Source organism: Pantoea sp. S18 (assembly GCF_045689705.1).
Taxonomy (GTDB): Bacteria; Pseudomonadota; Gammaproteobacteria; order Enterobacterales; family Enterobacteriaceae; genus Pantoea; species Pantoea symbiotica.
The window spans coordinates 57,462-172,804 of record NZ_CP142689.1 but is presented as its reverse complement, the minus strand read 5'-3'; the positions used below and the strand labels follow the sequence as shown (position 1 = coordinate 172,804).

At 53.1% G+C, this 115,343-nt stretch carries 81 protein-coding genes, 2 pseudogenes and 1 riboswitch (1 of these 84 only partly in view); of the genes and pseudogenes, 31 read left to right on the top strand and 52 right to left on the bottom strand.

The window, feature by feature from the left end; translation table 11 throughout:
- Positions 1 to 581, bottom strand: the 5' portion of a protein-coding gene (ftrA, locus tag VIJ98_RS20705) for a transcriptional regulator FtrA (RefSeq protein WP_323271319.1). It extends 424 nt beyond the left edge of the window; the window shows 581 of its 1,005 coding nt (coding positions 1-581); its start codon is at positions 579 to 581; the stop codon falls past the left edge of the window.
- 116 nt (positions 582 to 697) lie between these two features.
- Here ftrA and VIJ98_RS20700 point away from each other — a divergent pair, with 116 nt between their 5' ends.
- Positions 698 to 2,164 carry an MFS transporter gene (locus tag VIJ98_RS20700; RefSeq protein WP_323271318.1) on the top strand — a complete coding sequence of 489 codons (1,467 nt, stop codon included), beginning with the start codon at positions 698 to 700 and terminating at the stop codon, positions 2,162 to 2,164.
- On the opposite strand, the gene VIJ98_RS20695 is transcribed toward VIJ98_RS20700, so the two are convergent.
- From VIJ98_RS20695 to VIJ98_RS20670, 6 genes are all read right to left on the bottom strand, one after another.
- Positions 2,165 to 2,713, bottom strand: a complete 549-nt coding sequence (locus VIJ98_RS20695) for a pyridoxamine 5'-phosphate oxidase family protein (protein WP_323271317.1) — start codon at positions 2,711 to 2,713, stop codon at positions 2,165 to 2,167. It abuts the gene before it with no gap.
- 17 nt (positions 2,714 to 2,730) lie between these two features.
- Positions 2,731 to 3,306, bottom strand: coding sequence for a TetR/AcrR family transcriptional regulator (locus VIJ98_RS20690; protein WP_323271316.1), 576 nt, complete (start codon positions 3,304 to 3,306; stop codon positions 2,731 to 2,733).
- On the bottom strand, positions 3,303 to 3,896 hold the full coding sequence (locus VIJ98_RS20685; protein WP_323271315.1) for an NAD(P)H-dependent oxidoreductase: 594 nt from the start codon (positions 3,894 to 3,896) through the stop codon (positions 3,303 to 3,305). The genes VIJ98_RS20690 and VIJ98_RS20685 overlap by 4 nt, the downstream gene beginning before the upstream one ends.
- A 134-nt stretch (positions 3,897 to 4,030) precedes the next feature.
- A complete protein-coding gene (locus VIJ98_RS20680) occupies positions 4,031 to 8,596 on the bottom strand; it encodes an autotransporter outer membrane beta-barrel domain-containing protein (protein ID WP_323271314.1) in 4,566 nt (1,521 codons plus the stop codon).
- Between the two features lie 302 nt (positions 8,597 to 8,898).
- On the bottom strand, positions 8,899 to 10,299 hold the full coding sequence (locus VIJ98_RS20675) for a Na+/H+ antiporter NhaC family protein (RefSeq protein ID WP_323271313.1): 1,401 nt from the start codon (positions 10,297 to 10,299) through the stop codon (positions 8,899 to 8,901).
- On the bottom strand, positions 10,286 to 11,428 hold the full coding sequence (locus VIJ98_RS20670) for a M20 family metallopeptidase (protein ID WP_258145621.1): 1,143 nt from the start codon (positions 11,426 to 11,428) through the stop codon (positions 10,286 to 10,288). Before VIJ98_RS20670 ends, VIJ98_RS20675 begins: the two co-directional genes overlap by 14 nt.
- A gap of 111 nt (positions 11,429 to 11,539) precedes the next feature.
- Here VIJ98_RS20670 and VIJ98_RS20665 point away from each other — a divergent pair, with 111 nt between their 5' ends.
- On the top strand, positions 11,540 to 12,460 hold the full coding sequence (locus VIJ98_RS20665; protein ID WP_323271312.1) for a LysR family transcriptional regulator: 921 nt from the start codon (positions 11,540 to 11,542) through the stop codon (positions 12,458 to 12,460).
- Positions 12,461 to 12,475: 15 nt separating this feature from the next.
- On the opposite strand, the gene VIJ98_RS20660 is transcribed toward VIJ98_RS20665, so the two are convergent.
- The 5 genes and pseudogenes from VIJ98_RS20660 to VIJ98_RS20640 form a co-directional block, all read right to left on the bottom strand.
- Positions 12,476 to 12,670 (bottom strand): hypothetical protein, encoded by a 195-nt coding sequence (locus tag VIJ98_RS20660; protein WP_323271311.1) that lies wholly within the window; start codon positions 12,668 to 12,670, stop codon positions 12,476 to 12,478.
- Positions 12,671 to 12,738: 68 nt separating this feature from the next.
- Positions 12,739 to 12,894, bottom strand: a pseudogene (locus VIJ98_RS20655) (transposase); the annotation flags it as partial.
- Between the two features lie 112 nt (positions 12,895 to 13,006).
- On the bottom strand, positions 13,007 to 13,483 hold the full coding sequence (locus VIJ98_RS20650; protein WP_008105702.1) for a hypothetical protein: 477 nt from the start codon (positions 13,481 to 13,483) through the stop codon (positions 13,007 to 13,009).
- The gene (locus tag VIJ98_RS20645; RefSeq protein ID WP_323271310.1) at positions 13,480 to 25,254 is read right to left on the bottom strand and encodes a hemagglutinin repeat-containing protein; all 11,775 of its coding nucleotides are present in this window, start codon (positions 25,252 to 25,254) and stop codon (positions 13,480 to 13,482) included. The genes VIJ98_RS20650 and VIJ98_RS20645 overlap by 4 nt, the downstream gene beginning before the upstream one ends.
- 12 nt (positions 25,255 to 25,266) lie before the next feature.
- Positions 25,267 to 26,931, bottom strand: coding sequence for a ShlB/FhaC/HecB family hemolysin secretion/activation protein (locus tag VIJ98_RS20640; protein WP_323271309.1), 1,665 nt, complete (start codon positions 26,929 to 26,931; stop codon positions 25,267 to 25,269).
- Between the two features lie 453 nt (positions 26,932 to 27,384).
- On the opposite strand from VIJ98_RS20640, the gene eptB reads away from it, so the two are divergent.
- The gene (gene eptB, locus VIJ98_RS20635) at positions 27,385 to 29,037 is read left to right on the top strand and encodes a kdo(2)-lipid A phosphoethanolamine 7''-transferase (RefSeq protein WP_323271308.1); all 1,653 of its coding nucleotides are present in this window, start codon (positions 27,385 to 27,387) and stop codon (positions 29,035 to 29,037) included.
- Between the two features lie 60 nt (positions 29,038 to 29,097).
- Here the strand turns inward: eptB and VIJ98_RS20630 are convergent, their stop codons facing one another.
- Complete coding sequence (locus tag VIJ98_RS20630) at positions 29,098 to 29,670, bottom strand: XRE family transcriptional regulator (RefSeq protein ID WP_323271307.1); 573 nt, start codon at positions 29,668 to 29,670, stop codon at positions 29,098 to 29,100.
- Between the two features lie 63 nt (positions 29,671 to 29,733).
- On the opposite strand from VIJ98_RS20630, the gene VIJ98_RS20625 reads away from it, so the two are divergent.
- Positions 29,734 to 30,243: a GNAT family N-acetyltransferase gene (locus tag VIJ98_RS20625; RefSeq protein WP_323271793.1), complete on the top strand. Its 510-nt coding sequence runs from the start codon at positions 29,734 to 29,736 to the stop codon at positions 30,241 to 30,243.
- A 44-nt stretch (positions 30,244 to 30,287) separates the two neighbouring features.
- Positions 30,288 to 30,821, top strand: coding sequence for a GNAT family N-acetyltransferase (locus tag VIJ98_RS20620; protein ID WP_154156721.1), 534 nt, complete (start codon positions 30,288 to 30,290; stop codon positions 30,819 to 30,821).
- Positions 30,822 to 31,336: 515 nt separating this feature from the next.
- On the opposite strand, the gene malT is transcribed toward VIJ98_RS20620, so the two are convergent.
- Positions 31,337 to 34,039, bottom strand: coding sequence for an HTH-type transcriptional regulator MalT (gene malT, locus VIJ98_RS20615; RefSeq protein ID WP_323271306.1), 2,703 nt, complete (start codon positions 34,037 to 34,039; stop codon positions 31,337 to 31,339).
- Positions 34,040 to 34,313: 274 nt separating this feature from the next.
- Here malT and malP point away from each other — a divergent pair, with 274 nt between their 5' ends.
- Together malP and malQ are read left to right on the top strand one after the other, a co-directional pair.
- Positions 34,314 to 36,707 (top strand): maltodextrin phosphorylase, encoded by a 2,394-nt coding sequence (malP, locus tag VIJ98_RS20610; protein ID WP_323271305.1) that lies wholly within the window; start codon positions 34,314 to 34,316, stop codon positions 36,705 to 36,707.
- A complete protein-coding gene (gene malQ, locus VIJ98_RS20605; RefSeq protein ID WP_323271304.1) occupies positions 36,704 to 38,746 on the top strand; it encodes a 4-alpha-glucanotransferase in 2,043 nt (680 codons plus the stop codon). Before malP ends, malQ begins: the two co-directional genes overlap by 4 nt.
- A gap of 134 nt (positions 38,747 to 38,880) precedes the next feature.
- Here the strand turns inward: malQ and malM are convergent, their stop codons facing one another.
- The 3 genes from malM to malK form a co-directional block, all read right to left on the bottom strand.
- On the bottom strand, positions 38,881 to 39,804 hold the full coding sequence (gene malM, locus VIJ98_RS20600; protein ID WP_323271303.1) for a maltose operon protein MalM: 924 nt from the start codon (positions 39,802 to 39,804) through the stop codon (positions 38,881 to 38,883).
- 97 nt (positions 39,805 to 39,901) lie between these two features.
- On the bottom strand, positions 39,902 to 41,203 hold the full coding sequence (locus tag VIJ98_RS20595) for a maltoporin (RefSeq protein ID WP_179452535.1): 1,302 nt from the start codon (positions 41,201 to 41,203) through the stop codon (positions 39,902 to 39,904).
- Between the two features lie 41 nt (positions 41,204 to 41,244).
- Complete coding sequence (gene malK / locus VIJ98_RS20590; protein WP_061719670.1) at positions 41,245 to 42,354, bottom strand: maltose/maltodextrin ABC transporter ATP-binding protein MalK; 1,110 nt, start codon at positions 42,352 to 42,354, stop codon at positions 41,245 to 41,247.
- Positions 42,355 to 42,717: 363 nt separating this feature from the next.
- On the opposite strand from malK, the gene malE reads away from it, so the two are divergent.
- The 3 genes from malE to malG are packed head-to-tail and all read left to right on the top strand — an operon-like array spanning position 42,718 to position 46,389.
- Positions 42,718 to 43,908 (top strand): maltose/maltodextrin ABC transporter substrate-binding protein MalE, encoded by a 1,191-nt coding sequence (malE, locus tag VIJ98_RS20585; RefSeq protein WP_323271302.1) that lies wholly within the window; start codon positions 42,718 to 42,720, stop codon positions 43,906 to 43,908.
- 60 nt (positions 43,909 to 43,968) lie between these two features.
- Positions 43,969 to 45,489 (top strand): maltose ABC transporter permease MalF, encoded by a 1,521-nt coding sequence (gene malF, locus VIJ98_RS20580; RefSeq protein WP_323271301.1) that lies wholly within the window; start codon positions 43,969 to 43,971, stop codon positions 45,487 to 45,489.
- 9 nt (positions 45,490 to 45,498) lie between these two features.
- The gene (gene malG / locus VIJ98_RS20575; RefSeq protein WP_312666529.1) at positions 45,499 to 46,389 is read left to right on the top strand and encodes a maltose ABC transporter permease MalG; all 891 of its coding nucleotides are present in this window, start codon (positions 45,499 to 45,501) and stop codon (positions 46,387 to 46,389) included.
- 89 nt (positions 46,390 to 46,478) lie between these two features.
- Here malG and VIJ98_RS20570 read toward each other — a convergent pair whose 3' ends face one another.
- The 7 genes from VIJ98_RS20570 to VIJ98_RS20540 form a co-directional block, all read right to left on the bottom strand.
- On the bottom strand, positions 46,479 to 46,901 hold the full coding sequence (locus VIJ98_RS20570; RefSeq protein WP_323271300.1) for a type VI secretion system tube protein Hcp: 423 nt from the start codon (positions 46,899 to 46,901) through the stop codon (positions 46,479 to 46,481).
- A gap of 539 nt (positions 46,902 to 47,440) precedes the next feature.
- The gene (locus VIJ98_RS20565; protein ID WP_323271299.1) at positions 47,441 to 47,653 is read right to left on the bottom strand and encodes a hypothetical protein; all 213 of its coding nucleotides are present in this window, start codon (positions 47,651 to 47,653) and stop codon (positions 47,441 to 47,443) included.
- Between the two features lie 289 nt (positions 47,654 to 47,942).
- Positions 47,943 to 48,422 carry a type VI secretion system tube protein TssD gene (locus VIJ98_RS20560; RefSeq protein WP_323271298.1) on the bottom strand — a complete coding sequence of 160 codons (480 nt, stop codon included), beginning with the start codon at positions 48,420 to 48,422 and terminating at the stop codon, positions 47,943 to 47,945.
- A gap of 198 nt (positions 48,423 to 48,620) precedes the next feature.
- Entirely contained in the window at positions 48,621 to 49,319 is a 699-nt protein-coding gene (locus VIJ98_RS20555) for a hypothetical protein (protein ID WP_323271297.1), read from the bottom strand.
- A gap of 276 nt (positions 49,320 to 49,595) precedes the next feature.
- The gene (locus VIJ98_RS20550; RefSeq protein ID WP_323271296.1) at positions 49,596 to 50,363 is read right to left on the bottom strand and encodes a 3-oxoacyl-ACP reductase; all 768 of its coding nucleotides are present in this window, start codon (positions 50,361 to 50,363) and stop codon (positions 49,596 to 49,598) included.
- Positions 50,364 to 50,463: 100 nt separating this feature from the next.
- Entirely contained in the window at positions 50,464 to 51,912 is a 1,449-nt protein-coding gene (locus tag VIJ98_RS20545) for an acyl-CoA reductase (protein WP_323271295.1), read from the bottom strand.
- Positions 51,909 to 52,991, bottom strand: a complete 1,083-nt coding sequence (locus VIJ98_RS20540) for a long-chain fatty acid--CoA ligase (RefSeq protein ID WP_323271294.1) — start codon at positions 52,989 to 52,991, stop codon at positions 51,909 to 51,911. The genes VIJ98_RS20545 and VIJ98_RS20540 overlap by 4 nt, the downstream gene beginning before the upstream one ends.
- A gap of 101 nt (positions 52,992 to 53,092) precedes the next feature.
- A riboswitch (TPP riboswitch) is annotated at positions 53,093 to 53,220 on the bottom strand.
- A gap of 112 nt (positions 53,221 to 53,332) precedes the next feature.
- Here VIJ98_RS20540 and VIJ98_RS20535 point away from each other — a divergent pair.
- A complete protein-coding gene (locus VIJ98_RS20535; RefSeq protein WP_008110643.1) occupies positions 53,333 to 53,599 on the top strand; it encodes a DksA/TraR family C4-type zinc finger protein in 267 nt (88 codons plus the stop codon).
- 336 nt (positions 53,600 to 53,935) lie between these two features.
- Complete coding sequence (locus VIJ98_RS20530) at positions 53,936 to 54,625, top strand: NYN domain-containing protein (RefSeq protein WP_323271293.1); 690 nt, start codon at positions 53,936 to 53,938, stop codon at positions 54,623 to 54,625.
- Positions 54,626 to 54,643: 18 nt separating this feature from the next.
- On the opposite strand, the gene ddpX is transcribed toward VIJ98_RS20530, so the two are convergent.
- The 10 genes from ddpX to VIJ98_RS20480 all read right to left on the bottom strand — a co-directional run bounded on the left by ddpX (position 54,644) and on the right by VIJ98_RS20480 (position 68,194).
- Positions 54,644 to 55,204, bottom strand: coding sequence for a D-alanyl-D-alanine dipeptidase (ddpX, locus tag VIJ98_RS20525; RefSeq protein WP_323271292.1), 561 nt, complete (start codon positions 55,202 to 55,204; stop codon positions 54,644 to 54,646).
- Between the two features lie 496 nt (positions 55,205 to 55,700).
- A complete protein-coding gene (locus tag VIJ98_RS20520; RefSeq protein ID WP_323271291.1) occupies positions 55,701 to 58,157 on the bottom strand; it encodes a DEAD/DEAH box helicase in 2,457 nt (818 codons plus the stop codon).
- Positions 58,157 to 58,960, bottom strand: a complete 804-nt coding sequence (locus VIJ98_RS20515; protein WP_323271290.1) for a hypothetical protein — start codon at positions 58,958 to 58,960, stop codon at positions 58,157 to 58,159. The genes VIJ98_RS20520 and VIJ98_RS20515 overlap by 1 nt, the downstream gene beginning before the upstream one ends.
- A gap of 570 nt (positions 58,961 to 59,530) precedes the next feature.
- Positions 59,531 to 60,643, bottom strand: a complete 1,113-nt coding sequence (locus tag VIJ98_RS20510) for a Xaa-Pro peptidase family protein (RefSeq protein ID WP_323271289.1) — start codon at positions 60,641 to 60,643, stop codon at positions 59,531 to 59,533.
- Positions 60,643 to 61,869 carry a M20/M25/M40 family metallo-hydrolase gene (locus tag VIJ98_RS20505; RefSeq protein WP_323271288.1) on the bottom strand — a complete coding sequence of 409 codons (1,227 nt, stop codon included), beginning with the start codon at positions 61,867 to 61,869 and terminating at the stop codon, positions 60,643 to 60,645. Before VIJ98_RS20505 ends, VIJ98_RS20510 begins: the two co-directional genes overlap by 1 nt.
- Before the next feature lie 10 nt (positions 61,870 to 61,879).
- A complete protein-coding gene (locus VIJ98_RS20500; protein WP_323271287.1) occupies positions 61,880 to 63,517 on the bottom strand; it encodes an ABC transporter ATP-binding protein in 1,638 nt (545 codons plus the stop codon).
- The gene (locus tag VIJ98_RS20495) at positions 63,517 to 64,344 is read right to left on the bottom strand and encodes an ABC transporter permease (RefSeq protein WP_323271286.1); all 828 of its coding nucleotides are present in this window, start codon (positions 64,342 to 64,344) and stop codon (positions 63,517 to 63,519) included. The genes VIJ98_RS20500 and VIJ98_RS20495 overlap by 1 nt, the downstream gene beginning before the upstream one ends.
- The gene (locus tag VIJ98_RS20490) at positions 64,337 to 65,284 is read right to left on the bottom strand and encodes an ABC transporter permease (RefSeq protein ID WP_323271285.1); all 948 of its coding nucleotides are present in this window, start codon (positions 65,282 to 65,284) and stop codon (positions 64,337 to 64,339) included. The genes VIJ98_RS20495 and VIJ98_RS20490 overlap by 8 nt, the downstream gene beginning before the upstream one ends.
- Positions 65,285 to 65,293: 9 nt before the next feature.
- Entirely contained in the window at positions 65,294 to 66,892 is a 1,599-nt protein-coding gene (locus tag VIJ98_RS20485; protein WP_323271284.1) for an ABC transporter substrate-binding protein, read from the bottom strand.
- 21 nt (positions 66,893 to 66,913) lie between these two features.
- Entirely contained in the window at positions 66,914 to 68,194 is a 1,281-nt protein-coding gene (locus tag VIJ98_RS20480; protein ID WP_323271283.1) for a M20 family metallopeptidase, read from the bottom strand.
- A gap of 79 nt (positions 68,195 to 68,273) precedes the next feature.
- On the opposite strand from VIJ98_RS20480, the gene VIJ98_RS20475 reads away from it, so the two are divergent.
- The 3 genes from VIJ98_RS20475 (at position 68,274) to VIJ98_RS20465 (ending at position 69,665) form a co-directional block, all read left to right on the top strand.
- Positions 68,274 to 69,044 carry a GntR family transcriptional regulator gene (locus tag VIJ98_RS20475; protein WP_323271282.1) on the top strand — a complete coding sequence of 257 codons (771 nt, stop codon included), beginning with the start codon at positions 68,274 to 68,276 and terminating at the stop codon, positions 69,042 to 69,044.
- A gap of 129 nt (positions 69,045 to 69,173) precedes the next feature.
- Positions 69,174 to 69,407, top strand: a complete 234-nt coding sequence (locus VIJ98_RS20470; protein ID WP_091004292.1) for a YgdI/YgdR family lipoprotein — start codon at positions 69,174 to 69,176, stop codon at positions 69,405 to 69,407.
- A 27-nt stretch (positions 69,408 to 69,434) separates the two neighbouring features.
- Positions 69,435 to 69,665, top strand: coding sequence for a YgdI/YgdR family lipoprotein (locus tag VIJ98_RS20465; RefSeq protein ID WP_008110622.1), 231 nt, complete (start codon positions 69,435 to 69,437; stop codon positions 69,663 to 69,665).
- A 137-nt stretch (positions 69,666 to 69,802) separates the two neighbouring features.
- Here the strand turns inward: VIJ98_RS20465 and VIJ98_RS20460 are convergent, their stop codons facing one another.
- Positions 69,803 to 72,505 carry a cation-transporting P-type ATPase gene (locus VIJ98_RS20460; RefSeq protein ID WP_258145599.1) on the bottom strand — a complete coding sequence of 901 codons (2,703 nt, stop codon included), beginning with the start codon at positions 72,503 to 72,505 and terminating at the stop codon, positions 69,803 to 69,805.
- A 507-nt stretch (positions 72,506 to 73,012) separates the two neighbouring features.
- On the opposite strand from VIJ98_RS20460, the gene VIJ98_RS20455 reads away from it, so the two are divergent.
- Positions 73,013 to 74,101, top strand: coding sequence for an efflux RND transporter periplasmic adaptor subunit (locus VIJ98_RS20455; protein ID WP_323271281.1), 1,089 nt, complete (start codon positions 73,013 to 73,015; stop codon positions 74,099 to 74,101).
- Positions 74,101 to 77,145 carry an efflux RND transporter permease subunit gene (locus tag VIJ98_RS20450; protein ID WP_323271279.1) on the top strand — a complete coding sequence of 1,015 codons (3,045 nt, stop codon included), beginning with the start codon at positions 74,101 to 74,103 and terminating at the stop codon, positions 77,143 to 77,145. The genes VIJ98_RS20455 and VIJ98_RS20450 overlap by 1 nt, the downstream gene beginning before the upstream one ends.
- Positions 77,146 to 77,231: 86 nt before the next feature.
- On the opposite strand, the gene VIJ98_RS20445 is transcribed toward VIJ98_RS20450, so the two are convergent.
- Together VIJ98_RS20445 and VIJ98_RS20440 are read right to left on the bottom strand one after the other, a co-directional pair.
- Complete coding sequence (locus VIJ98_RS20445; protein ID WP_154156833.1) at positions 77,232 to 78,272, bottom strand: AI-2E family transporter; 1,041 nt, start codon at positions 78,270 to 78,272, stop codon at positions 77,232 to 77,234.
- Between the two features lie 125 nt (positions 78,273 to 78,397).
- Complete coding sequence (locus VIJ98_RS20440) at positions 78,398 to 81,085, bottom strand: cation-transporting P-type ATPase (protein WP_323271278.1); 2,688 nt, start codon at positions 81,083 to 81,085, stop codon at positions 78,398 to 78,400.
- Between the two features lie 760 nt (positions 81,086 to 81,845).
- On the opposite strand from VIJ98_RS20440, the gene VIJ98_RS20435 reads away from it, so the two are divergent.
- The 3 genes from VIJ98_RS20435 to VIJ98_RS20425 are packed head-to-tail and all read left to right on the top strand — an operon-like array spanning position 81,846 to position 86,955.
- Positions 81,846 to 82,931, top strand: coding sequence for an efflux RND transporter periplasmic adaptor subunit (locus tag VIJ98_RS20435; protein WP_323271277.1), 1,086 nt, complete (start codon positions 81,846 to 81,848; stop codon positions 82,929 to 82,931).
- Positions 82,931 to 85,993 (top strand): efflux RND transporter permease subunit, encoded by a 3,063-nt coding sequence (locus tag VIJ98_RS20430; protein WP_323271276.1) that lies wholly within the window; start codon positions 82,931 to 82,933, stop codon positions 85,991 to 85,993. Before VIJ98_RS20435 ends, VIJ98_RS20430 begins: the two co-directional genes overlap by 1 nt.
- A complete protein-coding gene (locus VIJ98_RS20425; RefSeq protein WP_323271275.1) occupies positions 85,990 to 86,955 on the top strand; it encodes an acyltransferase family protein in 966 nt (321 codons plus the stop codon). The genes VIJ98_RS20430 and VIJ98_RS20425 overlap by 4 nt, the downstream gene beginning before the upstream one ends.
- On the opposite strand, the gene VIJ98_RS20420 is transcribed toward VIJ98_RS20425, so the two are convergent.
- Entirely contained in the window at positions 86,942 to 88,459 is a 1,518-nt protein-coding gene (locus VIJ98_RS20420; protein WP_323271274.1) for an alpha/beta hydrolase, read from the bottom strand. The two genes, VIJ98_RS20425 and VIJ98_RS20420, sit on opposite strands and share 14 nt — an antisense overlap.
- Positions 88,449 to 89,006: a lipid IV(A) palmitoyltransferase PagP gene (pagP, locus tag VIJ98_RS20415; RefSeq protein ID WP_407330505.1), complete on the bottom strand. Its 558-nt coding sequence runs from the start codon at positions 89,004 to 89,006 to the stop codon at positions 88,449 to 88,451. Before pagP ends, VIJ98_RS20420 begins: the two co-directional genes overlap by 11 nt.
- A gap of 353 nt (positions 89,007 to 89,359) precedes the next feature.
- Here pagP and fic point away from each other — a divergent pair, with 353 nt between their 5' ends.
- From fic to VIJ98_RS20395, 4 genes are all read left to right on the top strand, one after another.
- Positions 89,360 to 90,436 carry a protein adenylyltransferase Fic gene (gene fic / locus VIJ98_RS20410; RefSeq protein WP_154156693.1) on the top strand — a complete coding sequence of 359 codons (1,077 nt, stop codon included), beginning with the start codon at positions 89,360 to 89,362 and terminating at the stop codon, positions 90,434 to 90,436.
- Between the two features lie 483 nt (positions 90,437 to 90,919).
- Positions 90,920 to 92,821 (top strand): acyltransferase family protein, encoded by a 1,902-nt coding sequence (locus tag VIJ98_RS20405; protein ID WP_323271272.1) that lies wholly within the window; start codon positions 90,920 to 90,922, stop codon positions 92,819 to 92,821.
- A gap of 261 nt (positions 92,822 to 93,082) precedes the next feature.
- A complete protein-coding gene (cspA, locus tag VIJ98_RS20400; RefSeq protein WP_007885867.1) occupies positions 93,083 to 93,295 on the top strand; it encodes an RNA chaperone/antiterminator CspA in 213 nt (70 codons plus the stop codon).
- Between the two features lie 191 nt (positions 93,296 to 93,486).
- Entirely contained in the window at positions 93,487 to 94,134 is a 648-nt protein-coding gene (locus VIJ98_RS20395; RefSeq protein ID WP_154156691.1) for a dTMP kinase, read from the top strand.
- A 27-nt stretch (positions 94,135 to 94,161) separates the two neighbouring features.
- On the opposite strand, the gene VIJ98_RS20390 is transcribed toward VIJ98_RS20395, so the two are convergent.
- Entirely contained in the window at positions 94,162 to 95,064 is a 903-nt protein-coding gene (locus tag VIJ98_RS20390; protein ID WP_154156690.1) for a LysR family transcriptional regulator, read from the bottom strand.
- Between the two features lie 94 nt (positions 95,065 to 95,158).
- Here VIJ98_RS20390 and VIJ98_RS20385 point away from each other — a divergent pair, with 94 nt between their 5' ends.
- Positions 95,159 to 96,166: an NAD(P)-dependent alcohol dehydrogenase gene (locus VIJ98_RS20385; RefSeq protein ID WP_323271271.1), complete on the top strand. Its 1,008-nt coding sequence runs from the start codon at positions 95,159 to 95,161 to the stop codon at positions 96,164 to 96,166.
- A 297-nt stretch (positions 96,167 to 96,463) separates the two neighbouring features.
- Positions 96,464 to 96,660 (top strand): annotated as a pseudogene (locus VIJ98_RS20380) (transposase); the annotation flags it as partial.
- 159 nt (positions 96,661 to 96,819) lie between these two features.
- Here the strand turns inward: VIJ98_RS20380 and VIJ98_RS20375 are convergent.
- The 3 genes from VIJ98_RS20375 to VIJ98_RS20365 are packed head-to-tail and all read right to left on the bottom strand — an operon-like array spanning position 96,820 to position 100,187.
- Positions 96,820 to 97,743: an alpha/beta hydrolase gene (locus VIJ98_RS20375; protein ID WP_323271269.1), complete on the bottom strand. Its 924-nt coding sequence runs from the start codon at positions 97,741 to 97,743 to the stop codon at positions 96,820 to 96,822.
- An 18-nt stretch (positions 97,744 to 97,761) separates the two neighbouring features.
- Positions 97,762 to 99,273, bottom strand: a complete 1,512-nt coding sequence (locus VIJ98_RS20370; protein ID WP_323271267.1) for an alkaline phosphatase D family protein — start codon at positions 99,271 to 99,273, stop codon at positions 97,762 to 97,764.
- 17 nt (positions 99,274 to 99,290) lie between these two features.
- Entirely contained in the window at positions 99,291 to 100,187 is an 897-nt protein-coding gene (locus VIJ98_RS20365; RefSeq protein ID WP_323271266.1) for an SLATT domain-containing protein, read from the bottom strand.
- A gap of 499 nt (positions 100,188 to 100,686) precedes the next feature.
- On the opposite strand from VIJ98_RS20365, the gene VIJ98_RS20360 reads away from it, so the two are divergent.
- Complete coding sequence (locus tag VIJ98_RS20360; RefSeq protein WP_323271265.1) at positions 100,687 to 101,346, top strand: phospholipase D family protein; 660 nt, start codon at positions 100,687 to 100,689, stop codon at positions 101,344 to 101,346.
- Positions 101,347 to 101,387: 41 nt separating this feature from the next.
- On the opposite strand, the gene VIJ98_RS20355 is transcribed toward VIJ98_RS20360, so the two are convergent.
- From VIJ98_RS20355 to VIJ98_RS20320, 8 genes are all read right to left on the bottom strand, one after another.
- A complete protein-coding gene (locus VIJ98_RS20355) occupies positions 101,388 to 101,576 on the bottom strand; it encodes a YjfB family protein (RefSeq protein ID WP_008110591.1) in 189 nt (62 codons plus the stop codon).
- Positions 101,577 to 101,667: 91 nt separating this feature from the next.
- Entirely contained in the window at positions 101,668 to 102,894 is a 1,227-nt protein-coding gene (fucP, locus tag VIJ98_RS20350) for an L-fucose:H+ symporter permease (RefSeq protein ID WP_154156688.1), read from the bottom strand.
- A 36-nt stretch (positions 102,895 to 102,930) separates the two neighbouring features.
- On the bottom strand, positions 102,931 to 103,281 hold the full coding sequence (locus tag VIJ98_RS20345) for an L-rhamnose mutarotase (protein ID WP_293792427.1): 351 nt from the start codon (positions 103,279 to 103,281) through the stop codon (positions 102,931 to 102,933).
- Complete coding sequence (locus VIJ98_RS20340; RefSeq protein ID WP_323271264.1) at positions 103,278 to 104,054, bottom strand: SDR family oxidoreductase; 777 nt, start codon at positions 104,052 to 104,054, stop codon at positions 103,278 to 103,280. The genes VIJ98_RS20345 and VIJ98_RS20340 overlap by 4 nt, the downstream gene beginning before the upstream one ends.
- Positions 104,032 to 104,886, bottom strand: a complete 855-nt coding sequence (locus VIJ98_RS20335) for an amidohydrolase family protein (RefSeq protein ID WP_323271263.1) — start codon at positions 104,884 to 104,886, stop codon at positions 104,032 to 104,034. Before VIJ98_RS20335 ends, VIJ98_RS20340 begins: the two co-directional genes overlap by 23 nt.
- A gap of 1 nt (position 104,887) precedes the next feature.
- Positions 104,888 to 106,174 (bottom strand): L-fuconate dehydratase, encoded by a 1,287-nt coding sequence (locus tag VIJ98_RS20330; RefSeq protein WP_258145582.1) that lies wholly within the window; start codon positions 106,172 to 106,174, stop codon positions 104,888 to 104,890.
- Positions 106,174 to 107,019, bottom strand: a complete 846-nt coding sequence (locus tag VIJ98_RS20325; RefSeq protein ID WP_277966511.1) for a fumarylacetoacetate hydrolase family protein — start codon at positions 107,017 to 107,019, stop codon at positions 106,174 to 106,176. Before VIJ98_RS20325 ends, VIJ98_RS20330 begins: the two co-directional genes overlap by 1 nt.
- A 13-nt stretch (positions 107,020 to 107,032) precedes the next feature.
- Positions 107,033 to 107,773: an SDR family oxidoreductase gene (locus VIJ98_RS20320; RefSeq protein ID WP_061718962.1), complete on the bottom strand. Its 741-nt coding sequence runs from the start codon at positions 107,771 to 107,773 to the stop codon at positions 107,033 to 107,035.
- Positions 107,774 to 107,968: 195 nt separating this feature from the next.
- Here VIJ98_RS20320 and VIJ98_RS20315 point away from each other — a divergent pair, with 195 nt between their 5' ends.
- On the top strand, positions 107,969 to 108,721 hold the full coding sequence (locus VIJ98_RS20315) for a FadR/GntR family transcriptional regulator (protein WP_323271261.1): 753 nt from the start codon (positions 107,969 to 107,971) through the stop codon (positions 108,719 to 108,721).
- Positions 108,722 to 108,807: 86 nt separating this feature from the next.
- Here the strand turns inward: VIJ98_RS20315 and VIJ98_RS20310 are convergent, their stop codons facing one another.
- Positions 108,808 to 109,701 carry an ABC transporter six-transmembrane domain-containing protein gene (locus tag VIJ98_RS20310; protein ID WP_323271260.1) on the bottom strand — a complete coding sequence of 298 codons (894 nt, stop codon included), beginning with the start codon at positions 109,699 to 109,701 and terminating at the stop codon, positions 108,808 to 108,810.
- A gap of 94 nt (positions 109,702 to 109,795) precedes the next feature.
- Here VIJ98_RS20310 and VIJ98_RS20305 point away from each other — a divergent pair, with 94 nt between their 5' ends.
- From VIJ98_RS20305 to VIJ98_RS20295, 3 genes are all read left to right on the top strand, one after another.
- Entirely contained in the window at positions 109,796 to 110,368 is a 573-nt protein-coding gene (locus VIJ98_RS20305; RefSeq protein ID WP_323271259.1) for a TetR/AcrR family transcriptional regulator, read from the top strand.
- Between the two features lie 497 nt (positions 110,369 to 110,865).
- Positions 110,866 to 112,014 carry an autotransporter strand-loop-strand O-heptosyltransferase gene (locus VIJ98_RS20300; RefSeq protein WP_323271792.1) on the top strand — a complete coding sequence of 383 codons (1,149 nt, stop codon included), beginning with the start codon at positions 110,866 to 110,868 and terminating at the stop codon, positions 112,012 to 112,014.
- A 63-nt stretch (positions 112,015 to 112,077) separates the two neighbouring features.
- Positions 112,078 to 115,329, top strand: a complete 3,252-nt coding sequence (locus VIJ98_RS20295; RefSeq protein WP_323271258.1) for an AIDA repeat-containing protein — start codon at positions 112,078 to 112,080, stop codon at positions 115,327 to 115,329.
- The last annotated feature ends 14 nt before the right edge of the window (positions 115,330 to 115,343 follow it).

Sequence of the window (115,343 nt, the reverse complement as noted above, 5' to 3'; positions counted from 1 at the left end):
GCCACTTCAATGCCATAATCGCGACGAATCAGATGCAGACACAAATCCACGCCCGCTGCGCCACCCGCTGATGTAATGATGCTGCCCTCATCGACATAAATCATGCCGTGTTCAACCTGCACCTGTGGGAAGCGCTGCGCCAGAATTTCGGTGCTGTTCCAGTGCGCGGTAGCGCGTTTACCATCCAGCAATCCGGCTGCGCCCAACACGAAACTGCCTGCGCAGATCGAAACGATACGTGTGCCGTTACGGTGTGCTTTTTGTAATGCGGCGATAAGCGCATCCGAAGCCGGTTCGTGCACGCTGCGCCAGCCGGGAATCACGATGGTGCCCGCCTCTTCCAACAGCTCAAGTCCGCCGTCGACCACCAATCGCACGCCGCCTTGCGCGCCGAAAACGCCCTCTTCTACCGACGCCACGCTCAAATCATATAAAGGCTGGCCGAACGCGTCGTCGACGCGCCCAAAGGCCTCAACCGCCGTGCCGAATTCAAAGGTACACAGGCATTCATACGCCAGCAAAACCATGCGTCGGTTAAACGGTGCAGGCGAACGGGCATGTAACGGAGCAATCATTTGCATTAAAGGTCACCGGAGAAATTGGCACGATCTTGACGATATATGGCATGCGGGCGGATTTCCACTGTCACGCCAATCTTTCATGCTGGCACGCTCTTAACGTATCGCAGGGATTGAGTATGAAGAACATGTTGGCGCTGATGGCGGTTTGTCTGGCCGCATTGATGTCGGGATTGGAGATTTCGAGCGTACCGGTGATTTTGCCGGTGCTGGAAAAGGAGATGCACGCCAGTTTTCGCGAACTGCAGTGGATCATGAACGCCTATACGCTGGCTTGCACCGCCGTGTTAATGGCAACCGGCACGCTGGCAGACACTTATGGACGCAAACGTATCTTCATCATCAGCATTATCGCCTTCGGCGTGACGTCGGTGATGTGCGGGCTGGCGGGCAATGCGTGGTGGCTGATCGTTGGACGCTTGCTGCAAGGATTAAGCGGTGGCGCGATGTTAACCTGCCTGATCGCCATTTTGTCATTCCAGTTTCCACAGGGAAAAGCGCGCAGTCGTGCGTTCGCCGCGTGGGGCATTACCTTTGGCTTTGGGCTGGGATTCGGGCCGATCATCGGCGGCATGCTGGTCGCCTGGTTTAGCTGGCAATGGGTGTTTTTGGTGCACGGCTTTATCGCGTTGCTGACGCTGATCCTCGCACTGAAAAATGTGGTGGAATCGCGTGATTCTGAAGCCAAAAAGCTCGATCTCGGCGGCCTGATCACCTTATCAATCAGCGTGGTCGGCGCAACCTACCTCATCACGCAGGGTAGCAGCCTCGGCTGGAGCAGCCTGGCGGCACAGCTTATTTTGCTGGTTACGCTGCTCAGCGCGCTGCTGTTTGTATGGGTTGAGAAACGTCATCCACATCCGATGTTTGATTTCACGGTGTTCCGCATTCGCGCCTTTTCCGGTGCGCTGATGGGTTCGATTGGCATGAACTTCAGTTTCTGGCCGCTGATGATTTATCTGCCGGTCTATTATCAGAGCGGGCTTGGCTATAGCAGCATGGCAACCGGTTTGGCGCTGCTGGCTTACACTTTGCCGACCTTGCTGATGCCGCCGCTTGGCGAGAAATTGGTGGTGCGCTTTGGCGCGGCGCGCATGATCCCGCTGGGATTATTCACCATTGGCGCGGGCTTTATGCTGATGAAGTTTGCCGCCGCGCAGCAGATGAGTTTACTGCCGGGCGCGCTGCTCTCGGGTATCGCACTCGGGCTGACTAACACGCCGGTCACCAACACCACAACCGGATCGGTGCCGGGAAATCGCGTTGGCATGGCGTCTGGCATCGATATCAGCGCGCGCCTGATTACGCTTGCCATCAATATCGCGCTAATGGGCAGCTTGCTGGTGGCGGGCATTGCGGCGAGTCTGCAACGTCTTATGCCGGGTGAAAATGATGTGCAGGCGCTGGCCGAGCGCATCGCTGGCGGCGGCGAGGCTTCACTGACCCACGATATTGCCGCGCAGGTGCTGACCGACGGTTTTTCCGGCGTGTTGTTGTATGGCGCGACAGGCGTGTGGGGATTGGCGCTGGCGAGTTATCTGCTGTTTAACGTCCGTCGCAAGGCGCAGGAACAATGTACGCCTTAGTTACGGATTAACCCATTTGCTGTTGGTGAGCGCTCCGTCTGAGCGGTAACTCAGTAACGCTCTTTGATTGTTTTCGCGCGCCAGCAGGCACCAATCCAGTTGGGTAATTTGGATGATCAAGACGCCGAAATTATCCCCGGCGTTACTGACATCGTTGGATTGGTTGTCAATGTCACTTCCCGGCGCAGCGCCAGCATAGGTTTGCTGCGTCCGGCGCGATAATCGTTGCCACGCCGCTTCAGCTATTGCGCTGTGTGCGGCGTGCCGCTCGACCGTTCCCTGCAATCGCAGCTGGGTTTTCACGCAATAACCCAAAACCGTAACCTCTGGATTAACCGCCAGCGCCTGCCATTTCGGGCTACGCATATCAGTGTGAAACTCTAGCGTGCGTTTTTCACGATCAACCGCGCGCAGCACCAATGTCCTTGCCTGCGGCTTGCCCTGTAGATCAACGGATGCGAGCGTTAAGAAGTGAAACCCGGAATCGGGCTCGCGTGCGCCGGTTTCCAGTTCTTTCCAGCAAGCGGTATCAATCTCGCACAATGACATCTGTTGCTCCTGTTCGGTTACTGGTGACGCTCCACCAGCGCCAGAATCAGCGCCTGAAGTTCCGCTAATCCTTGCTGCTGGCTGATATCGCCACATACCACTGCATTAGAAATCGCATCGGCAGCGCCTAACATTCCCCACATGCTGGCTTGCGGCAACATTGCTTCGGCAAACCAGCCCCGGAATTTTTCTATAAAATCGAGCTGGTACTTGCGCTTCACTTCCGCCAGCTCCGGCGAGCTATCAAGTGCTGACAGCACATCCGGGATTTCACGTCCCTGCGTCAACACGCAATCAACGTAACTCGACGCCACCACGTTAGCCCGCTCGGTAAGGCTGGCACCGGCGGCATTCATTGCCGCCTCAATAATCGCGTTCTGACGCAGGTCGAAATCTTCATACAGCGCCGCGAGCAATCCGTGACGCGTACCAAAATGATCGTAGACCACCGGTTTACTGACGCCCGCTTCTTCTGCCACGCGTCCTAACGTCAGCGCATCGCTGCCCTGCTCGCGCACTAGATTCCACGCCACGCTAATCAGCTGCTGACGGCGTGCCTGATGCGACATGCGCTGGCGAGTGGGTTGATTCATACCGATTCCTTCACGTTAAAAAGTCGCTGTCCAAGTTGGAGGGCCAGCGTGTAATGCGCGTCGGGATAATTTTCATCGGTTGGCAACAGCAATTCGCTGGTCAGCACCGGCGCGCCGCAGTAGCCAAATATCCCTTCGTCAATTTGTGTACGCATGCTGCTGAAATAGCCACGACGCACATAGGTGCGCTGACTTGCCGCGCCCAGCGCCAGCAGATGCACCTGTAAATGGCCAAGCTTTTTCACCACGGTTTGGCCGTCATCATCGTAGGCCCAACCTTGGGTGAAAACGCGATCGATCCAGCCTTTCAGCTGCGCCGGGAACGACCACCAATAGATTGGATAAACCAGCACCAGCGCATCCGCGCGATCCAACCGCTGCTGTTCAGCCACAACGTCGGCAGGCGACGGCGCAACATTTTTGAACTGATCAACATCGGCCTGATTGAAGCGCGGATCAAATTGCTCCGCCGCCAGATCGGCAATTTCATAGCTGTGGCCGCCAGCAGCAATACCATGCGCTACCTGCGAAACAAGGTGATGAGTATAGGAGTTGGGATCTGGATGAGCAGTAACAATCAGAGCATGCATAGCGACAACCTCCGTCATGAATAAGCTACTAGTAGTAACTTACCATTGGTAGGTTGTCAATTTTACCGCGCTCTCAACATGTAAAAAAGCCCGCCGTCAACTAAACCGGCGGGCTTGTGAGGGTGACCGTTTTATTAAAACACCCAGCGTACGCCCGCGTTGTAATTCCAGCCTTGCACGCCGTTGCCGTCGATCTCTTTGCGATAATTGGCTTCGGCATACAGTGAGAGATTATTGGTGAAAGCCGCATTGCCGCCGATGCCGGCATCCCACATCTGGCCGAACTTACCGCTGTTGAAGCTCTCGCTGACGTCGCTGTTGCTGGCACCGACATTCACTTTCGCCGTGCCGCCCCAACCGCGATAGTAGTTGGTGCGCAGGTACGGCGTATATTGCCCGCTGCCGCTGTCCTGCCAGGTACGCGCCAGACGTGCGCCGACGCGGCCTATGGTTTGGTCATAATCGTCGTAAGAGACTTTGGTTTGATCGTCGTCGGTGAAGTCATCCATCTTCAAATGCAGATGCAGCAGTTGCGCTTGCGGCTCAAGACGAATGCCATTCGCCAGCTGGAACGGATAACCACTCTCCAGCGATGCGGTCCAGCCTTTGCCTTTCAACTTCGCCACCTCTTTCTGTCGCGCGATATCGGTGTCGCCACGATGCCAATCGAGAGAAAGCGCGCCATCCAAATAGAAGCCACTTTCGCGCTGCCAGGTGCCGTAAATCGCCAGGCTGTCGCTGTCGAAATCGGTTGAGCTGTAACCATCAGCTGCATTCGGTCGGATGCGTGCATTGCCGCGCGTGTAAGCCAGGCCGCCGCGCAGGCTGTCTTGCTCGCCGTCCAACCGCAGTAGGTTGCCGCCGAACTGTACCGCGCTGTAATCGAGGTCAAAGTCGTAACCGTAATGCGCCGTATCAAGGTTAGTTTTGTACTTCTGATTGGAGCCGGAATAACGGATGAACATTTCCGCTGATCCGTCTGGATTCTGCCGCAATTCGCCCAGGCGTTGATGTAAATCACCAATGGTTGCCAGGGTGTAATACGCCAATCCGACCGGCGCCGAAATGTAGGAAGGAAGCTGTGGAATGACCGCCGGGCGCACCGCGCCGCTGCCTGCGGTCTGCGGCTGGCAAACGGAACCCTCTTCACAAATAAAATTATTGGCCAGACGATAATCCCAGTTTGTATTGCCATTCGCGGGAGCAAAACTGTAAAGCCCGTATTGCCACGGCCCTGCAGCGACATAACCCCGTTGCAGCGCAAAGCTATTCGCGCTGGCGCTACCAGCAACCTGCACCAGAGAAACGCCTTCATTGGCGGAGATCACGCCATCTCGATTGCTATCCGCCAGCGTGGCAGCACTCAGCGCATCATTGATAAAGGTAGTGCCGGTAACGTTGCCGTTAACGCGTAAAGTGTCACTTTGCGTGCCCTGCGTCCGCAACGCCAACTTGCCGCCCGCCGACGCCAAATCACCATTGATGGTCAACGTGTTGCCCGCCGCGCCGCCGCCGTTGGTGAGATCCAACGTACCGGCGTTATTCACCACCAGCGAATCATCGGTTTCGCCCGACAACACCGGATTGACCTGATCGCCGACAAACAGCGTTGATCCGCTATCTACATTGATGGTGCTGTGCGCCAGCTTCAGATTATCGGTAAGGGTAAATTGCGTGTTGTAGAAATTGATGGTGCTCCAGCCCGCGCCGAGGTTGACGCCACGCGTCAGATCATCGTTGTTGAACGAACCCCCGCGCGCGTTGATCTCGCTAAAGTTCAGCGTGCTGCCACTGCCGCCTGCGGTGGTGATGTGGCGCGTGTTTGCCAGACTGACGTTAGCAATCGTCGCCACATTGTTGCTGCCGGTTCCCATCGTCACGCTGCCGTCAATGGTTCCGCCGGTGAGTTCAACCACGTCGGTGCCGTTGCCGGTGTTCACATCACCCACCACGTTGCCATCGACCAGTGCAATCTGATCATTGGTAGCGCCACCCGCAACCACAACGGTTTCCGGGTAAGGCGCGGTGACGTTGCCTTCATTGATAAATACCGAGTTGCCGCCACGCAGATCGATAATTGGCGAAACCAGGCTGAGCGAAACGATGGTGCCGCGGTTGATCACCTCGCTGGCGGTGCTGGTGACGATCGCCGAGCCGCCATCGGAACTGTTAACGATGATGTTACCGTTGGCGATCACCCGCCCGGTGGTATTGGCGCGCACGCCAGTTGCCGGGCCATACACAAAGAAGCTGTAACCCTGCGGAATAACTAAATCGTTGCTGGTGGTGGATCCATCTTCTTTGCTAAACACATAACCCGTCGCGCCTGCACCGCTCACCGTACCGAGCATATAACCGTTGGGATCGAATGAGGTCGAGGAGCGAATCAAGGTGCCGCCATCGGTGTTCATCCCGACATCCTGCAACGAAATATTGCTGGTTTCCGCGCGGTTGTTCAGCACAGTGCCGCCGCCAGAATTGTAGAGTCCGATGTTGCTGGCGGTTAACGACGCTGCGCCTTTATCCAGCAAAATGGTGTCTGCACCTGTATTGGCGTTGATGGTGCTGTAGTAAAAATTCGGCCCGGCGGTATCGCCATTTATCGTCAGCCCGCCGTTATTGCCTACGCGCACTGCGGCGATGCCGCCAGCACTCAATCCGCTGTGATCGGTCCAATAAACGGTATTACCTTCAGCGGTATCCAGCGCGACGCCCGAGGCTATGTTGGTGCTTGATCCATCGAAGATATTTCCGCCACCGCGAATACGCACGCCGATGCTATTTGGCCCGGTGAGATTGATGGTGCCGCGCGGCGTTGATTCATAGATCACACCATCGCTGATATCAAAGGCAGTGGCGTTGGCTCCGTTGCCGGTAATCGGCGCCACGTTGGCGAAGAATCCGCCTTGTCCGGTACCCGCAATGGTATTCTTGCCGTTCAGCTCAATCGGGTTTGTGATGGTCACGTCTGCACCCTCCGAGCTCTGAACCGCAATCGCGCCTTCGCCATTAACGTGATAGCTGTCGGTACCGTACAAGGTGGTGCCGTAAAGTCGTGAACCGGCACCTGAAGCTACTATGCCGCGTGTGTTGGCACCGCTCAACGTCACATCGGCAGCCACCACCGGATTGAAGATCACGCCGTCACTCAGGCGATACAACGCCGAACCTGGCGTGGAGACATCATAACTGCCGCCGTTGCTATCGATGTGCGCATAGTTGGTGGCTTGATAACCGGTTTGATTCGGCGCGTAGAAATGCAGTGAACTGGCATCGCTGATGGTTAATCTGGCGTCATCCCGCACATCAACGCCAACCGCGTTTTCGCCATACAGATTGATTCTGCCGTTCTGTGCAAAATTGGCCTGGCTGCCAGAAACGGTAACGCCCGTCGCACCCTTGCCTTTCACATTGATGGTGCCGTTGTTCTCACCGCTGGCATCCTCGAGTCGGATGCCGGTGCTGTTAATCGCGGTATTGATCACGCCATTGTTGGTGAATCGGCTGCCACCGTTGGCATACACGCCGGTGCCGCCCGCGCCAACCGTCGAGGCATCGACGCCGCTGCCATCGGCATTATTGAAAAAGCCGCTGTTGATGACGCCGTTGTTAATGCCGGTGCTACCGTTCAACAGTTCCAGTGCGTTGCTGCCAACGCTAGCCAGTTTGCCGTCAATCACCGCCGTCGCGCCATTGCTGGCACGCATCGCCGCACTGCTGGCGTTTACCACTTCCAGAATGCCGCTGCTGCCAATGGTTGCCCTGGCGTTGGGGCCATCGGCGCTTAACACAATGCGCTCGCCAATCGGCTGCGTCACTTCGTCGTAGTATTCGTCGGCATCGATCACATAGGCGATGACATCGCTGCGTAAGGAGAGCGCTTTATTGAACTCGCTGCTGTAGCTGTCGGCGGCCAGATTGCCGTTTTGCAATTGCTCAATCAGCCAATTGTTGTAGCTCTGCAAGCTGCTGACGTTGGACACGTTGAATGAAGTGGTGGCGTTGTCCAGCGTAGTAACGCTAAACGCGCCGCGCCAGGAGACCACATTGTCGAACCATTGCCCCAGTTGATAGGTGTAAGGCGTGTAGGAACCAAAAAAGGAGATGCGGTTGGCGGAGTTCCAGTTCATGGTGCCGCTGCCGCTGGCAGTAAACAATTCGCTCTGTTTTGCCGCCATCGACCAGCCGTTGGTGCTGGCGGTGGTTGCTGCGCCCTTCTGCCCGATATCAACATTGATGGTGCCATTGCTGACCTGCGCCACGCGCGCGTTGATATATTGCCCATTATTAACGTTATAAAAATTGGGCAAAGTATTGGTTTCAATGGCGCTAATCGCGGCGGAATTATATACCTGCACGCTATTATTGCCGCTGCCATTGGCGTCCGGCACATTAATCACATAATTCTGCGCACCCAGATCGACGCGACCTGAATCTTGCCAGGAATACGAAATAATTCTGCCGCTGCTGAGCAACTGTCCGATGGATATGGTGCCACCGCCGTCCTGACCGGGCGCAAACCGCTGATTACCACTTAATGTTTGAGTCGAGCCATTACAAATACAAAACACCCCGGCGCGATTGTCATTTAATTCCGGCGTAAAAGGCTGAAGCGTCGCCGCCCAAACTGGCGAAGCCGGATTAAACACACCGTAAGCGGCAATAAGGCTAATAAACAGCGGATGCAATCGAAACATCATCGTTCACTCCAGAGAAGCATGCAACGCTGCCGCGATGCGTACAGACATCGCCAGCAATGGGTTTGGCTACTATTAATTTGTGTAATTGAACGTAAGGGAATTCTGCGACGTGGCAATAACATCACTTTACGCGAGACAGTTCCAGCGCGACTTAAGCCAAATAGAGATGATTAGATAACTTTAAGAAAAGGCCGGGGATTGAATACAATTATTCGTGGGACTGAAATAGCGGAAAGGATGTTGATCGTGTTAACAACACTATAAAAATAAGAAGCCACCATTAAGTGGCTTCTTACGATTTATTAGAATGGTCCCCAGTTGATCGCCACACCAATTAATAAGGTGACAACACAAATGGCAAACCAAATCGCCACTACCGGTGCAACGAATTTAATCCATTTGCCGAAAGAGATATTGGCGGTGGCCAAGGCTGCCATTAACACGCCAGAAGTTGGGCTGATGGAGTTGACGATACCTTCACCCAGCAACACCGTCTGCACCGTCACCTGACGGGTTAAACCGAGGTTATCGCCGAGCGGCGAGAAGATCGGGATCAGCAAAGCGGATTCACCGGAACCGGATGAAATACCGAAATGCATCAACGCCGCGCTAATGAACATGCCCACCGCCGCAATGGCGGGATGAACTGGTGCCAGTAAATCAGACAGGAAGCCAACAATCGGATCAAGAATATTGCCCTGTTGCAACACCACGGAAATCGCGCCAGCCATACCCACAATGAAGCCGCCTTTGACCAATTGCGAGCAACCCGTAAGGAAGGTGTTGGCAATGGCAGAACCCGACATGCGACCAATCATGCCGACCATAATCGACAGAATAATAAACATCGCCGACATTTCATTGGTGGCCCAATGCAATTGCACCGTACCAATCATAAATACAATCAGCGTTGCAGCGCAGGTGATCAGAATCAGTTTATGCCGACCGGTTATCGCCAGTGAATCGTCATTCTGCGCAGTTTGTTCTATTCGCACTTCACCATTATTCCGCGCGCGTTTCACCGAGATAATCAAATAGGTCATCACCGTTAACACGAACAATAAACAGGTGATGCCGCGCAACAACATGCCGGAGAACAGCGGTAACTGCGCCAGATGTTGGGTTAATCCGGTGGTGGCTGGACCTAATACCGCAACGTTAAAACCGGCGGCACAGGTTAAATACACCAGCGCCATACCAATCATTGGCGATAAACCCAACGAGCGCGCCACTAATAAACCGATCGGCACAAACGCCACTACCGAGTTTTGCACCACGCCAGTGGTGCCGAGAATGGCGAATATCACACCAAAAATAATGATAATACGCGTATCGCTAATTTTGGTACTGCGCGACAGAGAATTAAGCGCTGTAGCAATAGCACCCGTCGATTCGATCACCGCTAATAACCCGCCGGTAAACAGAATCAGGAAAATGATCGGCGCGGCTTTGATTACCCCTTGCACAATCGCCATAAAAATTTCGCCGGGATATACGCCCGAACGCGCGACTTCATGCAAACTTCCCTTGATGGCGAAAGTAATGCCATTGCGGGTTTCATGATCAAACTTGCCCGCCGGAATAATCCAGGTCGCCACCGCCGCCAGCACCAAAATAATAAACAGCAGCAGATAAGGACTTTGCTCGGTTTTTGCTGCTGGCGGTTGGCGCAGCGTATTTTTCTCCACATTAACCTGAGACATGCGCATCACCTCCGAGGATCAAGCCCGCCACCAACGCCGCGCGCGGAACAATATCGGCAATGATGATATGTTCATGACGTGCATGAATACCCGCGCCGGTTGCGCCCAAACCATCGAGAGTTGGAATGCCTAACGCAGCAGTGAAATTGCCGTCGCTGCCACCACCAACCGCCTTGCCTTCCACAGAGAAACCGAGCTGCTCGGCAACCTGCTGCGCATGCTCCATCAACGCCAACGATTCCGGTGTTTGACGCATCGGCGGACGCGATTGTGCGCCGCTAATATCCAGCGTGATGCCAGCTAAATGTGGCGTGATTTTGCTGATTTCGGCGTGAATGCGCTCGGCTTCTGCTTCGCTGGTAACGCGCGTATCAATGCCTAACACCGCTTTATCCGCCACCACATTGATGCGGTTGCCGCCACGCGCGATTCCCACATTGACGGTGGTGCCGCGCTCCGGCGCGTTTAAACTGTGCAAGAACATGATCTGATGCGCCATTTCTTGTACCGCGCTGATGCCCTCTTCGGGATTGTTCCCGGCGTGCGCAGCTAATCCGTTGATGGTGATTTCATATTGTCCGGTACCTTTGCGCGCTGTCTTCAGTGCGCCCGATCCCGCCACCGCAGGCTCAACCACCAGCACTTGTGCCGATCCCAGCGCGTGCTGCGATAACCAGGCGCTGGAGCTTGGGCTACCGACTTCCTCATCGCTGCCGCACAGAAACACGATGCGTTTGCCCGCCAGTAAATCATGCTGTTGCAACGCGCGTACCGCCCAGATGGCCTGCACCAGGCCGGCTTTCATATCCAGCACGCCAGGACCGTAAAGCTTGCCCTCTTCTTCACGCATCACCAACTCGCCTTCATCCCAGACGGTATCGAAATGCCCGAGTAACACGGTTTGCTCGTCACCGCTTCCCAGCGTGAACTTCAGGTGATTGCCGTAATGCGGCTGCTCATCAATCTCTGCTGCCACGCCCAAACGTTTGGCAAACAGCGCTTGTAAGACCTCGCCACAACGATCCACGGCGGCTTTGTTCATTGATGGTGATTCCGCTGCGACCAATTCCTTGATATCCAGAAGAATTTCATCGGCATGTTGTTGCAGGTAATTTTTTATAGTTTTCATTTGTACTGCCCTCGCATAGTGAATCTTCGAGTATGGAGATAAAAATGCGCTTAAAAAATGGAGATAAAAGGCTATTATTGTTGACCTCAGATCAACAGATAGGAAAAACCTATGGCGATGCTGCTCTATCCCGAAAAATCCATAAGGTATCTGTATGAAGTGGGCAATTACGGCGGTATTCGTCGGGCGGCGGAAGCCTTGGATGTTGATCCCGCCGCCATCAGCCGTCAGTTATCGCAACTGGCGCGGGAGATGCAGTTGCCGCTGTTAGAGCGACGTGGCCGCAATGTGGTACTGACCGAAGCTGGCAAGTTATTGGCTGAAGATTACGCGCACACCCATCAGCGCCGCAGCCAGTTGGATCGCCAGTTAAAAGATCTGCGCCATAAGCGCGGCGGCTCGATTAAATTGCGCGTCGGTCAAGGCATGGTGGATGAAGTTGTCAGGCATGTATTGCAGCCGTTTTCGCGAACTTATCCCGATGTGTTTATCGATATCCTGTCGGGCGATATGCAAACCACCATGTCGCTGATTGCCAAAGGCGACGTTGATATGGCGGTGGGTTTTGGCCCGATTGGCCCTCCCGGCCTGAAGTGTTTGAGTTTTCACCGCGGACCAATCTGTGCGGTGGTGCACAGCCAACACCCAATCGCGGATTTCCCGCAAATTGAAGTGGCCCAACTGGTTAATTATTCGTTAATTGGTATGGACAAAAATTTTGGCATTCAAAGTTATATGAATGCCATGTTCAGTCAGGAAGGATTTATATTCAGCCCGGCTTATAGCTGTAATCTGTTTTCCAGCGCCATCGCTTTGAGCCAGGCCGGCATGGGCATCGCGTTTATGACCGCCAAAGTGGTTGAAGACGACCTCATCGCCAAGAACTTAGTCGCCGTGCCGATTCACCATCGCATCGCCCGCGAAAGCCAATGCCACTTATTACGCAGCGCCGATCACCGCTTCACGCCCGCCGCGCAGCATTTGTGGCAATTGCTGGTGACGTTTTTTGAAGGTACGGCGGGAGCGGTTTAATTGATGCTTATTTGATTACAAATTTAATAATGGCTTGCGGCTCTCTTTTGCGGGTTCGGGTTTGAGTTTCTCAACTGGAATTCGGCACATCATCCCAGCAGTTATGCCTATATGAGAGTTATCCGGGAATGACTCCCACTGTCCTATTTCGACACTCGCATGAACAAGTTCGCCTTCGGCAAAAGGTTTGGAAAAGAAAGATCTTCCCATCACGGCACGCTGATTTTTATCACAGTTAATGACATTTATTGCCCGTGAACTGGCAATGTAAATGGGTGGATCTCAGACTGGGCATCTGACTGAATTTTATTGGCTGAGGAGTCAGAGCCGTACTTTTTTACCCAGGCATAGAGGCTGCGCGTGGTGATATCAAGACGTGTGGCGACACTTGCAATGGAATGGCCACGATCAACAACCTGTTTAACCGCGCTCATAGGTACCTCTCTTTAAGCCATCTTAAATGACTCTGAGGTGTCTGTTAAACCCGTGGCGATTCAGTTTGAGTCTCTTCAATGTGTCCTCTATCCCCTAACTTTTCCAAACGTGTTAGCTCAAAAGATCAATAAATGAAATATTATATTCAGACGACTCGAAAGGGTTCAGGTTCGTAAAAAGCAACTCATCACCTGCATTAATTACGAAAATGTCAGGGTTGCTATTGAATGATAATCTTACTCCAACTATAGCATTGTCATCCTGTGAAAGAATAGAGTGAAAATTATTAGGGCTTAACCCAATATAACGTGAATAAGGCTCTGCATCCGAAATATCCATAACTATTTCCTTTCCATACTCGCCTAAGTCTCGATTAATTAACCAACCACGCTCTAATGCAAGAGTGGATCCATCCCTACCGCATGAAAATTGATATTCCTCATTGCAGCCTGAGAATTTTATTTGCAATCTTTGAGGAGCATCTAAATCAGGACCATCAAGGAAATAGATAAGACCATAAATAGCCTCTATCTCTTTATCAAAGGATTTTTTGGCCCATATTTTCATGTTTTCCAATGAGCTGTTCACCTTGCATCTCCTTTTAAAGCATTTATCACTGAGGTGTTTTCATTAACACCGTCCTTAAGAATTGTGACAAAGCTTCCATCAGGTTTTGTCACTACTACGTCATTTCCTTTTATTCTGAAAAATACATCTCCACGGCTTGCCCCTGGTCCTGTACCTTGGCCAGCGAACTTTCCAGGAATGACTTTATCTGGATTTTTCCCTATATCATTGATTATATCAATGACTCGTTGTCGGTCATGAGCGTTTGATGCATCTCCACCAAAATCTTCTACATGCTTACCTAGCTTTTTACCTAATTGGGCTTTACTTACTGAAAACTCAGCACTTGCTCCCACGCCTGATGCGGGACGAGAAATAGTACCAGTGGCTGGTAAATAACCTGATATTTCATCGCTGGCCTTATTTAATAGGCTTGATGCTTCAGCAACATCACCTTTCTTAAGTGCTATTTCAGCCGCTTTTAATGCTTTGCCAGCAACATCACCGGCACCGGGAATAATACCTATTGCTGCGGCTAGGTAATCCAATGCCGATTTCGCTTCCACAATACTCTTAATGTCACCTATGACAGGCACAAAATCAGCCCCCGTCAAAAGTATTTCCTTAAACTCTTCACGGCGCTGGGTGTACATTTTCACTGAGCACGCTTCTGCGCTCATACCTGCACAGTTCTCTTGCTTATACTTTTCGTTTAGTTCGTCAACCCTTTCCTTTGCTACTTGTTGAGGGGTTTTTCCTGAAGCAGTAGCACTGGTTAAATCGCTCAAAGAGTTATTTTCCGTTTCAGTACGCCCGGTCACCGCCCCACTACCCGCCCCCATGCTACCGTCAACCGCTCCACCGGATACTGCACCAGCGAGGGTACCAATATTGGCCAGCAATTCTTTCTGGTCTTCTGAGAGCTCATTAACATTCTTACCAAAGATGAACTCACTGAGTGCATCATTGTGTCCCAGCATCGCCGCCGTAAAGCCGCCGGCTGCACCGCCAGCCACGCTTCCGCCCTGCGCCTTGGCAATAAGGCCAGAAACCAGCGTGTGAAGTAGCACACGCATCGGTTCACCTCCGGCAGAATTATCAGAGGCATACTTAACCAATTGCGCAACTAGAGGAGAAGCTCCTGCTGCCACCGAACCTGAAACGTTGCCCCCGGCCAGCGCTGATAAGAGGCCCACAACAGCCTGTGCGGCCGACTGGTTTAGCGATCCTACTCCGTACTGCGCTTCAACCTTCTTATCGGAATCTGCTATCGCCTTTTTCTTCTCAGGGTCGGTTTTTCCCTTAAACGACGGATCGTTTTCCAGCGCGGTACGTGCTTCCTGCTTGCGCTGTTCCTTTAATTTTTCATACGAGGTTTCTATCACCTGTTGGCCGAGCACAGTCATCTCACGCTGCACATCCAGATTGCTCTGCAGCTTTTCTGCATCAAACTTGTCTTTCAAAGCATTTTCGGCGGACGCCGTGTCACGGCTTAACTGTGAAACATCTTGCTTCTGCGCATCAGGATTGCGGATCTCAATGGTGCCTGGTGAGACTGCGCTGTAAGTGGTAGAACTGGCGCTGTCCTTACTTTGTTGCAGCGTGGCAACCGGAAGTGAGTTACGGTTAGATGTCGGCTCTTTGTCATCATCCTTAACGTTGCCTTTAGAGGTATCCGTTTGTTGTTGCTTATCTTTATCACTGCTGTCGGTATTTCCGGCGCTTGCGCTTACAGAGAATCCATAGCCGTTGCCACCGGAATTGGCATGGTTATCAATGTCGGTCCAGCCCAGCGTACCGGTGCTGAGGTGATTCTTATTTGCGCTAGCAGCAGAGCCAATAACGGCCCCATCCAGTTGCGTGTGGTTGCCAACGTAAATGTCGTAGCCACCTTCGCCTGCAACGATGCCGCTCTGTTGCTGAACGGAGGCAAAGTCATTATAGAGGTTGCTCCCGCTCATATTTGCGCTGCCTTCCACTACAGACCCCGCACAGATAGGCGGCACGCATATACTGAAGCTTGCGCCCGATGAGCTTTGCTGGCTTTTGAAGCTGGCGTTGTCCTGCTCGCTGCGGATTATCAGGTTTCTCCCGGCATCCACACCAACATGCTTACCGCTGAGGTTGGCACCCTGCAGCACCACATCCTGACCTGAGCTTACACTCAGGTTATTACCCGCTGTTACCTCACTGTTGTGATGTGTGACTGAACTGCCGTTGGCATTCGCGCTGTTCTGGCTGGCCGAGAGCGAAATAGAGAAGCCGTTCTGAGAACCACCCATCCCAAAGCCAACCCCCACGCCATACTGGCTGCCACCGCCTGACGATTTCATGGATGACGCGTCGGTTGCGCTCTTAAGCTTCACGTCGCCACCGGCGGCGAGCGAAACATTGTTGCCGGTTATCTTCACGCCCTGCGCCGTAATATCTTTCTCTGCGTTAAGATCGACATTGTTGAGCGCGCCCAGCACCGTACCGTTTTCCTGAGTGCTGCTCTGGGTCTGTGACTGGTGGCTGCTGCCTGCCGTGGCGGACACGCTGACCTTGATGGCTGCGTTACTTTGTGCGGAGGATGAGAGCGCCGTCATGGCCGCCTGGGCCGCATAGATGGCCTGCAGGCGGGGATCGTCATGGTTACGGTTAGCCTCCCGCGCCTTATCCACTGCCTGCGCAATGCTGACCGCATAACCCGAGACAGAACCGGTGATCCCGTATTTTGTGGATTCACTGCTGCTGCTGGCGTTATGCGTATCTTTGGCAGGATCGAGGTAGATGTTTTCCCCGTTGACGCTCAGTGAATCACCGGCGAACACGTCCGCCCCCTGCAGGTTAACGTCTTTAGCCGCATTAACCGTCACGTCACCCAGCGTACTGACGATACCGCTGCGCAGGGTACTCTGCTGCGTGCCTGTGCTGGCGTTTTTCCAGCTGTTGTGGCCCACGCCCACCGTGCCGCTGTAGCCGTCGCCGCCCAGATCGCCAATGGCGTGATCCGAGCCGCTGGCCGATGTCTGCTGGCGATCTTCGCCCGCGACGACGCTGACGTTACCCTGCTCCGCGTTCAGTGCGACGCCGGTGGTGCCGGTCAGCGTTGAGCCCGTTATCCCGATATCACCTGTGTGGCTGGTCACGTCAACGCTGCCAGCGGTAATCGATGAGGTGTGCTGCGTCAGGATGCTGCTGTCGCCGCTCATCTGGCTGTTTTTCGAGCCGTAGTTGGTGCCCGCCGAGCCGTTGTTCGGCGACCCGCCGCCGCTGCGTGCCAGCGCACCAATTGAGGCGGAGGTCGTCGCCGACCAGCTCTTACTGCTGTTACTGCTGGCCGCTTTCTGACTGTCGGCGGCGCTGGTGATGTCGATATTACGCGAGGCGTCCAGCGCCGCTTTACCACCGGCGTTTAGGCTGCTGCCTTCGACCAGAATGTTGCCGGTGGACGTATCCGCATCGCCGAGCGCCTTCAGGGTCAGGTTGCCCGACGCGTTAAGTGCACTTCCACTCTGATAGACGCTCTCGATGTTCTGGCTACCCTGGCTTGCTGAGCGGCCATAGGTCAGGCCCGGCGCAGGGGAATCCAGCGCGCTGGCGCCGAACTCGTTGCCCACCTGCTTGACCTGGTCGTACACCGAACTGGTGTTGTTCATGATGTCGCGCAGGTTGCGCACAGTGTCCAGCGGCCCCAGGTTGAGGCTCAGGCCAAACCCGCTGCTCTTCGACTCCTGCTTCGCGGTTTCGCGCACCTGATCCTGGCCCGAGACGATGGCGATGTTTTTCGCCTTAACGCTGATGTCGCCATTCTGACCGCCGGCGACCACGTCGCTGCCTTTGATAAGCACATTGTTACCGGCGGTCATGGTCACCGCGCCGTTACCCGCACCGACCAGGCTGCGCGCATCGCTTTCCGTTACCTTCGCGCCATCATACTCGCTCTTTGCCGACTGCTTGCCGTAGCTGATGCCCAATCCGCCGCTGCCCATCAGACCGCTTTTCTTCACCTCTTTCAGGCTGTAGGTTGATGCAGTATTGGTGGCGGTGACCAGGTTCAGGTCGTTGCCCGCGTTAAGCGCCACGCCTTTATCACCCGCGATGGATGAGCCTTGAATCGTGAGGTTATTGCCTGCCGTGACCGACACATTATTGCCGCTCAGATGTGAGGCTTTTTCATTGGTTGAACTGTCTTCCTGAATGGTGTGGGTGGTGGTTTTCTTCAGGAACCCTTTCTTGGTTTTGGTTTCTTCTCTGTAGGCATAATCGCTTTCGGTCGCCGTAGAGATGTTCACATCACGGCCAGCCTTTAGAGCCAGATCATGATCGGCAGTTAAATCGCTCGCTTTGCTGGTGATATCGCGGCCTGCGGCCAGAGAGATATTGCCACCACTGGTAATTTCAGTGCCCTGCTGACGCACTGTTTCGTTGATAACCGTTTTTTTACTGCCGCGTTCACTGTCTCCGGAGCGGCTTTCAACTGCATTCAGATTGATATCACGCCCCGCCTGCAGACCAATATCACCTTCCGCCGCCAGCGCTGCCGCCTGGCTGGTGATATCCTGCCCGGCTTTTAACGTCAGATTGCCGCCGCTGGAAACGGTCGTGCGTTCAGCACCTGAGCTATGCGTTTCCTTGTTACCTGTTTTACGGCTTTCGCTGGTCTCGATGCTGTTGAGACTGAGGTCGTGCCAGGCGTTGAGTAGCAGATCGCCGCCCGCATTGAGTGAGGAGCCGGTGAGGTTGATATCGTTGCCGGACTTCAGGCTGAGCGCATCCAGTGACGTTATCGCCGCTGTTTGGCCAAGCAGCGTCTTGCTTGCCTGCACTGGCCCGTTGCCGCCGATCGTCCACTGTGAACTTGCGGTGGTGTTGTTGATGTCACCGTTGACGCTTTCCAGCGCCACCTTTTTACCGCTGATTGTCGAGCTGACGTTGTTAATGCTATTCAGCGCGCTGAGATTCAGGTCGCCTCCGGCTTTAATCAGCCCGGCTTTAAGGTTGTCGATATTGTTCTGGCTGTCTGCGCTGACAGCGTTCTGCGCCACAATGCTGCTGGCGCTGTTGGTCATGTTACCGCCGGAAAGTATGACGTTGTTCCCGGCAATCACGCTGCCGTTGTTCATCGCCGCATCTTTTTCGGACAGGTACACTTTCGGCACCATCACCGTCTGGCCATTCACCGAGGTAGCTTCCCACCAGATGATGCTCTTATCCAGCGAAGCAACCTGATCCGCAGTAAGCGACACGCCAAACTGCAGGCCTAAAGACTGCTGTGACGCGGCGGCGTTATCCATCAGGTAACGCATCTGGTCCAGATCGGAACCCACGCCATTCAGAAAGCGGCTGCCGGTCTGGTTAAGTACGGTGTTGCTGACGTAACGGGTATCAAATGCCGCATCGCCAAGGAAGCGGTAATCGTTGTCAGGCTTGAGGTTCAGCCTGTCCAGCAGATAGGACGAGCCGAGGAAAGTATTCACGTCGGTATACTGCTGACGGCTTTCCTGTGGTGCGCTGCCAGGCTGTTTACCCAGCAACTGATTGAGGTCACCAAACAGGCTGGCGTCCAGCTGCCCCAAACCGTTTAATTTCGGGTTGATGGTGATGAGATACGGGCTGTTGTTATCACTGGCGACGAAGTAGCCAGTGCCGCTGGTTGGTAGCGGGTATGCGCTGGTATCGACATTTGAGGATGCATAGTTTTTGAGTGTTGCAGGGACCACTGTAGCGCCCGTTGCAAGGCTGCCAGCGTTGCCCAGGTTAGCCTGACCTTTTTGCGTTCCGGGCTGATTAGCGAGTGATGCGCTTACTGGCGCTGAGGAGTCAAGTGCGGTACCGCCGTTCACCTGCTGCAGTGCATTTTGCAACTGATCGCGCCACTCTGGAGAGTTTATGGCTACGCTGCTTGTGGCAGCGAGTTGCTGACGCTGCTGTGCATTCACCTGACTGACAGCAGCTAAGTTATTTAATGCTGGCGCATGGATTGTTGTTCCAACCCAGCCGGCATTGGGTGTTGAGCTGGTATTGCTGATATCACCGCTGAAGCTGGCATTAACGTTACCGCCAGCCTGAATTACGGAACGTAATGCATCTCCGCTAAAAATCGTTTCAGTTTCAGGTGTTGTAGTTAAGAGATAGGTCACTAAAGCAGCCGATGTATTTCCTCTGAAGGAAGCCAATTGAGCATCAGGAGAAAAATAATCCAGATCGCGACCGCTTTTAAGTTTGTTGTACCCAGTGCGGCCATCATAGGTGTACGTCAAATAAGTGTTGCTCACACCGTTAAACCAGGACTGGTTATTAAGGGTATTTCCCTGAAGCGATATGGAATTACCCGCCAGTAGCGTACTGGCGAGATTATTGAGTTGGCTGGCAGAGACATCAAGATTTCGCCCCGCAGCTATGCGACCAGCATTGCCATCAGCTTGGGCGTTAAGTGTTGTAGTTTCTGTGAGATAGCGTTGAATAGCACCTTGCGCATTAGGAGCCAGGTATGAGTAATCGTCAATTGAACCATTCCCCTTACCAAAGCTGCCGCCCGTCCTGACGGAAATAATGTAATAGCCTAAATCAGAAATTTTCAGCTGGTCGAGCCGGTAAGTTAAAGATGAACTACCAATACCTGTTGGTAAGCCAGATACAGGTTGGGTCTTTTCTTCAACTCTCAGACCATCGCGCTGATTTAGCAGGTTTCCAGTCCTAATCGTGATATCGCCATTCTGCGACTCAATGGTGCCGGAAGTATTGATCACCTCGCCATTGGCATTCCCCGCCGCGTCGCGCTGCATCCACAGACTGTTGCCTGCCAGCATATCGCCACGCTGATTTTGAATGCTGTTGGCGTAAAGATAGAGATTCTGTCCGGCGTAAAGTAACGCCGTGTTCACAATGCTGCCTGGCGAGGAAATGGTGAGGCTGCCACGCGTGCCGGTGAAACCATTGAGTGCTACGTCACTGCGGCTGGCCAGCGTAATGTTGCCGCCACCCTGCAGTGTGCCAGCGCTGTTCATATTGATGCGGTTACCGCTCAGGCTGCTTTCGCCGGTTCCGGTTGTGATCTGGCCGTTGTTCGTTAGGTCGCCGCCAGCACTCAACGTCAGTGCCTGCCCCTGTAACGTGCCCAGGTTCTCAATCGCACCGTTACTGCTGATAGTCAGGCGATTGGCTGCGGCCAGCGTATTGCGTGCGGTAAAACTGTTGATGAGTTTCAGCGTGGCATCGCCCAGCGCTACCACCTGTCCCAACTGATCAAAACCGGTGCTCTCCAGCAGCAGATTGCCGCCGCTGAACAGTTTACCCGCAGCCTGTTGCGTGACCTGGCTGGCCTTAACGTTCAGCTGATTGACACCCAGCAGCGTGCCGCTGTTGTTGAGCTGGTCATAATTGACCGCCAGCGTGCCACCCTGCGCAGTTCCCTGATTCAGCAGTTGCGAGCCGGTTAAGGTTCCCTGCTGATCGGCCAGCAAGGTGCCGATGTTGCTGGCGTTGGCAGCATTCAGCGTCAGCTGCGCTGCCTGCAACCAGCCGCTGTTGACGAGTTGAGGCGTGGTGAGCGTGAGCTCACCCGCAGACAGCATTTTTCCGCTGTTGGTCGCGCTGCTGCTGGCGGTGATGCGATTAGTTGTCCCCTGAATCAGGCCGTAGTTATACAGCTCTGGCGTGGTCAGCGTCAGACCGCTCTGGCTTATCAGCGTCCCGCTATTATTGTTGGTGATACGGCCACGGATGGTCAGCAACAGGCTGTTATCTCCCTGCAACCGCCCGTTGTTAGTCAGTGTTCCAGTGGTGATCGTCAGATCACCGCCCTGAATGCGGCCATCATTGCTAGCCGTCGCCGCCTGAACATCCAGTTTGCCACCTGATAACAGCGCGCCATTTTGCTGCTGCGTCAGCGTGCCGCCGAGCACTGCCGTCAGTCCGTTAACGCCGGAGATTTCTCCGCCGTTGCTTAGCGTAGTGCCTTTTAATGTCAGGTTCCCGGCAATCCATTGTCCCTGATTGGTGAGGCTGAGGGCGTTGAGCGCGGCGTTGCCGTTGGCGGTGATTTTGCTGCCAGTGGCAGATGTCAGCGCATCGCTGAGGTTGAGCGTCAGATCGCCAGCGCTCTGCATCGCGCCGTTGTTGGCCAGGCGGGTGGCGTTCAGCAGGATTTGCTGTCCCTGCCAGCTGCCGTTGTTGGTGATGACATCACCGGCAATGTTCAGCGCGCCCTGCGTCAGCAGCTGACCGCCAGCATTGTTGATTAATTCACGTGCGGGCTGCGACTGTACCGCCAGCATGCGGAAACCACGGGTCTGCGCCGGACCGATAGTCAGTGATTGTAAGCCAATCAGACTGCCCTGATTGGTCACGCTGGCCGGGGTAATAGCCAGCGTTTGGCCCTGCACGCTACCACTGTTATTCAGCGCGCCGCCACTCAGCGTCATCGCTTTATCCGCCAGCAGCGAGCCGCTGTTATTCAGGTTCTGCGCGCTGACCTGTGCCGTGCCCTGCGACAATATTTCACCACTGTTGCGCAGCTCACCCGCAACGTCCGCAGACACATATGTGGTGCCCAGCAGCGAGCCCTTATTCTGCCAGCGTCCTGCACTGATTTGCGCGTTGTCACCCTGGATTGTGCCCGCCGTGTTGAGCTCAGTTGCGTTCAGTAGCAGCTCGCCGCCGGTCAGCGTTTTGCCGCCAGCCGCCTGTGTCAAAGCGCCGCGCGATTGCGCATCCAGCGAGGATGTTCCCTGCCATAAGCCACTGTTGCTGAGGCTATTTCCCCGTAACACCAGACTATCGGCCAGCATCTTACCGCTGTTTTGCAGGTTACCCGCCGTCAGGTTAGCGTTACCGCCCGCAGTCAGGCTGCCACGATTATCCAGCAGCCCGTCAGATTGGCCTTTGAGTGCGTCAATACCGTAAACGGTACCATTGTTGGTCAGCGAGCCAAACTGATAGTCAATGCTGTTGCCCTGCCACACACCGGCGTTATCAGCGGTTGTGCCCTTCAGTGAAAGAAGACCGTTGCTCAGTAACTGCCCCGCGCCCAGGTTGCTGAACTGCCTGAAATCCGCGTTAAGTCCGTTGTCACCCTGGAGCAGGCTTTGATTCTTCAGCACATCACCTGAAACGTTCAACTGCTGTGCCGCAATCGAACCGCTGTTGTTCAGCGTACCGCTCAGATCTGCATTCAGATTGGTTGCGGTGATACGTCCGCTGTTGGTCAGGTCACGGCCGTTGATGTTGAAGTCATCCGCCACCTGTAACAGGCCCGCATTGGTCAGCTGTATCGGGGAAAGCGTCAGCGAACCGCCGCTGATAAGCTGACCGCTGGCGGCGTTGGTGATATCCGTGCTGTTCAGTGATAGCGAGCTGTTACCCTGCAGCAGACCGGCGTTGGTCAGCTGAGGTGCTGTGATGCTGAGTCGGTTGGCCGCCAGCTTACCGCTGTTAGTGATGTCGTTGCTGATGAGAGCAAAATCGTTCTGGCTCAGCAGTGTGCCGCTGTTATTCAGCGCGCCGCTCAGGGTGCCAAGGAACTGTGTGGTCGCCTGGGCGCTGCCGGCGTTCTGCCAGCTTTGCAGCCGCATATCAAGCGTGTCGGCCTGAATGCTGCCCTGATTATCAAGGCTTCCAGCCTGAGCAGTCAGCGTGCCGGCACTCAGTAACTGGCCGCCGGTTTTATTACTGAGTTTATCGCCCGTCACCGTAAGTGCATCACTGCCCTGAATCAGCCCGCTGTTAACTAAATCTCCCTTAAGCCTGAGCGCCTGCGCCAGCAACCAGCCGCTGTTATCAACCGAATCTGCTTTGAGCTGTAGGTTCTGCTGACCAAGAATTTTGCCGCTGTTATCAAGCGTTGCGGCGTTGAGTACGCCATCACCCGCACTTAACGCATTGCCGCTGTTATGCCAGCTGCCCGCCGCTACCGCCAGCTGCTGTCCCTGCAAAAGGCCTCGGTTTGTGAGCGTGTCTGCTGCGATCGTCAGTTTGCCGTCACTCAGCAACGTGCCGCTGCTGGTTATCGCCTTGCCGCTGGCCTGCAGGGATTGTTTGCCCTGCAACGTGCCGCTGTTGTTCAGCGTACTGGCATCAACAGTGGTTGTCGCTGCAGCGATTTGACCGTCATTGGTCAGCGCAGCGTTATCAAGACTGAGGTTGTTATCCGCGAGCAGCAGGCCGCCCTGCTGATTATTCAGTTGCGCATTGGAGGCAAACAGGCTGGCAGCGTTGATTTCGCCGCTGTTGGTGAGTGCGTCGCCACTCAGCGTCAGCCCTGCCTTGCTGGTGATGAGCCCGCTGTTAAACAGTTGCGGCAGATTGAGTGCAAAGCTGTTGTCCGAACTCAGGGTGCCGCCCGCCAGATTATTCAGGCGGTTGCCGATGTAGGTCAGCGCTTTGCTGCCCTGAATCAGCCCGCTGTTGTCAGTTTGCACGCTGCTGAGTGAGAGCACCGGCGCTGACAATACGCCCTGATTCAGCAGGCTGTCGCTGCTGAGGCTTAGACTCTCTGCGCCGGAGATGGCCGCGCCCTTACCATTCTGCAGGCTACTTGTGGTGATGCCGGTGGTGTTACCGGCCAGCATGCCGTGATTATCGAGTTGTTTGGCCGTGATGTTGAGGCTTTTTCCGGCCGTCAGCTGGCCGCTGTTGCTGAGCCGATCCTGCGCCTGCAATCGGATATCGTTACCGGCTTTCGCGACGGCATTGCTGTCCGTGACAACGGTTGCGCCACTCAGCTGAATATCACGTCCTGCCGTGATGCTGGTGCCATTGGTGGTGAGATTTCCTTTCGCCGTGACGCTGACTCCGGCGTCGCTGACCAGCATGCTTTTATTGAGCGTTGCATCCTGCTGTGCACTGAGCGTGACCTGTCCGGACGCTTTGTTTTCCCCACCAAGCGTCACTGATTCAGCATTCGCCGTCAGCGCCCCGCTGCTCAGGCTGTTATTCAGCGTCAGTTTACCGCTGGCATCCAGCTGAATATCACCCTGCTTCGCCACCAGGTTACCGAGGTTAACCCCAACGCCCTTTTCGCTCGACACCAGATGAATGCGATTGGCATACATGCCGCCAAGCGCGCCGGTATCCACCGCTACCGACGGCGCCGCACCTTCACCGGCAATCGGCGTGACGGAACCATCCGTACCCACGCGGTTTGCCCCGACCGTAACAGACAGATCTTTCGCATGGATCCCGGCGTTGATCTCCGTTGCGCGCGCGACGATCGACACCGCATCGGCACTGCTGCCGTCCAGTCCCTGACCTTCGACGATCACCGATCCTTTCGTCACATCCAGCGCAGCCAGATTGCCGTTGGCATCCAGCTGCGGTTTACCGGTGGTCAGCGTGACGTTCGGCGTGTTGATAAAGCCGCAGCCGTTACAGGTAATACCGTACGGGTTGGCCACCATCACGTTAGCGGCTTTACCCGCTACTTCGGTGTAGCCCTGCAACTGCGAGCGATTGGCGCCAACGACTTCGTTGATGATCGCCTGCGCTTCGTGCCCGGCTTTCAGATTAGGGTTGTTCTGGATCAGGCCGCCCAGCTGCGTCTGGGTAAGCTGACCCGTGGCGTTATTGAGGATTAAACCCTCTTTGCCAACGTTGTACTGCTGGTACTGGTTATGCGAAATCCCGGCGCCGTTGGGCGTGGTGATATTCACCACCGGCACGCCGTTGCCGGCGGCATCCATTTTCGTTCCTGGCGTTACCGGCGTAATTTGCGCGGCAACAGCAGGCAGCATTGGCTGGACCGCCACCAGATAGCAAATCAGGTAACTCAGCGCGCGACGGGCGAGGGAAACGGGTTGACGATCGTCCATAATCTTTGCCTCTTAGAAAACCAGCCCGACGCGGGCGTAAATGCTGACGTGATCCGGCTGAAGGTGGCCGGGATAGCTGAGGGGAATGCCGACGGTGTACTGGGTGTAGAAGTTGCGGCCACGCGTGCTGAGACCTAGCGCGCTGCCCCACAAGGTGCCGGTGGACTCGCGGTTCTGCACGTCGCTCTTTAACCAGCCGCCGTCGATGGCCGCCAGCGCGCTGACGTCGCCCAAAACGGGCAACGTGAGCAGGCTGTAGCTCAGTTCGTTGCGCAGATAGCCACCGGCATCACCGGAGAGATACTGCTCCTTAAAACCGCGCACCGAGCTTTCGCCACCCAGCGTCAGGCGTTCACTGCCGTAAAGCCGATCGGGCGACCACTGGCCGTAAACGCTGCTGAGCAGCCACAGTTTGTCAGCCAGCGGCCGCTGGAAACTGCCGCTGATACTCCACTTGCGGAACTGCGCTTTGGGCAGATCGCCGGTCTTGCCCGCGTCATCTTCGGCATCAAACCACGGCATGCCGCGGCTGAACGTTGGGTTGAGCGTAGCGACGCCGCCGAGAATTTTCTGCGTGTGATTGAGTCCCAGCTGCGCGCTGGTGATTTTGCGGCTGCTGCTCTGCAACAAGGTATGGTTGAGATAGTTGTGGCTGGAGTAGTGATTCAGGCCGAGCTGGATGCAGGTTTTAATATCGCCGTTACGGAACAGCACCCACGAACCGTTAAGCCGGTGCGACACGTTGTCGCCGTTGCTCAGCCAGGTGAAGCCGTTGTTAACGAAGCTGCTGTGATAGTTGCTCCAGCTGTAGCTGTAATCGAGTAAGCCGTAGCCGTAGGGCATGCTGACGCCCGCCTGCAGATTCTGCGCATCACGCCAGTCGCTGAAAGCGCTGCTGCGCCCGCCGCTGATAAACCAGCGGTCAGCCAGTCCCAGCAGATTGTTTCCCGTCAGCGAGGCGTTGAGTTGACCAACGCCGGTGCTTTTCTGTCCGCTATTATCGAAACCTAATGATGCGCTGATTGGAAATTCCGGTTTGGCCGTTAGATTGACGACCGAATAACCGGTTTTAGGCGACGGCTGTATTTCAATCTGTACCGGTGTGGTGCGCACGCGGTTAATCTGCTCCATGCCCTGCTCAATATCGCGCAGGTTAAGCACCTTGCCTTCCAGACCGGGAAACGCCATCTGTAATGAACGCGGATGCTGGCCGTCGAGACGAATGGCGTCCAGCTTTCCTTCCAGCACCGGAATAATTAACTCGCCCTGCGATAAATCCTGTTCAATTAAAAATGCCCGGCTGGTGATATAACCGCGCTGCATATACCAGTCAGAAATGGCATGCACCAGCGAATTAATTTCGGTTAAGTTCAGGCAGCGATGAATATAAGGTGCGGCCAGCGATTGCTGCTGTCCGGCAGAAATTAGCGTGGCGTTGCGAATAGCGATATGCTGCACCGGAAAGCAGGGACCGGCCTGACCGGAATCCGCTGCTGGCGTGCTCTGCGGCGCGGTAGCACTCCACAATGCGTCACGCTGCTGCTGGTCATTTTGCAAACGTTGCTGTTGCTGGTTCTGAATATAATCACGGTCGCCGGGATTTAACGGTGCCGCAAATGCAGAAGTTGTGATCATACCGACGCACAGCGCCAGTGACATCCTTGTTTTTGCCATCATAATAAGACTTAAGCGAAATTGATTGTAAGTTTTGTGTAAGCACTTTTGTGCAGAATATCACCTTAACAATCAGAAAGTTCCTGGCTCCTTATAAAAACTTTAATTTCCTGTTTATTCAATTTTATAAATCATGAAGTTTCCCCTTAACGCAAATAGTCAGTCATTCCATCATTTTCATCGATAATGTTTACTTTCATGGTCATGCATGTTGAATGAATTGATGAGGGAAATGCATATACAGAATGAGGATCTTCACTGCATTGATTAGCAGCCTGCGGGGAAAGTGGTGGTTGCGAGCCCTAATCGAGGCATAAGCGCCTACCTTTGGTTGTTACATTATAACATACTTTAGGCCCAGCAATGGTTGAACTGATCCCCAAATCCATCCTCTTACCTAGGGCTGTCAATTTACAGGCAAGTGATTTAGTTGTTCATTATAATAACGGGGAATACATGTTTAAAAAGGGTTGGGTTAAGCAGTTTTATATACCGGTGTTTATTTCGCTCTATATCGGCGTACTTCTTAATATTCCGATTTTCATCCGTCGCTATACGCAACTGCAGTTTGATAACACCCTTTCATTAGTGACGGAGATCATCGCTGCATTTTGTTTGGTAATGCTGTTGACGTTGTTAACCTCATTAACCGGGAAATATCTATCGCGCGTATTAATGACCATGCTGGTGCTATTCTCCAGCGCCGCCAGTTATTACATGATTTTCTTTAATATTGATATTGGTTATGGAATTATCGCCGCTGTTTTAGCCACCGATTCATTAGACCTTTCTAAGGAATCGGTGGGTTGGCACTTTATGCTGTGGATGGTGATCATTAACATCGTCCCGCTTTGGCTAATCTGGCGCGGAATGCGCATTAATCCCGTAACAGATATCAGTAAAAAGCGTTACTGGTCCTATAAAACTATCGCCATTGTTATCGCCGCATTAGGTTGCTGGTTGCCGTTGAATTTAATGGGCAAAGTGCAGGATGAACAGGATAAGAAGAATAATCGCATGATGGCCAGCTACGGCGGCATTGTTGCGGGTACTTATTCACCGTCTAACTGGTTATCGGGCGTTGGCTTGTTGGCTTATAGTTCGTTCAGCCAGGCTGAAGATAATCGTAATCTTTACGATCCCGCTGAGCACTTTAAATACGTTCCACCGAAAAATGCGGATAACTTGTATATCGTGTTTGTGATTGGTGAAAGTGCCCGCCGCGATCATATGGGTCTATACGGTTACGATCGCGATAACACGCCTTATCTCGATCACGAAAAAAACCTGGTTCACTTGCAGGGTTATTCTTGTGATACCTCCACCAAGCTCTCGCTGCGCTGTATGTTTGTCAGAGAAGGTGGCGCCTCAGAAGCCCCGCAGCGCACGCTGAAAGAGATGAATGTCTTCACGGTGATGAAGAAGCAGGGCTTCTCGGAAGATCTCTATTCCATGCAGAGCGAAGCCTGGTTCTATAACAAAGTCATGGCCGACAGTTATTCGATGCGTGAATCTATTCAGGCGGAGAAGCGCAATGTTGGTAAGCCGGTGGATGATATGGCGTTGATTAATGAATTGCAGGACTCAATTCAGCGTCATCCGCAGGGTAAACATATTGTGATTCTCCATACCAAAGGCTCACATTATATGTATACCGAACGCTATCCACGCGCGTTTGCACGCTATACGCCGGAGTGTCAGGGCATTGATGATGCCTGTAGCACGCAGGAGATGATCAATTCCTACGACAATAGCCTTTTGTATACCGATTATTTTCTCAAGCAGACTTTCGATAGCCTGAAAGATAAAAATGCCATCGTGTTTTATGCCTCTGATCATGGGGAATCGATTTCCGATAATCTTCATTTCCACGGCACACCACGCGATCATGCACCAATGGCGCAACGCACGGTGCCGATTATGGTTTGGGCATCGGATAAGTTTTTAAGTGACAGTAATAACAAAGCGTCATTTGCCAAACTTCAGCAACTGCAGAATGACAAAACGCCGGTATTCCACGAGAAGTTATTCGACTCGATATTAGGTTGCTCAGGTTTTACCTCACCGGATGGCGGAATTAATTCGCTCAGGAACTGGTGCGCGCATTAAGGCACAATCCAGGCGGCAGTTTTACGTCCAATTAATAATGGATGTTTAACTGCTGCTGATTTATTTGAGTACGATTACCGCATAGCGACAACGTTGTTCCGAGTCATTCCTGAAAATACAGTCAGCAGGATCGCCCAATTCAAGACAATCGCCCGTCTGCATTTCGAAGATTTTTTCGCCTTCTTGAAAACATAATTCGCCCTCTAAAACCCAGATAAGCTGACGGCGCGACACATAGGAAATGACCGGCATCGGCACGCTAACGCCGGGCGGCAATTCTATGCTGACAAGATCGAGCGCTATCTGTCCCGGTGACACGTGTCGTCGGATATATCCCGTTTCAGGATCCTGCCAAACCGGTTGCTGATGCTGCTTCAGTAATGTGCCCGTTGGCACTTCACTCAACGCAATCAGTTGCGACATGCTCATATCAAACGAACCCGCCAAACGTGCCAGCAACGTTGCTGTAGGACTGCTTTCTCCCCGTTCAATTTTATGGATCATCGCCCGTGATACGCCTGACTGCTCAGCCAATTCGGTCAGCGACCAGCTGCGTTTTTCTCTTTCAGCCTTCACTTTTTTGCCAATTCGCGCGTTTAAATCATCTTCTTTAGTGGATTTTTCGTCTGACATAGTAGATATATAAGATAGTGTACGAAGCGTCTACTTTAGTGGCATAACAGCGAGGTGTCTATGGTGAACATACGTCCGGCAGTTGAAAAAGATGCAGCGGTAATCACAGAGATTTATAACCATGCCGTGCAGAACAGCACAGCCATATGGAACGATAACACGGTCGATATTGCTAACCGAATCAAATGGTTGTCAGATCGGCAATCGGCAGGATTTCCGGTTCTGGTCGCTGTTGATGAGGATGACATTGCGCTCGGTTACGCTTCCTATGGTGACTGGCGTCCGTGGGATGGATACCGCTATACGGTTGAACATTCGGTTTATGTCCATAACGCCGCCCAGGGAAAAGGTCTTGGATTAGCATTAATGCGGTCACTTATCACGCATGCGACCGCGCAAGGTAAACACGTGATGGTGGCGGGCATTGAGTCTGAAAACACACCTTCAATCGCGTTACATCTCAAGCTAGGATTTACCGATGCCGGACAGATAAAACAGGTAGGAACCAAATTTGGCCGCTGGCTGGATCTAACATTTATGCAATTAAGGCTGGATAACAGGGACCAACCTTAATTGACGATGACCTTGCTGGAGCCAAAGCCCAAAATGGAGGAACTATGACGCCAGAAATCAAAACGGAACGATTAATCCTGAAGCCGCTGGAAAGCCGCGATGGGCAGGCGATGCAAATCGCCTTCCCACGCTGGGAGATCGTGCGTTATCTCAATGCCAATGTACCCTGGCCTTATCCTGAAGGTGCCGCGCAGGATTATGTCGATAACGTGGTGTTGCCCGCCGTTAAGGAAGGTCGATGCTGGTGCTGGAGTATCAGACGTCAGGAGAAGCCTGAGGAATTAATTGGGCTGATTGAACTGCGTGATGGAGAAAATGATAACCGCGGATTCTGGTTGGTACCTGAGTGGCAGCAACGCGGATTCATGAGTGAAGCCTGCAACGCCGTTAATGATTTCTGGTTTAAAACGCTGGGCCGCGAAGTACTACGCGTGCCAAAAGCGGCGGTGAATACCGGCTCGGTGATGATCTCACGTAACTCTGGCATGCGTCTGATAGAAACCGGTAAAAAAGAGTATGTGGCGGGTGTTCTCGATTACGAATTATGGGAGTTAACCCGCGAAGAGTGGCTCACATAAAAAATCAGCCAAATCAACGTAGGTCCGCCCGTTTATATCTTAATGCTCGTCAGTTCGGTGTCTTTCGGTCGCCATAAATGGCGACCCTACAGAGGATTGGCGCGTTTTTTCGTTGGGAACGTATTCATGCGCACCAGGTCGCCATGAATGGCGACCCTACGGGGTTTGTAGCGATGGTAAATCAGGAAAATGCATAGTTGCTGCAGCGCGGGGGTTGAGGCGACATCCTAAACCGCTGAGGGAGTGAGGGATTCCAGGGCGAGCCGCATGGATGCGGCGAGAGGTGGCGCTGAGCAGGAGCGAATCGCCACTGGTCCGTCAGGAATCGTGAATGAGTGAAGGTACCGCGCAGCGGCGGGTTGGGCTGGCGCAGGGCCCGGGAGTGCAGAGGGCGCGGCCAGGCGTCCTCTGCTCGGTCGCCGCACGAAGGTGCTGCAACTGCCTCAGCACGAGGCGAACGAAAGTCGCTCTGCGCTTAACTGAGCGGCATTACGCCATTTATGGCGACCGATTCGCTACACATACCCCATCATCCGCAGCATCGACTGCGCCTGATTCATCGCTTCCGCGCGGTGCGTCACGCCCAGTTTTTGGTACAGATTGCGAATATGCGTTTTGATGGTGGTGGCAGCAACATCCAGCTCGCCAGCAATCTGATCGTTGCTGTATCCCGAATAGATCAGCCCCAAAACCTGCCATTCCCGTTGAGTCAGCGGGCTGGTGCGGATCAGCTCCGGTACATCGGGATGATTAATCAGGCGGCTAACAAAGCCTTCGTCAAAATGGGCAAACTTATGGCGATGATATTTATTAATCTCGCTGAGAATCCGTCTGGCGCGATGGTTATCAAGTTCATCCAGCGTATTGAGCTGAATCAGCTGACGCAGCTGCTGCGCCATCGCCTCGCCTTCAATCACAAAATGGCTGACGAAACCGGTGCTGCGCGCCAGTTTCAGCGCTTCGGTCAGCGCCAACTGCGCTTCTGCTTTGCGCTGGGTTTGCCAGTAAATCTGATTTAACAGCAGCAGATTGCGATTCATGTCGCTCATCAGGTTCAGCGCGCGGGCGTTATCATTCAGCTCATCCAGCACCACTTCGGCCTGACTCATATTTCCCAGCAAAATCTGCGCGCGCGCCACGTTGCGCCACTGCCCTTGCAGGAAATGATTATTGGCAAACTCCGGTTTCGCCGTCTGGCGCATCCAGCTGCTGGCGCTTTGGCTGTCGCCGGTCATCTGCCAGAAAATCACCCGCACCTTATCGGCATTGGCGATCCAGTCGCTGTGCAGCGATCCGTTGTTGAGTAGATTCTCAAGCCGACTAAGGTGGCTGCGGGCGTTATCAAGATTGCCGCGCGCTAGCGAACACTGCACCAGCAAGCCGAGGCACTGAATCTGCTGCTGCGGCTGATAACCTTTCAGCACTTTTATCCCTTCGCGTGCCGCCTGTTCCGCTTCGTCGAGTCGGCCCCACGCCCATAACAGTTGCGCGCGAATACGCAGCAGGAATTCATGCATCGGGAACTGCGTCAGATGCTGCTCTTTGACCAATACAAACGCCCGATCCTGCATCTCATAAGCGGATTGTAAAAATCCCTGCGCGAACAGAATTTCACTCTGCTGTATCAGGCTCCACAGCGCGTAATTCCACGCTTCTTCGCGACGCGCCATCTGCTCGGTCTGACGCATCAGCTTCAGCGAACTGCTGAGTTCGCCTTTGCAATGCATCACTTCGCCCAATACCGAAGTGGCCACAATGCAGCTGTATTGGCGGCTTTCCGGCAGCGCGTCGAGCGCCAGCATCGCCAGCCGCTCGGCTTCCTCGGCGTTACCGTCGTTGATAGAAACCTGCGCCAGCAGCGCGTTGAATTCACCACGCAGCACATCATCAATCTCTTCGCTGCAGGAGTGCTCAAAGCGCGTCAGCAAATTGCTCACCTCGGAAAAACGGTGCTGACTCTGCATCAACCACGCCTGTAACAACAGCAGTTTTGGATTTTCCAGCAGAATCTCCCACGGCAGCGCCTTGAGTGAATTTTCCAGCAGCGTGAGTTCGCTCTGATTAAACAGCGTCCACGCATATTGCAGCAGCACGTCGCGCAGCATTAGTGCATCACCGGCGGCCAGCGCATGATGAATCGCTTCGCCGGGAAAACCGAGGCGCATCCAGCTTTCAGCCGCCGCGCGATGCAGCGCAGGCAGTTCCGCCGCCAGTTCCCACTGACAGCGCTGACGCAAGAAACTGCCAAACAGCGGATGATAGCTAAACCACTCGCCCGAGTTATCCATGCGCTGCAAAAACAGGCCCTGACGCTCAATCTCTTCCAGCCGCATCTGCCCTTGCTCCTCACCGGTTACGCAGGCAATCAGCGTGTCGTTCATCGATCGCAGCAGTGCGCTTTTCAGCAAGAACTGTCGCGTGGCGCTATCGACGTTATTCAGCACTTCCTCAACCAGATAATCCGCCAGATGGCTGGCGTTAATGCCGGACAGGCGGCGCGCAGAATCCTGGGCAGAGCTGGCGCCCTGACGCGTCGAGAGCGCGATCAGTTGCAACGCCGTCGCCCAACCCGCCACGTCATCGCACAAACGCCCGCTCTCTTCCGATTCCAGCGGCGTCGTCAGGCGGCAATCAAAAAACTGTTTGGCTTCGTGATGGGTAAACGCCAGCTGCTGGCTGCCCAATTCAATCAGCTGTTCACGCACGCGCAGGTTGGCAATGCCGAGCTGCGGCAGATTACGTGACAGCAAAATCAGCGTCACATTTTCCGGCTGGTTGCGGAGAAAGAAGCGCATCGCGTCGTGAATCGCCGGATTGGTGATGTGATGGTAATCATCGATGATCAGCCAAATCGGTTGCTGCCACGCCGCCAGCTCACTGAACAACTGGGCGAACAGCGCATTTAAGTTGATGTACTGCCGTTTCTGCGCCAGCGCTTCGCTGGAGGCGCAGCCGCCCTGTGTGGCCTGCTGTAGGGCGGCAATTAAGTAATCGACGAAGCGTTCATGTTGATTGTCGCCCTCATCCAGTGAATACCAGCCCAGATTGGCCTTCCCCGCCGCCCATTGTGAGATCAGCGTGGTTTTGCCATATCCCGCCGGACTGGTCACCAACACCAAACGGTAATTGCCCGCCGCGCCCAATTTTTGCATCAGGCGCTCGCGCGCAACGGTGTTCTCAAGGCGGACGGGTCGGCTAAGTTTGGAGGGTATTAACATCGGTGAACGCTTCTCCCTAAACGTGGCGCATCATTATTTTACGCTTCGTAATTAATAGTCACATACGTTCAGACATTCATTTACCTATTGCAAGCGAACCCATTAAGCAGTCTTAACAAAAGCGACGGTTATCACATTCCTGTCACACTTTAAGATTTCCCTCAGCCTCTCCTCCCCGCTCATCCTCCCCGCTGAATTTGGTGCAGGAGGAGGAGCGCGTAATGGCTGACGCGCAGAATGAAGCACATTCACCTCCGCCCTTACAGGACTGATTATGAAATTTGATCGCACCCGTTTTAAACACGCGCTAACCCGCCAATGGCAACGTTTTGGTCTGCACGATGCGCAAGAGATGACGCCAAACCAATGGTGGCAAGCGCTGAGTGGCGCGCTGGCCGACATGCTGGCGGAAATGCCTGCGCCGCCATCCGCCACGCCGCAGCGCCACGTTAACTACATCTCAATGGAGTTTTTGATTGGCCGACTGACCGGTAACAATCTGCTCAACTTAGGCTGGTATGACGAGGTCAACGCGGCGCTGGCCGAATGGAATATCACGCTGAGCGACGTGGAAGAGTGTGAAACCGATCCGGCGTTGGGCAACGGCGGTTTGGGCCGGCTCGCTGCCTGTTTTCTCGATTCGATGGCGACGGTTGGACAACCCGCCACCGGCTACGGACTCAATTATCAGCACGGCCTGTTCCGCCAGCACTTCGTTGATGGCGCGCAGCAGGAGATGCCGGATAACTGGCAGCGCGATAGCTATCCGTGGTTTAACCACAACGCGGCGCTAACCGTGCCGGTGCATCTCGGTGGCAAAGTCATCACGCAGAATGGCGTTGTGCGCTGGGAGCCGGCAGTGCAAATTCTTGGCGAAGCATGGGATCTGCCGGTGGTGGGTTATCAAAATGGCGTCACCCAGCCGCTGCGTCTGTGGCAGGCGAAACATGCGCAGCCGTTTAATCTACAGCGCTTCAATAACGGTGATTTCCTGCGTGCCGAGCAGCCGGGCATTGAGGCCGAAAAACTCACCAAAGTGCTCTACCCCAACGACAATCACGACAACGGCAAAAAGCTGCGCCTGATGCAGCAATATTTCCAGTGCGCCTGTTCACTGGCGGACATTTTGCGCCGCCACCAGCGCGCCGGACGCAGCATCGAATCTTTGCCGGATTATGAAGTGATTCAGCTTAACGATACCCATCCCACTCTGGCGATCCCCGAGCTGATGCGCCTGCTGCTGGATGAACACGCGCTAAGCTGGGATGAGGCGTGGCACATCACCCAACGCACCTTTGCTTATACCAATCACACTTTGATGCCTGAAGCGCTGGAGTGCTGGGACGTGCGCATGGTGCGCGCCCTGCTGCCGCGCCATATGCTGATCGTTAACCAACTCAATGCTCAGTTGAAGAAGCAGGTTGAGGCGAACTGGCCGGGCGACGAAGCGACCTGGGCGAAACTGGCGCTGGTACACAACAATCAGCTGCGCATGGCCAATCTCTGCGTCACCAGCGGCTTTGCGGTGAACGGTGTGGCAGCGCTGCACTCGCAGCTGGTGGTGAAAGATCTGTTCCCGGAATATCACACGCTGTGGCCAGAAAAATTCCATAACGTCACTAACGGCATCACGCCGCGACGCTGGATTAATCAGTGCAATCCGGCGCTGGCGGCGTTGATCACTAAAACTCTTGATCAGCCGTGGCTTACCGATCTCGATCAGCTGAAAGCGTTAGAAACCTACGCCGATCACGCCGCATTCCAGGCGCAGTATCGCGCCATCAAGCAGCAGAACAAGGTTGCACTCACGCAATGGATCGCTGAACGCACCGGCATCAAGGTGAATCCTGAGGCGATGTTTGATGTGCAGATTAAGCGACTGCACGAGTACAAGCGTCAGCATCTGGCGCTGCTGCACATTATCGCGCTGTGGCAAACGCTGGTGAGCGATCCGCAGGCCAACCTGACGCCGCGCGTGGTGCTGTTTGGTGCCAAGGCCGCGCCGGGATATGTGCTGGCCAAGAACATCATCTACGCGATTAATAAAGTGGCGGCCACCATCAACAACGATCCGCGCATTGGCGATCGCCTGAAAGTGGTGTTTGTGCCTGATTACAACGTTTCGGTTGCCGAGCGGCTGATCCCGGCGGCGGATCTCTCCGAGCAGATTTCTACCGCCGGCAAAGAGGCATCCGGCACCGGCAACATGAAGCTGGCGCTGAACGGTGCCTTAACCATCGGCACGCTGGATGGCGCCAATGTGGAGATCGCCGATCAGGTTGGGTCCGATAATATCTTTATCTTTGGTCATACCGTCGATCAGGTCAGCGCGTTGAAAGCGGAAGGCTACTCGCCTGACGCATGGCGCAAAAAAGATGCGCAGCTGGATCGGGTATTGAAAGCGTTAGAAGACGGCACCTTCAGCGATGGCGACGTCACCGCATTCGAGCCGCTGCTGCATAGCCTGAGCGCTAAAGGCGGCGATCCTTATCTGGTGCTGGCCGATTTTCGTCACTACCTCAATGCGCAGGCGCAGGCTGAAACCTTGTGGGCCGATCAGCACGGCTGGACGCGCGCCGCCATTCTCAATACCGCGCGCTGCGGCATGTTCAGCGCCGACCGCGCCATCCGCGACTATCAGCAACGCATCTGGCAGGCCGCGCGATGAACAGCACTATCACACCAACCGCCGAAATCGCCAGCGAATACATCGACGCGCACGGTCAGCTGCAATCGGTCTCTGCCGTTACCCGCCAGCGTTTGCTGGCGGCGATGCATCCCGCGAAACCGCACGCTTCGCCGCTGCCGCCGGTGCTGATCGTGCAGGGAGAACACGCGGAGATTGTGCTGCCTGTGCCCGGCATGGCAGGCGAGTGGCAGCTGATCGCGGAACAGGGCGAAAGCTGGCACGGGCGCGCTATCGCCAACCAGCCGATCGTTTTACCTGCGCTGCCTTTGGGTTATCACCAGCTCAGTTACACAGCGCATCCGCAGACTTTTCACTGCCGGATTATTGTCGCGCCGGTTCGCTGTTACGAGCCGCCAGCCATCCAGCAAGGGCAATCGCTGTGGGGCGCCTGCATCCAGCTTTATACCTTGCGATCGGCCACCAATTGGGGAATCGGCGATTTCAGCGACTTAAAGCAGATGCTGGTCGAGGTCGCGCAGCGTGGGGGGGCTTGTATTGGCTTGAACCCGCTGCATGCGCTGTTCCCGGCTACGCCGGAAAGCGCCAGTCCGTACAGCCCGTCGTCGCGGCGCTGGCTCAATATGCTGTATATCGATGTCGCCGCCGTTGAGGATTTTACGCTGAGTGAAGATGCGCAGCGCTGGTGGCAAGCAGCCAGCACGCAACTGGCGTTACAGGCGGCGCGGGATGCTGAGTGGGTTGATTACTCAGCGGTAACTGCGCTCAAACTGCAGGCGCTGCGCCTCGCCTGGCAGCACTTCAGGAAGCGCGGCGCGGAAGATGACCGGGTTGTCGCCTTTGAAAGCTTTATGCAGCAAGGCGGTGAAAGTTTGCTGCATCAGGGCGTTTTCGATGCCCTGCACGCCGCGCAGATCGCCGAAGACCCTCAGCGCTACGACTGGACAACCTGGCCTGCGGCGTTGCAGTCGCCCGACAGCGCAGCGGTGCGGGCATTCCGCATCGAACACACCTACGAAGTGCGCTTTTATCTGTGGCTGCAATGGCTGGCCGCACGCCAGTTCGCTGACTGCTGGGCGGTTTGCCAGCAGCAGGCGATGCCGATTGGCTTATATCGCGATTTGGCGGTGGGCGTGGCGCAGGGCGGCGCAGAAACCTGGAGCGATCGCGAGCTTTACTGCTTGCAGGCCAGCGTCGGCGCGCCGCCCGATATTCTCGGCCCGCTGGGCCAGAACTGGGGATTGCCGCCGATGGATCCACAGATTATGCAGTCGCGCGCCTACGAGCCGTGGATTGCGCTGCTGCGCGCCAACATGCACGACTGCGGCGCACTGCGCATCGATCACGTGATGGCGCTGCTGCGGTTGTGGTGGATCCCGCAGGGCGAAAGCGCGGCGGAAGGTGCGTATGTCCATTATCCCATCGACGATCTGCTGGCGATTCTGGCGCTGGAGAGTCAGCGTCATCACTGCATGGTGATTGGTGAGGATTTGGGGACGGTGCCGGAGAAGATTATCGGCAAGCTGCAGCAGGCGGGCGTTTACTCCTACAAAGTGCTCTATTTTGAGCAGACATCCAAAGTGGCCTTTCGCGCCCCTGCCCGCTGGCCACGTCAGGCGATGGCGGTCGCCACCACCCACGATATGCCAACCCTGCGCGGCTGGTGGCAAAGCGACGATCTACGGCTGGGCAGCGAGTTGGGGCTTTATCCCGATAAGCAGATTCTTGCCGGGCTGAACAAGTCGCGTTTGGCCGCACGACGCGCGCTGTTTAAGAGCCTGCAACGCAGCAGTTGCTTGCCCGAACAGGCCGAACCGCAGGTGATGGATCGGGCGTTAAGTGCGGCGATGCAGCGTTATCTGGCGGAGAGCAACAGCGCGCTGCTGGGCCTGCAACCCGAAGAGTGGCTTGATATGGCTTCCCCAGTGAATATCCCCGGCACCACCAGCCAATATCCCAACTGGCGGCGCAAACTCAGCGCCTCGCTGGAGGAGATGTTTGCTGACGTGGAGATAAACGCGTTGTTAGAGGATATCGATCAACGACGGAAGCGGGTTTGATTGGGCATTTACATGTAGCTGGTCGCCATAAATGGCGACCCTACAGGATCGTAGGGTGCGCATTTATGCGCACCTGGCAAAAAAAGGTGCGCCGAAGCGCACCAGATGGGACAAATCAGCACTGCCGGGGCGGATTACCCCTTGCCTTTAACACTGCTGATAAACACGTGTCTGGCGGAGGTGGAACCTAAACGCTCGGCCTCATCCAGTAGCTTCAACGCCTTATCGATATTGCCCTTCTCAACCGCTTCGCGGATGTTCTGATTAAAGTAACCTTCGGTATCCGTCATGATCGGTTTAGGTTTTGCATCCGAAACCGGGGCAGCACGATAAGTCGCAGGCGCAACCCGCTGCGTATTACCGACGGTTACCGGCGCAGGACCCGATGATCCAAACAGCGGCCCAACCAGAATTGATGAACCTGAACTGGTTTTCACTTTGAGTTTCAGCGTGCCATCGCGGCTGTGCTGGGCAATCGGATCAGGGATATCCGGTACCGCATTACCGGTGCCGCGAGCGTAGGCTTTCGCCGGATCCAGTAACGTGGTGGTTTCAGTCAAATCCTTCTCGGTAGTGAACACCAGCAGATAGATCTTTTGCTGACCCAGCGCAGGCGTCAGTTTCATCACGCCTTCCAGCCGATCCGCTGCCATCACGCCCGGCTGCTGATAGGTGAAAAAGCGCGCCGGGAACCAGGCTGCTGGACGCATATTCTCATCCAGCACCAGCACATTCGGCGCAAATACCTGATTTTGTTTAACTTCACTGCTGAGCGTAATAGTGAGTTCACCGATATTCGCTGGCAGGCTATAAGCGGCCACCGATCCCGTCACGCCTGCGGCGTTCAGGTTGGCATGGTTTTCACTCAGCGCGGTTACCTGCGTGCGGGAGGTATCTACCGGCAGCCAGCTCAGCGTTTGCAGGCTGGCGGTGGGGAATGTGGGTGCTGCAGAGAGATCCTGTGGTACCAGATTGACATCAGCCAGCGCCGGTAAACTTTGACCGGCCAGCAACGCGGCGCTCAGGCAGAGCGCAAAAACCGTTTTTTTCATTCTCATTGTATAACCTCAAAAAACTGTCAGGCTGCGGCGCGAACCAGGCAATGGCGCGCCGCGCCAAAAAGAGAGGGTCTCAGTTAAGCCACAAGCGGGAGCATTACCACCAAATCTCCATCTGCGCCCCGAATGTCACTTCGTCGTTGTTGCCACGGCTGTTGGTCAGAATGCCGTTGCCGCTGCTGTCGTTAGAGGCAAAGGAGGTCAAATCACCTGAGCTGTCTTTGCTGTAGCCCCACTTCTCATCCCACTTGGCGTAGGTGGCGAACAGGCGCAGCGCCGGACGCGACCAGATGCTGTCACCCGCTTGCCACTGTTGCGCCAGCGTCACTTTGTACTGGCCGTTGCGCTCGTTTACCTGCTGCGATTTGACGTTGTCGTAGCCCACTTCAAGCAGCGTGCTCATGATCGGCGTCCATTTGTACATCGGGCGCACGCCCACGGTGTACCACTCGGTACCACGGTTGTTATCCAGATCGGTGTTCTGGTACATGGCGACGTACATCAGATCCCAGCGATCGGCGAGGTTGATTGCACCGTGATCGAGTACGCGATACATGCTGCCGCTGTTGTTGATGTTGGTGCCCTGCGGCAAGCCTTTGCCTTGTGAGGTCAACGCATCGGTGGCGTACTGCAGCACGAACTTGTTGTAGCCCTTCATCATGCTCTGCGTATGTTCGGCGGTGAACATCCAGCCATCTTTGGAGGCGTTATCTTCGAGGCGATAACCGTCACGCGCGTTGGCGCGGCCATAATCGACGCCCAATTCCAGCACACCGTTCGGGTTGGTTTCGAGGCCCGCTAAACGCACATCAAACACGTCGTTGGCGGTGCTGGTGGCGTAATCACGAATCTGATCGCTGGAGAAGGTGTAAGAACCGCCCGCTTCCGAGGAGCGCGTGGCGGCAAAAGAGAGTTTGCCGAAGCCGAGATCCACATCTTCCAGACCGGCACCGGGACCAGAAATATCCCAGTAGTAGAAGTCGATCATATGCACGTCATGACGCTGGTAGAAACGCTTACCGGCCCAGATGGTGGAACCCGGCAGTGCGTCAATCAGGTTTTTGCCCTTCACGTTGGCTTCGCGGAACGCCGGGGATGTCGCTTCCCAGTCATTCTGCTGGGAAACCGAATAGGCGACGTTGGTATCGAAATAGAAGCTCTTATCGCCCTCTTTCCACACTTCCTGGCCCAGCTTCAGCTCAGCGTAGGTTTCACATTCGTTGCCCAGACGGTATTTACTTTGTGCGCCGGTGGCCTGAAAACATTGCTGTTCCCCGCCGCTGCCGGTCCAGCCGATGCCGGAACGGGCATAGCCGGTAAAATCTACTGCCATCGACGGGGCAGCGAGCGTACCTGCCGCGATAGCAACCGCGATAGGGAGTTTGCGCAGAGTTAACATTTTCTATCTCCTGAGGTCATTGCTTTTATTGTTTTGCAGGGCTAAACACCGGGTTCCTGATGTAGCCTGCGACAGGCGCTGCCATCTTCACGGAAAAGATGGCAACGCTCTGGCGGCAGGCCGATGCCCATCAGGGCGCCCTCTTCTACCAGCACGACGTCCTCCTGGCGATAAACCAGGCTTTGACGAATGGCGGGAATCTGGATATGAATTTGCGTTTCGTGTCCCAGCTGCTCGACAACCGTCACCTCGCCTTCGAGGGTGACGTCAGCGATATCGCTGGAGAGCAGATGTTCAGGACGAATGCCTAACGACATGTTGCTGCCTACCTGCACACCCGCGCTGTCGACCGGCAGCCACACCAGTTGGGTATTCGGTAAACGTACCTGCACCTGATCGATGGCGGTGGCGGTGACTTTTACCGGTAAGAAATTCATGCGCGGTGAGCCGATAAAACCGGCGACGAAACGATTGGCGGGATAGTGATATAGCTCGAGCGGCTTGCCGACCTGGGCAACGTGGCCGCCATCTAACACCACGATCTTGTCGGCCAGCGTCATCGCTTCAGTCTGATCGTGGGTGACGTAAATCATGGTGCGCTTCAAGCGCTTATGCAGGCGTGAGATCTCAATGCGCATCTGCACGCGCAACGCGGCATCGAGGTTAGAGAGCGGCTCATCGAGTAAAAACACGCGCGGTTCTGCCACCAGCGTACGGCCAATCGCCACGCGCTGACGCTGCCCGCCCGACAGCGCTTTCGGACGTCGCTCCAGCAGATGCGCCAGCTGCAGCACTTCCGCTACCTGATTGACGCGCTGCTGGATTTCCGCTTTGCGCGTGCCCGCCAGCTTGAGGCCGAACGACATGTTTTCGGCCACCGAAAGATGGGGATACAGCGCGTAGGACTGAAACACCATGCCGATGCCGCGCTCGGCGGGCGGCACCTCATTCATGCGTTTGTCGCCAATAAACAGATCGCCGCTGGTGATGGTTTCCAGCCCGGCAATCATGCGCAGCAGCGTCGATTTGCCGCAGCCTGACGGTCCGACAAAAACCACGAACTCTCCTTCGGCGATCTCAAGGCTGATGTTTTTCGACACCTCGGTTTCGCCCCACACCTTGGAGACACTGCGCAACGTAACGCTCGACATGATGCTTTCCTCTCAGCTTGCTATTCCTTGTCCGCAAATCGGCGGACAGACCCCGGCGACCACTATGGGCAAGGACCTCAAGGCCGACATCCTCCACCGCAGCGCGTCAGCGTGGGGGAGGAGACAGGAGGAGGAGATCGTGCAGACGCGTCTGATAAAACGCGGCAGGCAACCATTTTTGTGAGCTATGACGCAGAGCAGAGCGACGATTGTGTGCGCCAGCCTGTGATAACCGGGTGGTTTTGCAACACAGATCACATCAAATGAAATACAGGCGTAGAGGCGGGGAGGATGAGAAGCGGCGGCAGATACTCACAATGTGGCAGGTAAAACGATTTCCGTTTCCGCTAACAGGATGGAGTTATGACAATGAAAACCGGTGCACGCATTCTTGCCCTTTCCGCCCTGACGGCCGTGCTGTTTTCAGCTTCTGCCGTTGCAAAGATTGAAGAGGGAAAGCTAGTCATCTGGATCAACGGCGACAAGGGCTACAACGGCCTGGCTGAAGTGGGTAAGAAGTTTGAGCAGGAAACCGGCATCAAGGTAACGGTTGAGCATCCGGACAAAATGGAAGAGAAGTATCCGCAGGTTGCCGCCACCGGCGATGGCCCGGACATCATCTTCTGGGCGCACGATCGCTTCGGCGGTTACGCACAGTCAGGCTTGTTAGCGGAGATCACGCCGGATGCGCGCTTCCAGGAGAAAATCTTCCCCTTCACCTGGGACGCGGTGCGCTTCAACGGCAAGCTGATCGGTTATCCGATTTCGGTTGAATCCTTGTCCCTCATCTACAACAAAGATCTGCTGCCTGAGCCGCCAAAAAGCTGGGAAGAGATCGCCGCCATCGATAAGAAAATGCGCGCGCAGGGCAAGAGCGCCATGATGTTTAACCTGCAGGAGCCGTACTTCACCTGGCCGCTGCTGGCGGCGGGCGGCGCTTATGCCTTTAAGCTCAACGATGGCCGCTACGACGTGAAAGATACCGGCGTGGATAACGCTGGCGCCAAAGCGGGAATGAAATTCCTTGTCGATCTGGTGAAGGCGAAAACGCTGAATGCCGATACCGATTACTCCATCGCTGAAGCCGCCTTTAATAAAGGGCAAACCGCCATGACCATCAACGGGCCGTGGGCGTGGAGCAACATCGATAAGAGCAAAATCAACTATGGCGTCACGCTGCTGCCAACGCTGAACGGCAAAAATTCCAAAACCTTCGTCGGCGTGCTGAGTGCCGGCATCAATGCTGCCAGCCCGAACAAAGAGCTGGCCAAAGAGTTCCTGGAAAATTACCTGCTGACCGATTCTGGTCTGGATGCGGTCAACAAAGACAAACCGCTCGGCGCGGTGGCGCTGAAGTCGTTCCAGCAGACGCTGGAGAAGGATGAACGTATCGCCGCCACCATGACCAACGCGCGCAACGGCGACATCATGCCGAACATTCCGCAGATGGCCGCCTTCTGGTACGCGATGCGCACCGCCACGCTTAATGCGCTGAGCGGACGTCAAAGCGTCGATGCGGCGCTGAAAGATGCGCAGGCACGACTCAACAAGTAATCCTCTCTACCAGAGCCGGCGCAATCCGGCTCGTTACTGGCTGTTAAGGAAAACCGCATCATGTCAGGAAAACCGAAAACAGCACGGTTCAGCGCCGTGCTGAAGGCTCTTTTTCTCGGTATCTGCTGTCTGCTGGTCGGCTATCTGCTCGTGCTGATGTATGCAAAAGGTGAATATCTGTTTGCGCTGGTGACGCTGATTATCAGCGCCGTCGGTATTTGGATTTATGCCAATCGTCGCGCTTATGCCTGGCGCTATGTCTATCCCGGCCTCGCCGGCATGGCGCTGTTCGTACTGTTTCCCCTCGCCTGCACCGTGGCGATTGCCTTTACCAACTACAGCAGCACCAATCAGCTGACGCTGGAACGCGCGCAACAAGTGTTGCTGAGCCGTCAATATCAGGATGGTTCGGCGCTGAACTTCTCGCTGATCCCGGCGGGCGATCGCTGGCAGCTGGTGCTGACCGAAGCCGTCAACGGGCAAACCTTCGTCTCGCCTGCGTTTGCCTTTGGCGGAGCGCAAAAGCTGAAACTGACCAGCGCCCCGCCACCGCCGGGCGAACGCGCCACGTTGCGCATCGTCACCACTAATCGACAGGCGCTGAACCAGATTCAGGCCGAACTGCCGGATGGTCGTTTGGTGGTGATGAGCTCGCTGCGCCAGTTTTCCGGCACGCGCCCGTTGTATGTGCTGCAAGCCAACGGCGATCTGAAAAATCAGCAAAGCGGCGCGCTATATCAGGCCAATCGTGAAAGCGGTTTTTATCAGAACAGCAGCGGCGAAGCGCTGAGTCCGGGCTTCACGGTGAATACCGGCTGGAAGAATTTCATTCGCGTGTTTACCGATGAAGGGATTCAGAAGCCGTTTCTGGCGATCTTTGGCTGGACGCTGCTGTTTTCCTTCGTGACGGTGATTCTCACCGTGGCGGTCGGCATGGTGCTGGCTTGCCTGGTGCAGTGGGAAGCGCTGAAAGGCAAAGCGGTGTATCGCGTGATGCTGATTTTGCCCTACGCCGTGCCCGCCTTTATCTCGATACTGATTTTCAAAGGCTTGTTCAACCAGAGCTTCGGTGAAATCAACGTGATGCTGCAAGCGCTGTTTGGCTTCCAGCCCGCATGGTTCAGCGATCCAACGCTGGCGCGCACTATGTTGGTGATCGTCAATACCTGGCTCGGCTATCCCTACATGATGATTCTTTGCATGGGGCTGCTGAAAGCGATTCCGGACGATCTTTATGAAGCCTCGGCGATGGACGGTGCCGGGCCGCTGCAGAACTTCTTCCTGATTACCCTGCCGCTGCTGTTGAAGCCGCTGATGCCGCTGATGATCGCCAGCTTTGCCTTTAACTTTAATAACTTTGTGCTGGTGCAACTGCTGACCAACGGCGGACCGGATCGTATCGGCACCACCACGCCAGCCGGTTACACCGATTTGCTGGTGAATTACACCTGGCGCATTGCGTTTGAAGGTGGCGGCGGGCAGGACTTTGGTCTGGCGGCGGCGATTGCCACGCTGATCTTCCTGCTGGTGGGCGCGCTGGCGGTGATCAATCTTAAAGCCGTGCGGATGAAATTCGATTAAGGAGTCGTTATGGCTATGGTGCAACCCAAATCGCAAAAGCTGCGTCTGTTTATGACGCATCTGCTGCTGCTGATATTTATTGCGGGAATCCTGTTTCCGCTGCTGATGGTCTTCGCCATCTCGCTGCGTGCTGGCAACTTCGCCACCGGCTCGCTGATCCCGGAGCAGATTTCCTGGGAACACTGGCAGCTAGCGTTAGGTTTTAGCGTCGAGCACGCCGACGGCCGCGTGACACCACCGCCCTTCCCGGTGCTGCTCTGGTTGTGGAATTCGGTGAAAATCGCCGCCATCAGCGCAATTGGCATTGTGGCGCTTTCCACCACCTGTGCGTATGCCTTTGCGCGCATGCGTTTTGCCGGGCGCGCCACGCTGTTAAAAGGCATGCTGATTTTCCAGATGTTCCCGGCCGTGCTGTCGCTGGTGGCGCTCTATGCGCTGTTTGATCGCCTGGGACAATATCTGCCGTTTATCGGCCTGAATACGCATGGCGGCGTGATCTTTGCTTATCTCGGCGGCATTGCCCTGCACGTCTGGACTATTAAAGGCTATTTCGAAACCATCGACGGTTCGCTGGAAGAAGCCGCCGCGCTGGATGGCGCTACGCCGTGGCAGGCTTTCCGGCTGGTGCTGCTACCGCTCTCGGTGCCGATTCTGGCGGTGGTGTTTATTCTGGCGTTTATCGCTGCGGTTACTGAAGTGCCGGTCGCGTCGCTGCTGTTGCGCGATGTGAACAGCTACACGCTGGCGGTTGGCATGCAGCAATATTTGAACCCGCAAAACTATCTGTGGGGCGACTTTGCGGCGGCGGCGGTGCTCTCTGCAATTCCGATTACGCTGGTGTTCCTGCTGGCACAACGCTGGCTGGTCAGCGGCCTTACGGCCGGCGGCGTGAAAGGCTAACCCGTTTATTATCCTCCTTCCTCAATGTTCACTGCAATTGAGGGTTTTGGCGGCCTTAGGGCCGCTTTTTTTATGGATGTGTGGGGGAGTTATTGGTCGTGGCGCAGGATTGTGACATAGCGTTCGTTGGTGCGGCTTCGTACCTGCATTGCTCTCGTATCGCTGATGTTATTAAAGAGATCTTTAATAACTTGGATACCTGTTAAAAGACTTTTTAATAGTAATGGAATTATTGTAAATCCAGCTTTATGGGGATGACAAAAAGAATGCTGATGGGCGCGGCGTAAATTCCTTAACAGTACCGGTTTTGTTCTATCAAACTCCTTTTGAACGGATATCGGGACATGAATCCCTGTGGCTGTTAGCCTTCCCGTGTGCTGCTCTACCGGGATTGTGATGTTGTGCATCACCGTGTTCAGTTCTATCGAACCGAGTCTGGTCGGCATCATGCACGAACCTACAATCGGAGAACCATTTTCATCTTCTAACCAGATAAGAGCTGGAGTTGACATATTAGCTCCTTTGAATTTAACGAAATTTATAAACAGAAATTATTAGTGTAAGAAGATATACAAGGCCCACGCTCATTATTCCACTGTCGGGGTAGAAATAAACCTTAAGCAGACCAAATACGAGCGCACATAAAACCGGCACATAGATGCATAACAACAATTTTAATTGTTCTACCAACCATCGCTTCAAATACCCCCTCATATTTCACTCCAACCCACTCGTATGCAAGCCTGAAGAGCATTATTTTTCAGCACGCTAAACATGCTCTATTTCACCCTTAAATTCAACGACATTTGTAGATAACAAATGATAGAGAGCAGAAATAAAATATCCCTACACCTAACATACTGCTATCTGGAAAAAAGTAGATTTGTAGCAGCGCAAAAAGTATTGTTGATACTATCGGTACGTAAGTGCAGATGAGAAATTTCGATTCTGATATTAACCATTGTTTTAAGAAATTCCTCATCATTCTCCTACTAACTTCATCAATCCCTCAGCGACTTCGTGATCTGAAAGCCATTGGCTTTTTAGCGCATCAGCGCGCATGAATGAAGGTTTGATAAGGAAATACATCATTTAGAGATTCCGAATATATAATGCGTGATAAAGAGAGCCTGATCGCTCCTTTATTGTTCTTACTGGCCTGACCGGAAACTGCATCAATAACGCCAGAAACTGCGTTGTCGAATTTTTCTGCCAGAATCCTTTGCGCATGAAACTGCTTTATGACCGCATCACTGTGGTACATATATATCCCTATTTCTAATTGCTTTAACCTTGCAAACCATAGGACAATAATACTATTCCGTGAAGCTAAATCTCAGCCTTCAACGTTTTAGGAAATCTAAGTACCCCGGTGCTGATAGAGGAAAACGAAACGATTCATTGTCTTATTCTTCTACCCGTTAAAACCGGCGAAGGAGGTATTTTCCGCGTTCAAAAAGGGGTCTGCTGGAACTTTGGTTATATCTTCTTTGAGCAAGGCAATTTTGTTCATGTTACTTGTAATCCTCAGCTTCAGCAGTCTTAGCCAGAAGTTAAGCAATCATCCTCTCATTCCATCCGTCCTTAAACACAATATTGCCGTCCACGTATTTCCATGTGTTCGTTTCATATCGTAGCTCAATATTTTCCAGATGCGTGCTGGTCTGGCCGTTTGGCAGCAAAGCCGGAGAGATGCTGGAGATTTTGACGTTTTCCAAAAGAATATTGAAATACTCAACCTCAATGCCCGCTTCGTTAATTCGGTACATCTTGATGGTCGCTGATTTAAGCGTTCTGGGATGGCATAGCGCACGAAGCAGCGTTGGCGTTGTACGATCAAACTCCTTCTGAATCGATATTGGGGTATGCACCCGCGTTCCCGTCAACCTGCCCGTGTGCTGATCTACCGGGATTGTAATATTGTGCATCACCGTGTTCAGTTCTATCGAACCGAGGCGGGTTGGCATCATGCACGAACCTACAATCGGAGAACCATTTTCATCTTCTAACCATAAATGCGCTGGAACAGACATATTTAATCCTTTAGAGTTTTCGACATTTATAAACAACAAAAATATACGCACACAAGTAAACGATCCCCACGCTCAACATGCCGCTGTCAGGGAAAAGGTAAAATTGCAACATGCCGTACAGCACAGTAACAATAACTGGCACATAGATACGCAGCAGCATTTTTGATTGTGACCTCAGCCACTGCTTAAAGAAACGTTTCATGCTCTTCCCATCAATTTCGCGAGCACCTGAGCGAGTTCATATTCTGAAAGCCATTTATTCATGAGCGCACCAGCCCGAATAAATTCGGACTCAATGAGAAAATACATCATTTCAAGCCTACGTATGTATAGCGCCTGATAATAAGCCGGATGCATTACTTGCAATCGTTTTGTGCTTTCTGCCGCATTCTGGACGATACCATATATTGTCAGAACACCCACTGCGTCTCCAAAATAACCCCCAATACTTTTGGCAACAGGAAATCTGATATTCATTCCTACAATCACTGCCATTGTCGCCCCGACCGCAAAGGCGTTTGATGTCAGCGCGCTTGCCGCAATGTGAATATTTAACCGCATCAGATGGCTTTTAATTACCGCAATCTGCTGCATAGAACGGTGCTCAAGTTGATAATCGATGTAGGTTTTAAGAAGTTCGAAAACAATACGTCGGTCTTTTACCAGCTGCACTATTCCCAACATGAAACGCTTATCTTCGATCGCTTGGTTTTTGCAGACATCAAAATATTCATCAGTAAAGCACGATGCATAAAATGAAAGCCGGGTCGCCCCTTTATTGATCTTACTGACTTGTTCGGAAACTGCATCAATAACACCGGAAACGGCGTTATCGAGCTTTTCTGCCAGAATCCTTTGCGCCTGAAGCTGCTTTATGACCGCATCACTGTGGTACATATATATCCCTATAGTTAATTCCGTTAACCATAAAAACTATAGGGTAATGATATTACTCCGTGAAGATAAATTTTAGCCAGATGTGATCCTTATTCATAAAATAAGGATGTGCAAATCCGCACTTAAATGTGTGTTTTATTCGTTTCAGTAAAGAAAATACTGAGATGGGTTAGTGTATGAAATATCAATTATTTAATACGTAATTGCGTACAGATATATGTCATTCGTCTTGAGCTTATTAATGCGAAACGGTCGCCATTAATGGCGACCCTACGGTTAATTCATTACTAATCCGCCATCCACATATAAGGTTTGCCCGGTGACAAATTCGCTCCAGTCGGAGGTCAGAAACAGCACCGGGCCAGTGACATCTTCCGGCCGCGCGATACGGCGCAGCGGGGTTTGTGCGGTGAGGAAGTCGCGCACCTCTTCACGTGTTGCCTGGCTGGCATCGGTGGGATAAACCAGGCCGGGCGCCACGCAGTTAACACGAATCCCTAGCGGGCCGAGTTCGGATGCCAGCGTGCGGCTGAAGCCGGTCAGCGCCGCTTTCGCGGTGATGTAATCGTGGTACGGCACCGAAGGTCGCGCCACCAGATCGCTGGTCAGATTGACGATGCTGCCGCGCACGCGCGCACGCATTAAAGGCAGCGCCGCCTGGCAGACATTGTAGGCGGCTTTCACCGCACCATCGAACTGCGATTGATATCCCGACCACGACGTTTCCCAGAAACGTGAACGATTTTCGGTGTCGAAAACGTATGGTGCGAAAGCATTGTTGATCACCGCATCGAGGTGGCCGGTGGCGTTGACGATCTGCTCCATCATCGCGTTGACCTGTTGTTCAGAGGTGACATCTGCGGCAATCGCCAGCGCGTCGCCGCCTAATGCGCGGCACTCTGCAACTACGCCCGCTGCAGCAGCTTCATTGCGCAGATAGTTCACCACCACAAATGCGCCTTCAGCGGCGAAGGCTTTAGAGATTGCCGCACCAATGCCGCGACTTGCGCCGGTTACCAAAATGGTTTGGTTGGAGAATTTCATTGTTGCTCCTTAGGGATGGAGTGTGATTCAGCCAGGTGCGCATAAATGCGCACCCTACAAAACCCGTCGCGTCGTAGGGTCGCCATTTATGGCGACCGCGTCACTCCGCATACGGTGCGTAACTTTCGGCTGCAGCTTCTGCGCCCTGCTCGATCTCCGTGATGGTCACCAGATCGAGCAAACTAAAACGCCCGTCGTGATGCCAGCCCGCTTCCGGCGAGGTCATGTTGCCGAACGCTGCGATGCGGGTGACGCCCACTTGTCCGAGCAAAGCAGAGATGCGGAACAACTCATTCGGCGCGGCCGCCACGCCTGCGGTTTGCAGGAAATGCCGCTGCTGCGCCACCAAATCGACCACTTCCTCCAGCACATCCACGGACACCACTTTCAAGGTGCGGCCCAGCGCAGCAGGCGATAAAGGTTCTGCATGATCAACACTCACCACCGCCCAACGGTCTGACGCCTCGCCGTAAAGCGTACGATCGCCGCCCAGCGCACGTATCTCCTCGCCATTACGCCACGCGGCAATGCTGTTCATCTCATCATTAGCCAGCGGACGGCGCGGATGTTTGTACGCCAGCGCAGCGAGTTCATGGGCGATATAGCTGGCGAACTCATCCGGCGACACCTTGCCGCCGCGCTCGACAAATAGCATTTGTGGCGAGTAGCAGCCTGCCTGATCGTAACGCATCACGTCATACGCCACGCGGCGAGCCAGTTCCGCGCCCTGCCGAGCATTCAGCGCCGAACGCGCCACCATTCCGAAACTGATTTTGTGGCCGTGCGGCAGAAAGCGCGTGGTAACCGGCAAACGCTGTTGAATGGCCGCCAGCGTTGGGTTTCCGCCATAAGCCACCAGCGTATCGGGCTGGTGCAGCCATGTTGACTCGGTTTGCGCATCGCCGCCTTTCCACCACACCACCGCGATGCACTCGCCGAGTTTTGGATCGATTTCCGCCAGCAACTGCGCGAACCAGCTTGCCATCAGCGGCTCATTACCCGGCAGTTTGCCGATGGTGCCCGCCTTGACCAGCAGACCACAGATCAAACTCCACAGCGGCAAACCCGGCACGTTGCCCGCCCAGATATGCATCAACAGTTGCGGGCCAAACGCGCGCGCGAAGCCGCCTTTAGGGCGCGGCTGGAAATCGTCGAGCATCTGCGGATCGGCGAAATCCTCCGCCAGAAAGCGCTTCAGCTGCGGCTGACGAAAGGTTTTCAGGTAGCCGGTGAGGCCAAGCCGCACCATGTCGGCGTCGTAACCGGTGACGATAGGCAGCATCTTTTCGGCTTTGATGCGCAGTGGATGATGGCGATCGAGCAGTCGCGCTACCGCTTCATCAATGATGGCGATGATCTGCGCCACGCTTAGCTGATGAAGATAAGCGCGGGCGTTGGTGCGAATGCGCGCCGCGAGCGCCGTGATCTGCTGGTCATTAAGTTGCGGAACGCTAACATCAAGGAGCTCGCCGTGATGATTGAAGCTCAGCGTGTGCCACTGCACTTCGTCAGCGGAAAGGCCCGGCAAATGTCCGGCAACTTCTTTCACAGCGGTGCCTGCGCGCTGGCGAGAAACGCTTCCATGGTCAGCGAACAGCCTTTGGCATCAGCACCGGTCGCGCGTCCCAGCAGATGGAATCCGCCGGGCACCATCACGCCCGCGTCTTCGGTTAACAAGGCAGAAACCGAGTTGAAATGTGCCAGATCATGATGCACCAGCACGCCAACCTCGCCGTCCGGCACATCATCGCCGGTAAGCGGATTGACCACGCGCGTGCGGATCCAGTGCGGCCCGGATTTCACTGGCGGGCAGCGCTCATTGCCCGCATCGTAAAACTGCGTGCTGATTTCCGTCATGCCGTACATGTTGATGCAGTGTGAGCGCGGGATGCCGAAGGCGTGAGAGAGCGAAGCGTAGAATTCCTCTGCGCCAATCTCGCGCGACTGGCCTTTAAAACCGCCGGTATCGAGAATGCGACTGCCGGCAGGCAGCGCGAAGCGGCGTTGCTGGCGCTGCATTTCATCCAGCAGAGGCACGAAGCTGTAGCTGGCACCCAGCAGCGCATAAGGTTCACCGCTGGCTTCGGCCTGCTCGAGCGCACTAAACAGGCGATCGATATCGAGGCCATGCTCGCCCACCATTACTTCGCTGTCTGGCGTGCCACACTCCTGCATCGCCAAATCGAGATAGGTCGCCAGCGACGAGTTCGGCATCGCCACGGTATCCGGGAACAAAATGCCCATGCGGATGCGTTCGCTGCCCGCCATAAAGCGACGGCGGAAGTTGAGTAGCATCGATTTCTTCCACACTTCCAGCGTCGGATGGTAGCTGCACCCTTTTACCGTGCCGGTGGTGCCACTGGTCATGAAGATCTCGGCAATCTGGTCGATGGGACGGCAGCTGAGCGTCAGATCTTTGAAGGCGTTAATCGGGATGGCGGGAATGTTGCGCCAGCTTTTCACCGTCAGCGGCGTGCGTCCGCGCTGGATGGCGAAGCGGCGATAAGGTTGGTTGTGTGCGAACTGATAAGCGAAGATTTCGAGGGCCAGCTGGTTGAAATCGTCGTCTGAGGCCTCTTCATGCTGCAGGAATATCAGCAGAGCCTGGATGATGTGTGTTTCGTTCATGTACGTCGCCACCTTTGCGATTGCGCAGAAACTCTCAAGCACCGCCTGAAGAGCGCGAACTGTCCGCTACAAAGCACAAAGAGGGAATCAGGGCGCAATATCGCCCTGCGGTTCCGCATCCCTACGCCGGTATTAGCCGGATCAGGTTCGGAGGGTCACTACGTTGCCAACGCATACACGTCAGCCGGTAGAATCTCAGCCCCTTAACAGAGCACCCCTTGGAACAAGCCGCAGTCTAGGATGGCGCGCGATGATGTGTCAACCTTGTTAAATTCTGGCTTGTCCGGCATTCATCACGCCATGTCTTATACTTTGGGCATTAGTATTTGTGGAGGTGAAGTATGGCTGGCGGTTGGTCAGAAGACGGTGCAGTGCACAAACAAATTGATGCCACGGTCGATGACGCGGTGGCCCGCGCGCGCGAGAATCTCGGCCACGGTGAAAGTGCCGAGTTTTGCGACGAGTGCGGCGAACCGATCCCGGAAGCGCGTCGCGCGGCATTAGCTGGCGTGCGTTACTGCGTGAATTGCCAGAGCAAGATCGATAAAAAACAGGCGGCGATCAGCGGTTATAACCGCCGTGGAAGTAAAGATAGTCAGTTGCGGTAGTTATTTAGATTAATAATTCAGGTTACTGGATATTTTAAAATATCATTTGCACTCGTTACTTTTTATTAGAATTACCATTAATCTGAAGCAAGACCATTCGCATATCTCCCGATTATTCAAAGTTAAATACTGCAGCACTATTACTGGAACCGAAAGTAGCGCCTAAATTTATAATATTCATGGCTTAGATTTCCCCTTGAGCAACTTGAGTTTAGCCAGTAATGCTGATAAGTTAGCCACACAACTCAACCCTGTACGCAGCGATTCAGTTCGCTGGCCGTTAGGGTGAAAAAACCGGCTTAGGCCGGTTTTTTCGTATCTTAAGGAAGGATAAGAGTGCGTACTGCAATATTTATTGATGGATACAATGTATTTTATGGACTCCTTGCAGGTACGCCTTATAAATGGCTCAACTTGTCATTGCTGCTGTCGCATATATGCCGGGTACAGGATCCGGCTGCCATAATTGAAACAGTAAATTATTATACCGCCTCGGTTATTCCCCACCTCGCCACACGCGGCATTGAATCCCGACACGCTCAGGATACTTATATTCGCGCGCTGAAAACGACCGGAATAAATATCTTCACCGGACGTCATCGACTTGAGCACACTCGGGCTCCACGTTTTATCAGTAAAAACGTGCCAGCATCACGTCTGGATAAGGTAGATATCTGGGAGCTGGAAGAAAAAGAAACCGACGTGAATATTGCCATCAGTATGTATCGCTTGTTTGCTAAACAGCAGAAGTTGCCAATAGAAGAGAGGATCGCGCAGCTGGTATTAGTATCGGCTGACACCGACATGACGCCAGCACTCAAGGCTATTCGCGAAGATTATCCCGAAGTTCGCATCGGGATAATTTTGCCGCACCGCCAAGGCAACGTACGTGGTGTTCCGGGTTCACTGCAAAATCATAGTCACTGGATACGCAGAACGATCACCAATGAAGAGCTTGATGCATGCCAGTTTCCTGTTCGGGTTGCGACGCATAAAAAACCTGCGGTGAAACCCGAATATTGGTAGGCATGACAACCACACCATTCAACGCACAACGCAGCCAAACTGCTCATCAAGTAATGAATAGCTTTTCGCATTAGGCAGCTCAAAGTGCCACCATTCGGTTGGCATGGCGACAAAACCGCCGCCAAACATAATTGCGTTCAGTAGCAGGCGATTACGTTGTGCTTCGGCGGGGACATTCGGATGATAGGGATGCGATTCCACTTCCATCGCATCAAAGGCGGTGCCCATATCCAGCGGCTGGCCTTGTGCATCAAGTAACGTCAAATCAATCGCCACACCGCGACTGTGATTCGAACCCTGCGCGGGCGGCACCACATAATCTTTATCCGGACAGGCATCCCACAAGTGCCACTGCGCTTGCTGCGGCCGATAGGCATCGAGTACCAACAAACTGAATCCCGCCAGCCGGGCAATCTCAATGCTTTTTGCCAGTGCCTCGGCGGCGGCCGGATGCAGCAGCGCTTTGGTCTCCTGGTAAATGGCATAGCCTGCGATGTTATCCGCCGTGGCATATTTCAGATCGAAACGTAAAGCGGGAAAGGTTACGGCTAAATCAATCAGTTCAACAAACTGCGTCATATCATATCCTTTAAGCACTGGAATTAATCTCCGCTCATAACTTATCTACCTTTCTGAACATAAAGAGTTGGAATTTAAATTCTGGCCCCATAAAACTCTTTTATAAATACATAACAGCTTGTATTTCAGTTCATCCAACAAGACTTTTCAAGGTTTCTTTCGCAAGCAGTTTATTTCTTCTAGACTTGAGATGGACTTCTTCTCAGCACCATAGTCTCAGCCTCAAAATCAGGTTCTTGCCACGACGATTGCTATTTTAGAAACCAGCGAATATCCTCTAACCAAACTTTCAATGGCATTACTAATTTTTATTACGCGCCATCATGTTAATAATTTTTATTATTTCCACCATAAAAGAATTGATATGTTAAGTTATATATACTTGGCTTTAGTGCTTATGCCACTTTTGCAAATAAATTTTAAAAGTAAAACAGTTCAACTCGCTTCACTTAAAATTCAAAGCATTAAACAGCGTTAATTATATTATTATAAGCAATTACCCACCTAAATTTAATTTAGCCTCCAATAAGAATATCTCACTCTCTTCATTGTCTATCATAGAACTTATTATTTCCTTGTCGATTGTAACATCACCACCTTCTGACACTTTAAGATACTTATTATAATGACTGATAATCAAATCAGATAAGCCACGACTAAACCCATCGTTAATCAATGAAATTACAGTTTTGTTCAAGGTTCCGTATTTTAATTTAAGGTAAAAGTTTTCATCAATTAGTTTGATATCATGAATGACTTCAATGAACTTAAATATCTGATAATCTAAAAAATCATCCTCTTCTTTAATCCTAACTATTGCAAGATTTATTTTTTCAGCTCGCGTTTTCTTATTAATATTGACCCAATGCTGACGATAGCCAGTGCCGAATGTTTCATCACCCCACTTACCAACAAAGACAAATTCTTTTTGTGTATTTTCAGGAATACTATCCCAATAATTGATGAAATTTCTTATAATTAACTTGAAAGGTGTGTTTTTTACTTTCCATGTCAAAAACATTGCGTAAAATTTTTGAGCATCTATATTTTTTAACCTTGATAACTCATTGTATCTTTCACCATCACTTATCTTACTTATAAATAGAGCTGAAATTAGCCCTATCAATTCCCCTTCATCTGATATTAATGTATTACTTTTTAATAAATGATCAATTTCTTTTTGAATATCATTCTCACACTCATGAATATTAATTTCAGAAATATTATTTTCATACAATAATTTACCTATTTCAGTGGCAACATAATTACCATCATAGTCTGAAATGATACCCTTTTCTAAGTTTTCCAAGTTATCTATAGAATTACGAAAATCCTCTAAATTATAATCATCGATTATAACCTCCTTTAATAAAACATTATTAACTTGATCGAACCGTTTACTATCTACCTTTGACACCTTCTTAGTAAAATCAATTAAATTTGTTTTTTTCCCACTATACTCTTCTGTACCAATAATAAAAATAGCCGGTAAAAGTTTATTAACTTTGAATGGCTTATTTTCTACAAAAACATCACCAAACCTATTTATTCTTCCTGCCAGGTTATTGAATTGTGAGTGACTAAGTGATGAGCGCCCTTTCTTATTTTCTAAAATAAATAGTCTTTCAACAGGTAAATTGACACCTTCAAGAAGAGTCGAGTTTGTTACAAGATATTTGATGTTAGAGGATCTTTTGAATACTGTTTCGATATAAATTCGCACACTATCAGTCATAGAGCCATGATGATATACAATTCCTTTTCTTAAGCACTTTATAATCAAATAATTCTCATCAATATTTTCCGATAGCTCTCGGCAAGCTTTATCAATAATATCACAGGTTGTATCACTGGCGTCGCTACAAAGTTCACGGGCGAACGCCTCAAGTTTTTTAGGACTATTAAAGTAAATGATGTTTTTATTTAACGCCTTATCCCTTATCAGATCAATATAGTTACTTAAAGGATTCTTTATATTTACCCATCTATCTAAAAACTGATCATATCTTTGGTAAGTATTAAATCGCTCTCTAAAGTCATAAAGATAAATTACTTCGCTTTTAACGTATTCATTTACTTTATAACTCGTAACTTCTTGATCAACCTTCTTTAATGCCAAATTATTAGCATCGTTAAGAAACGGCGTAAAATACTTAGTTTTAAGATTTGCATTACGGAATATTGATCTACAAATCACACTAGCTAATAGTTTACTGCGAGGTGAGTTTTCTAAAATATTATGAGCTTCATCTATTAGAAGCATGTCAAATCTGAATTTCTTATTTTTAGATAATAACTTAGATGCTCTTTCTTGCGTTAAAACAAAAATATTATTCTCAAGCCCTTTATACATTTCAGGATGAGTTATAACTTTGATTTTAGAGTCATATGATTTGAGAATATTATTTTTAGTCTGTGAGATTAAAGCTTTTGATGGTACAATAACACATCTATTACCATGTTCATCTTTCTTAATTTCTTTAATAATAGTATCTGATTTTCCATAAGAAGTTGGTGCTACCAGTGCGACATCATTACCTTCGCTTTCTTTGAGGAAAATGTTCATATCACTTTGTTGTTGAGTCAATGTAATCCCGTTCTCAACAAAAACATCCGAAAAACCATCTGATAGTGTTTTAATAAAAGCATCATCATTAGATGTTAAGAAATAATTACTCAATGATTTTGCAACAGGAATCAAACCTTGATTAATGGCTATTTCATATAGTGGAACATAATCTTTTGTCTTAATTGCATAAAGCAACGCAACTCTATAACCCAATCGTCTGATATGGATATCATTTTGGTTTATAAATATAATTGTTAATGATAATAATATTTTTATATCTTGCGATGTAAGTGCAGCCTTATGAAATAGCTTTGAGTAATATTCAATAAAGTTTGTCTTCCTTAATTGCATCAATGTTAAAGGTTGATGTTTTGGGCTACTCATTATTTGCTTTCCTCAATCAAAAATTCTACAACTTTTCTTAAAGTGCTTTTTTGTATGGAAAAACTAAATACATCAGCAAATTCTTTTTTATCAATGACGTGATTATGAAAATCCATAACAGTTTTTTCTATTGTTTTAAAACTCACATCATAAAAAAGATTTGATATGAAAAAGACATAATTATCAATACTGGATGCTTTCTTTTCGTATGTTTTCTCACCTTCTTCTGCAAGAATTTTCAGGACAACATCTTTGTAACTTCTATGATTTGAAACTGCAATGCTTGCTGCATTCATTGCATTATTCCAATGATTCATTTCATTTTCATTCAACCTTAACCTGAGATCATTATAGGCAGTATTTAAAAGACTTCTTGTAGTTTCGTTTTCATCCTTTCCTTTACGTAATTCTCCAGATTTGACTTCAGTTATCCAAACATTTCTACTCAAAGTAGAATATAATAATAAATCGAATCCTTTCTTTATGCTTTTTTCTTCAAGATTAAAAAAAGGTGATGCTGTTTCAAAGTCATCAAATAGTTCATTTATAATGACATGTGAAAGAAACTCACCGATCATTCCCTTTTGGGTTTTTGGAGGTTTTTTTTCATACCTTTCTAAAAAGGCTCTAACCGTGGGCTTATAACGATACATTCCATATACACTAGTTGAATGGATTTCCCCATGACAAATTCTTGATAAATGCTTCCTAATCGCTAGCTTAAGTTCGCCCGAAAAGTTTGATATATGGCATAAACCATAGCCATCCTTAAGCAAAATTTGTACGCCATCTAACGTTTTCAAGGATTATGACTCTAGAAGTGACCGATATTTGAAGCATAATATCATATAATCTAATGTATCAAAATGTTAACGGCATGAATAATGGCAATTAATGAAGATATTTCATCTAAGAATCGTCAGCTTACAGATTGGGAAGATTACTTTAACTCAAATCATTTATTCAAAAAACATTTAAAAAACCCCGCGATAATAACTTTAAGGCATATATAATTATCAAACCTGATGAAGTTTATAAGCATTCCACTCAAATCACTTACAACTTTTAAATCTTACCTCAAGTTTAAATAAATATTTGAAATTAAATTCATTTTCTTAATGCCGTTAAGATTTAAAATCTCCTGATGGTTATTTAGCCAGATTAAACATTGATTATTATTACATTAACAAACAACTGTGGGTCATTATGTTCAACAATTTGCACAACTATTACAAACATTGCGCCACTTATATCTATGCACGTAAATAATCGATTTTCAATTAAGCAATTATAATCTCTGATTTTATTTTTATGTGACCATTAATTCTTACGTTAGTTTATTATCCGCTAATCATAATAATGGTTATATAAAACTACTGGTCCGGCAATGATAATAACTGACGCGTTAAATTTGTCAGCCGTTCTGCGCCAGCGGGCGTAACGCGCACCGTTTCGCTGAACGCCAAACCTTGCGCGGAAATATACATGTGGAACACCATATTCTCTTCCAGCAGCCACTGCGCGTTAGCGTGGAAACAGCAGGAAAAATCACTCGGTCGTGGCGTGCGCGTATAAAGCCCCAACGCATAACCGGTGATATTGGGATAATCCGCGCGCAATCCTCTACTCAGCACCGCATCACGCACGATGGCATCCACGTCGTGCGCCGCCATGCCCGGTTTCATGGCCGCAAATTGCTGATCCTGAATCGCGATCAGCTGTGCTGCCAGTTCAGCACGCTGCGCCGAAATCTCCCCGACGATATAAGGCCGCATCAGGCGCGCGCTGTAATGTTTCACTTTTGGGATCAGCTCGACGTGCAGCACATCGCCTTTTTCCAGCCGTTGCTCGTGGCCGCTGGCATGCAGAAAACCATTATCACCGCTGGCGATCACTATCGGTCCGGTTTCGCCGGTATCCGCGCCCAGCCGCAAAAACTCTCCGGCCGCCAGCGCGGCGACATCGCGCACGCGCCAGCCGCCTTCCACTTCCGCGCCAATCGCCATCAAAGTGGCATCCGCGATGGCAGCAGCCTGACGCAACGCGGCGATTTCCGCCGGGAATTTAACGCTGCGCAGCCGGTCGCTCAGCCCGGTTAAATCACACCACCTCACGTCTGGCAGATAGCGCGAAAGCTGCTGCCAGCTGTGTACCGTCATGCCGTAAGAGTAAAAATCTGCGCCGATGCGCGCCTGTTGATATCCGCGACCTATCAGACTTTGCGCCACCGCGTGCCAGGCATCCTGATCATCGCGATAGCTTTCTACTTCCAGCGTCGGCGATTGCGTTCGGCATGGCGCTTCATCCAGTTGGCGCAGCACCATCCAGGGTTCGCCGTTGAGCGGCACCAGGCAGGCGCGATACATGGTTTCGGAGACGGTAAAGCCGGTGAGCCACGCCAGCAGCTCACCGTGATCCACCAGCATGATATCAACTGCGTTCTGCTGCATGGCGGCACGCAGACGCATCAGCGCTTCGGCGTGCATTACGCGGCCTCAACCGGCTGGCAAATCTCCAGAATGGCGAGCAGATAGATGCGCACCATATCGAGGAATTCACTGATTTCAACCCGTTCATCCGGCATGGTGTTGTATTTGCCGCCCGGCCCACAGACGATCCCTTCCATGCCCGCATGCTGATAGAGATGCGCCGCGTCGGTGCCAAAGAATGCCGGAGGCGTGATCACGCCTGTCGGTTGCTCGGTGCCGCGCACGGTTTTCCAGCCGCGATTCACCGCTTTGACGATGGCCGATTCAGGTGACACTTCAAAAGGCAACATCGTCGGTTTATCGCGGATGCCATCATCATAAAGTTCAGCTTTCAGGCCCGGATAACGTTGGCATAAGGTATTCAGCAATGCCTGCAGATCGGCGAGTACGCCTTCCACCGTTTGCCCCGGCGCGAAGCGTGCCGAGCCTTTTAAGCGCACAAAGTCAGCCACCTGCGGCGGTCGCCACTCTTCCAGATCGCGGCCCAACGCGCCATGCACGGTGCCGATATGTCCACGGTTAATCTTGCGATGTTCAGCGGTTTTAGCACCGCTAAAGGTCATACAGTTAATCTGCGGAATCAGCTCGACAGCGGCGCTGATCGCATCGACCGCTTCTTCACGTTTCGATAAATGGCGCGTATCGCCGGTGAGCTCAATGGTAAACATCAAGGAACCGGCGTGCATGGTCAGCGCTTGCAGATCGGTGGGTTCGGCGTTGATGAAGTAGTCGGCGCGCACGCCTTGCTCAATTGCCGCCAGCGTGCCAATGCCGCCCTGCAACTCGCCCACCACGTAGGTCAGAATCACATCGCCTTTCAGCTTTACACCGGCATCAATCAGCGTTTTCAAGGCGCAAAAGTAGGCCGCATCACCTGCTTTCATGTTCGACACGCCGATGCCGTAGATGAACTGATCGTCAATTTTTCCTGCCCAGGGATCGACGGTCCAGCCTTCGGTGACCGGATTGGTATCCAGATGTCCGTTGAACAGCAGGCTTTTGCCGCCGCCGCTGCCCGCCAATCGTCCAATGGCGTTCAGTCGATCGCCAGGCACGTTCTGCAGTTCGGTTTCCAGGCCCAGTTGCGCCATCTGCGCGGCCATGTATTTCGCCAGTTCACGCTCGCCATCAGTGGCGCTGTAGCTTTTGTGCTGCACCATTTTTGCCAGGAAAGAGAGGCAAAATTCGCGATCGATATGATGAATTAACTGTTCAGGATTCATGTTTTTCTCGTCATGCAACGGACTTGGATAAGTCGGGAATATGCACCGCATCAAGCAGTGCACGGGTATAAGGATGCTGCGCCAGCGCCGACATGTTGTCGCCGGACAGCAATTCCACCACGTCACCGCGATACATCACCGCAACGCGATGGGCGATTTGGCGAATCAGGTTGAGATCGTGGGTAATGAACAGATAGGCGGTGCCGTAGCGGCGGCGCAGTTCCAGCAGCAGCTCGATAATGGTGGCCTGCACCGAGACGTCGAGCGCGGCGGTGATCTCGTCACAAATCACCAAATCCGGTGGATTGGCAAAGGCGCGGGCGATGGCGACGCGCTGCTTTTGGCCACCTGACAGCGCATGCGGATAACGCTGCGCAAACTCCGGCGGCAAACGCACTTCCTGCAACAGTCGCGCCACCGCCTGCGCTTCGGTTTCACCCGGCGGCAAACCGTACAAGCGCAGCGGCCGCGCGATGATTTCGCCGATGGTCATACGCGGATTCAGCGAAGCATCGGGATGCTGGAAAATCATCTGCACATGGCGGCGATACTCCTTATCCATCTGCGTCCGGCCATGTAGCGTGTAGCCACAAAAATCGAGCTCGCCGCTGAACGGCACCAGTCCAGTGATAGCTTTACCCAGCGAGGATTTACCGGAACCCGATTCGCCGACCACGCCGAGAATTTCTCCCTGATGCACAGTGAGCGAAACCGCATTGGCGGCGCGCGTGGTATTGGCTTCGCGCTTCAACAGGCGGTCGAGCAAACCTTGTTTGCCATAGTCGATGGTGAGCTGCTTCAGGCCGAGTAACGGTTGATTGCCTGGCGCGTCCTGCACCAACCGATGCTGCGGATTGGGCACCGCCTCAATCAGCTTGCGCGTGTAGGCGTTTTGCGGCGCGTTAAACAGGCTGCGCGTGTCGGCCTGTTCGACAATGCGCCCTTGTTCCAGCACACAGACGCGGTTAGCGACTTTGGCGACTAATGCCAGATCGTGCGAGATATACAGCGACGCGACGCCGGTCTCTTCGCGCAACCGCTCGTAAAGGTCGAGGATTTGCGCTGAGCTGATCACATCCAGCGCGGTGGTTGGCTCATCAAAAATCATGCAGTCCGGCTGGCAGGCAAACGCGGTGGCGATCAGGATGCGCTGCTTCTCACCGCCCGAAACCTGATGCGGATAGCGGCGCATCATGCGCGCCGGATTTTTGAGTTCAACGTCATGTAGCAGCGATTCGCCCAGCTCCTGCGCTTCGCGCGCGGACAAGCCGCGATGGCGGCGCAACACTTCAGTGACCTGCTCGCCTAAGGTTAGCGTGGGATTGAGCGAGGCGCTGGGATCCTGAAAAATCATGCCCAGTTTGGCCCCGCGCAGTGCCGTCAGTTTGGCCGCTGGCACGGTTAGCAGGCTGTCGCCGTTCAGGCGGATATCGCCTTGCAGCTCACGCGCGTTACCCGCCAGCCAGCGCATAATCGCCCAGCCGAGCGTGGTTTTACCGGAACCCGATTCGCCCACCAGCCCGAGTACTTCGCCGGGCATCACTTGCAGGTTGATGTCACGCAATACCGGCAGCGCATGTCCTTTGGCTAACGCGTAATCGAGGCTGTAATTTTCCACCGACAGCACCGGTGCAAGCTTGTCACTCATCAGTGGCTCCTTGGGTTGAGCACATCACGCAGCCCGTCACCCAGTAAATTAAAACCAATGGCGACCAGCGCGATGGCGAGGCCCGGAATCATCATCATCCACGGCGCATTGAAGAAGTAGGCGCGCGCTTCTGAGACCATCAATCCCCATTCCGGCTCTGGCGGCTGTGCGCCTAAGCCCAGGAAACTCAGGGTGGCAAACAGCATGATGGCGAAGGCAACGCGAATGGTGGCTTCCACGATGATCGGCGCCAGAATATTCGGCAGCATTTCACGCAGGATGATGTAGTGCCCGGCTTCGCCGCGCGCTATGGCGGCGTTGATGTAATCCTGCTGGCGGGCGGCCAACGCCACGCTGCGCGAGATGCGCACCATGCCCGGCACAAAGGCGATAGTGATCGCCAGCACCGCGTTCATGCTGCTCTGCCCGAGCGTGCTGACAATCAGCAACGCAAACAGCAGGCTGGGAATCGCCATCACCGCATCCATGGTGCGCATCATGAACTCATCAAATTTGCCGCCCAGATAGGCGCTGGCGGTGCCGAGCACCGAACCGATCACCATCGCCAGCGCGGTAGCCAACAGCGACAGTACAATGGTTGAGCGCGCGCCCACCATCACGCGGCTGAAGATGTCGCGGCCCATCTGATCGGTACCAAACCAGTGTTCCGCGCTGGGCGGCTTGTAGCGCTTCAGGATGGAGATCGATTCAGGATCAAAAGGCGCAACGTGTGCGCCGCCCACCACCATCAGCAGCGCAAGCAAGATAATCAGCACGCCAGCGGCGCCCTGCGGTGAACGCAGCAAACGTTTCAAAATATCAGGCATAGAAGATCCGCTTATCGAGAGTGACGTAGGCCAAATCAGCCAGGAAGTTCACCACTGAATAGGTCGCTGCGAGGATCATCACGCCAGCCTGAATGGTGGGCAGATCGCGCGCCTGCACGGCGACAATCAGTTCGCGGCCAATGCCGGGAATGGCGAAGATCTCCTCCACCACCACAATGCCGCCCAGCAGATAACCGACATCCAGCGCCACGATGGTGATGGTCGGCAACAAGCCATTACGCAGCGCATGTCGCCAGAGAATGCGGCGACGCGATAAACCTTTCAGCCACGCGGCGCGGATGTAATCGGTATGCAGCACATCGACCATTTCTGAGCGCACCATGCGCGAGACGTGCGCCACCAGAATCAGCGCCACGGTCACCGACGGCAAAATCAGGTGCTGAATGCCGCTGACAAAGTTTTCACTGAGCGGCACATAACCGGTGGCGGGCAAAATCTGCCAGACATCGGCAAACAGCAGCAGCACCAGCGTGGCGGTGACGAATTCCGGGAATGAGATGCCGATGTAGGAGATAACGCTCACCAGCACGTCGGCGGTTTTGCCGCGACGTACCGCCGCCCAGATGCCGAGGGGAATGGCGATAATCAACATCAGGATTAGCGCGCACACCGCCAGCAGCAGCGATCGCGACAACGCCGTCAGCAGTGTCGGCGCTACTTCGAGGCCATTGCGCATCGATACGCCAAAGTTGCCTTGCAGCGCCTGCGTCAGCCAGTGCCAGTATTGCAACCACGCCGGGGCATCCAGCCCCAAACGTTCACGCACCGCCGCCAACGCTTCCGGCGTGGCGTTTTGTCCCAGCAAGGTGACAGCCGCATCGGCCGGTAACAGTTGAGTGATGCCAAAGACCAGCAGCGACACCACTAACAAGGTGTAAACCATCAGCAGAAGGCGTTTAAGCAGATAACTTGCTGTCACGTTCGCTCCTTACACTGCGCGCTTCGGCGCTTTGTCGGTCAACCAGATATGGTCAAGGCGGAACACCGCACCGCGCGGATGCAGGTGATATCCGCCGACATAGTCGCGGCTGGCGGCGAGCAGATCGAAGAAGGTCGGGATCACCGACGGCACTTCGTCGTGCATCAGCTGCTGCGCTTTGCCATACAGCGTGGCGCGCTGGGCTTCATCGCGGGTTTCACGCGCTGCGCCGACCGCTTTATCGAACTCCGCGTTGTTCCAGCGCGTTTCATTCCAGGATGCGGTTGAGGTGTAGAGCAGAGAGAACACCGCATCCGGCGTCGGCTGCATGTTGTAGAAGCCGACGTAGAAATTGCCTTTCTTCCATACCTGATCGAGATAGGTGCTGTGCGCCATGGTTTGCACGTTGATGCGGAAACCGCCCGGTTTCGCCATTTCGCGCAGCGCGATGCCCAACTGTGTGCGGGTAGCTGGTTTGTCGGAGGCGATAAGCGTCAAATCCAGACCGTTGGGATAACCGGCATCCGCCAGCAGCGCCTTGGCTTTGCTGTAATCCACCGCTTTTTTCGCCAGGTTGGCGAAGAACGGATACGCGCCGTTAATCGGCGTGTCGTTGCCCGGTGAACCCAGGCCATCCGCCACGAAATCCACTGAAGCCTGACGATCAACGCACAGTGCCAGCGCCTGACGTACCCGCACATCGTTGAACGGTTTTTGATCGCAGCCCATGTTCACATTGAGGAACTGGCCGGATGCCACGCGCAGCGGCAGCACGCCGGAAGATTTGGACAGGCGCGCGAACTCGCTCGACTGCGCGCTCAGCATCAAATCGGTGTCACCGGAAATCAGCGCTGAACTCTCCGCGATGCCATCGGGATAAACCACCACTTCCACGCCATCCAGATAAGGACGCGCCGGATCGTAGTAATGCGGGTTGCGCTTCACCACAATTTTGCGTTCCGGATCGTAGGACACCAGCTGGAAAGGACCTGCGCCGAACGAGGCTTTGCTCAGCTTTTCAAACTGGCCTTGCGCGATGCTGGCCGGGATGATTTTCGCATCCGGATAAGCCAGCATCACCGGCAAATCGGCGTAAGGCGCATCGGTTTCAATCAATACCGTATTGGTATCAGGCGCGCTGACGGCTTTAATCGGCCCAATGTTATGCAACGCCGGTGAAGCATTTTTCGGATCGAGCAGCGCCTGCAGGCTGGCGACCACATCCGCTGAGGTTAAGGCGGAACCGTCGCTGAACTTCAGGTTCGGGCGCAGGGTAAACGTCCACTGCTTGAGATCGGCGCTGGCCTGCCAGGATTGCGCTAAATCGGCTTCGGCTTTCATCTCCTGCGTCAGACGCGTTAAGCCGCTGTACAGCAGTTCCGCCACCAGATATTCCGGGTTGACGCGAACCTGATGCGGATTGAGCACGCTGACGGCTTGGTCAACGCTGATGCGCAACACGCCGCCTTTACGCGCGGTGCCGCCCGGCGTAGCGCTCGCCACCTGCGCGGCATGGGCCGAGAACGACCAGGGCAGCATCGCTGCGCCCGTCAGAGCGGTAGAACTGGCGATAAACTGTCTGCGGTTTAACCCTTTCATTGCGCACATCTTCTCTTCCTCGTTAATTAGTTAACTACCCTGGGTTGGCTGAAAATCATCGGCGAGATACGCCAGAATGGACTGCGAAAGTGCGATCAAATCTGCCAGCGTGGTGTACTCATCCGCGGCATGAATGCGGTTGTCGGAACGGGCCAGCCCGCCGAGTAAAATCTCCTGAATCCCGGCTTGCTGGACCCAGCCCATATCGGAACTGGTGGACGATCCCCAGGGTTTGAACTCGCTGGGTTGGAAACCAAATCCCTGACTCAGCGCCGCCTGCCAGCGCGGCCAATGTGGGCCGTCAGGATTTGCGACCGGCGCCAGATGACCAATCATTTGCAGCGTGACATCGAGTGCGCGGCTGTCGCGCATCGCACTTTCCACACAGTGCGTCAGCTCTTGCCACACCGCGTCAAAGCGCTCTTCCGGCGCATAACGGCGATTAATCAACAGCTCAAAACGTTCCGGAATAGTCGAGCCTTTGCTACCGCCCTGCGCGGCGGCCAGCGTTAACAGTGATGTCAGCGGTTTGCCCTGATAATGCGGCGGGGAAGGCATCGCCGAGGTGCGTTGTTCCACCTCGAGCTTCAGCTGGTAAAGCGCGTTCATCAGCGGCAGCGCCGCTTCGATAGCATTGATGCCGTTAACCGGATCGCCGGAGTGCGCCGAACGTCCGGTGATAATCACTTTGAGATCGATGCTGCCAAAGCAGCCAGCCCAGATGCGCGGCACCGCGCCGCCGTTGAAGCTGAGCAGGTGACCGGAGAAAAGCTGTTGCTCTGCCAGATAACGAATACCCGGATACAAGCCGCCCTCTTCATCAGTGCACAGCAGAAATACCGGATTAAAACGCAGCGGGATAGCCGCCGCCTGCGCCGCGCGTACCGCTGCCATCGCCGCAACAATGGTGCCTTTCATGTCTGCCGCGCCGCGCCCAAACAGCTTGCCTTCCGCGGCGGTCAGCGTCAGCGCCGGAAAGCGCCAGCCATCGCCGGCGGGCACGGTATCGGTGTGGAAATAGAGATTGCAGTTTTCAGCCGCACCGGCATCGAGGGATGCCAGCAGATTGACGCGTTCACCGTACGCGCTGCCGTCCGGTGCCTGCCATAAATGTTCCGGCACCGAGACGCGCGCAAAGCGAAAATCCAGCGGCTGCAACAGATGCGTCATCACGTCAGCAAATGCGCCATAACCGTTGCCCGGCGGGAAGCAGGTATCGACCTCGAGCATCTGTTTGAGGTCATCCGTCATTTGCGCGCCGTCGTTAGCAATCATCGCTAATGCACTGTTAAAGCGTGAATTTTGCATCATAGGATTATCGTCTGTTGTATTTCTATATAGTTTATAGATAATGCAATTCAACCACTGCGGTCAATCGGTAATCGGAAACATGCAAAAAAACTATGACGCGAACGATGCTCAACCTTTCGCCAGACTCAGCGAAGGTGAAGGTGCGCCGCTGTATGAAGTGGTCAAGCGCCATATCAGCGAATCGATCCTGCAAGGTGAACTGCCCGCAGGCACGATTTTGCCGAGTGAAAATAGCCTGGCAGCGAAGTTTGGTGTGTCAGTTGGCACGGTGCGAAAAGCGCTGGCGGCGCTGACCACGGAAGGCATGCTGATGCGCCGTCGCAAAACCGGCACCGTGGTGACCGGCTGGGCGCCGCTGCACAACCTCAGCCATTTCTTCCAGTATTTCCGGCTGCACGATAAAACCGGCGGATTGCTGCAATCCGATACCCGATTACTCGATTATCAGCTCAGTCATGCCAGCGCCGATGAGGCTGAGAAATTGCAAATTGCTCAGGGTGATGAGGTGATCCGGCTGAAGCGTTTGCGGCGCGTGAAGGGAATCGCTGCGATGCACGAGACGCTGGTGTTGCCGTCGGCACGTTTAGTCGATTTTCCTCCCGCCGATCAGTTACCGCCGCTGCTCTATCGCTATCTGTTTGAACGCTACGATCTGCGCGTTGCTGCGGTGCGCGAGCAAATCACCGCTACGCTGGCGAATGAAGAGGATGCGGCGCTGCTGGAGCTGAGTTTGCCGCACGCCGTAATGGTGATTGATGAAGTGTCGTTTGATCAGAGCGCCCTTCCGGTGATTCTGGCGCACCACCGCTTTAGCACCGAACACTTTATGTACGTGAATGAGATTCGCTGATCGCGCGGCATGAACCGCCGTTTGAGTCAGGTTAAACAGCGCAGAAGCATCGGGTTTCTGGAAGTTTCGGGAAAATGTTCTACGCTTTAAAGGTAGTTAAACGTATTCCACTGAAAGGAACTCATCATGATGAATAAAACAGTACTGGCAACGGCATTTCTTGGCACTTTCATGGCAATGACATTGACCGCTTGCTCTTCTAATCAGGCGATTAAGACCAACGACGGACGCACTATCGTGACGTCTGGTAAGCCGCAAATCGACAGCGACACAGGCCTTGTTTCTTACAAGGATGCGCAAACCGGTAAAACTGAGCAGATCAATCGCGACAAAATTACCAACATGAGCGAACTGGATAATTAATATCCTTTTACTAGCCTGGAGAGACTAATGAAAAAATCAATTTTGCTTTCTATTACTGCGCTTATTGCCCTGTCCGCTCTGACCGGCTGTACACGGACCTCGTACGCCATCCACACCAATGATGGACGCACCATCGTGACCGATGGCAAACCACAGGATGCCGAAACCGGCCTATTGGGTTACGTCGATGCCAATGGTGTTAAGCAGCAAATCAATAAAAGTGACGTGAAAGAGATCTCTGAAGTTCCGAAGAAATAACACTGTATTTCCGGGGCTCTGTGACCGGATGCCGGTCACTAAATTAGGTGCGCATGAATGCGTACCCTACAAAATCCCGCAAAATACTCGTAGGGTCGCCATTTATGGCGACCGCTTACGCTTAACTTACGCCCTGCTTAAACTCGTGCTACCCGCCATCCTCGCGTTAAATGCTTTTCTATCTCCACCAGCACAAAGATCCCAACACTCACCGCCAGCGAAATCAGCCAGTATTTAAACGGCAGCGGCGCGGTGCCAAACAGCGTGTTCATTAGCGGAACATAGATAATCATCGCCTGCAGCGCAATAAGCACCACGGTGACCAGCCAGATTCCACGGTTTTTCAGCAAGCCGGCATCCAGCGAGAATCCGTTGCTGTTACGGCAGTTCAGCATGTAAACCCACTGCGCGGTGACCAGCATCTGCAGCAGCACGGTGCGGATGAACTCCGGCGTGTAGCCGCGCGGCTGAAGCCAGGCTTCCAGCACAAAGGCGCTAATCGAAATCAGCAGGCCAACGAAAATCACGCGCCAGATGGCGTAACCATCCATCACCGGGCTGCGCGCATTGCGTGGCGGTCGGCGCATGATATTGCGCTCTGCCGGTTCGAATGCCAGACCAAACGACAGCGTCGCCGAAGTCGCCATGTTCATCCACAGAATCTGCACCGGCGTTAGCGGCAGCAGGTTGCCCATCAAAATCGCAATGATGATCAGCAATCCCTGTGCGAGGTTGGTCGGCATGATAAACAGGATGGTTTTCTTCAGGTTATCGTAGACGCGTCGGCCCTCTTTCACCGCTGCCGCGATGGTGGCGAAGTTGTCATCGGCGAGGATCATATCCGCCGCCTCTTTGGTCACTTCAGTGCCTTTGATGCCCATCGCGATACCGACGTTGGCCTGCTTCAGCGCAGGCGCATCATTGACACCATCACCGGTCATGCCGACGATTTCACCGCTGCTCTCCAGCGCTTTCACCAGACGCAGCTTATGCTCGGGGCTGGTACGGGCAAAGATGTCATACTCACGCGCCGCCACGCCCAACTCCGCATCATCCATGTGCTCCAGCTGATAGCCGGTAATTGCAGAATCGCTGTTACCGATGCCCAACATCTGGCCAATCGCCATCGCGGTTTCCGGGTGATCGCCGGTGATCATCTTCACGCGAATCCCTGCCTGCTGGCAGTCGCGAATCGCGGTGATGGCTTCCGGGCGTGGCGGATCCATCATGCACGCCAGGCCCAGCATCTTCATGCCGTTGCGTAAATCATCGTGATCGATATGGTGCTGCGCTTCCGGCAGCCAGCGCCACGCGGCGGCAACAGTGCGCAACCCTTCGCTGGCGTACGTGGTGATCGCCGCTTCCCAATAGCCGCGATCAATCACTTCCGCTTCGGTTGCGCCCTGCTGCTGCTGACACAGCGACAGCAACACATCGGGCGCGCCGGTCATCAGCAGGCACGGTTTGCCATCAATCAGGCAGCTCACCGCCATATATTTGTAGGCCGAATCAAACGGCAACTTGCTCAGAATCTGCACCTTGTCACTCTGAATGCCCGCCTTGGCGGCCAGCACTTTCAACGCGCCTTCGGTTGGACCACCGACAATGCCCCAGTTGCCGTTGGCATCCTGACGCAGCTGGCTTTCGTTACAGATATCCACTACCTGCAAGAAGCCCTGCATCAGCGCATCGCTCTGCTGGCCGGCTTCAAGGGTAAACTCGCCTTTAGGTTCGTAACTGTTGCCGCTGATGCGCCACTGGCTGTTCGCCAGCACCACCGCTTTCACCGTCATCTCGTTCATGGTCAGCGTGCCGGTTTTATCAGAGCAGATCACCGTCATGGCACCAAGCGTTTCAACCGTTGGCAGCTTACGAATGATGGCGTGATTTCGCGCCATCGACTGCACGCCGAGCGACAGAATGATCGAGATAATCGCCGGTAAACCTTCCGGCACCGCCGCCACCGCCAGGCTGATCACCGACAGCAGCAGCTCCGTCACCGCGATGTCGCGCAGCAGATAACCAAACACGAACAGCGCAATCATCATCAGCATGATGATGCCGAAAATGGCTTTGCCGAGTTTGTCGATCTGTACCAGCAGCGGGGTTTTCGCCTCTTCAATCGAGGAGATCATTGCATTGATGTGGCCCAGCTCGGTGTCACCGCCGGTAGCGATCACCACGCCCAGCGCGGTACCCGAACTGACGGTGGTGCCGGAATAGGCCAGATTCAGGCGATCGCCGAGCGCTTTTTCGCCCTCAAGCGCCACGGTGTTTTTTGATACTACCGTTGATTCGCCAGTCAGAATCGCCTCTTCGACGCGCAGGTTGTGCACCTCGAACAGACGCAAATCCGCCGGGATCTTATCGCCTGGGCGCAGCATCACCACATCGCCCACCACCAGATCCTGCGTAGCGACGGTGATTTGCTGGCCGTCGCGCAGCACCATGGCATCGCTCGACATCATGTTCTGGATGCTTTTTAGCGACTTTTCGGCGTTGCTCTCCTGAATGAAGCCGATCATCGCGTTGATCACCGCCACGCCGAGAATCACAAAGGTATCCACCCAGTGGCCCATTACCGCCGTGATCACCGCCGCAGCCAGCAGGATATAGATCAACACATCTTTGAAATGCGCCAGAAAACGCATCAGCAGTGACTTTTCCGCTTTCTGCGGCAGCACGTTCGGCCCGTTGGCGTCGAGCCGTTGCTGGGCATCGGTGGTGCTCAATCCCGCTGGTGAGCTGTTTATTGCGTTAAATACCGCGGCGTTATCCTGCTGATAATAGGGCCGCGCGGATGCCTCCGGACGTTTTGGCTGAATAGGAATAACAGTCATAATTAACCCCGTGCTATTGAATTGAAAATAAAAAAGCGTGCGAAAATAAAAAACACATTTTAATTATATTTTCCCGAAGCATACTGACCGTGGTCATGTTTTTACCGATTTAGAAGTGTGATGCTAATAGTTATAGCACTGATTGCGTAGCGTTATTATTTAAACGCAAATAGAACGGGCGCGTAACGCATATTAATTTTAGTTTCATCTCGGAATCTATTATTCATAGGGGGAATTATTATGAATAAAATACACAACCTGACAATGCCGATGATTATTTCCTTTATTATCATTGCAGTATCATTAGCTACCGCCATCGGTTTACTCTCTTACCATGTGGTTTCACGCATGGTGGCATAATTGATTTCGCTAAACACAGCTAAATTAAACCAAGGTTAAACACACAAAATTCATTTCCTCTAATGGCCCTTATTTTGCTGAGGGTCATTATTCCCTCCTTCAGACAATGGCATATTCCCGCCCTTTCTCTCTTATTGAGGCTGGGGTATGAATAATTGGCCAGTGCTGGGCGCACTTCTAATTTGTTTAGTTTTGATCGGTTGTGACAATAAAAGCGGTGATGAAATCAGCGCACCGCGCGTAATTAAAGCGCTAACGCTGACGGAAAATACCACAGAAAAAGTCAGGGTATTTCCGGCGCGTATTTCAGCGGGCGATTACACCGAACTGGCCTTTAAGCGTACCGGGCGACTGGCGCAGTTGCAGGTGCGTGAAGGCAGCCATGTTAAGGCTGGCGAGGTGATTGGCCGACTGATCGATACCGATGCGCAATTGCGGGTCAACGATCAGCAAAACAGATTCCTGCTGGCAGATCGCCAGTATCAACGCTTTAGCGCGCTGGCCACGCGCAGTGCGGTTTCGCAGGCAGATATGGATGTGCAAAAGGCGAACCGCGACTCCGCTGCCGTGGCGCTCAACATCGCCAAAGAGGAGCTGGATTATCACACCTTGCGTGCACCCTTTGATGGCATCGTCACCAGCGTAGCATCCCAAAATCATCAGGTGGTCGCCGCCGGACAAACGGTGGCGGTGATCAGCCGCAACGATGTGCTGGATGTGATTTTCAGCGTGCCGGAAAACCTGTTCACCAGCCTCGACGTGCAGAACCTGAGTTATCAGCCAGAGATCAGCCTGAATGCGCTGCCGGGCCGGACGTTTCGCGCAGCATATAAAGAGCATCGCGCAGAAGCTGATGCCGCCACGCTAACCTGGCAAGTGGTGCTGACCATGCCGCGTCCCACGGATTTACCGCAGGTCAGCGGCTTGAGCGGCACGGTGAAAGTGCAGATGCATAACCTGCCCACTTCCGATGGCACGCCGCTGCTGCGCGTGCCGGCCAACGCGGTGTTTAACCCGGATCATAGCCTGCCGAATCAGCCTTACGTGTGGCTGGTGAGCGGTGAAGGCGATGCGCTTAACGTCCAGCAGCAACCGGTAGTGGTGGGAAAACTCAATGCGCAGGGCATCGAAATTCTCTCCGGCTTAAAAGTGGGCGATCGCATTGTGGTGGCGGGCGTTAGCGATCTGCGTGATGGTCAGGCGGTGCGCCTGTGGACACGCGAGCGAGGTCTGTGATGCTCCTGCTGGAACAGTTTCTCAAATACCCGATTCGCAGCTGGCTGGTGATCCTGCTGCTCGGCGTGGGTGGCATTTTTGCGCTGCTCAATATTGGTCGTCTGGAAGATCCGCTTTTCACCATTAAATCGGCGGTGATCGTGACGCATTATCCCGGCGCGTCGGCGCAGCAGGTGGAAGAGGAAGTTACGCTGCCGCTGGAGAACGCCTTGCAGCGTTTGCCGTCGCTGGACAACGTCAGTTCGATCTCCAGCAACGGTCTATCGCAGATCACCGTTACGATTCACAGCCACTATCGCGCCGACGATTTGCCGCAGGTATGGGATGAACTCCGTCGCCGCGTTGACGATGCTACACGCCAGTTTCCTCCCGGCGTCAGCGCACCGCTGGTGAATGACGACTTCGGCGATGTGTACGGTTACTTCTTTACCCTGTCGGGCGAGCACTTCACCAACAGCGAGCTGCGTACCTACGCCGATCAGCTGCGGCGTGAGCTGAATCTGGTGCCCGGCGTGGCGAAAGTGGCAATTGCCGGTATCGAGCAGGAGCAGGTGAATATCACGCTCTCCAGCCAGAAGATGGCGGCGCTGGGTGTGACGCCGCAGCGCCTTGCCGCGTTGCTCAATAGCGTTAATGCCGTTTCCGATGCAGGCCAGATTCGCCTCGGCAATGAAGCCATCCGCTTCCATCCCACCGGCGAATTTCAGTCGCTGGACGAGATCGGCGCGCTGCCGATCTCTGCGCCCGGCAGCAGCCAGCAAGTGTTGCTGCGCGATATCGCCACGCTCAGCTATGGCGTTACCGACCAGCCGGGCAATCTCTATCACGCGAACGGCAAAGCCGCGCTGGCGATGGGCGTTTCCTTTGCGCCTGGCGTCAACGTCATCGACGTCGGCGATGCGTTAAGCGCCAAAATTCAGCAGCATCAGCAGGTCAAACCGCTCGGCATCGATCTGAACGTGTTTTATAACCAGGCGCAGGAAGTGAAGCAGTCAGTGGATGGCTTCATCAATAACTTCCTGATGGCGCTGGCGATTGTGGTGGGAACGCTGCTGCTGTTTATGGGCGTACGCAGCGGCATGGTGATCGCCGCCTCGCTGGCGCTCAATGTGCTGGGCACGCTGCTGATCATGTATCTGTTTAAGCTTGAGCTGCAGCGCGTGTCGCTGGGTGCGCTGATTATCTCACTTAGCATGCTGGTGGATAACGCCATCGTGGTGGTGGAAGGCATCAAGGTTGATCGCCAGCGCGGCAAGCCGTTGCAACAGGCGATGATGCAGATGGTAAAACGCAGCGCGCTGCCGCTGCTCGGCGCTACGGTGATCGCCATCATCGCCTTCGCGCCGATTGGTTTATCGCAGGACTCCACCGGCGAATACTGTAAATCGCTGTTCCAGGTGCTGCTGATTTCTCTGCTGCTGAGTTGGATCACCGCGCTGACGCTGACGCCGGTATTCGTTCAGTGGATGGATGGTCGGCAGGTTGTCAGCAAAGAAACCGCGCAGCCGTATCAGGGCGTGGTGTTCCGACTGTATCGCCGTGTGCTCACTACGCTGTTGCGCTTCCGCATCACCACGTTGGTGCTGATGGCCGCGTGTCTGGCAACCTCGATCTATGGCTTCGGCTACGTGAAGCAGAACTTCTTCCCTGCCTCCAATACGCCGATTTTCTTCACCGATCTGTGGCTGCCGTATGGCACCGATATCCATTACACCGCACAAACGGCGCGCGAGATTGAAGGCTGGATCAGCCAGCAGCCGGGCGTCACCCGCACCGTGACCACCATTGGTCAGGGCGCGATGCGGTTTACGCTGACCTACGACGCGACGCGCCAGTACAGTAATTACGGGCAGATTATGGTGCGCGTGCAGGACGCGAAGCAGCTGGAAACGCTGGCGCAGCAGACCGAGCAGCACATCCGCGATCGTTTCCCGCAGGTGACGGAGCGCATCAAACGCATCAATTTCGGCAGTGCCAGCGACAGCGCGATTGCGTTGCGCGTCACCGGCCCCGATCCCATTATGCTGCGGCAGATTGCCAGCCAGATAGATGACATTTTCCTCGCCGAAGGCAGCGCGTTTCCGCCGCGTAATGACTGGCAGGCGCGCAGTAAAGTGATCCGTCCGCAGTATTCGCCGCTGCGCGGTCAGGAGCTGGGCGTGGACAAGCGTGATATCGACCGGTCGCTGCGTATCAACTTCAGCGGCGATAGCGTCGGTTTGCTGCGCGAAGGCTCGCGGTTGATGCCGATCATGCTGCAAACCGCCGAGCAGGAGCGGCAGAATATCGATCATCTTGGCAATATTCAGGTGTGGAGTCAGGCGCAGCAGCGCTATGTGCCGCTGGCCAATCTGGTAAGTGATTTCCAGCTGGAATGGGAAGATCCGCTGATTATGCGCCGCGACCGCATGCGCGTCTTGACGGTACAGACCGATCCCGATCCCGCCAGCGGTCGCACCGCCGCAGAGATTGTGGCGCGCGTGCAGCCGGCAATCGAAAAACTGAATTTGCCCGCCGGCTATCATCTGGAATGGGGCGGTGAGCTGGAGAGTTCTCGTGATGCCCAAAGCGGTCTGCTTGGCTCGCTGCCGTTAGGTTTCCTCGCGATGTTTATCATTACCGTGCTGATGTTTAACTCGCTGCGTGATGCGCTGGCCATTTGGATTACCGTGCCGCTGGCACTGATTGGCGTCACCTGCGGCTTCCTGCTTACCGGCATTCCGTTTGGTTTTATGGCGTTGATTGGTTTGCTGAGTTTGTCGGGGATGTTGATTCGTAACGGTATCGTGTTGGTTGAGGAAACGCGCCAGCTGGCGCGGCATCAGCCGTTGCAGCAAGCGATTCTGGATGCCGCAACGTCGCGTCTGCGCCCGATCCTGCTCACCGCCTTCACCACCGTGCTCGGCCTGCTCCCGCTGCTGCGCGATGTGTTTTTCCAGAGCATGGCGGTGGTGATCATTTTCGGTTTAGGATTCGCTACAGTGCTGACGCTGCTGGTGTTGCCGGTGTTGTATCAGAGTTTTTATCCTGGTAAGAAGGTTTGATGCTGGGGTATGTTGAGGTCGCCATAAATGGCGACCCTACAAAAGCGTGAGCAATAAAACGTTCGGGGTGTTCGTAGGGTCGCCATTTATGGCGACCTTTTTGAAAAATGCTCTCCCTGCGTTTCATTCCCAGCGCTCGCCAGAAATATCTTTTTCAACATAAAGGTCAGTGGAATCGCCAGAATCGCGCCGATAATACCCAACAACGACTGCCAGATAAGAAACGCCAGCAGCTGGGTAGTGAGCGCCATATTTAGTCGTTTTCCCAATAATAACGGCTCAATCACTGAACTCAGTATTAAATTCAGCGCCACAAAGAACAGCGCAACCACCAATGCGGTTTGGATATCGTACAGCATATAACTTTGCAGCACTGGCGGGATCGCCGCCATAAAGGAACCCAGCACCGGAATATAGTTGAAGACAAACATCAATACGCCCCAGAAAAAGGCGAACTTCAGGCCGAGAAGATGCGCGCCTGCCCAGACAATAATGCCGCCGACAATACTGGTCAGGGTTTTTACCTGGGCATAAACGATCACACTTTGCACGCCCTCTTCGAGCGCCACGTAATAGCGCTGATATTTCCCTTCGGCCTGTTTGCGTAACAGGGTTTTCAAATTTTTCATTTCATACAGCATGAAAAACAGCATCAGAAAGACCATCAGCCACCAGGAAAGAATGCTGGGAATTTGCGTGAGGAAACCAGTGACAAAACGCACAACCGCACCTGCATCGACAAACGCCAGCATGTCGTTGGGCGTCAACACAATGCCCAGATGACTAAACGTCTGCGTCACCGGCTCGAAGCGTTCGGCCAGTAGCTGCGGCGCCTGGCGGCTCAGCTGGATTAAATCGGGGGTTAATACCGTGAGTTTGATGATGGTGAACACAATCACCAGTAACAGCAGCACAATCACCAGCAGGGATGAGAGCAAACGCGGCACGCGTTTTCTTTCCAGCCGACTGATTAATGGGTCGAGCATTATCGCCAGAAACAGCGACAGCATCACCTGATTAATTAACGCCGATGCCAGATAAATACCGGTGAGAATTATGGTCAGCGTGGCGAGAATTAACAGTACGCGCAAAAGTCTTGACCATAAAGGAAACTCGTTCAATCCCATCATTAAGATCCTTCATCCTATACAAAATGTATTATAGAGAAAAACCTGTGCGTTGGGCCTTGTTTGAGGTCAAGTGACGAAAAACATTCAGGCCGCGATTACTCCGGCCTGAATGTCACGCGCTATTAATTGATTCTGAATCTCCGCGTTAATGGTTTTTCGATTTCGACAATTAAAAACATCACGAAGCCAATGATCAGGGTAATAATCCAGTAGCGTAACGGTAGCGCGGTGGTACCAAACAGCAGCTGCATAAAGGGCGCGTAAATAATCAGCAATTGCAGGACCAGCAGCACGCCGCTAACAATCCAGATGCCTTTATTCATCAGCAAACCTTTGCTGAGTGAGAAGCCGTCGGACACACGGCAGTTCAACATATAGAACCATTGCGCCGTCACCAGCGTTTGTAATAACACCGTACGAATAAATTCCGGCGAATAGCCGCGCGGTTGCAGCCAGGCTTCCAGTACGAAGGCGCTGATGGCGATCATCGAACCAACAAAAATCACGCGCCAGATGGCGAAACCATCCATCACGTGCAGTTTGGGATCGCGCGGCGGACGACGCATGATGTTGGGTTCACCCGCTTCAAATGCCAGGCCGAAAGAGAGCGTGGCGGAGGTCGCCATGTTCATCCACAGAATCAACACCGGCGTCAGCGGAATTAAGTTACCCGCCAGCAAGGCAATGATGATCAGCAAGCCCTGCGCGAGGTTGGTTGGCATGATGAACAAAATGGTCTTTTTCAGGTTGTCATACACTCGCCGCCCTTCACGCACTGCGCTGGCAATGGTGGCGAAGTTGTCGTCGGTTAACACCATATCGGCGGCTTCTTTGGTCACTTCGGTGCCTTTAATCCCCATGGCGATACCGACATCGGCCTGCTTCAGCGCAGGCGCATCGTTAACGCCATCGCCGGTCATCCCGACCACTTCTTTCTTGCTCTGTAGCGCCTGCACCAAACGGAACTTATCTTCCGGGCTGGTACGGGCAAAGATGTCGTAGGCCTGCGCCGCCTCGCCGAGTTGATGATCATCCATTACTTCCAATTCACGTCCGGTAATGGCAGTACTGGCGTTGCCGATCCCCAGCATCTGCCCAATACTCATCGCGGTTTGTGGATGGTCGCCGGTGATCATCTTGACGCGAATCCCGGCTTGCAGGCAGTCGCCAATCGCGGTGATGGCTTCCGGTCGCGGTGGATCCATCATCCCGGCGATGCCGAGCAGAATCATGCCCTGCTGCAGATCCTGATGCGTCAGTTCACTTTGTCCTGGCGTGGCCGGTTTCCAGGCCGCCGCCACCATGCGTAATCCCTCGCGCGCATACTCTTCAATTTTGGCTTCCCACCACGCCAGATCGATCGGTTGCAGCCCGGCTTCGGTTTGCTGCTGCTGGCAATGTCTGAACAGCACGTCCGGCGCGCCGGTCAGCAATACGCACTCTTCATCGCCGATCAGATAGTGCGTCGACATGTATTTGTATTGCGAATCGAAGGGGATTTTATTGCGCAGTTCGGTGGTCACTGAGGGTAATTGCCCTTTGGCGGCCAGCACCTTGAGCGCACCTTCCGTAGGGCCGCCGGTGATTTTCCACAGGCCGTTTTCATCTTTGATCAGCTGGCTGTCGTTACACAGATCGATGGTGCGCAGATAGCGCTCCAGGATCGAGCCTTGCGCCACTTTCACCGGAACCGCGTCATCAGCTTTATGGATGGCGCCGACCGGTTCATAGCTGACGCCATCAACGCGGTAGATTTGATCGGCGGTGATAATCGCTTTCACCGTCATTTCATTCATGGTCAGCGTGCCGGTTTTATCCGAGCAGATCACCGTCATCGCGCCCAGCGTTTCCACGGTCGGCAGCTTGCGGATGATCGCCTGCTGTTTCGCCATGGTTTGCACGCCAAGCGACAGAATGATCGAGATAATCGCCGGTAATCCTTCAGGAACCGATGCCACGGCGAGGCTGATCAGTGACAGCATCAGCTCAGAAACCGGCATGTCGCGGAACAGCAAACTGAAGACAAACAGCGCGGCCATCATCGCCAGGATGATCAGGAAAATGGCTTTGCCGAGTTTATCCATCTGCACCAATAGCGGCGTGCGGTGCTTTTCGATATCGGACATCATCTGGTTGATGTGGCCAAGTTCCGTGGCGCCGCCGGTGGCGATCACCAGCCCTTTACCGCCGCCCGAACTCACGGTGGTGCCGGAGAACAGCAGATTGGTGCGGTCGCCGAGCGGCAGCTCTCCGGTCAACGCGTCCGTGCCCTTCTCGACCACGGTGGATTCGCCGGTCAGAATCGCTTCTTCAACGCGCAGGTTATGTGCCTCAATCACGCGCAGATCCGCCGGAATACGGTCGCCGGCGCGGATCACCACCACATCACCCGGCACCAGCGCGGTGGTAGGCAGCGTTTCGTGATTACCCGCGCGGATCACCACCGTTTCGCTGGAGAGCATATTGCGAATACTTTGCAGGGATTTTTCCGCGTTGCTCTCCTGAATGTGTCCAATCAGGGCATTCACCACCGCGACACCAAGGATCACCAGCGTATCGACCCAGTGTCCCATTACGGCAGTCAGCAGCGCGGCGGCGAGCAGAACATAGATGAGAACATCGTTAAAGTGGGCGAGAAAACGCAGCCAAACCGGCTTGCCGGGTTTCTGTGGCAGAGCATTTTCCCCGTACTGTGTTAAGCGCGCCGCCGCTTCAGCACTACTGATTCCCTCGCTGGAACTTTGCGTACTGGCCAGCGTTTCATCGACAGAAAGTTGATAATAGGTACTTTCCGGTTTAGCAGTATTCATCGCTTTCTCCTCAAATCCTGTTTCGGAAATCAAGGCGGTGATATCCCGTGATTAACAAGTCGCCATTGAACGAAAAGATCAGACCTGACTTACTCAGCTAGAGAAGTGGTCCGTTTCAGATTGAAATATATGTAATTAATCGCTGCTCAGCGGCAGTGGAGCAGCCGTATTATCTATACGAATTTGAAAGTATTTTGAAAAATGAACGCTATAAACGTAGCACAGGGATATTCAACACATTCATTTCTCAATAAAAGTCACGAGGCGGAACGCAATTATCTCATCAGACTAATCCGATCACTGAGAATAATAAAAATATAGTGTGATAATTCATAAGGCTGGGCGTTTTTGATCAAATAATGAGGTTGCTTTACGTAAGTATTTTATACTGCATTTGTGGTGTTTAAATCTCTATATTTGAAATACCATGAATTTAAATGCTATTTATTTCATCAGAAATATTACAAGCTATCTGCCTTTACTTTTTTTGACATCTGCGTCTATGCTCATCGATAACAAAAACATCCCGTTAATACTTCTCACCTTTTAGGGCGATGGCGCAGTTTTTCTGTGGTCATGGTTAATGGAGGCAACGATGTATGGTTATAGCCTGCTCCGTCTGAGTCTTTATGTTGTCATTGCAATTGTTACCTGCTCCGCCGTAGGGCTATTCACTTACGCGGTTGTTTCTATGCTTGGTAATTAAATTATCCACTCAAATAATGCCAACAATGGATTCGTTGTTGCTGAGGATAAAACAGTGACTCGTTATATTACGCTGGTTGCCATTGTTATATTTATAACAACTGGTTGCGATCAAAAAACACAGGAAGTCACGCCACCGCCGCGCATGGTTAAAGTCGTTGAGGTTATGGCTTCCGGCGAATCTCAACAACGCATCTTCCCGGCACGCATTGAGTCCGGCGATTCCACCGATTTGTCGTTTAAACGTGCAGGGCAAATTGAATCGCTGGATATTCGCCAGGGCAACCGCATTGAGCAGGGCCAGCTCATCGCCAGGTTAACGGCGCGTGAAGCACAGCAGCGCGTCAATGAACGCCAAACCGCCGCCACTCTCGCCCAACGGCAATTTGACCGCTTCCAAACGCTTTCCGGTCGTCAGGCGATTTCAAAGGCAGAAATGGACGTGCAGCGTGCCAACCGCGATGCGGCGAATGCTGCGCTACAGATCGCCCGTGAAGAGCTCAGCCAAATGACGCTGACTGCGCCGTTCACTGGCGTGGCCGCCGTCGTCAATGTTCGCAACCATCAGGTGGTCGCCGCTGGACAGACCATCGCCACTTTAACCCGCAACGATCTGCTCGACGTGGTGTTCAGCGTGCCGGAAAACCTGTTTACCGCGCTGGATATGCGCAATCTGAGCTATCGCCCGGTGGTGCGCATCAACTCGCTGCCAGACCGCGAATTCCAGGCCGATTACAAAGAGCACACCAACAGCAGTAACACCAACTCGCTGACCTGGCAGATCATTTTAACCATGCCACGTCCGGACGATTTCCCGGCGGTGGGCGGCGTCAGTGGCACGGTGACGATTAACCTCGCCAATCTGCCCGCCAACGTGAACCGCGAATCGCTGGTGGTGCCGGTGGAAGCGGTGTTCAATCCCGATAACAGCCAGCGCAATGAACCGCATGTTTGGGTGGTGCAAGGCAGCGGCGAGCAGTTGACGTTAGAAGATCGTAAAGTCAGCGTCGGTGAAGTGACCGATCGCGGCGTGGTGATCACCGACGGGCTGCATGCCGGTGAGCGCGTGGTCGCGGCTGGCGTCAACGAGTTACATGCTCAACAACCGGTACGCATCTGGACGCGTGAGCGGGGGCTGTAATGGATATCTCCCGGCAGTTTATCGATAATCCGGTCCGCGTCTGGCTGGCGATTCTGTTATTGGGCGTCGGCGGTATTTTTGCTCTGCTCAATATTGGTCGTCTTGAGGATCCGGCGTTTACCATTAAAACGGCGGTGGTTGTCACCCACTATCCCGGCGCGTCTGCTCAGCAGGTGGAAGAGGAAGTCACTTTACCACTGGAAAATGCGCTGCAGCAGTTGCCTTATCTGGACAATGTCAGCTCCATCTCGTCCAACGGACTGTCGCAGATTACAGTGAACATTGACTCGCGTTACCACTCAAACCAGTTGCCGCAAATCTGGGATGAACTGCGGCGCAGAGTCGGCGATGCAGCGCGTTTCTTTCCTCCCGGCGTGGCCGCGCCGTTCGTTAACGATGATTTTGGCGATGTGTTTGGTTTCTTCTTCGCCATTTCGGGCGACAACTTCAGCAATCCGGAACTGGTGCAATACGCCGAACAGCTGCGTCGTGAACTGGTGCTGGTGCCCGGCGTCGGTAAAGTGGCGCTGGGCGGCGTGATCCCGCAGCAAATTAATATCGATGTTTCCCTGACGATGATGGCCGCGCGCGGCATTTCGCTGCCGCAACTCGCCAGCGTGCTGAGCCGCCTCAACGTGGTTTCTAATGCTGGCGACATCAAAGCCGGCACGGAATCGATCCGTCTGCATCCGACCGGCGAGTTTCAGAACATTGAAGAGTTAGGCGACTTGCTGGTCAGCGCACCGGGCGATCACGCCACCACCCGCTTGCGCGATATTGCTACGCTGTCGCGCGGGTTAAGTGAATCGCCCGCCAGCATTTACCACGCCAGCGGACGTCCGGCGGTTACCATGGGCATTTCGTTTATTCCCGGCGTGAATGTGATTGATGTCGGGCGCGCGCTGGAGGCCAAACTGCAACAGATGTCGGCGGAAAAACCGGCGGGCATCCAGATCAACGTGTTCTACGATCAGGCAGCGGAAGTGGCGCATTCGGTTAACGGCTTTATTGCTAACTTCCTGATGGCGCTGGCGATTGTGGTTGGCGTGTTACTGATTTTTATGGGCGTGCGCAGCGGCATTATTATCGCGCTATCGCTGGCGTTGAATGTGCTGGGCACGCTGCTGATCATGTATCTGTGCGGCATTGAGTTGCAGCGCATCTCGCTGGGTGCGCTGATTATCGCGCTTAGCATGCTGGTGGATAATGCGATTGTGATTGTCGAAGGCGTGCTGATCGCGCGTCAGCAAAATTCGCCGCTGATGACCACCATCAACTTTGTCATTCGCCGCACCGCCTTCCCGCTGCTGGGCGCGACCATTATCGCCATTCTGGCGTTTGCGCCAATTGGTCTTTCGCAGGATTCCACCGGCGAGTACTGTAAATCGCTGTTCCAGGTATTGCTGATTTCCCTGCTGCTGAGCTGGTTCTCGGCGCTGACCATCACGCCGGTGCTGATCAAATGGTGGTTGTTTAAAGCGCAGGCAGCTACCAAAGTTGAGGCTGAGGTTTCGCCTTATAGCGGCGGTTTTTATCGTCTCTATCAGCGCATGCTCAAGGTGCTGCTCAGGCAAAAAACTGTCACGCTTGCGCTGATGGCGGTGCTGCTGGCGCTGGCGATTTGGGGCTTTGGATCGGTACGGCAAAACTTTTTCCCTTCGGCCAATACGCCGATCTTCTTCGTCGATCTCTGGCTGCCGTACGGCACCGACATCAACGCCACCGAGCAGATGGCCAGCGACATTGAAAAATCGATCACCGGTCAAAAAGGCGTGGTGTCCACCGTCACCACCATCGGCCAGGGCAGCATGCGCTTTATCCTCACCTACAACGGGCAACGCCAGTACAGCAACTATGCGCAAATCATGGTGCGCATGGACGATCAGCGCAATATCGCCGCGCTGTCACACCGTATTGATGCCTACATTGCGCGCCAGTATCCGCAGGTGAACGCCAGCACCAAACGGGTGATGTTTGGCCCTTCAGGCGGCAGCGCAATTGAGGTGCGGATTAAAGGTCCCGATCCCGACAGAATGCGCCTGATCGCCAGCCAGGTTGGCGACATCCTCACCGCCGATCCCGCCACTGACACCGTGCGCAATGACTGGCAAAACCGCAGCAAGGTGATTCGCCCGCAGTTCAATCTGGCGCTGGGCCGCGAGCTGGGCGTCGATAAACAGGACGTGGATAACGCTCTGGAGATGAATTTCACTGGCAGCCGCGTTGGGCTGTACCGTGAAGGCGCTGACCTGCTGCCGGTAATCGTGCGGCCACCGGCCAGTGAACGGCAGGACGCTAATCATCTCAATAACGTGCTGGTTTGGAGCCAGAGCCAGCAGCAGTACATCCCGCTCAGCAACGTGGTAAGCGGCTTTGCGCTGCAATGGGAAGATCCGCTGATTCTGCGCCGCGATCGCAGCCGCGTGCTCACCGTGCAAACCGACCCGAATCCGCTCAGTAACGATACTTCGGGGGATATTGTGGCGCGCGTGAAGCCGCAGATTGAGCAAATCCCGCTGCCGCACGGTTACAGCATTGAATGGGGCGGCGATGCGGAGAGCTCCAGTGAAGCGCAGCAAGGCGTGTTTACCTCGCTGCCGCTGGGTTATCTGGTGATGTTCGTGATCACCGTGCTGATGTTCAGCTCGCTGAAAAACGCCATCGCTATCTGGCTGACGGTGCCGCTGGCGCTGATTGGCGTGACGCCGGGCTTTTTGATCACCGGGATTCCGTTCGGCTTTATGGCGCTAATCGGCCTGCTGAGTCTGAGCGGCATGTTGATTCGTAATGGCATTGTGCTGGTCGAAGAGATCGAACAGCAGAAGCTGTTGAAGCCGCAGGCTGAAGCGATCATCTACGCCGCCACTTCGCGTCTGCGCCCTATTCTGCTCACCGCCTTTACCACCGTGCTCGGGCTGGCGCCGCTGCTGCGCGATGTGTTCTTCCAGAGCATGGCGGTGGTGATCATGTTTGGTCTGGGCTTTGCCACGGTGCTAACGCTGCTGGTGCTGCCGGTGATTTACGCCTGCTTCCATCGTCAACAGGTGGCGATTGCGTCATGAATGTGACCGGCCTCAACGTGATTAAAACGCTGGGATGTATGACGGCGGTGACGTTTTTTACCGTGTATAACACCTGGGATCGCTACGATTACGATTATCACTGGATTCTGGCGTTTCTGACCTTTATCTCCACCATCGCCACGCCGCTGTTTTTTGTCGTCGCCGGGATTATGGATGCCCGTTCCGAGCAGGACGTAAACTGGCAGATGGGCAAGATTCGCAATCTGGTGATCGTGTTTCTGTTCTGGATGACAGTCTATTACCTGTGGGAGCCTTATCAGCGTGGCTACTTGATTCAGCCGTGGTTCGTCTTCTCGTTTATCATCATCTACAGCTTTCACCCGCTAATGCTCTGGCTGAGCCAGCATCGGCGCGCGTTCATTGGGCTGGTGTTTGCGCTGTTAGCCTTTTCGTATGGCTACGATTTGCTGGCGGTGCTGCATCCGGAGGATCCGCTGTTCCGGCTTGAGCCGCAATATCGGCTTTGGACCTGGCTGCTGTTTTATTTAACCGGCCAGCTGCTGTGCGATCCGCTGATTAATGACTGGATGGAGCGTAAAAAGGTGGCGCACGGCGCGGTGATCGCCCTGCCCTTTATCTACCTGTTTACCTGGTTTTATGAGCAGCACTTCTTCTTTGCGTTATTCAAAGCCGATCGCAACGCCTTTATTCTCACCGGTTCGCAGATCTATCTGCTGGTGGTGGTGCTGGTGATCGCCGCCAGCCAGGTGCGCTTTCGCCGCAATGCGGTGGTCAAAGAGACCATTCTGGCGACCATCAGCAAAACCATGACCGGCGTCTATATCCTGCACTACTCGGTTTTCCATCTGCTCACCGCGCTGATTCCAATCACCTCGCTGGCGACCAAACTGACGCTGATTGCCGTGACCTTCGCCGCTTCGGTGCTGCTCTCCAAATTGATCCTCGCCAGCGGCTGGCTGAAAAAAGTTATAACGCTGTAAAGCAAGCCGGCAGATTGGGCTGGCTGCTGCAATCAATGCGCCCCTTAATTTTCAGCATCATGTAATCAAAAAACGGATTGGATGTGTTGCGCATCAGCGTATCCAGCCCAACGATCAGGCTGGCGGTTTCACCGCGCAGCGAGATGGTACCGAAGCTAATGCCATAACGATTCTTCTCCGTTGGCTCGCGGCCATACAGCGAGTCGCTGAGCGGGAACGGCACGGCAATGTGCGATAACGAATAGGTATCCTGCGGCCAGGCTTCATGCATCGAACGCACGATCTCTTGCGTCTGATCCGCCGGCGTCATGCGCGCCACGGTTTGATAAGTGGTCGGTGATGCGTTGGTGATCACCGTTGAAGCATAGCGGCGCGGCGCAGGCGGCAACAAATCATTGACCGCCGAATAGAGCGCTGGCCTGAACAGCGCGCGTAAGTTCGCGGCCTGATTGACGTCGAACATCACCAGTTCACTGCCGTTATCCGGTAAATAGCGATAGAACGCATTGACCACCGCGCGGGTGCTGACGGTGGAATCCAGCACCGACTGGAAAGTCAGCACTGGCGGAAACGCCGACATGGTGCCGCCGCGAATCACATGCAGCAGCTGATCCTGCATCGCCTGAGTCAGCAGCCACGATTGACGCGCCGCGCGCACCGGAAACGAGTTGTATTTAAAGGGATTGTATTCCGGGATGATGCTCAGCCACGCCGCTTTGGCGAAGCCGGGAATGATGGCGGGCCAGCCGGCTAATCCGGCAAAGCGTGCATAAGCGGTGACGCCAATCATCGGCGACAGCAATACCAACTGTTGCGGCTTGCGCAGCGCGTTGTTCTGCAGCGTATCAAGGCTGTATTTCACCGCCAGTGCACCGCCGTTCGAGTATCCAACCAGATGCAAAGGCACCTTGCTGCCCGCCAGGCGCGTCGCTTCCCGCACCGCTAAGCGGGTTGCCGCCATCCACATTTGCCAGTCAACTTTAGTGAGCGAACCGGGCGCCGTGCCGTGTCCCGGCAGTCGCGGCACCACCGCCACAAATCCCTTCTGCTGATACGCCTGCGCCAGATAGCGCATGCTGTAGGGCGAGTCGGTTAATCCATGCAACAGTACCACCGCGCCTTTCACTTCACCCTCTGGCTCGAGGATATAAGAGCGATTCCAGTCGGTATTAAATCGCGCTGGATACACCGGGCTTTGTGCGTTGAAGCGGTTGAGTGCCGTTTTCTCATCGTCACTGAGTTGATCGGTCACGTTGATTTTCATGTCGTGGAAAATGGCCGCTTCACGCGTCAGATAATCCGCGAAGCTGGCGCGATCGATCTCATCCACCGACATTTCATCCGCCGACCACGTATGCCAGCGATGCAGTGGCGGCCCTTGTTCGGATTGATAACCACGGATCACCAGGAACATCACCAGCAAAATCAACACACCTAAAGCAATGCGCTTAAGGACTTTGCTGATGCGGTCTTTGTGCAACGCGTTGGCGGAATCAGAAGGCATAGCGTACCCAGGCGAACAGCACGTTACCGTTATTGTACGTGCCAGGAATGTAGGTGAACTGCACGTTGAAATGTTTATAACCGGCGGAGAACAGCGGCAAAACAATCGGCAGCGGCACGTAATTGGCAAAGTCATCGCGCGCGGTAATCCCGGCGGTTAGCCCAAGACCGAGACGGAAATCTTGCGCTTGATCCAGATACCAGCCTTTCTCCCAGCCATAACCCACGATCGGCTGCCATTTGTTATGGGAATCTTTAAACGCCATGGCATAGAGCGCGCTCCAGTTGCCGTCTTCGTTAATACGCGAGACGCCAAACCCGCCGCCCCACGGCGTTTCATTGTAGTTATCGGTTTTCTCTTTATCGTAGGCGAAGCGGGCATGCCAGCTAATGAAAGGCAAATAGAGGTCGTAATACTGCGGTTCCTGCCAGGTTTGTGAAACGTCCTGCTTTAGCCACTCCCAGCCATCGCTGAGCGAGTTGTTCGCCGAGGCGGGACAGACAAACAGGGCCAGAGTAAGCAACCAGGCCGCCTGAAGAGTTCGCATCATGTATGCCTCTGAAATTCACCGCCAGGAAAAGGAGTGGAAAAGCTGATTTGCTCAAAAGGCAGATCAAGCCACTTATTCGGTTAGATTATAGTTGCTTGTTATTGCTATAGGAAATGACCTGGAAGGGCTAATGCTGGATTAGCTGTGCTCGCGTTTTCACCCAAAAGAACGTAAAAGGGATATGTCGATAAAATCGAGTTTTCTAAACATGTCGCCTCAACATGTTTACGCCATCGACACGTTAAGCGCATATGTCGATAAAATGCGTTTTTTTAAACATAACGCCGTGACATGTCGATGCCATCGACATATTATGACTATATGTCGATAAAAATGGTTTTTTTAAACATATGACCTGGAAAGCTGAAACCCCTTTCAACGACCTTCCTCTGTTGCCGCCGGAACTCGAGCGCATTGAAACACGTAAGGTACTCAAAGCATGTATTACTGCTCGCGCGGCAATAGCCGAGCTGAAAACTGCAGGGGAATTGATCCCGGATCAGGGTTTACTTATCAACATCCTCCCGCTGATGGAAGCGAAGGATTCATCACGTATTGAGAACATCGTCACAACCAGCGACCAGCTGTTTCAGTACGCCGATCGAGAAGAGAATGCTAATCCGGCAACCAAGGAAGCACTCCGCTATCGCACCGCACTCTACAATGGTTATACCCATCTGGAGACGCATCCTTTGTGCACCAACACGGCAATAGCGATCTGCACCAAACTGCGAGCCGTTCAGACAGATATTCGTAAAACGCCAGGCACGGTGCTCCGCGATCAGAATAACGATGTTGTTTACACGCCGCCCGTGGGTGAAACCGCCATTCGTGACTTAATGGCGAATTGGGAACGCTTTATACATGGTGAGGATGATCTCGATCCGTTGGTCAAAATGGCTATTTCACACTACCAGTTTGAGTGCATCCACCCGTTCCCGGACGGTAATGGCCGAACCGGCCGCATCCTGAATATCCTGTATTTGATCCAGACTGAATTACTGTCGCTACCAATTCTCTATCTTTCACGTTTCATTCTGGAAAGACGGGACGATTATTACTCTCTCCTGCGCGGAGTGACTGCTGAAGAAGATTGGGAATCCTGGATATTGTTTATGCTGGAAGCCGTGGAGAATACCGCCCGATGGACAACCAAAAAAATCGCTCTAATTCGCGCGCTTATGGCTGAAGTCACCGAGTATGTTCGTGAGAAGTTACCCAAAGTGTATACCCATGAACTGCTGCAGGTGCTCTTCGCTCAACCTTACTGCCGCATTGAAAACCTGGTAGATCGCGGGGTGGCAAAACGTCAGACGGCCTCTGCTTATCTTAAGCAACTCGTCGAGATCGGTGTGCTTGAGGAACTGAGTTACGGGCGCGAGAAGTTGTATATGAACACGCGACTGTTACAAGAGTTGAACCAGTAGATCAGATGTTTCGATAATTGCTATGCGAAGTTGCGAGGAAGCCCATTTCAGGCTTCCCCAATTGTTATCAGAACGGCCCAACTTAATCGCCACGCCAATCAGTAGCATCACCTCGCAGATAACAAACCACACGGCGATGACCGGCGCGACAAAGCGCAGCCATTTGCCTGCTTGGAACAGCTGCCGCGCATTACCTTTGGCAACTGCTGAGCCATTTTTTTACTGCGTCTTTAGAAAAAGAAGCGTGCGGTCTATTCTGAATATTAAGTGTGGTTTCTAATTTTAAAAATCAGCTGTTTAAAAAAGAGTGTATTTATAAGCCGCTGAAATAGTTATTCTGATTATTGAAAAATAAGATTAATGACCCGGCAAGCAGTTCCATGCTTGTTAAATCCGCCGAAAGTGATGGCTTTCACATCTGTTGATTCATATTTTCACAATCCTTACATTGTTTCTTATATTCTTCTGCGTGGATAACGCCTCATGAATTTCCGCACCGATATTAATGGGCTACGCGCCTATGCTGTGATGCTGGTTATCCTTTATCACTTCGGATTCTCCAGCGTCAGCGGGGGTTTCCTCGGTGTGGATGTGTTCTTTGTCATCTCCGGGTACTTAATGACGGGGATAATTCTGACGCGTCTCAATAAGCAGAACTTCTCTTTATTGGGATTTTATGCTGCGCGCTGCCGCCGCATTATCCCGCCGTTAATGGTGCTGTGTCTGATATTAATGCTGGTGGGCTATTTCCTGATGCCGCCGGATGAATATAAGAAAATGGCGGAGCATGCCGTCTCCAGTTTGAGTTTTATTTCCAATGTGGTCTATTTCAAACAGGGCGGCTATTTCGAAACCGGCTCGGTATATAAATGGTTGCTGCATACCTGGTCATTAAGCGTTGAGTGGCAGTTCTATTTGCTGTTACCGCTGGCGCTGATGTTTACGGCACGTTTCCTGCGCCAGCAGTTTGCCTGGGCGATGGGCATCGCCGCGCTGCTTTCATTTGGGCTGGTGCTGGCAATGGTGGCAACCAATTTCCATCTCACCGCGACTTATTATCTGTTGCCAACCCGTGCGTGGGAGATGCTGGCAGGCGGATTGGTCTATCTGGCACCAAAAACCGCGCTTAGCGGCCAACGCGCGGTTCCGCTGCTCGCCATTATTGGGCTGATTGTCTGTGCGCTGTTGTTTGATGAAAGCACGGCCTGGCCGGGCATCATGACGCTGATTCCAGTGTTGCTGACCGCAATGATCATCCATGCCAACGTGCAAAACAGCATCTGGTTCAACAACCGAATGGTGCAGCACATCGGTAAAACCTCGTATTCGATCTATCTGTGGCACTGGCCGCTTTGGGTGTTCTGGCATCTGGCCGATTGGCCAATCACGCAGGTTAGCCAGGCGATGCTGATTCTGCTGTCACTCGCCGCCGGTTGGGCGTCATACGTTCTGGTTGAGAACAAACACGGCTGGCTGAGTGGCAAAACCTACGTGACGCTGGGACAAACCGCGTTGGTGCTGCTTATGGGCGTGCTGATTGTGGCAAAAGCAGGATTTCCCTCGCGCGCGCCGCAAGTGGTCGCCACCATCAAACAGTATTCACTGGAGCGATTTGTGCGCGGCGAAAACTGCTTTGTGTTCAGTGGCACCACGTCTCCGCAATGCGTTTTCGGCAATGCCAGCCAGGTTAATCTGGTGGTATTGGGCGATAGCCACGCCGCCGCGATGTTGTCTTCGATTGTCGGCAGCGCCAGAGCGGAGGATTCAGTGGTGTTTATCGCGCAATCCGGATGCCCATCTGTACCGGATATCCATCGCAGTGCCAGCCCCGATTGCGGTGGCTTTGTGAAGAATGCCATCGCGGATATCGAACGGAAATATCCCCGTGCGTCGGTGCTGATTATTAACCGCTTATCCTTCTATCTACATGGCGATTATGGCAGCGGCAGCAATACGCCTAAATACTCATTTATCAATGACGTAAGCTCCATCGCTGCCTATCAGCAGCATTTCGGTGCGGCGGTGAAACAGCTCGCCACACATCGTCGCGTGTTTATTATGACGCCGGTTCCTGAGTTCGGTTACGACGTGATCTATCGCATGTCGCGCGATGCAATGCGCGGCAAAGCGCTGGCCGTTCAGCAAACGCGCGCAGAGTATCAATCTCACAATCAGGAGACGCTGGCGATGCTCAACAATATCGCGGCTCAATCGCCAAATGTCGCCTTGCTTGATGCAACCCTGGGATTCTGCGACAACGACTTCTGCTACGGTGCCAAAGATGATGTGCCGCTGTATCGCGACGATAATCATCTTTCCGAAGTGGGGAATAAAAACCTGAACGGCGTGTTTGGTGGCATGTGGAAAATGATCGACAGAATTTAGCAGCCGTTCAGCCATCCAGGTCTTTAAACGGTTAAAATAATTAAACTTATTCGTTGCTAAATTATTACCGCTATGTCTTAATGCATCACCGGTTTGGAACACAGACCTTATGAAAGCAGTTTTAGTAAAGCAGTCCTCAGTTCAAGTGTTATCCACAGATATCCTTCTTCGAGAGCCTCCTCCTAAGTGCCCAATAAGTAAATCTTTCACTTCAGGCCAAATTCGCCGCAATTTAGTGGCTCATCAAATAAGGAATTATCTATGTCTAACAAAATGACTGGTTTAGTAAAATGGTTTAACTCTGATAAAGGTTTTGGCTTTATCACTCCAAACGATGGCAGCAAGGACGTATTCGTCCACTTTTCTGCTATCCAGAGCGACAACTACAAAACGCTTGATGAAGGTCAGCAAGTTTCCTTCACCATTGAAAATGGCGCCAAAGGCCCAGCAGCGGGCAACGTAACTCCGCTGTAAGCCGCGCCCATTATCCGCGACGCTTACAATAGCGATGAAGACAATAGTCTGAGCAGATAAGAACCGCTGATAATAAAAGAAACCCGCTTAGTGCGGGTTTTTTGTTGTCTAAAATTTAAATAAGAAGGAAATAACATGCTCATACCAGATTTGATTTTTACACGTACGGTATATCAACCGTCATTTCAATTATGAGTCGTCCGTTGTTTGTTTCACTGGATGGGCCTAAGGGCGTCGGTAAAACCACGCTTCTGGAAGCCATTACGAAAGAACTCAGGGCCGATAACATCAAAGTGATCCGACTTAGCGAGAAAAACAGCGATCCCTACAGAAAAGAAACAATGGCCCTTGTGAACCGGCTCGCCAGAAATCCATCCCGGGATTTAGAGTTGGAAGTTTGTCAGCGCTTTGCTGATAGCCGTGCATGGATTTCCCAACATGTGCTGACTAAGCAGCCACCGGACAGCATAATTTTGATGGATCGCTGGTACCCGTCGGAGGCCGCGTTTCGCCAGATGGTTCCCTTTGCAGAGATTTTACAGCTCAATATTGAACGAAACGTGCAAACGCCGGACCTGCATGTCGGGGTTGTTACTGCGCCTGAGATTTCGTGGGCAAGGGCCGCGGCCAGAACGCGTGGGTTAAGTAGTACGGTGATTCATCAGCTGGAAGAACATGTTGCTTGTACCCAGGCGTTCGAGCATGCCGTTACAGAACACGGCTGGGTTTTATGCCGTAATGAAGGAACAATCGAACAGGCAACGAAGCAGGTTATTACTGAGATTTACAGAGTGATCGGATGCCCTTTAGGCATCAGTTCTGCTGGATCCCGCCAGTAATTACAGCAATCTCTTGGTGGGAACGAACTACCAGCGTGGAACAGCAAACCACTCCACCAGCCACTCCGTTAACGCACTGATCTTCGCTGACTGCAATTGGCTGGAAGGTTTCATCAACCAGACACCGTCTTCCCCTATCGCCTGCCAATCCGTTAGCACCGGCACTAACGTGCCTTCTGCCAGTTCTTTTTGCACCAGCCAGTTGGCAGCCAGCGCTACGCCCATGCCAGATTGAGCGGCCAGTATCAACGCATCCATCTCATCACTTTCATAACGTGTTTGCACCGGCACCGCTATCTGCTGGCCCTCTTTTTCCAGTCGCCACTCTGGCCAACTGTGCATTGGTGTGAATCCCAGACAATCGTGCTTACGCAGGTCCTGTGGATGCGTGAGCGCTGGATGGTGATCCAGATATGACGGCGCAACGCACAATATGCGGCTGGTATCCGCCAGCTTTCGCGCAATAAGCCGGTTATCCGTGAGGACACCAATGCGGATAGCCATATCGAAATTGTCACCGAGTAAATCGACGTAACGATCGCTGCAGTGCAGCACAATGCGAATATCGGGATAAGCCTTTAAAAAGCCCGGCAGCGCCTGGGCGACCCAGCGTCGTCCAAAAGATGCGGGCACCGTTAAGCGAATCGTCCCCGCTGGACGTGCTGCCAAAGCGCGGGCTTCCTCTTCAGCTTCACGCAGCAGTTCGTCTGCCAGTTCAATTTTTTGTCGATAGCGCCGGCCCTCTTCCGTCGGTCGAATGCGACGCGTAGTGCGTTCAATCAGGCGAATCCCTAACCGTTTCTCTAACGCAGCGATACGACGGGAAATTACTGAAACATCACGACCCAACGCACGGGCACCCGCGCTAAAACTGCCCGCACGCACTACCGCCAAAAAGGCTTCGCGTTGGCGAAAATCGTCCTCTTGCATTATTGCACCCCGCGCAACGGTCATTTGGTTTTGGCATCCATTATAGCGTCTGTTTTACCGCACACTGACTGCACTTAGTAAACAGGAGAACGTTATGCAAGCCATTCAGTTAACTGCCCCAACAATCGACAGCCTAAATATCTGCGAATTACCGCGCCCACAACCTAACTATGGTGAGGTGGTGATTCGGCAACATGCCGTCAGCCTAAACTACCTTGATTTGGCACTGGCTACAGGTAAGTTCGGCGCCATCGCACAGCCTCTTATTCCGGGTGCAGACAGTGCTGGAGAGATTGTCGAGTTGGGTGCGGGCGTGAGCAGTTGGCAAATCGGCGCTCGCGTGGTGCCGGGCATGATGTACCGCTGGCATGCTGGTGCGTTAGGCCCCGATCATCATCACGCATTGCGCGGTGTTACGACCAATGGCGGGCTGGCAGAATATGCCGTTGTCCCCGCCGAGTCGCTGGTGCGTATCCCTGATTTTCTTACCTGGCAGCAAGCCGCGACTTTACCTATCGCTGCCACTACGGCCTGGAACGCCATCGTGCGCGCTAAAATTCAGCCCGGCAGTACGGTTTTGCTGCTCGGCACCGGAGGTGTAAGTCTGTTTGCGCTGCAATACGCCAAAGCGGCGGGCGCACGGGTGATTATTCTGTCCTCTTCCAACGAGAAACTGGCCAGAGTGAAAGCTCTGGGTGCGGATGAAGGGATTAACTATCGCGAACAGCCCGATTGGGATCAACAGGTGCTCAAGTTGACGAATAATCATGGCGCAGATCTGGTGCTGGAATCGGTGGGCGCCTCGACCTTTGCCAAATCAATTAATGCCGCCGCCTATAACGGAACCATATTTGTGATTGGCTTTATTGGCGGTGAAGAGCTTAACGTGCCGGTGCTGCCAATTATGCAGAAAATGTTGAATATCGTCGGTAATAATACCGGCTCGACGTCCGATCTTCGTGCTGCAGTCAGAGCGATTGAAACCAGCGCAATCCAACCTGAAGTTGACCGTGTTTTTGGTTTTACTGACGTTCAGGAGGCGTATCGTTACCTGCAATCCGCCGGGCATGTCGGGAAAGTGGTGATTGATTTACATGCTTGAGTCTTGTAGACCTGTGGCCGCTCACGTATGTGATATTCCAGGTGCGCATAAATGCGCACCCTACGAAAATCCCGCCATATAACCGTAGGGTCGCCATTCATGGCGACCGATTAATGCTGACCTAAGTAGAGGCTGCTTTCGATTTCAAGGAGGACTCTGCCCAATGCAGTTGTCCTTTTTGTGCCAGGAGCGGAAGTAAGAGTGCAAGAGGCCATCTAAAAATTGATTGTGCGTTTGGCAGGGATACTTACAAACACAGGGTATTCCTATGCATAGTTCAATTTTACTGGCAGTCAGATCATTGCCATTTTCACACATGTTGAGGCGGTTACGCCGATGCCAGAACTGTGCCAAGAGCACGGCGTCAACAGCAGCAGCTTTTATAAATGACGGGTAAAATTTAGTAGTATGGATGCCGCACTTATGAGCCGCATGAAAGAACTGGAAGACAAAAATTTGCGCCTAAAAAAATGTGCGCTGAAGAGCGGCTGAAGGATAGTTTTTGTTAAATGAGGGATTATATATACCACTATAAAGTGGGGGGTTGTGTTACCATCTGGCATGAATAATATCATTTTTTTCGCTTTTGTGTCATCGAGGTATCGTGACATGGCCCAGACAAATCGCCTAGGCTAAAACATATGATTCTTCAATTAAGAAAATGGATCCTGAACGATTTCACCTTTTATCATGCAATCAATAATATGCTGAATCACAAGGCTGGGTTTGGTCGCATCATCCGCTAATGACTCAAAATAACTATGACCAATGAGGCTATCCGCAGGTTGATTGACATTACCGCAATTAATTACCGTCACATTATGAGGAATACGTGTCAGATAGGCAGGTCCCAAGCTTCCTAATCGTGGTAATGCGTCAGAATTCACTAATTTGCTTGCTTTAAGAGCAAGATCATCTCGCGCATGATAGAGCATTACATCGCGAGTGACCTCGCAAATTATTTCGGCAGGTTCATTAATTTCCAGTGCATTACTTTCCAGATCAGGTGCAACCATGAAAGTAAAATCAAATAAACGCCTCCGATCTATTGAAGATTTATACCAGTTATTCAGCGTCGCGCATAGCACCCGGTTTCCCATCGAATGCGCCAGCAGGTTTATCTTTTTGCATGCTGTCGTACGCCCTCTTCCCCAGTCAAGAAATCTCTGAATAACACGTGAAAAGGAACTTCCGCTATCGTTTGCCGCATCACGGTCATCATAATAACGGTGGATGATTCCTTTCTCGCCACAACAGGGCCAGATTAAAGGAATAACCATGATCTTAAAGGATGCAAGAGTATCACAGAGATTTTGTACTAACTGGGCTGCAGTGAAAACGTCTTCGGGCAAGTTCCTGAATCCATGCAGATAGAACAAAATTGATTTGACCTGCGATGTCTCTATTGCCTGAAGAAAATTATCGCTTCCCAGTTCGATGTCTCTGTTATGCAATCTATCTCTCTGGCAATAATATATCGAGGCTGAAGGAGTATTATCTAACAGATCAAAAATAAAATCGCGGCCGGGGTCTGTAACAAATGATCCTTGCGGAGAACGATTAGTTATAAATAACATGCACACCTCCTGAAAAAGTTAGTTTATTTCATCCCCATAAGGATGAATGACTCTAGTTGTTAATTGTTTAGCAAATTCAACATGCCAATTTGCCCATAAACGGTTCTTATCGTCTGGTTCAATAGCCAGCCAATTCCTTTCGCCGATTAAATAACCACCGTCTGAAGCGATGGGTAGCATATTTGCAGTTATTCCAGAGTCGATAATATCGACTTTATCTGCATTACTTTCTAGAATATAACGAGCGATAGCCGGCGGGGCCGGATGAACAACACCAGTTGAGATCAGCTGGTTTACTCTCGTAGCAAATCCTGAATTAGGATAACGTGAGGATTCAATAACTGCACTTGCCGCAACATGCACGTCTCCAGAAAGAATTGTGACGCGACTTTTATGAATCCGCGAGAAATCAAGTAGATTGTGCACTAGGCGAATCCTTTCCCCCCGGTGAGCGTCATCCCGCCAGTGATCTCGTAAATCATCTTCGAGTTCATTTCGTCCAGGTAGAACCTTGAGTAATTTGGCAAGATTATTCAGGTTAAGATAAGCCACTGGTATACTGGATTGCAGCAACACATGACCATTTTCGGGAAGAGCATTAAGATACTGATAAAATAATTTCCAGTTGTACTCTGACATAATTTGCATCGGTTCTGGCTGTCGCTCTTTGCGCAAATCTGCCACCAGAATAGATATTTTACCAATAGGCGAAAAACCAAGATTGTAGTTTGTACATCCAGGCAATGCTGAAGGGTGATTCTCATCACCTGTTGCAGCTAATTGTAGTTGGAGCACGCGAAAATATTGCTCTGCCAAGGCGAATATTCCCTGATAAATGTCACTATTGTGCAATGCCGTAGGATAGGACCCCCAACCGTCAAAAATATCATGGTCGTCCCACATCATAATACTTGGGATTGCTGACATGGCATTGCTTATTGCCGGCGAAGCCCAAGCTTTCAAATAAAGGTTGCATAAAAAGACATCTAGTTCTTCTTTCATCTTTTTCGTGAAGGGTTTATGCCAGCGATCAAGAGCAAAGCTGACATTCCACTCAAATATTGATTTAACTTGCTGCCATAAACCATCCGTATATACCTGATCGCCACCCATCATAAGAATATGATAGGGCCTTGATTTATGAGTGATGTAAAGATCATTCCAGCGATTGGTAATGTCACCGACATCCTTCATCTTTTTAGCATCTGAAAAGCCATTACAAGACACATAAGCAATAGCCGGACTTTGCCCTAACGCGGGTAACTCAAACTGCCAGTTGTTACTTTCGATCGCATAGCTAATTGTTTGCGGAACACCTAATAATGGCACGTTAAAATCCAGTCTTATTACATCCCATATAGGATTGCTAAATGGCAAACTGGCTAATTTTATAATCTGCTCAACTACACCGTTGCTCAGTGTGCAATCAATCTCGTTTTGATCAATGGGAACAACAAGAAGTGCAGAAACATAAAAAAAATTAACATCCACTTTTCTGAGACTCAATACAGGACCAAGAATAATATTCATAATTCCTCCAGTTATGTTTATATAGAGAAATCAACCCGTAACACTTCCCCTGGGCATATTTTAACCGCCTGTGAATGAATTGAATTTAAGCCATCACAAATCTCTAACAAATAAATATCTGGTGCAATATCCGTTACACCCCAGCAACCAGCACTAAACTCTTTCTCATTAATGGTTCTCGTTCCTTTTTTCATTAAAACTTTAATCATTTTTTGTGATGATGAAGTAGTTATATGAATATTAATAGCACCCGACAAGATCATACCATCCCATTTTTCTTGCTGGCTGTTTCCGTTCTGTACTGATGAGCTTTGACTATTCTCTTGCTGATTTGCTTTAAGCATAGCCCCTAGCTGGTTTAAACTATCGCCAAACTGCATTGACCATTCATCAGTTTCACGCTTCTGAAAACCATCTACTGATTGAATAAAATCTTTTACCAACTTGAGAGCATTTTGATAACATGTGTCAAAGTTATGTTCATTCAAAGAATTGTTAGCTATCCATTTTGAAGTGAAATCGTTATGGATTATTTCAACATCCAGCACAGTTTTAATATATCTTACCCACCCGCTAGTCCAACCGAAAACTTTATCAATCAAAAGCAAAACTATGGACATAGCGAATAAACCAAAGGCAAGTTGGCTAAGAAAAAACTGTTCACCTACATCTCCATGATAATAATTAACCACCACCGCTTGTATAAATGTGGCCAATATCACTAGAGCGAACACCATTATCAGCAATAAAAATGCCGCTCTTCTTTTTCTGGCAATACCTCGCCAATACCATTGGCAACGCCCTTCTTTGTATCCATTTGCATAACTATATAACTTCTCTATTTTTTGCTCTGGTGTAAGTGTCATGATATTAGCCAGCGCATTGATATTTTTAACATAGGCAGCGTATGACATATTCTTCTTCCTTACAGAAAAGAAAAACCTAGAGCTCAACATTAAAAAAAGGTAAACCTGTAGAGTGAAATGGTACTAACATTAATGAGCAGGACGATCTGTTAGCGCAAAAAGGTAGGGAGCGGCATATCCAAGTCAACCTCATGGTTAATCGCTCACTACGACAACATTAAATAGTTCCTTCCCGTTATGATAAAGAGTGTTAATTCTATCTCGGCGAATATCAAGGACCATGGAAATTAAAACTTTAATTTTACGTTAATTGCAGAATGCAGTTGAAAATGATGAATAATTATTTCAGGCAGCATTAAAAAACACCTCACAACGGCGGTCGGGACATACTGGGTAGACACTGTTCAGACCTCCCCTCTGAAATCGCCGCCATATCGCTGCCGATCGTCACAGCAAACGAGGCAGGCACCGATTTTGGGAAGAGATGAAATCAAGCATTCCGAACTTCCGCAGCTCGCTCACAGCGGACTAACACTCGGAATTTATCATGCTGTCGAGTGTCTATATCCCGCTTTCCTCACCCAAATACCCCTTGATTTCAGACAATATCCAACCACCTCTGCAAGAGTATTCTGCCCTCAATTTTTCGTCCTTTTCCCAGGATGTTCTCATGCACCGATGGTTATGTGGGTTCCTGATTTACCTTTCTGCAACAACCTCTGCCACACCCACGGTAGAAGCGGGATTCTCATCCGGTAAAGACGGGCATTCCGCCCAAACAATGGTGCTGCACCTGATTAACGGCGCGCATAAATCGATTGAGATGATGGCATATGAATTCAAAGCGCCGGACATTGTTGCCGCGCTGGGTAAGGCGGCTGAGCGTGGGGTGAAAGTGAGTGTCGTGATCGATTATCACGCTAACAAATCCAATAAACTCTCACTTGCTGCAATACCTGATGCGATAAGCCACGGCGTGGTGATTCGCGTGGATCGCCATTTCCACATCCAACATGACAAAGTGATGATTATTGACGGCCGAATACTGGAAACCGGTTCATTCAACTACACGCCAACCGCTGAGAAGGCAAATAGCGAAAACATTCTGGTTCTCAGGCATATACCTAAAGTAATAGAACGTTTTCAGCGACACTTTGAGACGCGGTGGAAATATGGTGTGCCGTATCAAAAAGGCGATTTGAAGTGATGCCAGACCGACATCACTCCACAAAACCGTTAATGCTGACTTCAGGCAGTGGTATTAATATTGCGCCCGATTGCCGGATTTGCCGGCAACTGAGGAATCGAATCCAAAATGCCAGCTGCCATCGTTTGCTGATTATCCAGCGTCTTCTTCAGAACCAGCGTACTGATTTTATTCGCCAGTTCCATGTTATCAAGGCCGGTAGCCAGTGATGTAATTTGTGATACATCCATCTTGCTCTCCTGATTACTACGATTATTGAGTAGCTAAAAAGCCAGAAACAGTTATCGGCAGTTTGGCGAAAAGCTTTAACTGTTCCATCCCTCACGAATGCTTGCGCTGCCTCAACGCATAGGCCAGCACCACCACAAAGCACAGCAGCGGCAAACTGTACGCCACGGCGGTACTGATGTGGTCAGAAATCAGGCCCATGAAATAGGGCATGATCGCGCCGCCGACAATCGCCATGATCATAAACGAGCTGGCTTGTTTGGTAGACTCGCCAAGATTTTTAACGCCCATGGCAAAGATGGTTGGGAACATGGTGGACATAAAGAAGAAGATGGCGATCAGCGCAACCACGGAGACATCGCCCGCGCCCAGCATCACAACCGCGCACAGCACGATGTTGATCAGCGCGTAAGCCGCCAGCATCGCAGCCGGTTTCACCCGACCCAATAACCAGGTTGAGAAGAAACGTCCGAGCATAAAGCAGATCATCGCAACCGAAAGCATATATGCCGCGCTTTGGTTGGTGACACCGTGCCAGTGCTCGGTAGCGTAGTTAATAAAGAAGGCGCCCACGCCAACCTGCGCGGCAACATAAAAGAACTGCGCGATCACGCCGCCGACAAAATGTTTTTGCTGCCATAAAGTCGCGCCGGGCTGCTGAATATGTTGGCTGGCGGATTCACGAATATCGGGCAACGCGGTGCGTTTAAATAGCAGCGCGATGGCAATAACTACGCATGCAATTACTACATAGGTGATTTTCACGCTGTCCTGCGCCGCATCCTGGCTGGCCTGAGTAAAGAACAGCGAGCCGCCAATCATCGGTCCAACAAACTGCCCTAACCCGTTAAAGGATTGCGCCAGATTGAGACGACGTTCCGCGCCATTGGGATCGCCCAGCACCGTGGCATACGGGTTAGCAGCGGTTTCGAGACAGCCTAGCCCGCACGCCAGCACGAACAACGCAAACAGGAATACCGAGAAATCATTGACCATCGCCGCCGGCACAAACAGCAGCGCGCCAATCGCATACAACGATAATCCCGCCAATATTCCGGCTTTATAACCGTGACGCTGCATAAAATAACCGGCCGGCAGCGCGACAATAAAATAGGCACCGAAATAAGCCGCCTGTAATAATCCCGATTGCGCTTTGGTAACGTTTAACGTTTCCTGAAAGTGTTTATTCAGCACATCCAGCAGGCCGTATGAGACGCCCCACATAAAAAACAGGGTGGTAATTAGCATGAACGCCCAGCGCAGGCTAATAGTTCCCCTGACGCCCATATTTTCAGGCGTCTCGACGCGTTGTGTAGACATGGTTATATCCTCGTAGGGTACAGTCGGTAAGTGTTGTTATTGGTCCTGCAAAGAGAATATTCGCGCCATCGCCACCCATTTTTCCCCTTCGGGCGTCCAGGGCGTTGGCTGTTGGAACTGCCACATCAGCGCTTCCCAGCGCTGAATATGCGGATCCTGCTCAGATGCCTGAGCAAAATCCTGCGTGTTAAAGCGATCGTTCACCTCCATCAGCATAAAAAGACGGGTGCCAAGCCGGTAAATCTCCATATTTTCGATGCCGTGCTGGCGCAAATGCTGCGCCACTTCCGGCCAGATGCGCTGATGCAGGCGCTGGTACTCGGCGATCTTCTCTGCATCGTCCACCAGATCCAGCGCCAGACAATAACGCCCGGTTGCGCCACTCATAACAGCGCCCGATCGAGATGCAGATAGCCGCCATCGACGCTCAGCCACTCGCCGGTGGTGTGCGAAGCGCGCGACGACAGCAAAAACACCACGGTGTTAGCGATCTCTTGCGGCGTGGTCATGCGTTGGCCGAGCGGAATACGCTGGGTGATTTTCTCCAGTTCGGATTGCGGATCGGCGAAGGTGCCGATCCAGCGTTCATACAGCGGCGTCATCACTTCGGCGGGAACCACGGCGTTGACCCGCACGCCGCTGTGTCGTAGTGATACCGCCCATTCACGCGTCAGTGACAGAATCGCCCCTTTCGCTGCGCAGTAGCCGCTGGTGCCGCCCTGTCCGCTCAGCGCGGTTTTGGACGCAATATTGACGATTGATCCCCGGCTATTTTCCAGCGCTTGCTGGCAGAAATGGGTCATCTGGTAATAGTGGATGAGGTTCTTTTCCAGCGAGGAGACAAAGGCGCTGCGCCCCGCTTCCAACCCAACGCCATCATTGACGCCAGCGTTATTCACCAGACCGTCGATGCGACCAAACTGCTGCTGCACGGCTTCCACCGCTTGCTGGCAGTTCTGCTCATCACAGAGATCGGCGAGCAGCACTTCGCTTTGTGGCTGCAATTCGCGCAGCGCGGCCAGCCACATCTCATCTGGCTGTGCGTTGCTGACGATGACGGGAATCGCGCCCTCTTCCGCCAGCAGGCGTGAGATGGCGGCGCCAATGCCCGATCCGCCGCCGGTGACGATAATCACTTTATCCTGCAAAAACAGATTCATTCTTCTCTCCTGTCAGGCTGTAAACCTGCGCGGCGGTGTTGCCCCAAATGGCGGCCTGTTCATCGGCGGACAGCTCCGCTAGCGCGTCGTCAATCAGTTGCGCCACCGCGTGATATTCCGCTGCCAGCAGGCAAACTGGCCAGTCTGAACCAAACATCAGGCGATGCGGACCAAAACGCGCCAGCGCCTCATCAATAAAGGGCCGCAGCTGCGCGCCGCTCCACTGACCGTGCGGTGCTTCGGTGACCAATCCGGACAATTTGCACACCACGTGCGGCATCGCGGCCAGTTCTGCAACCTGCTCGCCCCAAGCCTGTGCGCCGCGCGCAATATCTGGTTTTCCCAGATGATCGAGCACCAGCCAGTGGCGATCGTGCTGCGCGGCAAAGCGCGTGGCATCCGCCAGATGTTGCCAGGTCACCAGCATTTCCCATACGTAATCACGCCGTTGAATCTGAGTGATGCCGGTTGTCACGCGCGGTTGCTGCAGCCATGCGGCGGGATCCTGTTCATCCTGCACCTGATGACGAAAACCGCGCAGCAACGGATGCTGCAATGCCGTCAACTGCTCCACCAGATTTGTAGCGGTGACGTCGATCCAGCCAACCACCTGCGTTGCCGGTTGCTGCTGCGCCCATTGCAACAGCTGCTGCGTTTCCGCTACACACTGCCGCGCCTGTACCGCAATCGAACCCTGCAGCTGACGTTGCGCCAGCAGCGGTGCGAGATCGTCCGGCAGATAATCTTGTTGCAGTCGCGTCATGGAATCCGTGATCCACGGAAAGTCCGCCGCGTCGTAGCGCCAGAAATGCTGATGAGCGTCGATTCGCACGTCAGCCTCCCTGCGCGCGATAGCGGTATTGCTCACGCGAAGCGGGATACATTTCGATTGAGAAGCCGGGCGCGGTGGGCGGCATATAGGCCGCGCCGCGAATTTCGCACGGATTAAGGAAATGTTCGTGCAGATGATCAACGTACTCGATGACCCGGCCTTCATGGCTGCCGGCAATACAAACAAAGTCGATCATCGACAGATGCTGAACGTATTCGCACAGCCCAACGCCGCCCGCATGCGGACACACCGGCAGCTGGTATTTCGCTGCCATCAGCATTACCGCCAGCACTTCATTCACGCCGCCGAGACGACAGGCATCAATCTGCACCACATCAATCGCCTCGCGCATAATCAGCTGTTTAAAGATGATGCGGTTCTGGCACATTTCGCCGGTTGCCACTTTTACCGGCGCAACGCCCTGACGAATTTTGCGATGTCCTTCGATATCGTCCGGGCTGGTGGGTTCTTCGATAAACCACGGCCGCGCGAACGCCAGCTGTTGTACCCAATCCACCGCGTCATTCACTTCCCAAACCTGGTTGGCATCGATCATCAGTTGGCGATCCGGCCCCAACACTTCGCGCGCAATGCGCACGCGGCGAATATCATCTTCGAGGTCACGCCCCACTTTCAGCTTGATGTGGGAGAACCCGGCATCGACCGCCTGCTGGCACAGACGGCGCAGTTTCTCGTCGTCGTAGCCAAGCCAGCCCGCCGAGGTGGTGTAGCAAGGATATCCGTGCTGCTCGAGCTGGCGGATGCGCTCCGCTTTTCCTGCCTGCTGCGCCGTCAGCAAAGCCAGTGCTTCGTCTGGCGTGATGCAGTCGGTGAGATAACGGAAATCGATGCAGCGTACCAGTTCCTGCGGCGACATATCGGCCACCAGCCGCCACAGCGGCTTCTCTTCTGATTTCGCCCACAGATCCCATACCGCGTTGACCACCGCGCCGGTCGCCAGATGAATCGCGCCTTTATCCGGGCCGATCCAGCGTAGCTGGCTGTCGCTGGTGATATCGCGCCAGAATTGCCCCATATCGGCGGTAATCGACTCTAGCTGACGGCCGACGATCAGGTGCTCAAGTGCACGTATTGCGGCACAGCAAATCTCATTGCCGCGCCCGATGGTAAAGGTCAAACCGTGTCCGCTGATCGCCGCGTTATCCGTCTCGATGATGACGTAAGCAGCGGAATAATCGGGGTCTGGATTCATCGCATCCGAACCATCGAGGTGTTGCGAAGTGGGAAAACGGATATCTTCCACGCGCAGTGCCGTAAGTTTGGTCATTATTCGCTGCCCTCGGTGATTTGACGCTGCTCGCCCAGCCCGGCGATGCCCAATCTAATAACTTGCCCCGCACGCAAATAGACCGGCGGTTTCTGTCCCATGCCGACGCCTGGCGGTGTGCCGGTGGAGATGATGTCGCCTGGCTGCAAACTCATAAAACGGCTGAGGTAGCTGATGATGTGCGCGACCGAAAAGATCATGGTGCGCGTGTTACCGTTTTGATAGCGCTTGCCGTCAACCTCCAGCCACAGATCGAGCTGCTGCGGATCGGCAATCTCATCGGCGGTCACCAGCCAGGGACCGATCGGACCAAAGGTGTCGCAGCCTTTGCCTTTATCCCAGGTTCCGCCGCGTTCGATCTGATATTCACGTTCCGAGACGTCGTTGACCACGCAGTAGCCCGCGACATGCGACAGCGCATCCTCTTCCGCGATGTAGCTGCCGCCTTTGCCGATCACCACGCCCAGTTCCACTTCCCAGTCGGTTTTTACCGAGCCGCGCGGAATACGCACTGCATCATTCGGCCCCACAACCGCGCTGGTCCATTTGCCAAACACCACCGGCTCCAGCGGAATGTCGGCGCCGGTTTCGGCGGCATGATCGGCATAGTTCAGGCCGATACAGATGAATTTGCCAATCTGTCCGACGCAGGCACCAATGCGCGGCTGGCCGCTGATTTTCGGCAGTTCGCTGAGCGGCAGCTGGCGCAGTCTCTCCAGCGCGGAGGGCAGCAGCGCATCGCCCGCTAAATCATCGATAAAGTGCGACAAATCGCGCAATTCGCCCTGCTCATCCAGCATTGCCGGACGCTCTTTACCCGGTTCGCCGACACGTAATAATTTCATTCTTCCACTCCTGTTAGTTGCTCCAGCCGCCATCGATAATCTGTGCGGTGCCGGTGGTGTAGGCGCTGGCATCGGAAGCCAGATAGGCCGCCAGATAAGCGATCTCTTCTGTGGTGCCGATACGGCCAATCGGTTGACGCGCGACAAAGGCGTTATAAACCTCGGTTTCGCTGCGCCCTTCTGCCTGCGCCTGCGCGGCAATGCGCTGACGCAACGATGGTGAATCAATGGTGCCGGGGCAAATGGCGTTGCAGCGGATGCCTTCGCCAATGTAATCCGCCGCCACCGAACGCGTCAGGCCAATCACCGCCGCTTTGGTAGCGCTGTAGGCGAAGCGATTGACCACGCCTTTCACACTCGATGCCACCGATGACATGTTGATGATCGACCCTTGCTGCTGTTGCAGCATCGCGGGCAGAAACGCCTGAATCATGCGAAACATCGCCGTGACATTGAGGTCGAGCGCGAACTGCCACTCCTTTTCGCTGCATTCCAGCAGGCTGCCGCTGTGAACCACGCCGGCGCAGTTGAACAGCACATCCAGCGTACCGAGCTCCTGCGCCGCCGCGCTGATCGCCTGGCGATCGGTGACATCGAGTTGATAGGCGCGAATGCCGGGTAAATCATGCAGCGCGGCAATGTTGATATCGCTGGCAATCACATCTGCGCCTTGCTGAGCAAAGTAGCGCGCGCTGGCTAAACCAATGCCTTGTCCGGCAGCGGTGATCAGCACGCGTTTTCCATGTAAATTCATTGCATTTCCTCTGGTCCAAAGATCTAATGGTCAGGCCATTGAAAGTAGATTTCTTCCCAGCGGGAGAGCAAAATATCGCTGGCTACTTTTTCGCTTACGCATTACGTTTTATTGACAATTGCGTAACATTGACAAGTGTCCTGACGATTATTTGTGCAACTGATCACTTAATTTATTTAGACAGGGAGCAGCGCAATGCCGATCAAAAAGATGGAAAACCCCAGACTTTACAGACAAATAGCAGACCAATTGATTGCGCTTATCGACAATAACGAATTTCCGCCCGGCAGCCGCCTGCCAGCGGAGCGTGAGTTGGCTGAGCAGCTTCAGGTCAGTCGTGCATCGGTGCGTGAAGCGCTGATCGCGTTGGAAGTGATTGGTCTGGTGGATGTGAAGGTCGGCAATGGCGTGATTGTGAAAGCGCGTTCCAGTACGCAGGAGCCGGTGATGATGCAGGCCGGACGCGATCAGTGGAATGAGCCGGATGATGAGCTGGGTATCAACCTGGATTTCTCCACCGAGCTTCCACCCTTCTCGCTGCTGCAAGCCCGCCGTCTAATTGAGCCGGAAGCCGCTGCGCTTGCTGCGGTGCATGCCAGCGAGCATGAACTGGCGCTGATCCGCGCCGCTTATCAACAAAACTGCGAGGATAACCGCGCGCAATCGCGCACCCATCCCGGCGACCGCCTGTTCCATATCCGCATTGCCCAGGCGAGCGGCAATCCTGCCTATGGATTTATCATCGGCCACCTGCTCGGCCATCGCTATGGCAGCATGTTCCGCATGTTGCAGGCCCATTACACGCCTAGCGATATGCCGGTCGTCTCAGAATCCGAACATATGGCGATTCTTTCCGCGCTGGAGAAACGCGATGCCAAAGAAGCGAGGAGCGCGATGAAGAAGCATATTGATCGGGTGATCGCGACCTTTGAGCGTGTGCAGGAATGAGAGGATTTTGCGCACCAGGTCGCCATGAATGGCGACCCTAAAATGGATTGGTGCAGTTTTTGTCCTTACTGCCGCCGTCGCGGACTTCAGATAGGATCAGTCTTAACCCTTTTCCCTATATCCTTCAGCTGGGAATATTTCTCCAGCAGTTGGGGCGCATCATCCAGGCTCATCGCGAACATCCAGAGATAAGTCATGACAGAATAAATATGGCCGGCATCGGTCCCACCGCGTAAAGCCATGGTGAAAATAGTCATGGCAAACAATATAGCGGTGACCGCGCCAATCGAAAGATATCCCATCGCTTCGCGATCGGACAGGCGGATACGCAGCCCCGCCAACACCCGATAATGTCTGCTCAAAGATGCGACCGGTGCACTGCTGACAAAGCCCACTTCTTTTTCAAGTCGACCATTAAGCCGGAAAAATAGGGCCTCATTTTTATTGGTGTAACCTGGCAGAAAAAACGAAAAGAACACTAAAACGGCCAGGCAGGCGATGCCCGACCAGAATTCAATCGCCAGTAACATTAACGCCGCCCCGGTGATAGAAGCCAGGGAAGTAATCAATACCGGCAGATGTTTTTCAAAGAAGTCGACGAACTCTCTTGAAAGCGCAACACGGGCGGCGATGGTTGAATGACTGTGATTTTCCCGACGCTGGGCAACAATAACCGGCACAGCCAGTTCAGCATAAATTCGCGCGAAAGTGCGCGTATCAAGACTGCGCCTGGCGGCACCAATCACCCACATGGTAAAAACCATTAAGGCATAAAATACAGCATGCCATGCCTTACCGGCGACGATGGCATTGATGGCAAAACCAGCCAGCAATGGATAAAGCAGATAGGTCACGTTTTCGGCAATAACCAGCAATAAGGTAAAGAAAAGCTTTCTGTAATGACGGCGTCCAATGTTTTTAAGGGTATTAACCGCGCTGCCGGAGACGTTAACCGGTTCAATAATTTCATGCGTTTGCATAGGATCAATTTCTGTTAATATTAATTTGAGCGAATGCTCAAATTCTGATGGGAAGTCTATTTGAGCAACTGCTCAAAGTCAACGGAGCCGCAACATGAAAGAGACCAAGGAAGCGCTGAAAGCCCGCATATTGGATGGCGCTGCCGCGCTATTCATAGAGAAAGGTATCGAGAACGTTGCAACGCGCGAACTCACCGAAAGGCTCTCAATCTCCCGTAGCCATATTTACTATTATTTCAGCGACTGGCAGACGCTATGCATTGAAGCCCTGACAAGGTATTTGCAGAACGAACTGGATGATTTTTCACGATCCATTGAATCAACGTTACCTGCTGACAAACTGAATACTGCCATTGAAAACTATTTGCCGGATGCCCCGGACGCCGTCTGGCAGCTTTATGGTTCACTCTGGCAGATGGCGGGCCGCGACAAAGCCTATGCTGAGCTAGCAGAGTTATTTATTAATAAGTGGACCCAATTCATCACTGCCATCGTTGAGGAAGGGATTGCTCAAGGTTTTTACCGGCCTGTTGAAAGCGCGCGTTTTACACGCCAGCTCGGCGCCATGCTTAACGGCTATGCCGACAGCCTGATGATCAGCCCTAGTCCGGCAAAACATCGTGAAGCTGTTGAGGATATTCAGGCGTTTATTAGGCTTACGCTTTGAGTTGTTTTTAGGTGAGTGGATTGGCAGGTTAGATGCATACTTATTAGCCTGCCAAAAGTGATCCTACATAGTCCTTTAGCTTCTATAAATACCCCGTCTACGTGTGCTTTTTTTAACCCCTCTATTTTTCAAACTGTTATCACTCCCATCAAAAAAACCATTCTCCAGTGGCGCACAGAAATCATCGCCAGCCTGCTTCTGATGCCCGAAACAAAGGTGCAGATGATTAGTTTTTTTTCACTCTAAATAATTCCTCAACAGTTCCGATAACCACCCTCAAGAACAACACCAATAAGAAAATTCCTATTTTCCAGGGCGGGTTATCTATGAATCAGACCATCTCATCTCCGGCTTGTGGCCTGCACGCGATGCGCTCCGTGCGCTCAATTTTAATCAGAGGCTGAGCCATGACTCAAAATCCCCCTCTGCAGGTCGCTGCCCATGACGCCCTTTCAAAGGTTCAGGAGACAACACAATATCCTTTCGTTAGTGCGCCCATGCTTCCAAGCCGGGAGGGACCGGCAGGCATTCGTTACGACTTTAACGATGGTGCCCGCGTCTTGCTGCCGGAAGGCCGCTGGCGCGTTGCGCTCATAGATGAGGATTCAGGCAATATTCTGTTCCACTGCGAATCCGGCGCAGGCTGGGTGACGTCTGCTAAAAAGTATTTCATCCGCTTTCGCATTCGGGTCTGGCGTGGTGATGAGACCTCACCTCTGCTTGATGAAGTGCTTTCGCTCAGGGATCAGCATGTGTTGATTTCATTTCCAGTCGGCACGCTGGGTGACCTGCTGGGGTGGTTCCATTACGCCGAACGCTTTCGCACTCAACATGAATGCAGACTTGAGTGCAGTATGGCGCCCAACATCATCACACTGCTGGAAGGCCAGTACCCCGACATTCGTTTTTCGACTCCAGCAGAGGCGGCGTGCGCGCCTTATGCCACTTACCGCATCGGTTTGTTTTTTGGCGGGAACGATACCCATCAACCACTCGATTTTCGTCAGACCGGTTTTCACCGTATCGCCGGGCATATTCTGGGCGTCGACCATCGGGAAGAAGCGCCTCGGCTTAACCTCAGAGCCCCGCGAACGATCGCCGAGCCCTACGTCTGTATTGGTGTGCAGTCAACCTGTCAGGCCAAATTCTGGAACAACGGCCGCGGTTGGGCCGAGGTGGTAACACACCTTAAAACGCTGGGCTACCGAGTCCTTTGCATCGATCGCGATCCAACGACAGGCCACGGTTTTGTCTGGAATCACATCCCTTACGGTGCGGAAGACTTCACCGGCAACCTTCCGCTGCAGGACCGAGTGGATCTGCTGACACACGCGAGCTTCTTTATCGGGCTATCCAGCGGCCTCTCATGGCTTGCCTGGGCGTCGCAGATTCCCGTGGTGCTGATCAGCGGCTTCACGCTGCCAGGCGCTGAGTTTTACACCCCCTGGCGGGTGTTCAGCAGCCATGGCTGCAGCGGATGCTGGGACAGCATGCATGAAAAATTCGATCACCAGGACTACTTCTGGTGTCCCCGTCACAAGGGAACTGATCGGCAGTTCGAGTGCACCCGGCTTATCACCGGCAGACAAGTAAATGGCGTGATTGACCGTCTCGACGCGCAAATCCGTGGAAATCAAAAAACGTAACTAAACCACCCATGCGTAATCGACATTTACTCGCAGGGAACAAAACTTATAAGAGGCAGGGACATGAATAAGGCTTACAGAATTGTCTGGAGCGCTGCGCAACAGGCGTGGGTTGTTGCGTCAGAACGTGCTGGTTGCGGTGGGCGACCACCGATGGCCGTGAAGCGCATCGTCGGCACACTCCTCCTGATGGGAATGGCAGGTACTGCCGCCGCTACGACCTATGATGGCACGACAGTGGGCTCTGGTAGCTTAACGCTGAATAACGGAGACATTGCCAACAATATCTCGGTGATCAGCGGCGGAAACCTGAACGTGAACAACGGCGGGTTGGTGACCAGCAGTAACGTAGGTAACGGCGTAAACCTTTCCAACATCGTTGTTTCCAGTGGAGGAAGCGCAGTTTCTACTATCGTCAACTCTTCAGGCAGGCAGTACGTAAACAGCGGCGGCAGCGCCACCGGTACCATCCTGAATGGTGGTTCTGAAATCATTTATGTTGGTGCGCATGTTTCGGGCTCCACTGTTAACAGCCGTGCACAGCAGGAAGTTTATGGCAACGTGACATCGACTACCGTTAATAACGGTGGCTCCCTTCTGGTTCTTGGCGGGACAACACAGTCGACCCACGTGACATCCGGTGGTCTTGAGTACGTTATCAGTGGAACAAGTGAATCTGCGCTCATTGATGCGTGGGGCACCCAGACTATTTACTCCGGAGCCAATGCGGTGTCAGCGGTCATTGCAGGCGGGACTCAGCGGGTTAGCGGCTCGGCAATCGATACTACAGTGAAGTCAGGCGGGGTCCAGTACGTCAGTAGCGGCGGTTCCTCCACCGGTACCATTATTGAAGCAAATGCTTCTCAGGGCATCTACGGCACCGCCACCTCCACTCAGGTGAACTCGGGCGGTGCTGAGTATGTTTACGGTGGCGGCACCGCAAGCCTCACCACCGTTAAAGACGCTGCTTACATGCAAATTTTTACTGGTGGGTCAGCCTCACAGGCAACCATTAATTCAGGTGGCACCCTTTATGCTTTCGAGGGTGCTAACGCGACAGATCTGGTCATTAATGCCGGCGGCCGTCTCAATACTTTCACCGGTGCCACGTTAAGCGGCACAAACGCGCTGGGCGAATTTTCGATCATCTCTGGCCATGCTAAAAACGTGCTGCTTGAGAACAACGGCTCATTAACCGTAGACGCCACGGATTCTTCAGAGAGTACAATTATTAATCAGGGCGGCGCCGAATACGTGAACGGCAGCGCTTCCGGCAGTGTGGTAAATAATGGTGGTGTGCAACGCGTAATGGCTGGAGGCACGGCCAATGGGACAACTGCCAATGCCGGTGGTGAGCAGCAGGTTTACGGTACCGCTATTTCAACGGCGGTTAACTCCGGTGGCGCACTTTCCGTGTTTGACGGCGGCGTCGCAAAACAGGCGATGATTAACAGCGGCGGTTCTTTGTCGGTCAACAGTGGAGGAACCGCGACAGATACAACCGTTCAGGCTGGCGGACTGCTGAGTATTGCTGATGGAGGAATTCTGACGCTTGCCGACAATCACTTTGTGAACAACGGCACGACATCTTACGATACTGCCAGCGATATGTCCCTGGATACTAATCTGTCTGGTATTGGTCAGTTGACTAAGAACGGAAGCGGCACGCTGACGCTCGGTGGCACCCTTGCTCAGTCGCAAGTGAATCTGAATGCCGGTTCGCTGATTATGGATGGTTTGCAGGCCACCACTGACATAGTGGCGATCTCCGGCACATCACTATCACTGGTGAACAGTACCAGCCTGACGGGTATCATCGACCCGACCGATGTCAACATCGACAGCAGCAGTATCTGGAATATTACGGGCGACTCGTTGGTTGACACGCTGACCAATGCCGGCAGCATTGTTTTTGCCGCACCTCAGGGTACGTTCACTCCCCGCACGCTCACCGTGACCAATCTTGTTGGCAATGGGGGGACCATTACCCTGAATACCGTTGCAGGCAACAGCAGTTCACCTACCGATAAATTGATTATTGATGGTGGTCAGGCGACGGGCAGCACAGGTCTGCGAGTGCTAAACCGCGGCGGACTGGGTGCACAGACCACTGGAAACGGGATCAACCTGGTAAGTGCGATTAACGGCGCAACAACAGATTCAGGAGCCTTCAGTCTTAACCAGCCGCTGGTAGCAGGCGCCTATTCCTACAGTCTTTACCGTAATGCCGATCAGAGCTGGTATCTGACCTCCCAGCAAATTAGTACCTCAACACCTGCCACGCCTGCAACACCTGCAACACCTGCAACGCCGGGCACACCGGATCAGGACAGCGGAACAGGTACGCCGGTCAGTAACACAGTCAACTACCGTGATGGCATGTGGAGCTATGCTGCACTTCCTGCTCTTTCGTTCGATTATGACCGCCTAGTTGCAGGCACCGCCGATACACGTTTCCATTATGCCCAGGACAGCCGTATGTGGGGCCGCGTGGTGGCAGGTCAGTTGCGTCACGACAATAATGGCAGCCTGACTGGCGGCGGGGTTCCGGAAAGCAGCGGCGCTTATAGCTTCCTGCAAATTGGCGGCGACCTCTGGCAGTTCTCGGGATCCAATGCCGACTGGCGTGCCGGTATTTACGGTGCAACCGGGTTGATGCGCAGTGACGTTTGGCGTGATGGTGGGAAAAGTGAAGCGGGCACCGATCGTGATACCGTCTACACGGGTGGTGCCTATCTTTTAGGTCAGAGCCATGAAGGATTGCGTTTAGATGGCCTGTTGCAGGTAAGCCATCACAGCATTTCCACGGCCTCCAATGACGGCACGCGGTTGTCGACATCAGGCACCGGTTGGCTTGCTTCGGCACAGGCTGGACAAGCGTTCATGCTGTCTCCTGCCCTGTCGCTTGAGCCACAATTGCAATACACTATCCAGGGCATTTCACTGGATAATGCACAGGACGATGCCGCATCACTGGACTGGTCTGACAGTCGCCGCCAGTCCGTTCAGGCGGGATTGAGGATCGGTACTCCTCTTAGCAGCCCGGCGAAAGTGCTATGGTGGGTCACACCTTCACTGACACAATCTTTTGGTGGCCATAGCAACGTATCAGCCTCTGTGCAGGGCGTTTCAGATTCAACGGCTTCATTCCGCACTGACCTTTCAGGCACCAGTATCGGCCTGAACGGTGGCATAAACGCGCAAATACGTGAGAATGTTAAGCTCGGCGTACAGGGTGGATATTCCGAAGCGCTTCACGGTGGTGAGTCTGGCGGCTTCTACGGTCTGGTCAATCTGGGCTATTCATTCCGCTAAGCGGCAATACAGTG

Bases quoted from the DNA above. Each gene is read 5' to 3' on its own strand.
- VIJ98_RS20700 (WP_323271318.1), top strand. From the start codon at position 698: ATGAAGAACATGTTGGCGCTGATGGCGGTTTGTCTGGCCGCATTGATG.
- VIJ98_RS20695 (WP_323271317.1), bottom strand. From the start codon at position 2,713: ATGTCATTGTGCGAGATTGATACCGCTTGCTGGAAAGAACTGGAAACC.
- VIJ98_RS20690 (WP_323271316.1), bottom strand. From the start codon at position 3,306: ATGAATCAACCCACTCGCCAGCGCATGTCGCATCAGGCACGCCGTCAG.
- VIJ98_RS20685 (WP_323271315.1), bottom strand. From the start codon at position 3,896: ATGCATGCTCTGATTGTTACTGCTCATCCAGATCCCAACTCCTATACT.
- VIJ98_RS20680 (WP_323271314.1), bottom strand. From the start codon at position 8,596: ATGATGTTTCGATTGCATCCGCTGTTTATTAGCCTTATTGCCGCTTAC.
- VIJ98_RS20675 (WP_323271313.1), bottom strand. From the start codon at position 10,299: ATGTCTCAGGTTAATGTGGAGAAAAATACGCTGCGCCAACCGCCAGCA.
- VIJ98_RS20670 (WP_258145621.1), bottom strand. From the start codon at position 11,428: ATGAAAACTATAAAAAATTACCTGCAACAACATGCCGATGAAATTCTT.
- VIJ98_RS20665 (WP_323271312.1), top strand. From the start codon at position 11,540: ATGGCGATGCTGCTCTATCCCGAAAAATCCATAAGGTATCTGTATGAA.
- VIJ98_RS20660 (WP_323271311.1), bottom strand. From the start codon at position 12,670: ATGGGAAGATCTTTCTTTTCCAAACCTTTTGCCGAAGGCGAACTTGTT.
- VIJ98_RS20645 (WP_323271310.1), bottom strand. From the start codon at position 25,254: ATGGACGATCGTCAACCCGTTTCCCTCGCCCGTCGCGCGCTGAGTTAC.
- VIJ98_RS20640 (WP_323271309.1), bottom strand. From the start codon at position 26,931: ATGATGGCAAAAACAAGGATGTCACTGGCGCTGTGCGTCGGTATGATC.
- eptB (WP_323271308.1), top strand. From the start codon at position 27,385: ATGTTTAAAAAGGGTTGGGTTAAGCAGTTTTATATACCGGTGTTTATT.
- VIJ98_RS20630 (WP_323271307.1), bottom strand. From the start codon at position 29,670: ATGTCAGACGAAAAATCCACTAAAGAAGATGATTTAAACGCGCGAATT.
- VIJ98_RS20620 (WP_154156721.1), top strand. From the start codon at position 30,288: ATGACGCCAGAAATCAAAACGGAACGATTAATCCTGAAGCCGCTGGAA.
- malT (WP_323271306.1), bottom strand. From the start codon at position 34,039: ATGTTAATACCCTCCAAACTTAGCCGACCCGTCCGCCTTGAGAACACC.
- malP (WP_323271305.1), top strand. From the start codon at position 34,314: ATGAAATTTGATCGCACCCGTTTTAAACACGCGCTAACCCGCCAATGG.
- malQ (WP_323271304.1), top strand. From the start codon at position 36,704: ATGAACAGCACTATCACACCAACCGCCGAAATCGCCAGCGAATACATC.
- malM (WP_323271303.1), bottom strand. From the start codon at position 39,804: ATGAGAATGAAAAAAACGGTTTTTGCGCTCTGCCTGAGCGCCGCGTTG.
- VIJ98_RS20595 (WP_179452535.1), bottom strand. From the start codon at position 41,203: ATGTTAACTCTGCGCAAACTCCCTATCGCGGTTGCTATCGCGGCAGGT.
- malK (WP_061719670.1), bottom strand. From the start codon at position 42,354: ATGTCGAGCGTTACGTTGCGCAGTGTCTCCAAGGTGTGGGGCGAAACC.
- malE (WP_323271302.1), top strand. From the start codon at position 42,718: ATGACAATGAAAACCGGTGCACGCATTCTTGCCCTTTCCGCCCTGACG.
- malF (WP_323271301.1), top strand. From the start codon at position 43,969: ATGTCAGGAAAACCGAAAACAGCACGGTTCAGCGCCGTGCTGAAGGCT.
- malG (WP_312666529.1), top strand. From the start codon at position 45,499: ATGGCTATGGTGCAACCCAAATCGCAAAAGCTGCGTCTGTTTATGACG.
- VIJ98_RS20570 (WP_323271300.1), bottom strand. From the start codon at position 46,901: ATGTCAACTCCAGCTCTTATCTGGTTAGAAGATGAAAATGGTTCTCCG.
- VIJ98_RS20565 (WP_323271299.1), bottom strand. From the start codon at position 47,653: ATGTACCACAGTGATGCGGTCATAAAGCAGTTTCATGCGCAAAGGATT.
- VIJ98_RS20560 (WP_323271298.1), bottom strand. From the start codon at position 48,422: ATGTCTGTTCCAGCGCATTTATGGTTAGAAGATGAAAATGGTTCTCCG.
- VIJ98_RS20555 (WP_323271297.1), bottom strand. From the start codon at position 49,319: ATGTACCACAGTGATGCGGTCATAAAGCAGCTTCAGGCGCAAAGGATT.
- VIJ98_RS20550 (WP_323271296.1), bottom strand. From the start codon at position 50,363: ATGAAATTCTCCAACCAAACCATTTTGGTAACCGGCGCAAGTCGCGGC.
- VIJ98_RS20540 (WP_323271294.1), bottom strand. From the start codon at position 52,991: ATGAACGAAACACACATCATCCAGGCTCTGCTGATATTCCTGCAGCAT.
- VIJ98_RS20535 (WP_008110643.1), top strand. From the start codon at position 53,333: ATGGCTGGCGGTTGGTCAGAAGACGGTGCAGTGCACAAACAAATTGAT.
- ddpX (WP_323271292.1), bottom strand. From the start codon at position 55,204: ATGACGCAGTTTGTTGAACTGATTGATTTAGCCGTAACCTTTCCCGCT.
- VIJ98_RS20520 (WP_323271291.1), bottom strand. From the start codon at position 58,157: ATGAGTAGCCCAAAACATCAACCTTTAACATTGATGCAATTAAGGAAG.
- VIJ98_RS20510 (WP_323271289.1), bottom strand. From the start codon at position 60,643: ATGCACGCCGAAGCGCTGATGCGTCTGCGTGCCGCCATGCAGCAGAAC.
- VIJ98_RS20505 (WP_323271288.1), bottom strand. From the start codon at position 61,869: ATGAATCCTGAACAGTTAATTCATCATATCGATCGCGAATTTTGCCTC.
- VIJ98_RS20500 (WP_323271287.1), bottom strand. From the start codon at position 63,517: ATGAGTGACAAGCTTGCACCGGTGCTGTCGGTGGAAAATTACAGCCTC.
- VIJ98_RS20495 (WP_323271286.1), bottom strand. From the start codon at position 64,344: ATGCCTGATATTTTGAAACGTTTGCTGCGTTCACCGCAGGGCGCCGCT.
- VIJ98_RS20485 (WP_323271284.1), bottom strand. From the start codon at position 66,892: ATGTGCGCAATGAAAGGGTTAAACCGCAGACAGTTTATCGCCAGTTCT.
- VIJ98_RS20480 (WP_323271283.1), bottom strand. From the start codon at position 68,194: ATGATGCAAAATTCACGCTTTAACAGTGCATTAGCGATGATTGCTAAC.
- VIJ98_RS20475 (WP_323271282.1), top strand. From the start codon at position 68,274: ATGCAAAAAAACTATGACGCGAACGATGCTCAACCTTTCGCCAGACTC.
- VIJ98_RS20470 (WP_091004292.1), top strand. From the start codon at position 69,174: ATGAATAAAACAGTACTGGCAACGGCATTTCTTGGCACTTTCATGGCA.
- VIJ98_RS20465 (WP_008110622.1), top strand. From the start codon at position 69,435: ATGAAAAAATCAATTTTGCTTTCTATTACTGCGCTTATTGCCCTGTCC.
- VIJ98_RS20460 (WP_258145599.1), bottom strand. From the start codon at position 72,505: ATGACTGTTATTCCTATTCAGCCAAAACGTCCGGAGGCATCCGCGCGG.
- VIJ98_RS20455 (WP_323271281.1), top strand. From the start codon at position 73,013: ATGAATAATTGGCCAGTGCTGGGCGCACTTCTAATTTGTTTAGTTTTG.
- VIJ98_RS20450 (WP_323271279.1), top strand. From the start codon at position 74,101: ATGCTCCTGCTGGAACAGTTTCTCAAATACCCGATTCGCAGCTGGCTG.
- VIJ98_RS20445 (WP_154156833.1), bottom strand. From the start codon at position 78,272: ATGGGATTGAACGAGTTTCCTTTATGGTCAAGACTTTTGCGCGTACTG.
- VIJ98_RS20440 (WP_323271278.1), bottom strand. From the start codon at position 81,085: ATGAATACTGCTAAACCGGAAAGTACCTATTATCAACTTTCTGTCGAT.
- VIJ98_RS20430 (WP_323271276.1), top strand. From the start codon at position 82,931: ATGGATATCTCCCGGCAGTTTATCGATAATCCGGTCCGCGTCTGGCTG.
- VIJ98_RS20425 (WP_323271275.1), top strand. From the start codon at position 85,990: ATGAATGTGACCGGCCTCAACGTGATTAAAACGCTGGGATGTATGACG.
- VIJ98_RS20420 (WP_323271274.1), bottom strand. From the start codon at position 88,459: ATGCCTTCTGATTCCGCCAACGCGTTGCACAAAGACCGCATCAGCAAA.
- pagP (WP_407330505.1), bottom strand. From the start codon at position 89,006: ATGCGAACTCTTCAGGCGGCCTGGTTGCTTACTCTGGCCCTGTTTGTC.
- fic (WP_154156693.1), top strand. From the start codon at position 89,360: ATGACCTGGAAAGCTGAAACCCCTTTCAACGACCTTCCTCTGTTGCCG.
- VIJ98_RS20405 (WP_323271272.1), top strand. From the start codon at position 90,920: ATGAATTTCCGCACCGATATTAATGGGCTACGCGCCTATGCTGTGATG.
- cspA (WP_007885867.1), top strand. From the start codon at position 93,083: ATGTCTAACAAAATGACTGGTTTAGTAAAATGGTTTAACTCTGATAAA.
- VIJ98_RS20395 (WP_154156691.1), top strand. From the start codon at position 93,487: ATGAGTCGTCCGTTGTTTGTTTCACTGGATGGGCCTAAGGGCGTCGGT.
- VIJ98_RS20390 (WP_154156690.1), bottom strand. From the start codon at position 95,064: ATGCAAGAGGACGATTTTCGCCAACGCGAAGCCTTTTTGGCGGTAGTG.
- VIJ98_RS20385 (WP_323271271.1), top strand. From the start codon at position 95,159: ATGCAAGCCATTCAGTTAACTGCCCCAACAATCGACAGCCTAAATATC.
- VIJ98_RS20375 (WP_323271269.1), bottom strand. From the start codon at position 97,743: ATGTTATTTATAACTAATCGTTCTCCGCAAGGATCATTTGTTACAGAC.
- VIJ98_RS20370 (WP_323271267.1), bottom strand. From the start codon at position 99,273: ATGAATATTATTCTTGGTCCTGTATTGAGTCTCAGAAAAGTGGATGTT.
- VIJ98_RS20365 (WP_323271266.1), bottom strand. From the start codon at position 100,187: ATGTCATACGCTGCCTATGTTAAAAATATCAATGCGCTGGCTAATATC.
- VIJ98_RS20360 (WP_323271265.1), top strand. From the start codon at position 100,687: ATGCTGTCGAGTGTCTATATCCCGCTTTCCTCACCCAAATACCCCTTG.
- VIJ98_RS20355 (WP_008110591.1), bottom strand. From the start codon at position 101,576: ATGGATGTATCACAAATTACATCACTGGCTACCGGCCTTGATAACATG.
- fucP (WP_154156688.1), bottom strand. From the start codon at position 102,894: ATGTCTACACAACGCGTCGAGACGCCTGAAAATATGGGCGTCAGGGGA.
- VIJ98_RS20345 (WP_293792427.1), bottom strand. From the start codon at position 103,281: ATGAGTGGCGCAACCGGGCGTTATTGTCTGGCGCTGGATCTGGTGGAC.
- VIJ98_RS20340 (WP_323271264.1), bottom strand. From the start codon at position 104,054: ATGAATCTGTTTTTGCAGGATAAAGTGATTATCGTCACCGGCGGCGGA.
- VIJ98_RS20330 (WP_258145582.1), bottom strand. From the start codon at position 106,174: ATGACCAAACTTACGGCACTGCGCGTGGAAGATATCCGTTTTCCCACT.
- VIJ98_RS20325 (WP_277966511.1), bottom strand. From the start codon at position 107,019: ATGAAATTATTACGTGTCGGCGAACCGGGTAAAGAGCGTCCGGCAATG.
- VIJ98_RS20320 (WP_061718962.1), bottom strand. From the start codon at position 107,773: ATGAATTTACATGGAAAACGCGTGCTGATCACCGCTGCCGGACAAGGC.
- VIJ98_RS20315 (WP_323271261.1), top strand. From the start codon at position 107,969: ATGCCGATCAAAAAGATGGAAAACCCCAGACTTTACAGACAAATAGCA.
- VIJ98_RS20310 (WP_323271260.1), bottom strand. From the start codon at position 109,701: ATGCAAACGCATGAAATTATTGAACCGGTTAACGTCTCCGGCAGCGCG.
- VIJ98_RS20305 (WP_323271259.1), top strand. From the start codon at position 109,796: ATGAAAGAGACCAAGGAAGCGCTGAAAGCCCGCATATTGGATGGCGCT.
- VIJ98_RS20300 (WP_323271792.1), top strand. From the start codon at position 110,866: ATGCTTCCAAGCCGGGAGGGACCGGCAGGCATTCGTTACGACTTTAAC.
- VIJ98_RS20295 (WP_323271258.1), top strand. From the start codon at position 112,078: ATGAATAAGGCTTACAGAATTGTCTGGAGCGCTGCGCAACAGGCGTGG.